Below are 115,343 nucleotides of genomic sequence, written 5' to 3' on the forward strand. Positions count from 1 at the left end.
CAGACACAGATAAAAGTTCCGCTGATAGTGTGGAATTTTCCCCGGCAAAGCCGGTGGGTATCAAGTTTGAGAATGTCACCGTTAATGCCAGCGGTCGCACTATTCTCGACAGGGTAAATCTGGAAATCAGCCCCGGTGAGCAAATTGCTGTGGTCGGAGCATCCGGCGCTGGCAAGTCGAGCCTTGCCGGATTATTGCTGGGGTGGCACAAACCCGCCAGTGGCCGTGTGATGCTCAATGGTGGAGAGTTGAAGGGAGAATTACTGCATCGTTTTCGCCTTCACTGTGCCTGGGTTGATCCCGCAATTCAGCTGTGGAATAGCAGCCTTCTGGAAAACTTGAGTTACGGCAATAAGCCCGGAGCTCCCCTTTACCCCATTTTACAGCAAGCGGATTTGCTCAAGCTGGTAGCAGCGTTACCGGAGGGGCTGCAAAGCCCGCTAGGCGAAAGTGGTGCCCTGGTCAGTGGTGGTGAAGGGCAGCGCGTACGTCTGGGACGCGCACTTGGCCGCGAGGAAACTGCTTGTGTGATTCTGGATGAACCGTTCAGGGGGCTTGATCGCCAACAGCGGCAGCGCCTGATGAACCGGGTGCGGGAGGTTTGGCAGGGGGTCACCCTGATCTGTATTACCCACGATATCAGTGAAACCCGGGACTTTCCTCGTGTTTTGGTCGTGGACGAGGGTTGCATTATTGAAGATGGTAAGCCCAGTGAGCTTCAAGCCCAGGGCGACACGCGCTATGCGCAGCTACTGGCAGCTGAAAGCAGTCTCTGGCAAGAGTGTTGGCAGAGTAGCAGTTGGCGTCACTTGCGCATGGCCAGCGGTCAATTGACAGAAGTACAAGGAGTTCCTGGGGCGACACCGGCCTCCCGGTTTACGGAGGTTGCCAGTGAGCAGTAAAGAATTAATGCCCTATTGCTGGCCAGTGTCGCAGCTGGAGGCCGCCTTACAAGCGTTGGCAAAATACAGCGGCTTGGAGCCTGAAGTAGCGGAGCACAAATCCCTTGGAAGCACCCTGGAGTTGAATGCCAGGTTGCAGGCAGGTGCTGAAGCTTTGGACTTGCAAGTGGAGCAGGTGAGTTGTAGCTACCCAGAGCTGGAAACCATGCTGTTGGGAGCCGCCCCGGCGCTATTGCGGGTTCGCTTTCCCGAGGGGGAATATTTTATCGCACTGTGTGGTGGCAGGGGGCATAAGTTACAGCTGCTCACACCGGCACTGCACCTGAAGAAAGTTTGCCTAGAGCTGGTTATTCAGCAGCTGGCTCGCGAGCTTGAAGGGCCCCAGCGCGAGCGTATCGAACAGTTGCTGGATAGTGCACACATTCAAGGGCGTCGGCGAAAGAAAGCCATGACTGCCCTGCTGCGAGAAAACCTTGCCGGCATACGCCTGGATGATTTCTGGTTGTTGCGTCAATCCTCTCACCGGTCTTTCCGCCTACAACTTCGCCAGCGCGGGTTGTATTGGCGCTTTGCCGCCATGCTTGCCTGTCACAGTGCCCAGATGGCTATTTTTCTGTGTAGCTGGTGGGTGATAGGTAGGGCTGTGCTCGAGGGCCATATTGATACGGGCTGGCTATCTGCCTGGGTATTGTTATTGGTGACTCAGGTTCCCCTATCCCTGCTCACAGCCAGGCTGCGAGGTGTGGTCTCCGTTGAGACCGGTGCACTCCTGAAGCAGCGATTGCTCGCCAGCGCGCTGCGCGTTATTCCCAGTCGTATTCGCCATATGGGGTCGGGTCAGGTATTGGGCAGGGTTTACGATGCGGAGAATATAGAAGCCAGTGCGTTACAGGGTGCCTTTTTATTATTGCTCGGCGTTGTAGAATTGTTAATTGCAGCCTCAATTTTGCTGATGGGAGCTGGTGGCCTTATCTATGCAGCAATTTTGCCCCTATTTTTAGCGGTTGCGTTTTTCCTGGGGCGGGCACAGTACTACGGCTGCAAAGAGTGGACAGCACAGCGCCTGTCAATGACCCACCGTTTAATTGAGAAAATGATCGGCCACCGCACCCGGCTCGCGCAGCAGGCACCCGGCGAGTGGCACCAGGGTGAAGACAGTGAGTTAAATGACTACCTGGAGAGTTCCTCTCGCATGGATAAGACCATGGTGCGTTTACAGGCTTTTTTGCCACGCCTATGGTTACTTTTGGGGATAGTGGGGCTGGCCCCAATATTTATTAGCGACAGTGCCAGTAGCACCCAACTCGCAATTGCCTTTGGAGGCATGTTGTTGGGGTATCGCGCAGTTTTAAAGTGTATGAATGGTTTTACCAGCGCCTTAAGTGCCGCAATTTCCTGGAAAAAAGTACGTGAACTGTTTTCCCTGGAAGATCGCCACTTAAGGGGCAGTGCGGGTTTGGCAATGGCCGCGTCGGCCGGCCAGCAGGATTCCTCGCAGCCGCTGTGTTATTTACGCGATATCCGTTTCACCTACGAGGGAAAAGATCAAGCAGTGTTGGCGGGATGCAACCTCAGCATTTATCCCGGCGACCGGCTTTTACTACAGGGCACTTCTGGTTCAGGGAAGTCCACATTGGCGAATGTTCTCACCGGCATCCAGAAACCGGATGATGGCCTGTTGCTGCTCAATGGCTACGACCGCGCAAGTATCGGTGCTGAACCTTGGCGCAGGATGGTCGCATCAGCTCCCCAGTTTCATGAAAATCATGTGTTGGGAGATTCATTTCTTTTTAATTTATTGATGGGAGACCAGTGGCCACCTCGCCAGGAGAGTCTGCGCAAGGCTTATGCAATTTGTGATGAGTTGGGATTGACCCCGCTATTGGAAAAAATGCCGGCGAGGATTTTACAAACGGTGGGCGAGATGGGGTGGAGGTTGTCCCATGGTGAGATGAGCCGTTTATTTATCGCCCGTGCGCTTTTGCAAAATGCTGAGTTAGTGGTGCTGGACGAGAGTTTTGCGGCACTCGATCCGGAGAATCTGCAGATGGCGATAGCCTGTGTGCAAAAAAATGCAAAAACCCTGATGGTGATTGCCCACCCATAAAGTAGTAAATTTTTCATGGGAATCATTTGTTTCCCGATTTACTTAAACAATTAAAGGAAGGGGATGTTTTATGTACCTTGAAACTGATATACAAACTGGGCATCATATTAAAATTAGTCAGATTCCCCAGAGCTAGATCATTAGCCTGAACTAGACATCTCGAAAACAGGTGTGTTGCAAAAGGCAGGGTTAGGTGTATAACAAAATTGAAACTCAGGCGTTTGTTCGTGCAGCCTTAACTCCAGGAGCATAAGTAAAGATTGCCATGGAGTATTTTACATCACGCTTGAATAAATAATCTCTCTGGTTTTTATTAAATAGATTGATTCGGCACTTGAAAAGATTTTATGAAGTTGAAACTTTGTAATCTATCTATAAGGCTTTCATCTCCTGTTTGCCCTGTGAGGACAAGTGAGATTAATTGCTCGACTAAATAGATTATCTCAAAGTATATCTGAGTTCACACTTTGTTATGCGTAGCATGATGAACCTTTAGCATCAAATTACCTAACTTATGTCGGCGAGAGTGGCGTAATGGCTCAACTAAAATAGGCACCCCGTCCGTTGATAACTATCCATTCTGACTTCTTGTCTCACTTGGCTTTCTTGCATTAGAGTTATTTTTCTGGGTGCTAAGTTGCTATTAGATAAGGTTTTTCTGCAAGTACTCTAGGCAAGATAGTATACAAAATAGCCTTTTTAGTGCTTTGGAGTGTAAAACCTACAGGGTGCCGTACCATCAGCAATGAGGTTTTAGGCTTCGTTTTAGCAGGGTAGACTAGAATTAATTAATTTCTCCTGGTTGTTGGTTAATTCAGATTTGAATAGGTTTATTATCATAAGTTTTTCTAAGTGACTGATGGAGGTTTGGTAAAACGACATCGACTCTGTAGGAATCCTAATTACGTACCATCGTGCCAAAGTGAGGGGCATGTTTTAATTCTTGAGGCCTTTGGCGCCCCTGTAGAATGAATTTGCCGCCTGCTTTTTTTAAGTTTGGTGGTTTCTATTTGGGGTTTTCAAATTCATTCGGTTTCGCAACTCATTTGGTGCGGAAACCAGTTGTTTTTTAACTAAGCTCTTTTATAAAATGTCGACAGGAAGCAGTATTTGTTGACTTCTCATTATCGCCGCAGCAAGTTGTCTATTGCTAAACCTGTTCGCTGAGTTAATCAGATTCTCTATGAGAATCCTTTTTAGTGTCTGGTAGCCAAGTGAGGGTGAATACTGGTTCTTTGTATCGGAGGTATGGGTCTCCGGTCTTCCCAAAGTGAAAATGGAGGTGTGCTATGCACGTTGAAACTGATATCAAAGCTGGTCCACAAGCAGTTGTAGATGCTGACCCGGAAGCTGCTAGCAATGCTAATAACAGTAATCAGTCCAGCAGTGACGGATCAAACTAGTTGAAGCTGTGAGGGGAGCTTTTTGCTTAAAATTTTTTACAGGTAAATGTTCCTCTCCTTAGATGTAAAGTGTATTTTCCTGCTTACGTAGCCATAATTATATTGATTTCATGGGTATCTCTATAGCGTGATAATCTACGTATGGAGTGATTTCCCTCTGTTGTCAAGAAACTTAATTAGATAATTGTATGGCTTTTTTAGTTGGTGGTTTTTTCAGGTGTCTTAACTTTTTGGTTAGAAAGCGTATTGCTAACCTGTACCATCGTGCAGCCATCAGTCCAATTCTTGCTGTTTTGGTTGAAAGTTTTTTCTGCTAAATTGGCTTGAGAATAATGATCATTTTTTGTGATCTTTTCCTCAAAAAATTTGAGTATTATTGGTGTGATGTAATGTAATCGCGTTAAGCTGTATTGTGTTTGACAGAGAGTAAGTCGAACCAAGTACCTAAGAGATTGAAATGATAAAGGAGACGCATAATGCATACTGAAACTGATATTCAGGCTGGTCCACAAGCGGTTGTTGAGCTTCCGCCTAACTGATCACAAATTTGAGATTGATTTAGATAGATCTCTTGATGCGGTAAAACGTATCGTGAGCCAGAGAATATATACAAAGCAGTCTCTGCTGCTTTTCTCTGGCTTTTTGCCTGACTAAGCATCTCTTTTTATTCTCTACTCTATTCGTTGACACTATTTTCCCTCTAGATAATATAAATCGATTTTCCTATGGAAATATCAATGTGACCTTTTCATAACATCATAACGATATTGAAGCCAGCTGGAATTGGGTAAGCTCTGTGGGAGTGTTTTTATTGGTTGCAGTTATGATCGAATATTCAGAGAAGATTTATACTTCGGGTTCCCATACCACCAGGGGAAAGTTGCTACCTGGGGGGCAGAAATCCTTATTTAGAAATACTCGCTTTAAAGGTGTGTTTGCCAGACCCAAGAACTAATGTTGATACAAACTCAGCGTTCTAAGCTTTGAATTTTTCGGTATTTTATTTAGCGCTTTCGAGAAAAAAGCCCGCTTAAGCGGGCTTTTTTTCTTTTAAAATCAAGTCTTAAGTTTCTTATAGTGCATTCGATGCGGTGTGGCATCTTCGCCTTTACGCTGCACAAAGTCCTCGTGGTACTCGGTGTAGTTACCTTCAAAGAAGACCGCTTCACTCTCACCCTCATAGGCGAGGATATGGGTGGCAACGCGGTCCAGGAACCAGCGATCGTGCGAGATTACCAGGGCGCAGCCGGGGAAGTTGAGCAGGGCTTCTTCCAGGGCGCGCAGGGTTTCGATATCCAGATCGTTGGAGGGTTCGTCCAGCAGCAGTACGTTGGCGCCCTGCTTGAGGGTATAGGCCAGGTGCAGGCGCCCGCGTTCACCGCCGGAGAGTTCGCCTACGCGCTTCTGCTGGTCACTGCCCTTGAAGTTAAAGCGGCCAACATAGTTGCGCGAGCCCACTTCGTAGTTGTTGATCTTGAGCATATCGTGGCCGTCTGAGATGGCCTCCCATACGGTCTTGCTGTCATCCAGATTTTCACGGCCCTGTTCAACGTAGGCGACCTTAACGGTTTCACCCATCTTGATTTCGCCGGAGTCCGGCTGCTCGGTGCCGCTGATCATACGGAACAGGGTGGACTTACCGGCACCGTTACCGCCGACGATACCTACAATTGCGCCCTTGGGCACGCGGAAAGACAGGTTGTCGATCAGCAGGCGCTCGCCGAAGCCTTTGCTCACATCTTTAAACTCAATCACATTGTCGCCGAGACGCTCGCCGGGCGGAATGTAGATTTCGTTGGTCTCGTTGCGGGCCTGGAAGTCCTGGGACTGCATTTCTTCAAGGCGGGACAAACGGGCCTTGTTCTTGGACTGACGGCCCTTGGGGTTTTGGCGGGCCCACTCGAGTTCCTTTTGCATGGCTTTGGCGCGGGCCTGTTCGCCGCGCTGCTCTTGCTCCAGGCGCTTTTCTTTCTGTTCCAGCCAAGTGGTGTAGTTACCTTCCCAGGGGATGCCGTGGCCGCGGTCCAGTTCCAGAATCCAGCCGGCAACATTGTCGAGGAAGTAGCGATCGTGGGTGATGGCAACCACAGTGCCGGTAAAATCGTGCAGGAAGCGCTCCAGCCAGAATACGGATTCCGCATCCAGGTGGTTGGTGGGTTCGTCGAGAAGCAGCATATCCGGGCGGGACAGCAGCAGGCGGCAAAGGGCCACACGGCGTTTTTCACCGCCGGACAGATTGTTTACGTCCGCATCCCAGGGCGGCAGGCGCAGGGCGTCTGCGGCAACTTCCAGGCGGTGCTCCAGGTTGTGGGCGTCCCAGGCCTGGATAATGTCTTCGAACTGTTGCTGTTTCTTGGCCAGGGCATCGAAGTCTGCTTCGGGCTCGGCGTAATCGGCGTAGACCTGTTCCAGGCCGGCGAGGGCGTCGATGGCTTCGCGTACACCGTCCTCTACGTTGCCGCGCACGGTCTTGCTGGCATCGAGTTGCGGTTCCTGGGGCAGGTAGCCGACCTTGATGCCGGGCATTGCGCGGGCTTCGCCGTTAAAGTCCTGGTCGACCCCGGCCATAATGCGCAGCAGGGTGGATTTACCTGCGCCGTTTAGACCAAGTACGCCGATCTTGGCGCCGGGGAAGAAGGAAAGGGAGATGTCCTTGAGGATCTCGCGCTTGGGGGGCACTACTTTGCCCACCCGGTTCATGGTGTATACGTATTCGGCCATTTGGGGTTCCGTAATGGGTGTTGGAATCGGTCAGATTTTGCGCGCAACTTATCAGTTTGCGTAAAAAGTGCAACCGGGCATCTCTTAGGTAGCCCGCTGTACTCGCGTGTGGCTGACGTCAAATGTGATCTGTGTTTAACTGCGACACTATCTAGTACAAGAGCTATAAGACGAATAAAAATGGATCAGGATTCCCCGGTGTTGTTTTCCCGGCGCGGCGCCCTGGCGATCGCGACGTTAAACCTCCCCAAGGCTCTCAATGCCTTAAATTCACCCATGATCGATCTGTTGTCGGCCCAGTTGGACCGCTGGGCTGAAGACACTGAAGTCGCGGCAGTCTGGATCGATGGCAGTGGCGACAAGGCGCTGTGCGCCGGCGGCGATGTGGTGGCGCTGTATCGGGAGTCCGCCGCCTATGGTGAGACACCGGACTACGGCTTCACCACCGACTTCTTCTCCCGCGAATATCGCCTGGACTACCAGATTCACACTTACGCCAAGCCCCTCGTGGTGTGGGGCGGTGGTTTCGTGATGGGGGGCGGTATCGGCATTATGGCGGGAGCCAGCCATCGGATTGTCACCGAAACCACGCGTATGGCAATGCCGGAGATTACGATTGGTTTGTTTCCCGATGTGGGGGGCAGCTGGTTCCTGAATCGTATGCCCGGGCGCCTTGGACTTTTCCTGGGGCTGACCGGTGCGCAGTTTAATGGCGCCGATGCCCTTTTTGCCGGTATGGCAGACCGCATGATAGGCCAGGACCAGCGGGAATCAGTCTTGTCTGCGTTAGCGGGGCTCAGTTTTGGTGAAAACCTGGAAGCCAATCACCAGTTAATTAGCAATTGCCTTAAATCCCAGGAACTGCCCCTTCTGGAGCGGCCTGAGTCTGCTCTACGAGAGCATTATGACCAAATCCAGCAGCTTACCGATTTTGCCACCTTGCCAGAGGTTTGTGCCGCCATCAGTGCATACCAGGGTGTGGATAAGTGGTTGCAGCGGGCAGCTGCCACTTTGGCAGGTGGCTCTCCGCTGACACCCTGGATTGTGTGGGAGCAATTACAGCGGGCTCGACACCTGTCCCTGGCGGATATCTACCGCATGGAGTTAGCACTCGCGGTAAACCTCTGTGCCAGTGGCCACTTCAAGGAAGGGGTGCGCGCGCTGTTGATTGATAAAGACCGCGAACCCCAGTGGCAACCTGACAGCTTGGAACAGATTACACCTGCGCAGGTGGAAAGCTGCTTTGAGGGACCCTGGGGCGGTGAGCACCCGCTGGCCGACCTGTAGATATCGTATTTACCGAGCGTCCCGGGCTGTTAATCGCCAGGGATACCAACAACAAAATAGGGAGTGGCTTTTATGGAAAAGATAGCCTTTTTTGGTTTGGGTAATATGGGTGGCCCCATGGCTGCCAACTTGGCGAAGGCCGGCTATACCGTAGCGGCATTTGATTTGAGCCCTGTTGCTCTGGAACAGGCACAGCGAGACGGCTGCCTGCCCTGTGACAGTGCTCAGCAGGCTGTTGAGGGCGCGGATATCGTAATTTCCATGCTGCCCAGTGGCGACGCGGTGAAAGGGCTCTACCTGGGAGAGGCTGGGTTGTTGCAGCAACTCCCGGCCGATACCCTGATTATCGACTGCTCGACTATCTCCGCGGAACATGCCTGCCTGGTCAGCCAGGCTGCCAGGGAGCATGGGTTGAGAGCGATAGATGCCCCGGTATCCGGTGGTACAGCTGCCGCACAGGCGGGGACGCTTTGCTTTATGTGCGGCGGGGATGAAGCGGCATTCGATGCAGCGCGGGCCCCGCTGCAGGTTATGGGCAGCAAGATATTCCTCGCCGGTGCTGCCGGTGCCGGGCAGGTGGCAAAGATTTGCAACAATCTGTTGCTCGCGATCCATATGACCGGTACCGCAGAAGCGTTACAGCTGGGAGTGGATAAGGGGCTGGATGCCAAGGTACTGAGCGATATTATGCGAGAAAGTTCGGGTAATAATTGGTCCCTGGCTAACTACAATCCCTACCCGGGCACTATGGAGAGTGTGCCTTCGGCAAAGGGCTATGCCGGCGGTTTCAGTGTGGCATTGATGCTCAAGGACCTGGGGTTGGCTATGGATGCCGCCTCAACCAGTGCATCTTCTACTCCGATGGGAGCTCTGGCGAAAAATCTTTTCCAACTGCATGGCGCCAGTGAGGAAAACCAGCAGTTGGATTTTTCCAGTATTCAGAATATGTTCCGGCGCCCGGCGGGTAGCCTTACTTAGCGCCTGTTTAAAGGCCTTGCACCACAGTCTGGCAATGTCGGCAGTGGTGCAGTTTTGGCCTGGTTTGTTTGCCCTTAATACTGTCATCTAAAGAAAAAATTTGCGGTAGTTCTCAATTTGGCAAGATCGTATCAAATACAGTTGAGTGCTCGGTTCCCTCGGACTTTCTGAGCCGCTATCTTCCCCGCCCCTTCCCGGAAACGGGTCTCCCTTAAACAGCGCAATTATCTTGCTGCTACACATTCCAATGGATTTTTTTCCAGGTAATTCGGCAGCTTGATTTGGATCAAGCAGCCTCAGGCAGCCAGCGAGTAACCTGTCCGCGACTTGTGATTGTGCCTGGAGGGGGGCCCTTCCTGAGTCGGGAAAAATGCCTAATCGCTTTATGGAGAAGTTAATGAATCGTATAACTGCTTGTGCGACAGCCGCTTTGACCGCCGTACTTTCTGCACCCGCACTGGCCTATGAACAAGGCAGTTTAATTCTGCGCGGTGGCATGGCCACTGTAGCACCCGATGCTAATTCCAGCGTACTTTCCTTGAATGGAACCGGCATCGACCAAACTGGTGTTGATGTGGATAACGGTTCCGCACTGGGCCTGACCGGCGTCTACATGTTCCGCGATCATTGGGGTTTGGAACTGGTTGCCGCAACGCCGTTCAGCCACGATATCGAAGTTGTTGGCGAGGGCCTGGGCAGTTTCAACCTGGGGGAAACCAAGCACTTGCCGCCGACTCTGTTGGTTCAATGGTATCCGATGGAGCCACAGTCCAACATTCAGCCGTATGTTGGCCTGGGTGTGAACTACACCGCTTTCTTTGATGAAGAAATCAGTAGCACCGCCGATAGCGCTTTCGAAGGCCTTGGCGCCACCGGTGATGCAGAACTGTCCCTGGACAATTCATTTGGCCTGGCAGCAGAAGCCGGTATCGATTTTACCTTCGGTGCCGATCAACGCTGGCTGTTCAATATGTCTGTGTTCTGGATGGACATCGAGACCGACGCCAAAGTCAAAGTACCTGGCCTGGGTGAAGTGACTGCCAATGTGGATATTGATCCGCTGGTTTACATGGCTGGTCTGGGCTACCGCTTCTAAAAGGTAGCAATAAATAGGTCTGGGGTAGAGCAGTCACTGTGGTTTTCTGGTCGAAGACCCGGTGGCTGCTTTTTTGTTTGTGTCGGATTTCCAAGCAAACTACCGAACGAGGTGTGAATGAATATGAAGCAAGAGATTAAAAGCCCCGTGGGAGGGTTGTCTGAAGAACTCTTATCCCGTTATAGCGGACCCTGCCCGCGCTACACCTCGTATCCTACCGCCGATCGTTTTCACACATTAAATGGAATTGAGCCCTGGGCAGCACTGCAGGATATTCGCAGCTTGTCCCTTTATGTTCATATTCCTTTTTGCCGTTCTCTCTGTTACTTCTGCGCTTGTAATAAAGTAATCACTCACCAGTATGGATTGGCTTCCAGTTATCTGGATCACTTGCTGCAGGAAGCCCAGTGGTACCGGGATAAGGTGGCTGATGTCCCCGTTACCCAATTGCACTTGGGCGGTGGTACGCCGACATTCTTGAGTGATAGTGATATGCGTCGCTTAATGGGAGGGCTGGCTGAAGTTTTTGATTTGCGCCCAGGCGACGGGGTTGAATACAGTATTGAGGCCGATCCACGTACCCTTGAGTTAGAGACCCTGGATACCCTGCGAGAACTGGGTTTTAACCGCTTGAGCCTGGGGGTGCAGGATTTCGATATCGAAGTTCAGCGTTCAATCAATCGTATCTGCAGCGCCGACCAAGTCACGGAGTTGACCGTAGCGGCGCGTGAGCGCGGGTTTGAGTCCATTTCCTACGACCTGATTTACGGACTACCCAAGCAGGGGCTGAGCAGCCTGCACCGCACTTTGGATAAAGTGCTGGAGCTGCAACCGGACCGCATCGCTCTTTATCACTATGCACACCTGCCACACCGATTTAAGGCCCAGCGCCTGATTGATACGGATTTAATCCCTTCTGCCGCAGAAAAAGTGGCGATGCAGCTGGCGGCTGTAGAGCACCTGGGTAAGGCGGGGTATGAATTTTTGGGGATGGATCACTTTGCCCGTCCTGGGGATGAACTGGCTAAGGCAGCCCATGCCGGTATGCTGCAGCGCAATTTCCAGGGTTACACCCTAATGCCGGCAGATGCTTTGGTCGGTCTGGGGGCATCGGCGATCAGCTACAGTCGCGATGGCTACTGGCAAAATTTACATCGCTTAAAAGAATATACTCAGGCGATTGGAGAAGGGAAATCTGCAGCCTGCCGCGGCTGGTTAATGGATGATGAAGATCGTTTGCGCCAGTGGATTATTAGTGAATTAATGTGTCGTTTGCGCCTGGATAAAAACCTTGTTGAACAGCGTATAGGTGCTTCCTTTGAGGAGTATTTCTCTGAGGAATTAGCGCGCTTACAGCCTATGTTTGACGATGGTCTAATTTATCAGGATAACGAAAATATTATTGTTACCGAGGAAGGCCGCTGGTTCGTGAGAAATGTTGCCGCTGCATTTGATATGTATTTGCACAGTCAAGAAACAGATGCGAAATATTCACGTGTTCTATAGCTACCGGCAGGAGACTAACGGCTCGACAGCCGTTACAATTGCGGCAAATTAGTTTACCGACCGGTTTAGTATGATGGATTCCTCTACAGCTGTTAGTTGCGGCAACTGTTCAGTCAGGCGTTTGTGCTTGCCAGCTGGTTTGTGTCAGTCTGATATTGATCGGCTAGAGCAGATCACGCGTCGAAAGAAAATAATTAAAGCGGGGGAGACCCTTTACCGAGCTGGCGATCCATTTGCCAATCTCTATGCAATTCGCTCAGGCAGTTTTAAAACTGTGGTGATTGCCGCAGATGGTGACACTCAGGTCACCCACTTCGCTTTACCTGGGGAACTGCTCGGTCTGGATGCCTACAGTACTCGGGTACATCCGAGTTATGCGGAAGCATTGGAAGACAGCAGTGTTTGCCTGCTGCCTTTTACTCAACTGGAAATTTTGGCCCAGCAGGTGACAGCCCTGCAGCAGCAGATTTACAGCATTTTTTCTGAAGAGTTGCGCCAGGAAAACGATATTTTAATGTTGTTGGGCAAGCGCTCTGCCGATACTCGTTTGGCGGCTCTTCTGATTAATATTTCCAGCCGTTACGCTCGCCGTGGATACTCTCACAGTGCGTTTGTTTTATCGATGCCGCGCACTGATATCGCCAATTATTTGGGTTTGACAGCGGAAACTGTCAGCCGGCTTTTCTCGCGTTTTCAGCGAGAAAAATTAATTAAGGTGAGTGGCCGATCAGTTGAGATTATTAATTTAATTGAACTCAGTGAGCTAGCGGGTACTCACTGCGGATATGATGAAGACTGAATTTTGAAATAGTGTCCTGGCTTTATGATCAGTCAGGACACTATCCAATCCACTAAACTTCAGCAACCGTTTCGATTGCTGATATTGCCTCCGCCCACTTTTCTTTATCTGCCTCTGAAATGTAGCTCGCTTTAAAACTATTCAGGGCCAGTTTTTTCGCCTGCTCTTTAGTCATGCCCAGACTTTCGCTAAGGGCCAGATAATTTTTATTAACGTAACCGCCAAAGTAAGCCGGATCATCTGCATTAACAGTGACACACAGGCCGCGCTCGAGGAGTGACAAAATGGGGTGTTGGTTCATATTGTCGTACACACAGAGTGCGGTATTGGAGAGCGGGCAAACGGTCAGGGGGATATTTTCCGCTTTCAGGCGCTCAATTAGTGCTTCGTCCTCAACGCAGCGAACCCCATGGTCGATTCGGCTCACGTCCAGAAGATCGAGAGCCTCTACGATATAATCGGCAGGCCCCTCTTCACCAGCGTGGGCAACTCTCTCAAGCTCTAGCTCTTTGGCCATAGCAAATACTTTCTGAAATTTGCTGGGTGGATGACCCAGCTCAGAAGAGTCCAGCCCTACACCTTTTATTAAGTTGAGGTATGGTTTTGCCGCTTCCAAGGTGGCAATTGCTTCCTCTTCACTCAGGTGGCGTAAGAAGCACAAAATAAGGTGACTACTTATTCCCCACTCATTTCTTGCATCATCAAGAGCGCTGTTAATACCCTTGATAACCACACCGATATCAATGCCCCTCTCTGTATGGGTTTGGGGGTCAAAGAAGATCTCTGTGTGGACAACATTGTCTTCACGACAGCGCTTGAGATAAGCCATGGTCAGATCATAAAAATCCCGCTCATGGATCAGGACCGAAGCGCCTTGATAATAAATATCGAGGAAGGACTGTAAATTATGAAATTTATAGGCTGCTTTAATTTCCTCAATACTGGAAAAGGGAATTTCAATATTGTTGCGCTTGCTCAACTCGAACATTAGCTCCGGTTCCAGTGAACCCTCGATATGGAGATGAAGCTCGGCTTTTGGCAGTGCTTTCAAAAAGTTCAAATCGGCAATGGACATAGAAATACCTTGTTGCGGGACTACCTGTGAACGTGAATGCGCCGGAGGCTATCCAACATTCCGACTCACAGAAACTGTCTGGGCTATAGAAGGGCGCTAATGGTATCAGGTTACGCCCTCTGAGAATAAAGCTGGCGGAGCTTATTTTACGGCTTATTCTGACTCGCCAGCCCTATTGTTTAGCTGCAGCCAGATTAATTGCCAAAAATACACCGATCGGTTTACTTAATGCCATTCATGTGTATACTGCACTGAGTAGTTTACATTTTGAGATTGATTAACGGATACTGAGGATAGAGCAATGAGTAAGGTTGCCTTGATTACCGGGACCTCCACAGGGCTGGGGCAGAGTCTGGCGCTGCAAATGGCTAAGCAGGGGTTTAGGGTCTTTGCCACCATGCGAGATCTCTCCAAGGCCGACCAGCTGATAAATGCGGCTCCTCAGGGGGCGGCTCTCGAAGTGATGGAATTGGATGTAACAGATTCTGACAGTATTCAGAACTGCGTAGATACTATTATCCGGGATGCTGGGCGTATCGATTTATTGATCAACAATGCTGGCGCTGGTTTTGTAAAGACCACTGAACACGCCAGCGAAGAAGAGATACGTTGGGTGACGGATGTGAACTACCTCGGTGTAGTTCGTTGCACTAAAGCAGTTTTACCCTATATGCGCGAAGCTCGCAGTGGACACGTTATCAATATTTCGTCAGTGGGTGGGCTAGTTGGGCAGCCGTTCAATGAGCTGTATTGTGCGGCAAAGTTTGCTGTTGAGGGTTATACAGAGGCCCTGGCAAGTTATATAACCCCTGCCTTTAATATTAATTTTACCGCTGTCGAGCCCGGTGGAATCCACTCAGAGTTTGCCAATAATGTGCTTTCGCAGTTGGAGCGGAGCCAGGGGTATCCCGAAGATGAATACCAGGGGGTCTTCAATCAGTATATTGGTGGTATGAGGTCGCGAAGCCCAGAGCAGACAGCTGAGATATACCAGACATCTGACCAAGTAGCCGAAGTGGTTTTACAAGTGATACAGGCTGAGGAGCCACCTATTCGGGTCAGAACATCCAATTGGGCCAATGAACTTTGCAATTTTAAGAGCGGCTTGGATCAGGATGGCAAAAAACAGCAACGAATGGTAATCGAAAACTTTTTACCTGAGTTTTAATCTTTTAACTTTTAAAGAAATATAAAAGTTGTTTTTAATATGAAACTATCTTTTAACTTTACGAATTTAGCACATAGGGCAAGTTACTAACTACCATGTGTGTCGCTTAGTATTATGGAGTGTGTTTACCAGGACAAGCCGGTTACGAAAAAGTCAAAAAGCTGATTCATGGCCGGTAATAGTATTACTGTCAGTAAAAGAATTTGGTTGCCTAGCTATGACCAAGTCAGCGCAGGCCGTAAGTTGTAGTAACTGTTCAGTCAGGCGTTTGTGCTTGCCTGCAGGGCTGGTGCAGGCAGATATTGACCGGCTTGAACGTGTTACCCGCAAGAAAAAGGTAATTAAAGCGGGTGAAACCTTGTATCGAGCAGGTGACCCTTTCCAAAATCTCTATGCGATTCGCTCTGGAAGTGTCAAAACGGTAGTCATTGGTGCAGATGGGAATATCCAGGTAACACATTTCGCCCTTCCTGGTGAGCTGTTGGGGCTCGATGCTTATAGTAGTCGGGTTCACCCCAGTTATGCGGAGGCACTGGAAGATAGCAGTGTGTGCTTGTTGCCATTTGACCAACTGGAAACCTTAGCTCAGGAAGTTCCAGCATTGCAGCAGCAAATCTATAGTATTTTTTCCGAAGAGTTGCGGCAGGAAAATGAAATCTTAATGTTGTTGGGAAAGCGTGCTGCTGATGCTCGCTTAGCGGCATTGTTGATTAATATTTCCAGTCGCTATGCATGTCGTGGTTACTCCCCCCGTGAATTTGTACTCTCTATGCCGAGAACGGACATCGCCAATTACTTGGGGTTAACAGCGGAGACGGTGAGCCGTTTATTTTCGCGTTTTCAGCGAGATGGACTGGTGAATGTTAGTGGTCGAATGGTTGAAATCCTTGACTTGTTGGCGTTGAGTGAACTGGCCGGAACCCATTGCGGCTACGACTGATATCGGTAAAGGTTTTTCACTTTTCCAATTGATTTTCTGGAACCTATCGCTTCTTTTTTATATCGGCTATTGAGCATGTTGGCGCATAAAGCCTCCTAATTTTAATTTTTATTCCTTGTCTATTTCGGCAGTATCTGGGTCATTTTAGCCAGAATAGCTGCGAATACTGCCGCCCCAAAAGGGTACGATGGTTCTAATTGAGTGCCGCTATTTTAGAAGTGTTTTCTTTTCTCCTTTGTTTAAGAGGGTTTGGCTGTATAGCTTGGATATTTGTAGTTCTCTTGCCTGGTATTTTTTGTATTTCACACCTCTAGCAAATATCCAATAAGCCATAGTAGCCTTTGTCACAGAGCGCTAGTCAGTAAGCCTCAGAAAAATAAGAAGTGAGAGGAAGGGAAGTATGCCTGTCAGAGAATTTGATCTAGTTAAGATTTTTGCAGCGGAAGGAACACAAGTGGGAGATGCTCCCAATCTGGTAATTTCTGCTCACGGTGCAACAACCAAGCAAATTTTTTATCCCAAAGGGCATGGAGGGGATAACCTCTTTTTCTTTTCTCCCCATGGTTACTCTCTAAATGATCCAGGTATTGGTAGCGTCTTGAGTGGCAATGCCAAATATCATGAGTGGGTTGGTAAGGGAAAGGTTTGTCATAACTATACCCTGAGCAAATATCAGGGGTATCATGGGTCAACAACCGGTCAGATTCTAGGCCGCGTTACTCGCCATTTTATTAAAGGTGAGAGCTATGCCGATGTGCAAAAGGCTGTAGATAATGCCCATGAGCACAATGAGAGGGTGCGAAATCTGGATCCCAATAATCCCATGCATCAACCTTATATTAAGAAAGGGGTTAAGCCGGTAATGTCGGCGGACTTATTGACTATTCGCAATAGAGTAAAAATGGATAACCCCACCTTAGTGGATGTTCTAAACATTCTGCATAGAAATAATCTGCACTATGAAAATATCTATTGTTCTTTTTGTCGAAGCGAAGTGAGTTTTAGCAATATCCTTATTGGAACTCCATCCTGGGACAGCAAAATGCAGCGACCAACCACCTAAACGGTGTCTTTTAACTTCGTATTCAATTCTTAAGTAGAGAGAAGATGGTGCCCGTTAAGCTAGAAATGTGAATGCATTTTTATTATGGGTCACCATCTACCAATTTGTTACGGCTCACTTTTTTGAGCTTTGAGCTTTGAGCTTTGAGCTTTGAGCTTGCCAGGCCTGTACTGCTTTCCTCAATTCCTCCTTATTTTTGTCATATTTATTTCGCACCCCACTTACTTGACTAATGCTTAGTCCAAAAAATTTTCCTCTTCGTGACTAATGTCAAAAATCATGCAATAAAACTTGAGTGTGGATGGTTGGTCATAGTAGGTTGTTAGTACGGTTGTTTTGTTTGGAGGGGTGACCCTCTTATTTCTGTACTCGACGTTAGATAGGTGTCATATGCCTGTTCGTGAATTTGATTTAGTCAAAATTTTTGCACCGGAAGGTACCAATGTTGGGGATGCGCCGTCCCTGGTGATTTCTGCCCACGGTGCCGCAACCAAGCAGGTTTTTTATAATAAAGGCCACGGTGGCGATAACCTGCTTTTCTTTGCACCTCACGGTTACACGTTGGAAGATCCTGGACTACAAGATGTTGTAGATGGGAAAGCAAAAGTTCATGAGCATATTGGCAAGGGTAAGATATGCCGTAACTATATGTTGAAAAAATTCCAGGGGTACCACGGCAGTACAGCCGGACAGATTTTTGGTCGCCTATCGCGCCGATTTATTAATGATGGTGAGAGTTACGCTCAGATTCAGAATGTTGTGGATGAAGCCCATAATCACAATGTGAAAGCTATTCGGAATCAGGCAAGACTGCAGCAATATGACTTAAATGATCCCTTTCAAAAGTCTCTGTATGACGCAAAGGTTGGTGCTTCTTTGTACACCACAAAGATGGAAGCTAACTTCTTGACGATTCGAAATAGGCACAATCAAAAGAGTCCAACCCTGGCTGACGTGCTTAATATTCTGCATCGGAACAACTTACACTATGAGAATATTTACTGTTCTTTTTGCCGTAACGAGTTGAGCGTAGGTAATCTTATATTGGGAACGCCTTCCTGGGACAGTAAAAAGAGGAAGGTGAATACTTAGAAATAAGTAACTGAGTAATTTTCGGGCAAAAAAAAGGGGGGCGTAAACGCCCCCTTAATCCACTACTTATCAGGAGTGTGTGGAGAAAGCTAATTCCTTTTCAGATTCCTTGTGACCAATACCCGTCTTCCTTGTTTCCTGTAGCCAATCCATGGCCTCTTGTTGCTGTTTGAAATAGCGGACTTCACCGCTAACAAACCAGCTCCCGACTTTTGTGGCTATTTGCTGCCACTCCTCATCCCCAAGTACAGCGACATGCGAGAATTCATTGCCGTGCTTTAAGGCCAGCTTGAACTCATCCCAGATCGCGTGCATCCCCCAGCCCTCGAAATCCCGGAGATCAATCAGCAATTGAACCTGAGGTTTTTTTACCCCTTCCAGAGCATATTCTAATAGTGGTGTTATATGCTCATAATCCTCATGGGTTAATTCACCAATTGCCTTTATGTAAAGGAAAAATTCATCATTTATGCGTTCCATGCCAATGGATATGCCGTGGCGTTTAAACTGCATTAATATTTCCTCCCTGCTGTTTTGGTGACCTAAGCTAATGCCTGCGCGGGCATTTGATGTTGTGTCAGATCTTTGTGCAGGGACTCGTAAATTTTTCTGGTTGCCCTGTCGAAATATCTGCAGCTTAATTCACTGACCTGTTTCTGAATATAAATCCAGTCGGTAGTCCCCAGGTACTGTTCGATCTGTGGGAAAATAGATTTATTTTCCAAGGCCATATGCTTGCGTTGCAGCTTCAGGTAGGTGTTGCAAGCTCCTTGCAGCACTCTCCGTTCAACGGTCGCATCATTGGCAATAGCGTAAAATAAAGCGCACATGTGTTTTGTCGCTGCGGCTATATTTTCATGCTGCATTTGCGCTTCGTAAATTGATTCCCTGTCATGTACTGGCTTAGTCAACAGCCGGGAAAATATTAAGTCCTCAACTGGGTGGTGATACCTATCCGGGTATGCCGATAAATAATCCAAAGCATCAAGGATCAGTGACAAGGTGTTTGGATCGCGGTCGCCGCAGCCAAAAAGATCCAGGAGTAATTGCTCAAAGGCATTGAGCAACTCTTGCATATGTTTATGGTCACAGCACAGTTGTCGGTAGATGGCATTCATCCCAGACCTCCGCGATTTGTCGATGGGTCTATTGTTGCCATATGTACCAATCCAAAGTTGATTTGGATCAAGTGAGGGGGACTTAGTGGGACTCAAGGTGGAATTTACCGCTACCTACTCAGGGTAGGGCTGGGGTTATCAATAGGTATGAGTCTGACCATGCCGCTGAATTCCTTGGGTCAACTCTTATCTGTACCTCGTTGTATTTGACCACAAGATAAATTAAACCTATTTTCGAGTAGCCCTTTCTTCAGTTTTTTCCACAAGTACGCTCTTCTGTCGGACCTAGATAAGGGTGTGTCTGATCCTTCATATTTTAATAATTTCTAATGACGTGGTGTTGCACATTTAAGCATGCTGCGATGTTTCCCGTTGTTCAATAAATTTATTGGTGTTGAAGTCGTAGGTTGTCATCAAATTATTCCGCAGCGCTCTATTTGTGTGTCACGACAAAGTTAATGCAACAGGATGGGAGTGTTAATGAAAATAGTTAAGGCTGGTATAGGTGTGCTGGCACTCGTTGTTTCAGCGGGCGCAATTGCCGAGGGCGCCTACTGGGGGGGCGTGGCCGGAATAGCTGATTTTGATTTCAAGGGGGTCGATAATCCACTGAATTTGGGACTGCGAGCAGGTTATGTGCGGGCCTCGGGTTTTGGGGTGGAAGGTGAATATACCAGTTCACTATTAAGTGGTGAGACTGAGGCTTATGGTCGGAATGTGGATGTAGACATACGTACTCTTGCTACTTATGCGACTTACAGAACAGAGGGGGACTGGTACCTGAAAGGACGCCTGGGCCTTCTCTATGAAGACGTTTCTGTTGGCAGTGCAAGTAGTGATGACTTGGGTGTCAGCTTAGGGGCTGGAATTGGTTATAGCCTGAATGAAATTTATCATCTGGAGCTTGAGTACACCGTACTAGAGAAGGATGTCAGTTATTGGTCAGGCGGGTTTAGCCTGAGGTTTTAATTGTCCCTTCCTAAGTTTGACTAATGGTGACACCTCTTTTTAAAAGTTCCCAGGTTACATACTGACCTGTCCAAGTGAACACTTGTGCCAGTTGATTGTGCCCCTATAATCCCTGCCCTTTGATCAGACTTCGAGATTTAAGGGGAAGATGGTGGGCTTTAATCTCAAGGCAATGGCTGCAGTTGCCGCTCTGTTGTGTTCCGTTACCGCTTATGGGCAGGGTGCGTATATCGGTGGCGTTTTCGGTGTTTTGGATGTTGATGCCAGGGGGGAGAGCCCTTTAAATGGGGGGATTCGAGCCGGTTATACCTGGGGTTCTGGCTGGGGATTAGAGGCAGAAGTCACCGACTCTGTCATTGATGGTGAGTTCGACTACTACTGGTACGATTACAACTACTCCCTGGCAACACAAGCTGTTTATGCCACCTATCGCAGCCCGGGCAACATTTATCTGAAAGGTCGTATCGGCTACCTCCATGAGGAGTTGGAGATAGATAATTGGGAGAAAGAGTACTCGGATAACGGTGCATCTGCCGGGCTCGGGGCTGGTTTCAAACTGACCGACGAGGCGACCCTGGAACTGGATTACACCATCATTGAGTCAGATGTGAATTACTGGTCTGGCTCTGTGGTGTACAAATTCTGACCGTCTTTTTAAGGTGGACGGGTTGGTCCCGCCACGTCTCTGCATTTGCGCATTCATGCTGCCCTTGGTGTACAATGCGCGCCTTTCTAAAATGCCCAGAATGCATTGAGCAGTAGGGCCATCCCACGCTGGGAGCCTTTGGTCCTACTCATAAGTCTGGGCGCTGTGGTATCGAGTTTTACAAGCCTCTACTCAAGCCCGCTTTACCGAGGGAACACCATGTTTGATTCATCTGTCACTTTAGCTTCTTACGACCCGGAAATTTGGGAAGCCATCCAGGAGGAAGACTCTCGTCAGGAAGACCATATCGAGTTAATAGCCTCTGAGAACTACACCAGTCCAATGGTAATGGAAGCTCAGGGCAGCAGCCTAACTAACAAGTATGCCGAGGGCTATCCAGGCAAGCGTTATTACGGCGGTTGTGAGTACGTGGACAAAGTGGAAACCCTGGCCATTGAGCGCGCCAAGGAGCTGTTTGGTGCTGACTACGCGAATGTGCAGCCGCACTCTGGATCACAGGCTAATGCGGCTGTTTACCAGGCGCTCTGTGCCCCAGGTGACACTGTACTGGGCATGAGTCTGGCCCATGGTGGCCACCTTACCCACGGTGCCCGCGTTAACTTTTCCGGCAAGATCTACAATGCAGTGCAGTACGGTCTGACCCCGGAAACTGGCGAAGTGGATTACGAGGAAGTTGAACGCCTGGCGCTTGAGCACAAGCCGAAGATGATCGTGGCTGGTTTCTCTGCCTATAGCCGAGTGATGGATTGGGCGCGTTTCCGCGAGATCGCTGACAAAGTGGGTGCTTACCTGTTTGTGGATATGGCTCACATTGCAGGCCTGGTTGCCGCTGGTGAGTATCCCTCCCCAATCTCCCACGCCGATGTTGTGACTTCTACTACTCACAAAACCCTGCGTGGCCCCCGCGGCGGTATCATCCTGGCGCGCGCCAACGAAGAAATTGAGAAGAAGCTCAACTCCGCCGTATTCCCCGGTGGTCAGGGTGGCCCGCTGATGCATGTGATCGCGGCGAAAGCGGTTTCTTTCAAAGAGGCCATGACCCCTGAATACAAGGCCTACCAGAAGAAGGTTGTGGAAAATGCCCGCGCAATGGCGGAGACCTTCCTCGATCGCGGTATCAACATTGTATCCGGTGGGACCGATGATCACCTGATGCTGGTTGACCTGATTGGCAAAGAGTACACCGGTAAGGATGCGGATGAAGCCCTGGGTAACGCCAACATCACCGTTAATAAGAACGCGGTACCCAACGATCCGCGCTCTCCTTTCATTACCAGCGGCCTGCGTGTTGGCACTCCGGCAATCACTACTCGCGGCTTTGGTGTAAAGGAAACCCAGCAGCTCACTCACTGGATCTGCGACGTGCTGGATGCACTGGAGAAAGGTGATGTTGAAGCAACTATCGCAGATGTGAAGCAGAAGGTTCTGGGTATTTGCGCAGAGTTTCCTGTGTATAAAAAAGGCTGATTAGCATTGCTGATAAAAAAGCGGCTCATAGAGCCGCTTTTTTTATGTGTCCCTGTTGAATTTGCGATGCACTGTGGCTGTGCGTGCCGCGGTCACACAGTGCAACGGCTGTGGTAAACTGCGGCCCATTTTCCATTCCGGGGATAATCCCACATGCACTGTCCGTTCTGCAGCGCAGAAGAAACAAAAGTAGTCGATTCCCGATTGGTGGCTGAGGGCGACCAAGTACGCCGCCGGCGCGAGTGCCTGGAGTGCCACGAGAGGTTTACCACATTTGAAACTGCGGAGCTGCTGCTGCCGCGAGTGATCAAGCAAAACGGCCAGCGCGAGCCGTTTAATGAAGACAAGCTGCGCGCGGGTATTCAGCGCGCTGTGGAAAAGCGCCCGGTGAGTATCGAGCGGGTGGAGTCGGCGGTATCTCAAATAAAACACGCCCTGCAGGCGACCGGAGAACGGGAGTTGCCGGCGCGTGCTATTGGTGAATTGGTGATGGAGCAGCTGCGTGAGCTGGACCAGGTGGCCTATGTGCGCTTTGCTTCTGTCTATCGCCGTTTTGAGGATGTCAGCGAGTTTAGAGAAGAGATTGAGCGACTGACCAGTAAGGGATCGAAGACAGAATGAGTCAAACGGTTGTACACAGTGCGGAAGCACTGATGGCCCGCGCTATTCAGTTGGCAGAGCGCGGTCTCTACACCACTATGCCAAATCCGCGAGTGGGCTGTGTGATTACTGACGGGGATGGCAATGTTGTCGGCGAAGGCTGGCACAAGCGGGCCGGCGAACCCCACGCTGAGATCGAAGCCTTGAGTGATGCCGGCGACCTGGCTCAGGGGGCTACGGTTTATGTCACTCTTGAGCCCTGCAGCCATACCGGCCGAACAGGTCCCTGTGCCGAGGCGTTGGTAAAGGCCGGCGTGGCCCGGGTTATTTACGGAATGCAGGATCCGAATCCGAATGTCAGCGGTGCCGGATTGCAAATATTGCGCGATGCTGGGATCGAAGTGGAAGGCCCCATCCTGGAAGAGAGGTGTCGCGCTCTAAACCCCGGCTTTATCAAGCGTATGACCCTGGGATTGCCCCTGGTGCGAAGCAAATCCGCCATGAGCCTGGATGGGCGCACCGCTATGGCCAGTGGGGAATCAAAGTGGGTATCGGGCCCTGCGGCTCGCGCCGATGTACAGCGCCTGCGTGCTCGCAGTTGTGCAGTGATCACAGGGGTTGAGACGGTGCGTTTCGACAATCCCAATCTCAATGTGCGCGCCGATGAAATGGCACTGGAAATGCTGGCCGCAGAGCGAGCCGCCGAAGTGCAGCCGCTGCGGGTAATTGTTGACAGCCAGCTGCGCACCCCAGCGAGAGCCTTTATTTTGCAGGGGGATGCCCCCACATTGGTGTGCACGACAGAGCGCGCGGAGGCCGAGCGCCGCGAGCGTATTGAGAAAACGGGTGCGGAAGTCGTGGTTTTACCCCACGACAAAGAGGGCCGCGTAGACCTGCTCGCCCTGCTCAAGGAGTTGGCGCGACGCCAGTGCAATGAAGTTTTGGTAGAGAGCGGTGCGACCCTCTCTGGTGAATTCCTCTACCGGGGCCATGTCGACGAAATAATTGTTTATATGGCGCCAAAACTGCTGGGTAGCACCGGGCGGCCGCTGTTTGAACTGCCTATCGAGCGTATGGGCTCGATGCTGCCGATTACGATTACCGATATGCGCGCAGTTGGTCACGACTGGCGCATTACTGCAACAACCGATATCGAGCGCTGATGTTTACCGGAATTATTGAAGCCTTAGGCGAGATTGCAGAGTTAAAACCCCAGGGCGGCGACCTGCGTGTGCGTGTGCGCAGCGGTAAGCTGGATCTGGGTGATGTGCAACTGGGGGACAGTATCGCCACCAATGGTGTTTGTCTCACGGTTGTTGACCTGCCCGGTGATGGTTACTGGGCGGATGTCTCTGCGGAAACCCTGGATGTGACAACGGTGGGCCGCTGGAAAAAAGGCGACCGGGTCAATCTGGAAAAAGCACTGACACCCCAGACCCGCCTGGGTGGACACATTGTCAGCGGCCATGTGGATGGTATTGGCGAGGTGGTATGGCGCAAGTCCGAGGCTCGCGCCGAGCGGTTCCGCCTGCGCGCACCGGAAAACCTGGCTCGCTATATTGCCCATAAAGGGTCTATCACCGTCGACGGCACCAGCCTCACGGTCAATGCGGTGGATGGGGCTGAGTTTGAACTCACCATAGTGCCACACACGTTGCAGGAAACGATTATGGCCGGCTATACCGCCGGTACTCGGGTCAACCTGGAAGTGGACCTGATTGCGCGCTACTTGGAGCGGCTACTCCTCGGTGATGAGGCAGCCAAGCCTAGTGGTGGGGGTATGACCCTCGAATTTTTGGCCCAGAACGGGTTTTACAAGCGCTAAAGATGGGCCGTGCACCACGGCGAAAACAGCAGCGATAGCCGCTCTATTTGCAATTGATAAATTTATCCAGAGTTAACCATGGAACTAAATACGGTTGAAGAACTGATCGACGATATCCGCCAGGGCAAAATGGTAATCCTGATGGATGATGAAGATCGCGAGAACGAGGGCGACCTGGTGATGGCTGCGGAGCAGATTCGCGCTGAAGACATCAACTTTATGGCCACTCATGCCCGTGGCCTGATTTGTATGCCCATGTCCAAAGAGCGCTGTGAGCAATTGGACCTGCCGCTGATGTCGCGGGACAACGGAGCCCAGTTCAGCACCAACTTCACCGTATCCATTGAGGCGGCAGAGGGTGTCACCACCGGTATTTCCGCCGCCGATCGCGCGCGCACGGTTCGCGCTGCTGTGGCCAGAAATGCCAAGCCCAGCGATATTGTACAGCCCGGCCATATCTTCCCCATTATGGCCCAGCCTGGCGGTGTATTAAGCCGCGCAGGCCACACCGAAGCCGGTTGCGACCTGGCCCGCCTGGCGGGTTTTGAGGCGGCTGCGGTGATTGTTGAGATCATGAATGAAGACGGCACCATGTCCCGCCGACCGGACCTGGAAAAGTTCGCGAAAGAGCACAATCTGAAGATTGGCACCATCGCCGACCTGATTACCTATCGCGCCCTGAATGAGAAAACCGTCGAGTGCGTTAATGAGCGCAAGGTGCGCACCGAGTTCGGTGAGTTCAAGCTGCGCACTTATCTCGATAAGGCCCGACGCGAACGCCACTTTGCCTTTGTTAAAGGCGACCCCACCCCAGAAGAACCGACCCTGGTTCGTGTGCATGTAGGAAATACTCTGCGCGATGTGCTTACGATTCAGCGCGGCGATGAAAAATTCACCCCGTGGACCTTCCGCCGCGCGATGCAGCGTATTGAAGAAGAGGGCAAGGGTGTTGTGGTACTGATCTGCCACAACGAAACCACCGAAGAAATCGAAGAGAGTATTGATTGGCTGATCAGCGGTAAGCAACAGCGCCCCAGCCAGGACCTGGTGTACAAGCAGGTAGGTACCGGTTCGCAAATTCTGCGGGATCTCAAGGTGCGCAAAATGCGCCTGATGAGCGCACCGTTCAAGTTCAGTGCTATTTCCGGGTTTGACCTGGAGGTAGAGGAATACCTGAACGTGGAAGCGCCGCAACCCTAATAAAAGAGTAACAATACTGAAGCGCCGCTACTGTCCTGATAGCGGCGGCGATGGACAAGAAATACGGATTGAAAATTATGAGTAATATTCAAGTGATCGAAGGGGACTTTGTCGGCAGTACGGGCAAATACGCACTGTTGGTGAGCCGCTGGAACAGCTTTGTGGTTGAAAGCCTGAAGGATGGTGCACTGGACACCCTGCGCCGCAAGGGTATCAAGGATGAAGATATCACTATCTACTACGCCCCGGGCGCATTCGAATTTCCCCTGGCGGCACAGAAGTTGGCTGAGACTAAAAAGTTCGATGCCATTATTGCCCTGGGCGCGGTTATCCGTGGTGGCACCCCGCACTTTGAGTATGTGGCTGGCGAGTGCACCAAAGGCCTGGCTCAGGTATCCATGAATACTGGCATTCCCGTCACCTTTGGCGTGCTGACTGTGGACTCCATTGAGCAGGCTATCGAGCGCTCCGGCACCAAGGCTGGCAACAAAGGTTGTGAAGCCGCCGAAACCGCCCTGGAAATGGTTTCCCTACTCGGCAAGATTTAATTGCCGGCGCGCCGGCACAAAAGGTGTGTCGGTGCAGCCCATTCTGTGAAGTATCTACCGGAAAAGACAATGACCGTAACTGCATCCGCCCGCCGTAAGGCACGTCACTACGCCATGCAGGCGCTCTATCAGTGGCAGATGGCCGGCGCCAGCCTTAATTCCATTGAGGCCGAGTTTCACGCCGATAATGATATGAGCAAAACCGACGTGGAATATTTTCGTGATATTTTCCACGGCGTAGCGAAAAACCTCGATGAGGTAGAGGGCGCTTACACTTCGCACCTGGATCGCAAAGTGGAAGATCTGGACCCTGTATCCCGCGCGCTGTTGCGCATGGCCACTTACGAGCTGAAAAACCGTATCGATGTGCCTTACAAGGTTGTCATTAATGAGGCGGTGGCACTGGCGAAAAAATTTGGTCCCACCGATGCCTTCAAGTTTATCAATGGCATTTTGGATAAGACCGCTGCGGACCTGCGCTCGGCAGAGGTAACCGCAGACAAGAAGGGCTGAGCCAGCAATTATGTCTAAAGCGCCGGGGGAGTTTGAGATCATCCGCAATTACTTCGCCCGCGCTCCCCAGGGCGAAGGTGTAGCCCTGGGGATTGGCGATGACTGCGCGCTCTTGCAAGCACCTGCCAGCGGGCAGCTGGCCACTTCTATGGACACCCTGGTAGCAGGTCGTCACTTCCCCGCAGGTGCTGACCCATTCATGGTTGCGAGCCGTGCACTGCGTGTGAATATCAGTGATCTGGCGGCAATGAATGCCCGCCCCCTCTGGTTTACCCTTGCCCTGACCTTACCCGATAGCGACTCTGTTTGGCTGGAGAAATTCGCCAGTGGCCTGCTGGAAACTGCTGGCAAGTTTGGGGTTTCCCTTGTGGGTGGTGACACCACCGCTGGCCCCTTGTCCATTACGATTCAGGTGATCGGCCATACCGAAAAGCCCCTCCGGCGGGACGGCGCTTCTGTCGGCGACAATATTTATGTGAGCGGCCCACTTGGCGCTGCCGCAGCAGCCCTGCCCGTTATTTTGGCTGAGCGGAATGTGACTGAGTCAGTGCGGCGGGAGGCGGAGCAGGCTTTCTATTTTCCCGAGCCGCAATTAGAAACCGCCAACGCGATTGCAGGCATTGCTACCAGTGCGTTGGATATTTCCGACGGATTACTGGGGGATCTGGGCCATATCTGCAAAGCGAGCGGTGTGGCAGCAGAAATAAACCTGGAGTCTCTGCCTATAGCCCCCCTAGCCAATCGATTGGCAGCTGATACTGCCGTAGAGCTGGCGGCCTGTGGAGGGGATGACTACCAGCTTTGTTTTACCGCACCGGCAGCCGCTGTTGAGCAAGTTCGTCAGCTGGGTTTCACACCCATAGGGAAACTCGTTGAGGGGGAGTCGCAGGTACGCTGCTCCTATCACGGCAATCCCTGGGTTGCTCAATCGCCAGGCTATAGGCACTTTTAAGTCATTGTGTAAACCATAGTGCCTTTGTGAGAATTCAATAACATGAGCATTAACAACCCGACATTTTCCCAGCTGTTGCGCGATCCCACTCTTCTGTTGGCATTTGGGTTCGGCTCCGGGCTGGCACCCAAAGCGCCGGGTACGTTTGGTACCCTGGCAGCGATTCCTTTTTGGTGGTTGATGAAGGATTTGCCTCCATTCTGGTATCTGGCCATTGTGTTTGTTACCGGTGTGGTAGGTTGCTATCTATGTGGTGCAGCTGCCAAGAAAATGGGAGTTCACGATCACGGCGGTATTGTTTGGGATGAAATGGTGGGCTACTGGCTCACCATGTTTATGGCTCCTGCAGGTTGGGCTTGGGCGCTATACGGCTTTGTCCTCTTCCGGATATTTGATATTGCCAAGCCCCCGCCCATTGGCTGGGCTGATCGCAAGGTGCAAGGTGGCGTTGGAATTATGCTCGACGATATACTGGCCGCCGTTTACGCGTCACTGGTGCTGCAATTAACCGCATGGGTACTGGGTGTCTAGGTTGGATAGGGAAGATCAATGCGTAGCTATTTTGTATTTATAGTTAGCTTTTTATTTGCACTGAATGTCAATGCACAGCAGGTGCAGCTAAAAGGCCTGTTTGGCGATAGCGCCATGCTGGAGATTGATGGCCGCCAGAAAATCCTTAAGGCGGGACAAAAATCCCCAGAGGGCGTCACCCTACTGGAAGCAACTACTCGTTATGCGCGGATCAGTGTTGCCGGGCAGGAGCAAAAGCTGACCTTGGCGGCTCCTATCGCAACCAGTTTTGCCAAGGCGGCAAAAGCTGAAGTACGGCTTTCCGCTGATAGCCGGGGTCATTACATGACGGATGCCTGGGTTAACGGTATGAGAGTGCCGATGATGGTGGATACCGGTGCTACCAGCATTGCCTTCAATTATCCCACCGCTCGCCGTCTCGGTTTGAATTTGGATACTGCACAAGAAATACGGGTTTCCACTGCCAATGGAGTTACCAGGGCTTACAAAGTGAGCTTGAACAGTGTAACCATTGGCGGAATCAAGCTTCACAATGTTGATGCGACTGTACACTCCGATGATTTTCCCAGCGTAGTGCTTCTCGGCAATAGTTTTCTCAGTCGGGTTGATATGGAACAGCAGGGCGGCGTGCTGCTACTGCGCGCTCGACACTGATTTAAAGAGGTATTAAGTTGACCATTCGTTTTGTGGAATCCTCAAAACTGCCCACCTCTTGGGGTATGTTTGAGATGCACGGTTTCGAGGAAGTGGAAACCGGAAAAGAGCACGTAGTGCTCACCATGGGTGACTTCGATACCGAAGCGCCTCTGTTGGCCCGTATTCATTCTGAGTGCCTGACCGGGGATGCACTTTTCTCCCTGCGCTGTGACTGTGGTGCCCAGCTACAACATGCGATGCATCGCATCGCGATGGAAGGGCGTGGAGCTATTTTTTATCTCCGCCAGGAGGGCCGCGGTATCGGCCTGTTAAATAAGATTCGCGCTTACCATTTGCAGGATTGTGGTGCGGATACGGTGGAAGCCAATGAGCAGTTGGGCTTTGGCGCCGATATGCGGGATTACTCGATTCTGAAAGCAATGATCGAACACCTGGGTATCCATGCCATTCGCTTGATGACCAATAACCCGCGCAAAGTAAAAGCGCTGGAGGACTTGGGCATCAATGTGACTGAGCGCCTGCCGCACCAGTCCGGGCGCAATCCCCACAATGCCGAGTATTTGTCCACCAAAAAAGGCAAACTTGGTCACCTGATCGAAAATGAGGATGAAGAAGGAAAAGAGGAAAACTAACTTTCACTTTTCTTTAAGCACCCCAATAAAAAAGGCCGGAGTTATCCGGCCTTTTTTATTTTGAAGAAATTATTTAAAACTGAATTCGGATATTTCAAGCTCGGTTTTAAACTATTCAGAGGCTTTTAATTCTTAAAGACCTCGCCCCCTTTCATCACAAAATCCACATCTAAAAGCTCATCGATATTATCCAGTGGCGAGCCATCGGTGGCGATAATATCGGCGTACTTACCGGACTCAATGGTGCCCAGTGAATCGCTCATATCGATCAGGTCGGCGGCGTTAACGGTAGCGGATTGTAGGATGGCCATATTGTCCATACCGGCTTCACTCATCAGTACCGCCTCGCGGGCATTGATGCCGTGCTTGGATACACCTGAGTCGGTACCGAAAGCAATTTTTACTCCGGCATTGACCGCTTTACGGAAATTGCCGCGCATGTCTGTGCCAACACGAATGGCTTTTTCCTTCTGAGCCTCAGATAAGACATCGGTATTTTTTGCCAACTGTACCACGGTATCGCCGGCGAGAAGTGTCGGAACCAGATAAGCGCCGGTTTCTTTAAATAGCTTATGGGCGCGGGGACCTGCGTAGGTGCCGTGCTCAATACTGTCTACACCAGCCTCCAGTGCGGCGATAATGCCTTCTTCCTGGTGCGCGTGGCTGGCCACCTTGCGGCCCATACGTTTGGCTGCAAGGACTACCTCTTTTAACTCATCCATTTCCATCTGCTGACCAGTTCCGGTAGCGCGATCGGTGAGTACACCACCGGTAGAGGTAATCTTGATAAAGTCAGCACCGTATTTGATCGCATGACGGGTCGCACGGCGGCAATCGTAGGGGCCGTCGCATACAGTTCTGGTTTTGTCGTCATGCAACGCCATTAACTCGGGGCTGACCCCACTGATATCTGCATGCCCTCCGGTAATACCCACTCCGCCTGCTGCAATAATACGTGGGCCATCTATCCAGCCATTGTTGATTGCATCGCGCATTGCATACATTTCTTCACCGCTATTACCCGCATCGCGCACAGTGGTAAAACCAGATTTCAGAATACGCATGCCAAACATTTGCGAGCGCATCTGGGTCAGTGGCATGGACATCTTAAGGGTTTCGGAATCATTTTGGGCTCCCAGCTCATTTTGCAGGTGAACGTGCATATCCATTAAGCCCGGCATTACGAAGCTGTCCCTAAGATCAATGACTTCGGCATCATCTCTATTTACATAACCAGGTCTGATGGAAGTAATCCTGCCATCCTCGATTATTACGCTTTGCTCTTTTAAAGGTTTTTTACCGGGAACAGCGAGGAGTGTGCCTGCGTGGATAATGGTTTCTGCCAGCACTGAGGGAGAGAAAAGAGCCACTGCGATGCCGCAGAGAAGGAGACGCTTCATGATTTATACACCTATTTATTATTTAGGTACACGCTAAATCAATCTGCGGAATATGACAATTGCGAGTTGATTACTTGGTTAGAGCCGGGAAATAGTTTCTAAAAAATGAAAAAAAGGCCGGAAAATCCGGCCTTTTAAAATTTATGAAGAATTAATATCTACGGCGTGGCTGCACAAATACTGCGGTAGTTCGGCCAGGCAGAGTAAAGGTGCCGCTGCTCCTATCAAATTTTACTTTGTGCAGGCGTGAGTCTACTGATCGGCGCTGACGTGGGTGCTTGAACAGGTACTCACCAATAAGGTTTTCGCTGGTAAATTCCAATGATTCGTCATCGCCATTAAACAGCACCACAATACGTTCAAAGCGGCGATCGATGCTGCCACTGGAATCAGATAACTCCATCACAATCAGCCCAGGAATCTGGTCGGGTCCGGTGTTGAGGAAATTAAGGTGTGCCTCTACGGACTCTGCATCAGACAAGCGGAACAGGGGAGAGCTGTTGCGAATCGCCAGTTGCTCGCGGAATAGAGCAGAACTCCACAAGCGGTGCCGGCGCTCGGGAGCCAGTTCCGGGTTTGCCAGTAAAGGTTGCATCAGGGACCAGTTATCTTCATTTTTATCTGCGATAGGTAAACCCGCACCCCAATTATCGGTGGCGAGGCTGAAGTCCAGTGCATTAAACCAGTCACCGGAGTTGTAACTGTCCCGATCCATCGACTTTGAGCGCAGGAAATCCTGGCCTGCGTGGATAAACGGCACTCCCTGGGCGAACAGAACCAGGGAATTACTGAATGCCTGGATACGCACTCGTTCAGCCAAGTCGGCGCTGTCACTGGCTTTGATCTGTACTCCGTCGAACAGCGTCTCGTTGTCGTGGGCGGCAATATAATTAATGGATTCCTGCGGGTCGGCGGTATAGCCGGTGGGCTGGCCGTTATAGACCAGCTCGCTGCCGGTAATGATATTGCCGTTGGCATCTTCAAAAGGATAATCCGCCAGGTTGCCGGCGAGGGAAACGCGGACTTTATCTGCCAGGGTTAGCAGTGTGGCACGCTCATCTTCTCCCTCAAACTTACCGTTGTTGTCGGTGAACAGACCGGTACCAAAGCCCTGCTCCTCAAAGCCTCCGAAGGGGTTGCCACCACGAACGGAATCGCGCAGGCGATCGTTAAAGGTGCCGACACCGCTGCCGGCCATATTGCCCTGGCGGGCCTGTACAAAGCGAGCATCGTCAGCGACTTCACCAAAATTCCAGCCCTCGCCGTACAGATAGATAGCGTTGCCATCGACACCATCGGCTGCCGGGGTCAGTGATTGCAGTGCCGCTTGCGCTTTGAGGATATTGTCGAGGCTGTGGTGTCCCATCAGATCGAAACGGAAGCTGTCCACCTTGTAGGCCCGGGCCCAGGTGACCAGGGAATCGATCATCAGCTTTTCCATCATGGCGTGCTCACTGGCGGTATTTGCGCAGCAGCTGCTCATTTCCACACCGCCTTCCAGATTGCGGCGGTGGTAATAGCCGGGGACGATTTTATCGAGTACGGAGTTGTCGTATTGGCCATAGGAGCTGGTGTGGTTGTAAACCACGTCCATCACCAGTCGCAGGCCGGAGTGGGATAGCCCTTGCACCATTTGACGGAATTCGCGAATGCGCACAGGTCCATCGGGAGCGCTGCTATAGCTGCCTTCGGGGACCGTGTAGTGCAATGGATCGTAGCCCCAGTTAAAGCCATCGGTATCGCGAATAGCATCTACCTGGGCCTGCTGCTCGCTGCTGTCCGATGCGTAGTCTGAGAGATCGGGGGTTTGCTGCTGCTGCGTGCGATCCTCATTGACTGTGGCAAAGTCAAAGGCCGGCAGCAGGTGGATATGGGTGAGGCCGGCGCGGGCCAGTTTATTGAGGTGGCGCATGCCGTCGCTGTGCTTGCGGGTGAAAGCCTTGAAGGTGCCGCGCTCTGCTTCGGGGACAGTTTGATCCGCAATACTGAAATCGCGTACGTGCAGCTCGTAGACACTGATATCTTCCGGCTGGGTTAACTTGGGCTTGCGCAGGCGGTCCCAACCGCGCGGCTTCAGGTCCTGGTCATCCAGGTTGACGATCTGGCTTTTGCCGCTATTGATGGAGAGGCTCAGGGAGTAGGGGTCGGTGACCAGGTTGGTTTCAATCTGGCGGCTGAAGTAGGAATACACCTCGACCTCGTAGAGGTAAAAGCTGCGGTCCCACTGCTTATCGATATCGGCACTCCAAACCCCGGTAGATTCATCGCGCAGCATGGATACCGCGTGATCGGCGCTATCGCTGCTGGGGTCTGTAAACAGGTGCAGCTTTACTGCCCTTGCAGTGGGTGCCCAAAGATCGAGCTGGATTCTCTCCTCGCCGACACGGGCACCGAGTTCACCGTCGTAGTAGAAGCGATCATCGAGGGCTCCGGCCATCTGCACACCAGTCGCATCCAGTAACGTGCCCTCCGCATCGTAAGCGGCGAGGGCGAGTTGCTGGGTTACCAGATCACTAGTGGAAGCCTGCCCCGGCAATTGCCAGGCACTGAAACTGGCCAGGTGCGGGAATTTTTGTTGGGCGCTGTCGGGCAGGGTGGCGAGAGGGGTGAGATCGATGGTGCCATCGGAACGGATATCACCGTCCTCCAGTTTTAGCTCGGCGCTGTTGCTGTAGTGCAATTTAACCTTGGTGCCTTCCTGTACCTGGATATCCCAGGCAAAGCTGCTGGTATCCACCCAGTGAGCTTTATCGCTGCTCAGGTCACCCTTGGCGAAGCCGTCACTGCTGACGGTGACTTCTTTACTATTCGAGTCAAAAGCAAAGTAGATTTCGTCGTAATCGGCGACCACTGTAAAGCTGACGTTGGCTCCATTGTTGCCGTAGCTCTCCTCCCAGCCTTCGTGCAGTGCTACCTTGAATTCATAGGAACCGGCAGGAAGCGCTGAGGTGATAAAGGTGTAGGTGCCATCTCCATCGGGATCCTGCATCCAGCTGCGCAGACAACTGGGTTGCCAGTCTCCCGGACACCCCAGCAGGGATTGGAAGTTGCCGGCTACAGCGGCGACCACGCTACTGTGGTTGTCGGTGATCCAGTGACTCTCGTGGTCGTAGATAAATTTAACTTCGCGGGCCTCATCCAGGCTAAGGGAAATATTACCGCCGTCCCTCTGGCCGCCCCAGCCATAATTTTCATCCCAGCTGCTGTTGAGAGCGGCTTTGTACTCCCAGTTGCCGGCGGGTATCCAAAAGTTGCCTTGCCATTTGTCGTCTTCGCTGTCATAGCTGAGCAGGGTGGCGACACAACCTGGTTGCCAGTCGCCATCGCAGCCCAGTTGGCTTTGTAGGTTGCCGGGAATATTGACCTCTGTGGGGTCTGGTGTGTCAGATGCCCACACCGGTATTTGGATGGAGCAGAAGACTGCCCCCAGAATCAGCCCCGCCTTTGTGCCGGGCCCTGTAAATTTTGTTGTTGGCATAGCGCTTCCCATTTTTTTTGTACTTGTTGCGGTTCTCTCAGTTGGTATTGAATCGCAGTCACGCATTGACGGCCTCCCACCCCGAGGAGGTGGAGGTCTGGGGGAGGTGGTTGGGGGTGTCATAAAAGCTTTATAAATTCGTCACTTGGTGGAAACACCCGCAGGAGAAGATGCTTCTCGAGTAAACGCGATGGCGAAAGAAAAAGCCGGATCTATACTCAACTGATCGGGTTATGGTGAGTCGAGAAAGGTGATGCACTCGCTGTAATCGGATTCGAAGGCCGGCTTTTGCCGGCTTTGCTTTTTGTGGCGGGGCAATTACTAAGAGGCTTCCCGGGATTATCCTTGCTCCTATCCCCGGGTAGTGCTAATTTGCCCATAGCCCGCCAGGTACTATGGCGGAATCCAGAACTCAATGACTGCGGAGGATGATTGATGATTGTTGCAACCCTCCGTCGGGTCCAGTAGCAGCCTCCAGCTGCCCACGCCCGGCGATAGATTCCTAGACGTCGGGCTTTCCCTGAGAAAGCTCTGTTGGCCGCGTATCTGCGGTCGCTTGGTGCTTTGTTGCGCCCAGAGGGTTTCAATCTTGAGTAAATCTCACTTTACCCGCCGGTCTGTTAATAGATTCGGCACTAAATCCCCATCTATCAAAATTGAGCGGGAAGCTTCTCCGCTGCAAAAACTCGGCTGGAAGTCTTTTTTCCAACAGCAGCTGACGCTCGAAGAACTCGAACAGTGTTTGCCGCTGCGGGTTATGGCTGTACACCGCAGTCGCCTGGAATTGGCCGGCGAGCAGGGGGCTGTGTCCCTTCCGTTAAACGGGAGTCTTGTGGCTAATTTGCCCGCTGTGGGGGATTGGCTGTTGTTAGAGAAGAGCAGTGGATATTTCGTGCGTTTGTTGAGTCGCAGCAGCCAGTTTGAGCGTATGGCACCTGGGGGGCATCAGGTGCAGATGATCGCCGCCAATGTCGATAGTGTTTTTATTGTTTCGTCTCTGAATGATGACTTTAACCTCTCACGTATTGAGCGCTATTTGGCTCTGGCTCGGGAGTCTAGTTGCAGCCCACACCTGATACTGACTAAGACCGATCTGTGTGAAGATACAGCCCCTTTTCTTCAGGCATTGCGTCCATTCGGCGAATTACCCGCTGCACTGGTAAATAGCCTGGATCGAGAAAGCGTGGCACAGCTGCGCCAGTGGTGCTTACCTGGGGAAACTATCGCGCTGTTAGGTTCTTCTGGAGTGGGTAAATCCACTTTGCTAAATGCGCTGTCTGGCGAATCCCTGGCTGAGACTGGGACCATTCGTAAAGCCGACAGCAAAGGGCGCCACACTACACGGAAGCGCTCTCTTCACTCCCTGAGTTGGGGAGCGCTGTTACTCGATAGCCCTGGAATACGGGAGCTAGGATTGGTGCATGTTGAAGATGGCGTGGCGGAGACTTTTTCTGATATCGAGGCCTTGTCCAGAGAGTGTCGCTTTTCTGACTGCCAGCACCAGTCAGAGCCAGGCTGTGCGGTACAAGAGGCAATAACGGGCGATTCGCTGGATGATCGGCGCTTGCGCAATTGGCAAAAACTGCAACAGGAACTAAGCCGTAACGGTCAAACTCTCGCGCAGAAGCGGGCAGGGGAGAGAGCGCTATCCCAGATGTATCGATATGTGCAAAACCAGGCACGTAAACACAAATATTCAGAGGATTAATAGAACTGGCGCCCGGGAATTTTCCCGGGTGCTTCTCAATTAATGAGAGAGTTTTAACGTGACAACGCCTAAGATAATGAGCAAAACTCCCAGGTAGCGTCCAAGGCTGGTGGAGTCTCCAAAGAACAGCACCCCTACCGCAAAGGCTCCGGCGGCACCAATTCCAGTCCAGACCGCATAGGAAGTACCAATAGGTATCTCCCGCTGCGCCAGCCACAGAAGAAATCCACTGACCCCAATAAATACCACAGCCATAACCACACCCAGAAGGCGGGTGTTACTGCCCTGTGAAATTTTCAGTCCCAGCACCCAACCAATTTCGCATAGTCCGGCGAGTATTAAGTAGAACCAGGCCATGATATTCCTTTAAAGAGACTCGACGATTTGCTTTTAGCGGAGAAATCAATGTTGACATGTTAGTAAACAAGTCTTTCCCGTATTAGAACAGATATAGTTGAGAATAGCTGAGATGGCTTTATTGAAAGTCAGGTGGAGAGCTGTGCCTCGCTCCCATCCAGTAATTAATCTCAAAGTGCAGCCGGACCTGTTTGAGCTCTTAAAACGCTATCTATTAGTTACATTGCCAAGAGCATTGTTTCGGCGGAAGTTGGAGCATGCTAAATAAATAAAATCTTTACTGAGAGGACTTTGCATTGTTTTCCAGATGAAATCTGGAAAACGATAAAACTGTGCGAAAGTCTATTTAAATCAGAGCTCAAACTTGCGGGAAATGAATTTTTCTATATCATAGTAATGATAATTATTATCATTTGATGCTGATTCAATACCCCTGTAAATTTAAAATAACTATCAGATAAAGTAATTAACACTTATGTCAAATAGATTGCCACCTGAATGGGCAAAGCAAGATGCAATAATGCTCACTTGGCCCCATGCGGATACTGATTGGAAACCGATACTAAGCGAAGTAGAAGCAGTTTATGTTTCTATTTGCGAAGCTATAACTGCTCGGCAAAAACTGGTAGTCGTTTGTCATGATGAGGTTTTAAAAATACATATTAGCCAGTTATTACATGGGGCTGATGTAATAATTCAGAATATTCAGTTTGTTATTGTTGCCACAAATGATAGTTGGGCGAGAGATCATGGCCCAATTTCAGTAGTGAACAGCCAAGGAGAAGTTGTTGCTCTCGATTTTACGTTTAATGGATGGGGAAGCAAATACCCGGCTGATTTAGACAATCAGATTAACCAGGAAATGTTTAAGCAATTGGGTATCTGTAATTGGCGAAAAATTGACGTCGTTCTTGAAGGTGGAGCAATAGATGTTGATGAAAAGGGTAACCTTTTAACGACTGAGCGCTGTCTGCTAAATAAAAATCGTAACCACCGCATGACAAGAGCGGATATCGAGGGACTGCTAAAAACTGAGTTAGGTGCAAAGAATATTCTATGGCTGGATCATGGCGCATTAGAGGGCGATGATACAGATAGTCATATCGACACTCTTGCACGGTTCGCACCTGGCCAAACTATTGTCTATCAGGGCTGCAATGAAAGTGGTTATCGTTTTTTTGATGAGCTTGAGAAAATGAAGCAGAGTTTAGTACAAATGCGCTCACTTGATGGGCAACCATTTAATTTGCTGGAATTACCATGGCCTAGCGGACAAGTAAATGCAAGTGGCGAGCGTTTACCTGCCACTTATGCCAACTTTCTAATTATCAATGATGCGGTACTAGCTCCTATATATGATGTTGAAGAAGATACTGAGGCGTTACAAACTCTCCAGATGGCATTTCCAGAGCATCAGATAGTTACAGTTAATTGCCGGCCCATTATCGAACAGTTCGGTAGTTTGCATTGTTTAACTATGCAGATGCCGAAAAACCTCTTGACCAATTAGGCGTTAAAAATAATTTATTGCATCTAATCTAAAATTAAACAATCTAGCGAATTTATTAATGAGTAACATAGTTAAAGTGGCACTTGTTCAGCAAAATAACACTGTTAATTGCCAGCAAAACATTGATAGGTCAACTCAGGGAATACGTGCCGCAGCGAGTGAAGGCGCTGATTTGGTAGTGCTGCAGGAGTTGCATCGTAGCCTGTATTTCTGTCAGTCAGAAGATGTGAGTTTATTCGATTTAGCTGAGACGATCCCTGGACCCAGTACGGATTATTTTGGAAGGCTTGCAAAAGAACTCGGCGTGGTCATAGTGACTTCTCTATTTGAAAAGCGTGCTGCAGGTATTTATCACAATACTGCAGTGGTATTGGAAAAAGATGGCTCTATTGCTGGAAAGTATCGAAAAATGCATATTCCGGACGATCCGGGATTTTACGAAAAATTTTATTTCACGCCTGGTGATTTGGGCTTTGAAGTTATAGAGACGAGTATTGGCAAGTTGGGCATATTGGTTTGTTGGGATCAATGGTTTCCTGAAGCCGCTCGACTGATGGCAATGGCTGGAGCAGAATTACTGATTTACCCAACCGCAATTGGATGGGACCCGCGCGATGATGCGGCTGAGCAGCAACGACAACTTGAAGCCTGGAAAATTATACAAAGAGCCCACGCGGTAGCGAATGGCGTACCAGTTATTAGTTGTAATCGTGTGGGCCATGAAAGTGATTCTAGTGGAAGTTCTGCCGGCATTGATTTCTGGGGTAATAGCTTTATCTGCGGCCCACAGGGCGAGCTACTTGCCTGTGCAAGTGAAAGTGATGGTGAGATACTAATTGCGAATATAGATATGGGGAAAAGTGAACAAGTACGCCGTATTTGGCCATACTTGCGAGATAGACGTGTCGATCATTACCAAGACTTAACGAAAATTTACCGTGATTAAGAGTTGATAGTTTGGGTCTGCCAGATTTCCCAGAAATTAGCAGACCCAATTTACTAAATGGCTAGTGGTTCGCGACACTGCTGAAGTTGTTGAATTAGGTATCTATCTCTAGCTAGTGTTTCTTTACAGTCATTACCAAACCATTCCAGTGAAGCTTCAATGTTGCGGACTCTCTTGTCTGGATGTTGACTAATATGACTTACGAATTCCTGATAGTTAACAGCGCCATCAAACAGCGGGACAATACCTTCCCGCGAGCCAGAAGCAGAATATACATTAGCAGGCGAGAACACATTCAAGAATTCTGCAGAACTTACATTTTTTAAGTGGATATGATTAATATTATCTTTTAAAGCCTCAAAAGCTGGGATTACTTCAGTTTTTGATTCCCAGACATGGAGTACGTCAAAATTGATTTGAAGATTGTCACAAGCAACGCTCTGTAATAAATGCTTTGTTGCTGGGACGGAATCCGCATATGTATTGGGATGTGTTTCAATAATTAAGTTGAGATCATGTCGGGACATCCATTGACAGACCTTGCGCAACGTCTTTGTTAATCGTGCAAAGCCATGCTCAGATGTGTTTGCGCTTGCCTCGGAGCCGGCAAAAGTCCTAATTTTCTTAGCGCCCCAATGTTTTGCTAAGTAACATAAATGTTCTACTTGTTTATGTAATTCTGCTTCAGTGGCATATAGTGCTAAATAATCACTTAACATCGTGATTTTTAGGCCGTAGTCCGCCAACCAATCTTTATTGTATTCTGGTTGAGAGGCGAGATTTTTTGCGTGAGTTCCCCACAATTCAATACCCTGAAAATGATTATGCTTCGCCCACTTTGCCAAATGATCAATTGAAACCAGTTGGTGGCGAAAAGAGATTGTACAGATAGATAAAATCATATGCACACCTCATTGAAATGTTCTTTTCTAGTAATAGCTACATGGTTTTGCCATTGTTGAAATAATGTATGTAGCTGACGTTTGATTTTAAATTCTCGCTGATCTTGTTGATCCAGTAGCTGCATGATTTCAGTTTTAATATCTGTCGATGATTCGGATGGATAGTTTCCTTCAGTAGCGTAATTCGCAATTTTCATAGAACGAAATTGAATCTGTTTATAGGTGGAAACTAACTCTTCAATAATGTCGCACCATGTTTCAAATTCATCAAAATCCAAATTCAGCTGCAACATAAAATATGCTAAGCCATGTTCGTAGGCATACTTTCGAATAGCCAATACGGGAAGCTGAGTGAGAGCATGGCTCAAATTAGAGGGGCATAGCTGACTTTCAGGAGCCAAATGTGCCTTGACAATTTTTCGCACAGCATCCGTCATCGGATTGTTGTTTAAGTTCAAACAGGCAGTAAAATAGTCATGGATTGCCTGATTGGAGCTTGGTTTAATTTGGCTGCTATCAAAGATATAACCGCCAGCAACAGCATCCGACTCAATTGCGTGTAATACTTGTTTTTTATTTTGCTCTCCTTCCCAGCGAAAATCAGGATCCCACATAAATAACATTTCTGGATCTTGGCTATTTTCCAGCATTACGTAGTGAGGGAATGGATTCTGGTTAAACTTATTTTCGCGTTCTGGCAACCTATACATATCTAGCATTACCATTATGTTCTGACTGGCAGCTTTATTGTCTAGTAATGTTAGTAATGTCTTAATATTGTCACTTTTGGATAAGCCTTGGTTGTACCAGGACCTTACCTCGACACCATAAATTTTCTCGAACCAGTTTCGAAAGAAGTCATGGTTCAAATTCTCGGCGTGATAGTTGATACAATAATCATCATCAACTACAACATCGGCGTCCCATACGCCAAAATAAAATGGTCTATGGTCAACATGATCATTTGCTTTGATACTCTCGCATAGACAACTCACAAAACAATGTACTTTAATATCCTCAAACTCTTCTGTCTGCTCTTCAGCTTGTTCTGCTGGAGCTATTTCGACTCCTGATTTCTCTTGAGGATCGGTATCTTTGGGAGAAGCGCCATTCTCGCTCTTATAGTTAACCCGGCCTAATATAAACTCACTAAAGCTATCGACTGTATCAAAATCCTTCAAGTTCAAGGCTTCATCGGGTATATCAATTCCCAGCTTTAATTCCAAGCTAATAAGTACTTGCAGGATCAGTACGGAGTCAAGGTATAAATCTTCATTTAGCTTGGAGTGAAGCTGAACATCTTCTATATGTGTTAGATTCAACTCATTAGTAAGTATGCTCTGAATCGAATCTACTATTTCAGTCTTTTGCATAATTAATATATTGTTTGTTTATTCAATAGATAGCCCCTACTTACTAGTTGGCTCTTTCAGCTTGTTTTCCTTCACTGCTTCTATTTGTTCTGGTTAGTATGTTCTGTTGATAGTTCAGCGCAATCTGCTTGCGGTTCACTTTACTGTTAGCCATTCGCATTATCTCGTCGACCGGCTGTAATATTTGCGGTACCTGAAATAGTGCTAAGTGTTGACTGCACCATTGGCGTAGTTCGGCGGGGTCTATTGCTGGGGAAGCGACATACTGTAGGCAAACTCGTTGGCCTGCAAATTGATCATCTATCTTAAATACCACTACATCATTAACTTGCGGGTGTTCAAGTATGATATCTTCTACTTCTGCAGGATATACATTTAGGCCTGATACGATGATTGTGTCATCCATTCGTGCAAGAAAATGCAGTCGACCATTTTCACTCAAATAGCCGACATCCTGTGTTTTAACAGTTTTAATTCCTGATGCCGTTTTTACATAAGCAACTATCTCTTGCTGTTTATTGTCGAGATTACCACAGGTAATTTCGACATGAGGTAATGGCTTTCCTTGATCGTTAGCAGCAGATAAATCTTGTCCTATACTAATACAGCCCGCTTCAGAGCATCCATACTGTTGATATAAGTTTTCTACACGTGCCTGAATTTGCTCAAATACTTGTTGTGGCATAGTGGAACCTGAAGTCATAGCAGCAAATAGTTTGCTATTGGCCGGCCATAAACGTAATAATCCCTGCAACATTACCGGAGAAGAATACAAAAGCGGACGCTGAAAACTCTGCAGCTTCTTGATAAGGTATTTAGGGTTTATATTACTAATTATCAGTGGTGACTGCCCCCGATTCAGAGCAACCATTACGCCACAAATTAATCCATATGAATGGGTAACGGGACAAGCGACAACTGGAGTCATGCTATCCGGCTCGCTAAAAGCCTGGCAATAACTCTTTATCTCAATATCAATATCCGCCCAGCTTCGCAATATGCATTTTGGCTCACCTGTGGTGCCGGAGCTCATTTGAATAATACCTGCTTCTGATTTATTCAAATTAGTTGCCGATAGCTCAATTAATCCTGCTAAGTCGCCATAAATCAGCAATTCGCAGCCAGCCTTTTCTGCCATGCGCTTTGCAGTATCCTTTGGAACACTGGGGTGGATAGGCATGGCAGATATTTTCTTTGACTTTAAGTAATAACATAGAGTCAACCAAACAAAATTATCTTCAACACATACCGCAACAGCGTTACTCTCGTTAATAGTATTTATTGAGACATAGGACTGCTGTTGCTCGTTAAAGTCTTCTTTACTATAAAACTTATCATTTATTGTAAGCATAGGATTTTCCTGGTACTGCTGGCACTGATATTGATGTCTTGGAGGTTTCCTTTTGGGCATCATGTAAAGCAGCGTCTGCTAACGGATTTCTTATCTGATGATGAAATTCTGTTTCACGATTCCCTCGAAATTTCTTATCCAATAGTGATTCGGTTTTAATTTCCGGCTGGAATAAATCGATTTGGGCTATGCGCTTTTGATCAGTTAAGTTTGATTGCTGATAGTTTCTAAAGCTTTGATAAACTGATTTCCAGAATTCACTTTCTGGAAATTGGTAGTAATCTTCAAGTAATACGGCCAGGTCAGATAAATTAAAAACCAATAAGGTATCTACTAAAAGTTCGCGCAAAGCTTCGACACTTTCCATCCAATAATATTGGTTTGGCCCGCCAAAACTATATTCTTCCTCGAAGTCAGTAAAAGTAGGCGCTAATTCCGGTTGTGCTAAGTAATTGTGAACGTACTCCATGCTTTCATGAAAATCACGCACTATAACTTTTTCAGGCCAACCATCTTTATGTTGCAATAAGATATTTTGCCCGTGCGCCTCAATTGCAATACCGTGATGAACTAGTAAGTGCCATATGGGAATAACCACCTTTTCGAGCAGGTTCTCCAGCCAACTATGACAACCATATTCGGCAATCCAGGGCTCGATAAAAGGACTGCCATCTTGTTCTATTATACTTAGGGCTACAAAAGGTATTACATTTTTCTCATCACAGTATGAGAGGAGGCTCTGTCGAAAGATTACACCCAATTGACCATCAAGATTCTCAATCCATGCCTGATGTTCAGTGCCATCATTTGTAGGCCTTATTCCGGCGTACTCCGCCAGCAAAATCATATTTTGCTTCAGGTAGTTATCCGACTCCAGAATTTGTATTAACCAGTTTGATATAGCTGGTGCAGTACAAATAGTGTGACTTTCTATAGTGCGTAGTGAAGAAGTATTAATTATGTTCAGAGGTAGTTTTATATTAGCTTTTTCAGGATGGCTAATATTTAATAATGTACGAATAGAAATGCTGGCTTGATATTGATCGCCAGCCTCTCCAAGATAAAATACTTGTCCATCAGCGATAGCGGTCTCAAGTTTATCTTTTAAGTACTTCCACTGCCACGGATGAATTGGCATCAATGAAAATGCAGCGCTATCGGAAGTTAGATTTTTAACTTTTGTATTTAATTGCTGGTAACATTGTTCGCCAAGCTCAGCTTCCCAAAATATCTTTTCATTAACAGAATTAAATCTACGCTTCAAATAGCACCGTCTAATCGCCAACCAATGTAGTTGAAAATTATTGCCAAACTCTGGACCATAAAGTTTATGATCCAGCTCGCTAAACCCAGTTCGTGCCTTGAAGCATGGATGATAAGGATGCCCTTCATCAATTGCAGACTCTAACTGGGTATATGTTAATTCACGACGGCTTATATGACGGTTTAAATGCTTATTGTTCCACTGGCAAAGTTTAACAGTTTGTTCAAGCTCAATCGCTAGCTTTTTCTTTACTGCTACAGAAGCAGGCAAGTCCTCAATGAGGGCATTTAGTGTTATTGGTTGCCAATCAATACTTTGAGATTTATCTTTTATCCATTGTGCCTGAAATTTTGTATCTACATGCATTTCATTTCTTTGAGAAAAAAACATTTCTTCTGCATTGATTCTAATTCGACTAAAACCAGAAATTCTTCCTGAGGCACGATAAAAAGATCTTCCTAATGTAAAATAGAAAAAACCATCGTGATAAGAGTAATCACAAAGATGCTCGAACAATAATGCTTCCAGGAGCTGGCGAATCACTCTTTTTTCTTCAGCTAAGTAGCTGTCAGAATTTTTATAAGGAGAGATTTCTGGGTCTTGTTGAGATAAATACTGCCGTGGGTTAACTGTGAGCAAGAGTCACCTCGTTAACTTGCTTATGGGTAGTCAAGCTTTCTTGATGCAGGTCGAAGAAAGGATTTCGTATATTAGTGTAAACGGCTAATTCTTTTTCCGCTTCCAGCTCATCAACATCTTCAACGCGAGTTAGAAGATTTCCCTTGCAGGGAATACTAGAATTATTAAATAATCTATCTGTAAAGTTTTTGCCGACGCTTGTCAGTACCCTAGAATTTAGAAGATTAAGCTTGCTGTAACTTAATTGTAATAGTTTATTCTCATCAATAAGGCCATCTTGTCCCATACGGCCAATAATTGAGAATAACTGATTGACAAAAAGATAGTATCCAAACCGGTCTGCAATCATATTGTCAGGATAAAATAAGTCAGGATTATTCCTCAACTCAGGTACAGCTTCGAGCAACTCATCCTGCATTTTTTCTGACAAGTAGAAACCTTGATTGTCTCGATAGTAGTATCTAATTGGACAGTCATCATAAATAGTTAATAGAGAATTTTGTTGGTGAGCCTCTAAACCAATACCCTGACTATCGTAAAGTCTAATTGTTGGTTCAATTGCACATTGCCAATAACAATTAAACCATTTTAACGCTGCTTCTTCTACGCTAATGCCCTGCTTGGAAGCCAAGCTTAAAACTTGCTGCGCTAATTTAGACTGAGTTCCGGATAAGATAGGGTCTTGTACCAATGCAGCGATTGAAACTGTGGGTAGTTCTAGACTGTTTGAATCTTTACTGAATGGATTTTGCCGTATAATAGTTTCAAAGCCTGTTTCCTGCATATTAGGTAATTTAACAGTAATAAAGGCAGGATCTTCAATTAAAACAAACTGTGGAAACTTTTGCTTGAAGTTGCTTAATGAGAACAACTTTCCAACATTTAATCCCGGATCTAATTCATGAGCCATATTTTTTCTTAGCGAATTAGTTATTTTTACAGGAATCGAGAGCTTAATCATATAATTCAGCTCACTGCAGTACAAAGTGCGGACAGAAGAAGTGGGCGTAAACATCTTACCCATAAGACCTAAGTCGACAATTAATCCGTCACGTTGTAAATGTTGAACATAGTCCTGGTGTAACAGCCACTGTGCTTGTAGGGGGTGCACAGGTATTAGTTGTTTATCGATATCGATATCGATATCGGCCCCTAATATATTATTGATAATTTCCTCAACACTCTCGTCGAGTAAAGAATCTTGTTCCAGAAGATCTTTTGACACGGCAAAAAAGTGTAATTGAAATTTAGATTTCAATTCCGGCGTATACTTTTCATGTTGCCAAGAGTGAATGCCTTGGCGTGATTTGGGTGTAGGATGAAGCCAATGTCCAAATAACAGAGATTGCTCAGAACAAATATAATCGCAGCTATTAAGCGTAGGATCATCTAGTCGCTTAGTAAGATAATCCTGCATGATTTGAAGGCTTTCTAAAGTGCGATTTAATAGTTCTATTTTGTTGGCTGGAGTATTTGGCTTATTGTTTTGGTTATTATCTTTTGCATAAATGTTATCTATTAACATCATAATTGCAGAAGTAAAATCTATGGGTTGCCAATTCCATTGATTTGCTAATTTGCGATAGCTTTTAGTAAATACATGTCGGCCGACAATTGAACGATAAGAAGCTTCTAAAGCAAGTGTAACTCCAGTTCCGTTCAAATAAAGTTCTAGCGCATAACCATTTTCTTCTTCAAGAGCCACACCAGTTTGTAATTGCCAATCAGAGCTTGTATGCCAAACACCGGGGTCAACTTCTCTTATATATGCATTAGCAAATGCTTGAAAAGAAGCCTTTTCCGCCAGCTCTTTTGCGGTGAATGGCATGACGATATTCTCCTGGAGATACTAAGTAAAAGAACTTGCCTAGATGATAATGATACACATTCTCACCAGCAAGTAAGTTTACAATTGTTACTATTGTTTTAGAGCTGTATCTCACTTGGCGTTACTTAGACTGAAGTTTGATTCACTTTCAGCTTCGTAGGCCTGTATTGGTAGCAAAAATAGGCGGCCAACAAAAAGGTGCACCATTCTGCTAATGGCAGTGCAACAATAAATGATAAATCACTTATTGCTGCTGGTAATAAGTGCCAGCTGGGCAACATATAATAAAAGGCAATCAAAAATACGGCGGGGAATAATAAGCTGCGGTTAATAGCAATTAAAGCTGAAGGTTTTGGTTTGTGTATTGCTGTTAAGTAACAGGTTAAGACGATGTTAGTCCCATTAATTAAAAATAGTGGAAGCAACAATGGCAGCAATTGCATGCTGACTCGGGATATTTCCTGATCTTGTTCATTGGTAAACCAACTCAGAACAGTTTCTGGCCAAAAAACGAGCAGCGCAACGATTATGATACCCAGGCAGATGGTACTTAATATTGCAATTGACAAAAAAGATTTCACTCTATTTAAGTGCTGAGCGCCAAAATTTTGACTGACAACGATATGAAGTGCATCAGCTAAACCATAACTAAGCATGACACTTAAGAAAATGAAGTAATTGACCAGAGTAAATGCCGCTACACCATCTACGCCTAGCCGCATTATCATTAAAGTATTTAGAATGAAAAAAATAATACCGACAGATATCTCGTTTATAAACTCTGATATACCGTTATAAGCTGAGTTAAGAAGTAGTTTCCAGTTTCTTTGTTGTAATTCGAACTTAAGTGTTCTTTTCTTGCTAAAAAAATAACGGCTCAATACTAAAAATTGTATAACTTGTGCTATTGCAGTTGCATAAGCAGCCCCAGCTAATCCGAATTCCAAGCACACGATAAACCAGGCATCGAGAATAATATTGAGAACAGCGCCGATTACTAATGCACATGTGGCTAATACCGGATGGCCATCAGCACGTACAAAATAATACAGCACCATTGTGGTTAACTGTAAAATGAACACCCAGCGAATGACGTCGAAATATTCCCTTGCTAATACAGCAACCTGGGCTGAAATATTGAGTATTTCAAAAAGTAAATCATTGAAGGCTAAGCTGCCCAGCGCTAACAGAGTGTTAATAACCACAGCGGCAATAAGGGATTGGCTGAAGATGGCGTTTGCTGTTTTCGGATCTTTCTCACCTATGGCTTTACCTACGCTCACAGCCCCGCCTATTGCCAGCATGATGGCAATAGCTATCAACAAGGTGAAGTACGGGATCATTAGAGTGATTGCAGCGAGAGCGTCTGTACCTATGGTGTTGCCGACAAAAAAGCCATCAATCAGGTTGGCGCTTGTTATTGCAACTAAGCCGACTATTGAAGGTAGTACATAGTAAAAAAAAGTCTTGACGATACGACCGGAAAGCGCTGGATTTTGGGCTGACATTAAAGTGTCTCAAATCATGAGAAAATAGGTTCTAAGGCAGTATTATATATTCCACTTGTTGCAAATGATAGTGATTATCATTAATATCGGTAAATTTAGGTTGATACATAAAGCTGCATCGTGAAGTTTTGATGTTCTAAATGTGAATAGATTTGTGTTAGAGCCAATGCAATATTGTGTTGGACACTAAGCGTGCTAGTGGCGTGTCCCATGCAATGGTTGTACAGGAAGTGCGCAGCAGTATTGATGTTTTGCGGTGCTAAATGTCCTGGTAAGTCATATGTGTATCCATTGAAAATAGTTTAGAAAATGTACTATTAAAATTACTGTCAGACGTCAAAAGTAAGAGCTATGTGTAGGTTCCAGTCGGGTTCCTCCATATTAAGCTCGTCGGTGGGCGAGAGTATTTTTGCGCTATGAATAATTTTGGATTCAAAAAATTCAAGTTTTAATTTGGTTGTGGATAAGAGGCTGTTGTGGCAACTGCGCATATTTTAATATTGGAAAGTGATACTAAAATAAGCAGACAATTGAGCGGCACTTTGCAAAAGCAAGGATTTAATGTCACTCAATGTCAAGATGTTAGTGAAGGGTTAATGGTAATGCCCGCAGACTATTTTGATCTTATTTTAGTTAATGCGTTTTTGCCCACCAATGATGATTTATCACCTTTACAGGCTATACGTGGCTGGGGGCAAACGCCTGTAATTGTTCTCTCTTCAATTAATACAACGGCAAAAAGGATAGAGAGCTTTCGGCAGGGGGCTGATGATTTTATATCCAAACCGATTGATTCCACTGAGGTAGTGTTGCGTGTAAACGCAATATTGCGTAGGACTCACAAGGGGGAAAGTAACATTGAGGGTGAGATTGATATCGATCATTTAAGGTTATTAAAATCAAGGCAGCAGGTTTTTTATAGGGGAGATAATTTAGCGTTTACACCTATTCAGTTTCGATTACTTTGGATACTCGCTGAGAACCGATTCAAGGTAGTTAGTAAGCAATTTTTATATCGTGCAGTTCTCAACAGGCAATTTTCCCGTTATGATCGAAGCCTTGAGATGCATCTTAGTCGTATCAGGAAAAAGTTTATTGAAGTTGGTATATCGGCTGACCGCTTTGCTACGATTCATGGCAAAGGTTATAGATTTTCATAATAAAAGACTAGCTTAAGTTAAACGATAAATTTAGGTGTACTAAGTATCGGTTTGGGCATTATTCAAGTATTTTCTCCTTTCTAAAATTATAATCAGGCTTGTTTAACATTAGCAAGCTTAAAGCTGTCTTTGAGTTCAAAACGTTTTAATTATCGACGGTTTTTATTAGCTATTATGCTGCCGTAACAATTGTAAAAGTGGTTTTTTTTGGCCATGAAAGCAATTAACATCTTTGATAATGATTATCATTACCAAAGATGTTAATTGCTGAATACATCTTTTCGTTTAAAAGTTGGCTCGGCATAAAGTGATTTAATTAAGAAGTGGGGATATGAGCACTATTAATAAAGTTGAGGCTGAGCATGATAGCCAATTTTTAGCTTTTTCAACGGTAATTCACATTGACAGTGAGAGGATGATTAGGCGTTTATGTAAGCACTTCGCTCACAAAGTTAATGCCCACTGGAGCAGCGATTGCGGCCATATTGAGTTTGATATGGGTTTCTGTGATATGAACGGAAGTGGAGATCAATTGGATTTGCGTTGTGGTGCTAACTCTGATGAGGAGTTAAAAGAGATCATAGATTGTATTGATTCCCACTTCTTACGATTTGCGCAAGGTGTGGAATGTTCACTTCAGTGGAATCTAATGAATTTTTAATGGTAAAAAGATGTTAGAGAAAGATAAACTCAAGAGTGAAGTTAATACTCAGTGGAATATAGCTGAGGCAGGGAATATTTATGGTGTTAACCAGTGGGGCAATGGTTATTTCGATATAGATTCACAAGGTAATGTTGTCGTAAAAAACCCTAGTGATGATGAGGCAGACGCTGTTCCCTTGATGCAAATTATAGAGGGTATGCAGGACCGCGGTTTACACATGCCTGTTTTACTGCGTGTCGAGAATATTCTTGACAAAAGTATTAGCTCACTTAATGAAACATTCCGTCAGATAATCGAAAAACTGGATTACCAGAATAAATACCAAGGTGTTTATCCAATTAAAGTAAACCAGCAGGCCCAAATTGTCGATGAAGTAGCTCAGTTTGGTTCTCGCTATCAACATGGATTTGAAGTTGGCAGTAAAGCCGAAATGATTGCAGCTTTATCCACTATCGAAGAACTTGATAGCCTAATTATTTGTAATGGCTATAAGGACCAAGAATTTATAGAGTTGGGGTTAGAGGCAACAAAACTTGGATTGAAATGTATCTTTGTTATTGAAACCTTAACCGAACTGCCGATTATTGTAGAGCGAAGTCAAGCGTTAGATATTTTCCCTCATATTGGCGTGCGCGTTAAAATGACGACTCAAGTGAGTGGGCATTGGAGTGCTACCAGTGGTGAGAGAAGTGTATTCGGACTGTCATCAAGTCAACTTATACATGTGGTTGATTACTTAAACGAGCATAAAATGCTCAATTGCCTTGAGTTACTACATTGCCATTTGGGCTCTCAGATTCCTAACATCCGCGATATCCGTGGTGGTGTACTAGAAGCCTGTCGCTATTACTCCGATTTATGTAAAGAGGGCGCGGCATTAAAGTATATTGATTTAGGTGGTGGTTTAGCAGTTGACTACACCGGTAGACAGTCAAGTACTGGGCAAAGCCGCAATTACTCACTTGAGGAATACTGCGAAGATATTATTGATACAATTAAGAGTACATTAGATAGCAATGACTTACCCCACCCGATAATTGTTACGGAGTCTGGTCGTGCTACTGTAGCCTACACATCAATTTTGCTCTTTAATATCCTTGATGTTGTAAGTTTCGACTCAGAAGAGCTAAAAGAAGCTGAGGAAGTTGAGCATCAATTGCTTCAAAATATGCGTGAAATTCTGACTTATTTGAAGCCTCAACGATTGCAAGAGTGCTTCAATGATGCGCAGTTTTATCGGGACGAAGTTCGCGAATTATTCAAGCGTGGCCAAATAGATCTTCGTGTTCGTTCTGTATCAGAGACAATTTATTACAATGTTTTGCATCGTATAAAAGAGACTCTTTCAGAAATGGAGCGAATACCTGAAGATCTGGAAGGCTTGGCAGATTCACTAGCTGATATCTATTATGGTAATTTTAGTTTATTTCAGTCCTTACCTGATAGCTGGGCTATTGATCAGTTATTTCCTGTTATGCCTATTCATAGACTAAATGAGACTCCAAGTCGGCGTGCTATCTTGGCCGACATTACCTGTGATTGTGATGGAAAAATTGAGCGATTCGTGGTCAACCAGGAAGTCGAAAGAACCTTACCTCTGCATTCAATAAAGCACGGCGAGGAGTATTACCTCGGTGTTTTCCTAGTAGGCGCTTATCAGGAAACTCTAGGTGATCTGCATAATTTATTTGGTGATACGAATGTTGTCAGTGTGAGACTGAATTCAGATGCCAGCTTTGAGTTTGTGAAAGAGGTTCATGGGGATACTATTGAGGATGTTTTAAGTTATGTCGAGTATCAGCCGCATGAAGTAAAGACGCGTTTTCGTAATAAGGTTGAAGCGGCTGTTCGCAGTGGGCGTATTAGCGCTCGTGAACGTCAGCAAATAATTAAGACCTTCAATGCAAGTATGCAAGGTTATACCTATTATGAAAGAGATTAGAATAGAGTAGAAAACAGTGAGAGACATGACTTATTTAAATCTTTATCTGTATATATGAAGGCTTAAATCCAAGTATGTCGACGATGCCAGATCTTCGATCTGGCTAAAATATTTAAGCCCTACTCTGTGAAGCTAGCTCCCAACCACGTTAATCAATTCCTTGTTTTTATATAGTTAGGATGTTAGCACCTATCCTGATTTAGTGTTTTAGATTTATATTGGTTACTTGAGCGTCAGCTAATTTTCTATAATGATAGTATATACACTTATATAGAATCTATTCTCCTTTATGGCTATTGCAGAACTCTGAATATACTTACTTTTATACTTTAGTGTGCTTGTACTCGAAAGATAACCTCTCTATAAAAATTGTTAAGAGTTTTGATCTTTCTTGTTTCTTTGTCTAATTGTTACTTGCATTTTTTATTGCGTAAAGAGTAACGAGAAGTAAAATATTAAATTTTACGCCATTTAGTAAGGAAACTAGGGCTAGCTAATATTTATAAGGATTATGAATATGATTTTCTGATATTATCTGATCACAACATAAAATATTCTATCTTTTAAAGAATAGGGATGTGGACTTGAGGATCATAAATAAGATCACTTTGGGTTATATTGCACTGGCTCTGCTTCCGATCAGTTTTTCACATAGCAGTGAAACTCAGATTGAAACTATCGTTGTGACTGCGGGTAGATATGAACAGGATATTTCACAGCGGATGGAGAGTATTTCTGTTGTAGATAATGATGTACTCAGAAAAAGTGGTAATACCCATATTCAACAAAGCCTGGTGAGTGTACCTGGAGCAAACCTAGCAAGAGGGAATGGACAGGAATACCTGCCAGCCCTACGTTCCCCAGTACTGACTGGTGCAGGAGCCTGTGGTGGTTTGTTGACAGCAGAAGATGGGATTCCACTGAGAGCAAGTGGATTTTGTAATATCAATGAGCTATTTGAATCCTTCAGCGAGACAGCTCGGCATGTCGAAGTTATTAGAGGGCCTGCTGGTACCCTCTATGGCTCTAATGCAATGCATGGATTGATCAATGTTATCAGCCGCGATCCAGTAGAAGGAGAGAATGGGTCTCTCAACACTGAATCGGGGCCCCACGATTACTATCGACTGGGTGTATCAGCAGATCATCGCCTCAGTAGTGAAGGTGATGTGATCAGTGCAGATTTGTATTTGATGACTGATGGAGGATATAGGGATCAGTCAGGATTGGACCAGCAAAAGGCTAGCATCCAGTATACCCACCAGGTCGGTGATAGCAGAGTTCGAACTCGTCTAGTAGCGACAAGCTTAAATCAGGAGACGGCTGGTTACCTCGAGGGTGACGGAGTTTACCGCAATCGTCGATTGAGTCGTACCAACCCTAATCCAGAGGCGTTTCGAGATGCCAATTCTCTCAGATTTTACTCTCTGATTGATATACCTGTGAATCAAACTAGTCAATTACATTTGGCTCCTTACCTCCGTAAAACTGACATGCGTTTTCTGCAGCATTATTTACCGGGGCAACCAATGGAGGAAAATGGCCAGGAGAGTGTTGGGATAAGAAGCGGTTATTATCTGGAGCTGGGTGAACAGCTTAATCTGCTAACCGGTATTGATACTGAATTAAGTAAAGGATATCTCCTGGAAGCCCAAGAGAGTGTTACCGAGGGCTCTGAATTTCTGCAGGCAACTATACCAGTGGGAAAGCACTACGATTATGAAGTCGTAGCCTGGAATGTCGCCCCCTATGCATCGGCAACCTGGAAGGTTAATGATCAATTAGAAGTCACTGGTGGAGTCAGGATTGAATCTGCACACTATGATTACGACAATCAAATGCTTCCCGGGCGCACAGATGAAAATGGATTACCCTGTGATTTTGGAGGCTGTCGGTTTAGCCGGCCAAATGACCGAAAAGATAGCTTTAACAATATATCCCCCAAGTTGGGAGCGCTATTATGGTTAAGTAATGAACTACAACTCTTTACTCAATTGGCCCAGGGTTATCGCGCGCCCCAAGCGACAGAGTTATATCGATTACAGCGAGAGCAGACGGTAGCAGAGCTGGATCCAGAGGAAATTAATAGCTTTGAAGTAGGGCTGAGGAAAATAGGCGACTCTTTGTCATATGAGTGGGTGGCTTATACGATGAAAAAGGAGAATGTAATATTTCGTGATGCCGACTATTTTAACCAGTCCAATGGCAAAACCCGGCACTGGGGAGTTGAGTTGGCTGTAGATTATGAATTCACTGAAAGCTTACGGCTAGAGGTGAGTACCAGCTATGCAGAACATCGTTATGCAGATCAAAGGGAGTTGCAAGGTGTAGAACTGGATGGAAAGCTTGTAGATTCTGCGCCAAAGACCTTTGGTAGTTATCGACTTCACTGGTCCCCGAATTCTTTGGTATCAGCGGAGCTTGAATGGTTACATCAGGGTAGCTATTTTACAGATCCTCAAAATGCTTATCGGTATCCAGGACATGACTTACTGAACTTCCATTTGGCCTGGCAGTGGAAACAATATGAAATTTCTACTCGAATACTGAATATTACCGATAAAGCCTATGCTGAGCGCGCGGATTACAGTAGTTTTAGTGGTAGCCGCTATTTCCCCGGAGAGCCTCGCTCAATTTACTTCGGAATTAATTTTGATTGGTAATGTAGAAAGGGCTTGCTTTTAATTTTCAGGTTTCATTTGAGCATCACGAATCAAAGCTGCCATCCGATAAAAACCATGAGCCATTTTGGTGTAGGGCGTAAGTAAAAAAAATGCGAGAACTGCACCCAAGTGTAAATCCAATAGTAGGGGGAGTGCGGCTGTTCCCCCCAGGGCAAATAGTAGGAGACCACTGAGTGCGATGAATAACAGTAGGCCAACAAACCCCATCTCCCCGCTCCAAACCCTTGCCGAGCCCAGTTCTGGATCAGCCTTGAGCTTTAGCTGAATAAGCTTGCTACACCCCACTAATATGAGTAATCCACCGGGAATACCAAGTAATTTGGGTATTGAAAAAATCGGGTATGGCCCTGGCATGTTTAGAAAGTAATACATGACAGTGCCCGAGCAGGTAGCAGCAAAGCACAATAAAAAGCCGTATAGAACAGCTTGGTGTGCGTATCGTCTCTGGTTGCTGAATCGGTCTTCCTCTTCGAAGTTACATCCATCCCCGTGGCCCCCGGATAGATTCTTTAGTTCTCCTGCTGAAATTAATGCACTTCTAAATTGCTCCCAGGTAATTTTTTCCCCGCCGACTTTCCTCCAGTAGCGACGTAAACTTATCCCCAGGCTAAACAGCGGATAAAGAAAGGCCGGTAAAAAAATACTGGTCATAGTGGCGTGAGAAATAATTGCGTAGAAGCCCTCACCACCACTGGGTTTCAATACTCTTATTATATAAAAGATGATAGCAAATCCGATGATAGTGGCCAGGGCGATCAGACTGCCGCGTTTTTGGAAAATTCTGGCGATACCTCCGGGCCAGGCAAAAGTCTCCCAGCTTTTCTGTCGCGCTTCGGCCATGACTTGGGGAATATTGATATTGAATTCGTGGGGATCGGTATACTGGCAGGCGTAGTAACAACCTCGGCAGTTGTGGCAGAGATTGGCCAACTGGGTGATGGTTCCCTCTGAGAAAGAGCGGTGTAGTTGAAGTGCTGGAAAAACGGCGCAGTAGCCCTCGCAATAGCGACAGGCATTACAGATTTCTGCTTGCCGCCGTGCCTCTTCCAAATTATCCATTTGCATAGTTAGCGGCTTCCCTTCCAGCAATACGCCCAAAAACGGTGCCGATCATCATACCCAACCCAGCCAAATATCCCTGACTAAGGATTGACCCGGCCATGGTTTCCCCTGCAGCCCACAAGTTTTTTACCGGCCCTGTGGCAGTGCTGCACTGGGCATTCACATCAATCTTGAGCGCCAGATAAGTGAAGGTAACCCCGGTGCGCAAGCTATAGCAGTAAAATGGTGGCTCGCTGATGGGGCGGGCCCAATTAGTTTTTTCTGGTGTCAGGCCAGTAGTGGCGACACTATCCAGCTCGGTGGGGTGAAAAGCGTCACTACTGCCACAAGCTGCATTGAAGGTTGCTATGGTATCGATCAGTCTTTCAGAGGGTAAGCCGGTTTTTTCCGCGAGTTCCTCCAAGGTATTCGCTTCGGTCGGAGGAAATGCTGATGGCATAAACATTTTTAAAGACTTGGAGTCGATAATTGCAAAAGCCACCTGGTCTGGCTGTTGTGCGACAAGGCGGCCCCAGATGGCATAGCGTTTGGGCCAAATATCTTCTCCCTCGTCATAAAAGCGCTGGGCATCCTTGTTAACGACGATGGAAAAGGGGACACAATCCAGGCGGGTTACTATGCCCCCATCAAACTTCGGCGCTCGCCCGTCAATTGCCACTGCATGGCACTGGGTGGGATCTCCGACGGACTGCACGCCTTGCTCCAGTAAATCTTCCAAGACCACACCCCGGTTATAAGGTGTTCCGCGTATCAGGAAATTTTCAGCAGCTGGGCCCCAGGCTTTTTCCAACCACTTAAGATTGGCTTCGAATCCGCCGGAGGCTGCTACAACTGACCTGGGTTCAATTTGGTATTGCTGTCCCTCGTAAACATAGTCGACACGAGTAATATGATTGCCCTCTAGCTGCAGGTGCTTAACGTGTGCCCGATACAGCACATCAACACCTAATTTGCCTGCAGTTCGGTAATAGGCGTTAACCAGGGACTTACCGCCGCCGAGGAAAAAGGCATTAGTACGTGTGAGGGATAGAGTGCCGGACAGAGGCGGCTGGAAATGAACGCCGTGCTTTTGCATCCAGGGAAGTGCGCTTTCCGAAGAGCGTATCACCAACCGAGCTAACTGCTCATTGGTCTTACCCCCGGTAACTTTTAGCAGGTCTTCATAGTACTCGTCTTCACTGTAATCATCTTCCAGTGGACCCAGGGGGCCTCGGTGCATACAGCGTATATCCCTGGTGTGGCGGGAATTGCCGCCTCGATAGGGCTTGGGGGCAGTTTCCAGGATAATCACCTTGGCCCCAAGTTCGGCAGCAGTTATAGCTGCGCACAGAGCGGCATTGCCACCCCCAATTACGGCGAGGTCGTAGTGAGTGTTCACCGGTAGAAAACCCTTTTGCAATGGATCAGTGTTCCATTGCAAAAGGTAGGTGAAAATTGAGAATAAATAGGCGGGCAGGCAATTCCTGCCGCAAAAAATCGTCAGCTGGTGGCGGGTTGTTCAGCTTGCTGCATGTCGATATGAACAGATACAGAGGCCTGGCTTTTCAGCCAGTTGTCCATGCGCTCTTCAAGAATATTCAATGGCAGTGCCCCAGATCCCAACAGAGCGTCATGGAAACTGCGAATGTCGAAATTGCTATCCAGGGTTTCCTCCGCTTCCGCACGCAGCTCTTTAATTTTGAGCTGCCCAAGCTTGTAGGCCAGGGCCTGACCGGGCCAAATTAAGTAGCGGTCTATCTCGACGGTCACATCGTGGAGCGGTTTGGCGCTGTTCTCCATAAAGTATTCGATCGCTTCCTCGCGGCTCCAGCCCAGCTGATGCATACCGGTGTCCACTACCAAACGCACTGCACGCCACATATCGTAAGAGAGTGCACCGAACTCGCTGTAGGGATTTTTATACAGGCCCAGGTCGTAGCCGAGACTCTCGGAGTAAAGGCCCCACCCCTCTACAAATGCAGTGTAGAAAGTCATACGGCGCAGCGGGTGAATATCAGTTTGCTCTTGTGCTAGGGCAATTTGCAGGTGGTGACCCGGCATTGCCTCGTGCACTGTGAGCGCCTCCATTTCCCATTTCGGGCGGCTGGGCAGGTTGTAGGTATTGGCAAAGAAGATACCTGCACGGCCAGCTTCGTTGGAGCCGGGCAGATAATAAGCCGTTGTTTGGGATTGTTCTGAATAGCTGGGTATCGGTTTCACACCATAGGGCAGGCGCGGCAAGGTGCCGAACAGGGCAGGCAGCTCTGCATCAATGCGCTTGGCAATATCGCGGTAATCCCGTAGTAACCCCTCCCGGCTGGTGTGGTAAAAGCGCGGGTCGGTACGCAGAAACTCGGTGAATGCTTTGAAGTCTCCCTGGAAGCCTGTCTTCTGGATAACTCTATCCATCTCCCCGCGAATTCGCTTCACTTCCGAAAGCCCAATGCGGTGGATCTCCTCGGGGCTGAGGTCGGTGGTGGTATTCTCTTCCACTTTATGGGCGTACCAGCGCAGACCGTCAGGGCGGCTGGTTAAAGCGGTATCCACCTGGGCCTCGGGAATATATTTGCGCTCAACAAATTCAGCCATACCCTGCCAGGCCGGTACCAGTTGTTTGCTGTAAATGGCATAGGCGCGTTGCTGCAGACTTTTCCGCTTAGTTGCTGGAATGGCCTCAGGCATTTGATTAAATGCTGTCAGCAATGGGCTGTGCTCCGGCGCGGTAGGTACCAGTGCGCGTATTTGACGCGGCAGGTCGCGCAGGGTGATTTGTGGTGGTGTGACTCCTTTGCGCAGACCCCGGCGCATCAGCCCCTGGGTTTGTTCAATCAGGATTGGCAACCTTTCCAGACGGCTGATTATTGTTTCGTAATCGGCTGCAGTGCGCTTGGGCATGCTATTGATCACTTCCGGTATGCTGCGTTGGATGCCGCTCATATGGGTAAGCGGTTGCAGATGATCTGGGAACTGGAAGCCTTTCACTTCTCCCAACAAGTCCTGGTAAAGCAGTTGGTAATCCAATTGCTGTTCGGTTGGCAGATCGCTTTGATCGATATTACGTGCAGCCCCTAAAAGGATCCTGGTCTGCTTTTGACGCAGTTCCACAGACTTAAGAGAGTTATCCACCCAGCGATGATTTTGCCCTGGGTAGCCTTCGTAGGTTGCCTGGCTGGGGTAACTCTCCATAATCCAGCGATAGCGTAAATCCTGCAGGGCGGTGAGTCGCTCTGAGGCACTGTTCTCCGGAAGGGATTTATAAGCTTTTCGGAAGGTGTCCTGGTCCATCGCTGAGGCATTGAGGCTCACAACAAGTCCCAGGGATGTAAATAGGGCTTTTCTGATAAACGACATAATCCCCTCAAGTGAAAACGTGTGGCCCAAATAGTGGCCGGATTTAGTCAATGGGTGGTTTGTTACCACTGCCGGCAATTTATTGCCGGGCATTTGAAGAGCAGCCAGCCGCATTAGCTGGCTGCCAAAGGCGGGCTGGGTCAGTTGGCTGCCGCTGTGCGACTGCCAAACTCCTGGTGATTGATCAGTTGCAAGCGCCTGCGAATCTGTTCCTCAATACCGGAGGCATTGAGGCCGATGGCCGCCAGCAGGTCTTTGTGCTTGCCGTGCTCAATAATTTGATCTGGAAGCCCCAGTTGCAGCACCGGTACCGACCGCGCAGTGCTATTGAGGTATTCGAGTACGGCACTGCCAGCACCACCAGCAATGGTGTTCTCTTCGATGGTAACTAAGAGTTGGTGACTCTCGGCAAGTTCATCGATCAGTGCTTCGTCCAGGGGTTTTACCCAGCGCATATCGGCGACGGAGGCCCCCAGCTGCTCTGCAGCGGCCATAGCGGGGCCGAGTAAGGTTCCGAAGCTGAGGATGGCTACACCACTGCCCTGGCGCAACAGGCGCCCCTTGCCGATCGGTAACTCTGTCATTTCCTTGTTGATGGCGGTACCCATACCGGTTCCGCGCGGATAGCGCACAGCAGTGGGGCCGTTGTGTTTGTAGGCGGTATAGAGCAGCTGGCGGCACTCGTTTTCGTCACTGGGCGCGGCGATAGCCAGGTAGGGCAGGCAGCGCATAAATGTGAGGTCAAAACTACCCGCGTGCGTGGGGCCGTCTTCCCCAACCAGGCCGGCGCGGTCGATGGCGAAAGTGACATCCAGGTTTTGGATTGCCACATCGTGCACCATTTGGTCGTAGCCGCGCTGTAAAAATGTCGAATAAATAGCAACTACCGGCTTCTGGTCTTCACAGGCGAGGCCCGCAGCGAGAGTGACGGCGTGCTGTTCGGCAATGGCTACGTCGTGGAAGCGGTCCGGGAAGCGCTTGGAGAACTCCACCATACCGGAGCCCTCGCACATGGCCGGGGTAATAGCGACCAGGCGCTCGTCCTGTTCTGCGGCATCGCACAGCCACTGGCCAAAAATATCCTGGTACTTGGGCAGCTTCTTCTTGCCGGGTATGGCCACTTGGACCTTGGCTTCCGGCTCCAGCTTGTTCAGTGCGTGGTAGCCCACCGGGTCTTCTTCAGCGGGGCCGAAGCCTTTGCCCTTGGTGGTGGCGATATGCAGGAGCTGCGGGCCCGGCTGGCTGCGCAGGTTGCGCAGGGTGTGGACCAGATCGTGCATGTTGTGGCCATCCAAGGGGCCCACGTAGTTAAAGCCCAATTCTTCGAACAGGGTGCCCGGCGTGATCATGCCTTTGACGTGCTCTTCGGTACGTCGCGCCAATTGCCAGGCTTTGGGGATGGCAGACAGTATCTTGCGGCTGCCCTCGCGCATATTCAGGTAGGTTTTACTGGCCAGGATTTTGGCGAAATAGGTAGCCAGGCCGCCGACATTCTTTGAGATAGACATACTGTTGTCATTGAGAACAACCAACATGTCCTTGCCGGTATGTGAGGCGTGGTTTAGGGCTTCGAAAGCCATTCCCGCCGTCATGGCGCCATCGCCAATCACCGCCACTACCTTGCGATCGTCAGGGGAGCCCAGGGCCATACCCAGGGCGGCGCTGATCGAAGTGCTGGAGTGACCAACACCAAAGGTATCGTAGGGGCTCTCACTGCGTTTGGGGAAGCCGGACAGGCCCCCTTGCTGGCGCATGGACAGCATCTGTTCGCGGCGACCGGTGAGGATTTTATGGGGGTAGGTCTGGTGGCCCACATCCCAAACCAGCCGGTCCTCCGGGGTATTGAATATGTAATGCAGGGCGATGGTCAGTTCCACCACACCGAGACCGGCACCAAAGTGCCCGCCGGTCTGGCCGACACAATACAGCAGGTACTCACGCAATTGGCTGGCGAGTTCCGGCAATTGGCGTTCATCGAGGGCGCGCAGCTGCGCCGGGTCGTCGATCGAGTCGAGTAGCGGTGTCTGCGGGCGTGTGCGTGGAATTTCTTCGAGCATCAAATGTATCAGTTGCAACAGATGGTGATATTGAGGGGGATTGTATGCCCGTGGCGGGCATATTGCATCCCAAACCCCACAGGCAAGGCTGTGACTTAGTGTCCGCGCTGCACGATATAGTCTGCGAGCTGCTGCAGTAGCAGGGTATCGCCATCGAGACTTTGCAGTGCCTGGGAGGCCTGGGCGTGCAGTTTTGTCAGCTTGTCCCGGGCGCCGTCGACGCCGAGCAGAGAGACATAAGTGGGTTTGTTGCGCAGGGCATCGGCGCCCTGGGTTTTGCCCAGAACCGCGGTTTCAGCAGTGATATCGAGAATATCGTCCTGAACCTGGAATGCCAGGCCAATAGCTTGGGCGTAGCGGGTAATAACCTCCAGCTCCCTCTCGCTGGCCCCCCCCAGCAGTGCGCCCATACGTGCGCTGGCACAAATCAGAGCCCCGGTCTTCAGGCGGTGCATGGGCTCCAGCTGATCCAGGGTCAGGGTTTGGTCAACGGAGTCCAGGTCGATAGCCTGGCCGGCGACCATACCTCGGGCCCCCGCCGCAGTGGCGAGCTCACGCATTAGCTGTAACTGCAATTGAGGCGCGAGCGGTTCTGCGAGAAGCAACTCGAAAGCCTGGGTTTGCAGTGCGTCGCCGGCGAGAATGGCTGTGGCTTCGTCATAGGCGATATGACAGGTGGGGCGACCTCGACGAAGGTCGTCGTCATCCATTGCCGGCAGGTCGTCGTGGACCAGGGAGTAGGCGTGAATGCACTCCAGGGCCGCCGCTGTGCTATCGCAATAGGCCAGGTCAAAATCGACACCCCGAAAAACCTGGGCACAAGCGTAGACGAGAGCGGGGCGCAGGCGTTTGCCGGGGCCCAGTGCGGCATAGCGCATTGCTTCGAACAGCTTTTCTGAGCCGTCGATCGGGGTGTTGAGCGCCTGCTGGATTCTGCTTTCGACGCGTGTGGAGGAGGCCTGTAGAAAGGCTTTCAGCTCCTCTGGCAGGTTTGCGGAACTCACTTAAACTGGGTCCCCGGAGTTGTCGTCGGCATCAAAGGGGAGCTCGCGGATATTGCCGCTCTCTTCAATTAACAGCTTCACTTTCTGCTCGGCTTTGGCGAGCTTCTGTTGGCACTCCCGGGTGAGTTTCACTCCCTTTTCGAAATCAGCGAGAGCCTCCTCCAATGGGAGATCTCCGCCTTCGAGTCGCTCAACCAGCTGTTCCAACGCCTCGAGACTCTCTTCAAAAGTTGCTGTTTTTTTCTTTGCCGCCATAGCATCGCCTCTTAATTGCGGGGCAACCTTAGCGGCTGGCGCTGCGGGGGTCAATTCCATGGCCCCCTCATCCGGGAGCCTCTTCTCAGTGTCGTTTAGGCGTGCAATTCCTAGAGGCTCGACTCCCGGGATAAAAGATAGTGCGCCAGGGCTTTTTTCTGCACCGCCGTAAAGTTGTAGTTAGGCATTGGTGGTGTTGGGGTGTCGAAGTAGTCAGCCAGGGTCTGCGCTGTGTATTTAGCGGACAGGTTGCGCAGGGGAAACTGGGCCTGATGGCAGTGGGCACAATCGTTAGACCGATAGAGCTGCGCGCCCAGTTGCACCACCTCGGCATCTATTGAAAGCGCGTTGGCCGTGGATGTTTTTTGCAGTTGTGGCTGCTGTGTTGTCAATACAGCTTGGCGAGGGGCCCCTTGGCTCACACGATAAACTGCACCGGCGTAGTCATCGGAAATATAGATGTTGCCCAGTTTATCCTCGGCGATGGCGACAGGGCGGCCGTAAACCGTTTGGCGGTCATTACTGAGAAATCCCCACAGGAAATTCCTCTGTTGAATTTCCCCGTCGTCACTCCAGTGTAGGGAGACAACTTTATAGCCATCTTTCACGCTGCGGTTCCACGAGCCGTGCAGGGCGACCAGCGCTGCATGGCGATAATCCTTAGGCTGTTCCACGCTGCGCAAAAATTTAATCCCGAGTGGCGCGTTGTGAGCGCGAAATTCGTACACGGGAGGAATTGAGTCAGCAATCTTTTGCTGGATTTCAGGGCTTGCATCCACCCCAAAATCCGGATCGGGAACCCGGTCACCGTAGGCGTAGGGCCATCCGTAGAATTGGTCTTTGCGAATCAGGTTGAGCTCATCTGGCGGCAGGTTGTCGCCGAGCCAATCGCGGCCATTATCTGTTGCGTAAAGTCCGCCATCTTTTGGAGACCAATCGAACCCCACACTATTACGCAGGCCGGTGGCGTATATTTCAAAATTATCCCCGTTTAGTTTCATTCTCATGATGGTTGCGCGGCGAGGATCTTTTTCAATACAAACGTTGCAGCTGGAACCACTGCTGAGAAAAAGCCATCCATCGGGACTCATATCAATAGTTTTTGTCCAGTGTCCATTGTCCTCAAGGTTTTCAATAATTCTCTGGTAGCGTCCAGCCAGGCGCCCATCGGAATGATCAAAGGGAACCCGTCCAACTGCGTCACTTTCGGCAATATATAACCAACCGTCGTGTAGCAATAATCCGTGGGGCCGTTGAAGATTATCAATAAGAGTCTTTTGCCCGTCACTGCGGCCGTCGCCGTCTTTATCTTGTAATAAAAGTGAAACTTTGCCATGTTTAGGCTGAGAGACGATGATGTCTCCATTGCGGGTCACTGTGAGCCAGCGTGCGCCGGGAACATCCCCTGCAAATAACTGGACCGAGTATCCATCTGCTGCGGTCAGCCGGCCTGTCACTTCTTTTTCTGTTGTTTTGACACCACCGACCAGTTGGCGCCAAGGCACGCTGACGCTGGATTTAAAGGTGGCTAAGGCGGTAGAAAGCACCGCGCCGAGGGCGATAAAAAATATTAGCGTATATTTCAACGTTTTCTTCATGGTATCGATTGAACTTGAAATAAAGATGTTTATAGTTGCCGCGCTTATCTATTTACCCCTATAGTTAACACGGGATTAATTTCCTGTCTCCCCTCCCTTTTGTAACAGGTAGCTCAGTTTGTGAGATATCTCTTACACAAAATTCAGCAGATTTCCCCTACTTTTTTCTCCCTTGATGTCCATAATTAACTTGCAAGGACGCGAAAGGGACTGCACTACTGCGGCAATGGATAAATGGATTGCGCCGCTCGCCCTAGGGATATGGGCACCATCCTGTGAGACGCACCGCCCGGGCCGGATTGCCTGGGCGGTGTTTTACATTCTGCCTTAACCTGCCTGTTGCTGCCTGCAACGCTTTCCACAATTTACACCTTTCTTTTGTAATTTGCTGTTATTCCATCAGCGGCATGTCGCTGTCTGGAATTTGTAATAGTTATCCGCTTTAATGTTGATAGGCCGGCCAAATTACCCATGGGCCGGCGGAGGGTGGCGCATTCAGTAATCTACCAGCAGAAGTGCCCGTATTACCCAAGGCAAAACTACGCCTGTGGGCATCTGTATTTTCGTTGGTAAAAAAGCTTTCAGACTCCTCCATCTTGTCTGGGAGCAAGATTTTACTTTCGAAGGTGGCAGTTTTTTCTAATGCTGCGAATCGCGCCAGCTTCTGTCATCGTCATCCAGTCCCTTCGATCTGTCACTCCAAAACTTCTTTTTTCTTCTTTATAAAAACTGTTGTGATGACACGGAAACAGTTCCGGGGCTGCCTTGTTCTATTCGACTGTGGGGAGGCGAGGTTATGCACGCGAGAATATTGCGTTTAAACCTGGCGGGACAACCGCTGGAATGGCTGAGTTGGCAAGAGGCATCCTGTCTGTACGTGCGGGAGCTGGTTACATGGTCGCTGGGAGGTGTTGTCCAGCGGGTGAGAGGAGGCTTTAATCGCAATGGCGATCGTTCCAGCCTTGATCTGGCCGCTATTATCGCCTGTGGCGGTGCACGTATGGCCCGTCCGCGCCGGCGCCCACCTCTAACAAATCGAGCACTGTTTTTTCGCGATTCCCATACTTGTCTTTATTGCGGTAATTTCTTTAAAAGTGTGGATTTGACACGGGACCATGTTATTCCTGTTTCCAAAGGCGGAGTTGATTCCTGGGAAAATGTGGTCGCGGCCTGCAGGCGCTGTAACCAGCATAAGGGCAATCAATTATTGGAAAATATCGACATGGAGCTGTTGGCCTTGCCCTTCTGCCCCAATGCAGCTGAATACCTTGCCCTGATTAACAGTGAGCGGATTCGCGGCGATCAGATGGAGTTTCTGCGCGGCCAGTTTTCACGGCGACGTCAACAGGGGTGGTTGTTGCACTAGCCCGTCGGATCGAAATGAGCAAAAAAGAAAAGGGGCCAATAAGCCCCTTTTAATTATGTCTTGTCGTTAGGTGAAGATACCGCAGAGCGGATCAGACCGGCCAGGTATTCGGTGAAATTGTGCCCGTGGTTTTCCATCATTTTGGGGAACATGGAGTTTGGGGTCATACCGGGAAAAGTATTGACCTCATTGAGGTAGAGTTCGCCGGTCTCTGTCAGGAAAAAGTCTATGCGGGACAAATCCTTCAGCTTTAGGGCCTTAAAAGTGCGCAGGGATACTTCGGCTATCCATTGAAGCTGTTCTTCGTGAAGATCAGCAGCTTCGATAAAGGTGACCGCGCGGCTGCCCTCGGCATACTTTTCCTTATAAGTGTAAAAAGTATCCGTTGGGGCGCGTACTTCTCCCGGGCGGGTTGCGATCACATCATCGTTGTAGTGGTAAACCGCAACTTCCAGCTCTCTGGCTTTCAATGCTTTTTCTATCAGCACATAAGGGGAGAGTTTAAAGGCATCCTCGATCGCGGCCTCTAACTCCTCTTTGTCACGGACCTTAAAGCAACCTACGGAAGATCCCTGATTGGAGGCTTTTACAAATACCTCGCCCCAGTTCTCCAGGGCATCGTGAGCTTTTTGTAGTTCCTCGACTTCAGTGCTGTGCAAAAACTCGTAAGGTGTGTTTTCAATACCCAGAGCGCTGAGCCACATCTTGGTTTTAATTTTGTTAAAGCAGATTTTGCTGGGCTCAGGTGCAGAGCCGAAATAGGGGATGCCGAACATATCCAGTTGCGACTGCAAATCGCCAGTCTCTCCCGGGTAGCCGTGAATTGCAGGAATTACGTAGTCCACATCCCAGGAGTTACCTTCTTCATCGCGAATTTTGCGATCGTAAAAGATATGGTAAACCCGGCCCTGGCTGTCGGTAAGGCAGCCACTGCTATCCATTTCCACCCGCAATAGGGCGATGTCCTCTGCTGCTGACAACTTGTCCTCGATAAAATCAGCAGTTCTGAGGGATACGTCGTGCTCGCTGCCGCCACCGCCGCAGATAAGCAAGGTGTTAATCATAAAATTATTCCGTCGTAGTGCCTGCCGAAGGTGCGGTTAATACCTGTTCGCACTGTTGGGGCAAGGTCTTTGGTTTCGGCTTTTTCTGTTTCGGCTGGGGTTTAGTGCCATTGAGAATTGCATAGAAGTCATCGCTAAACCACCAATCCAAGTCACTGCCACAGGCTGCAGTGGTCACCGGAGCCTGGGGCTTACAGTTGGTGCTTCCCTCTGGGCACGCCAGGCGTACATGAAAATGGTAATTGTGCCCCCACCAGGGGCGCACTTTGCGCAGCCACTCGTTATCTTCGCCGGATATTTCGCACAGGTGGCGCTTGATGGTCGGGTGTACAAAAATTCGTTCGACCCGCTGGTCCTCTGAGGCCAAGCGCAGGATTTTGGGAACCCGGTCGTCCCAGTTTTCAGGGATTAGGCGGTGTTTGCGCTCATCAGCCAAGGCAACAGCAGAAATATTATCACGCTCCCACGGGGTGAGGGGACGCTCTGCGGCTCGCCGATCCTGGGAATACCAGATGTCTATGTCCAGGCCGGTTTGGTGGCTGTTGTGCCCACCACTGCCGAAAGGGCCCCCTCGAGCCATAGACATGTCACCGATCTGGATTCTGCCCAGATCTTTCTGCGCCACGCTCTGGGAAAACTCCTTCAGGAAGTTAATGGTCTGGGGGTGGGCAAAATGTCGATCGCGGCCAGTCCTCACCAACTGATAGCCCTCTCCCCTCAATGGTAGGGTCTCCCCGCCACTCAGGCAGCCATTGGTGTAGGTGCCAATACTCGATGGTGTCTGTGCACTGGGCCCTTCGACCTTATCCCAGTCGTTGGCACTTGCGGCACCGCTCGCTAGGGCCGAGGCGAGAATCAGGGTGTGGGTTATTTGCCGTAAAAATCCCGCTTTAAAGGGGCTAACGGCCTCGGTAGTGGATACTGAATTTTGAGCTTTCGGGTGCATAGGTCCCTGGATACCAATAAGTCACAGTTGTCGGGCCACCTCAAGTGGCGCTCGACGAGTATAGACAGACAGAGTGCTAGCTCTGTGACGCAAGTATCTCTTTGCAGTTCCGTATCAGCTGCTCCATTTCCTCATCGGTGCCAATAGAGATACGCAAGTACTCACTGATCCGGGGCTTGTTGAAGTAACGTACGAGAATATTACGCTCCCGCAGTGCCAGATACAGAGCTTCTGCGCCGGGCTCCGGTGGTTTGGCCAGAAGGAAATTGGCTTGGGAGGGAATCACTTCGAACCCCAGGTCTGTAAGCGCCCGCTCACAGCGCTCGCGGGTGGCGATGACCTTGCCGCAATTGTCGCTGTGCCAGGCGGTATCGCGGATCGCTGCAGTGGCCACACGCTGGGCAATGGCATCAATGGGGTAGGAGTTAAAGGAGTTCTTGGCTCTCAGCAATCCTTCAATCAGGTGTTTCTGCCCCATGGCAAAGCCGAGGCGAAGCCCAGCGAGGGCATAGGACTTTGACAGTGTGTGTATCACCAACAGGTTGGGGTAGCGATCGATGAGTGTTGCTGCACTCTGTCCGCCAAAATCGATATAGGCCTCATCAATAACCACCACTCTTTCAGGCTGTGAGCGCAATAGCTGTTCAATTTGCTCTAGCGGCAGGTACCGTCCCGTGGGTGCATTGGGGTTGGGAATAATTACACCGGCTGCAGGGGCTGCATAGTCCTCAAGCTGGATAGAGAAATCACCGTGCAGGGGAACAGTGCGGCTTTTGATATTGAAGAGCTGGCAATAAACCGGGTAGAAACTGTAGGTGATATCCGGAAATAGCAGGGGCTCGCTGCGGCGGAAAAAACTGTAAAAACTCAGAGCCAGCACTTCATCGGAGCCATTGCCCACAAATACTTGCTCAGCAGAGAGATTGTGCTTATCGGCAATAGCGCGGCGCAATTCACAGGACTCCGGGTCGGGATAGCGGCGCAATGCATCGGCAAAGTCGTGCTGCTCCAGGAGCTTTAAAGCTTCGGGAGAGGCAGGGTAGGGGTTCTCATTGGTATTGAGCTTTATCAGGGTTTCACTCTTGGGCTGCTCCCCGGGTGTATAGGGTTCCAGCTGGTCGAGCCCTGGGCTCCAATAAATCTTGCTCATGATTCTACCTCTGCGGTACTACTTTGATTGTCGCTGGAGGAGCCTTCAGCGCCCTCTTTAGTTTCTTTTTTCTTGATGGGGATATCAAACAGGTCGGCCGAATTTCCAATAAATTTCTGCATGGGAACAGGGTTGCGGAATAGCATATTATCGTATTTCAGCTCTGTGGATATCGGCGGAACCTCGCTGAATTCGTCCATATTGTTAACGCTTTCAGCTAAGCCCAGGCCGAGGAATGCCAGTGGCAGTGTCAGTGCCACTGTCCAGCGCCAGCCCCTGGCGAGGTTGGTGGCCAGATAGCAGGCGGACCAGAGCATTGCCGGTAATATGATGGCGAGAACCAGGAAATCCAGGACCTGAATAGTGGTGCCGATGGCAAAATTGAAATTGATTAGCCCCCTCAGCCACTCCCAAAAGGTGTAAGTAAGTGCACCTATGGCGGCGATGGATAGATGGGTGAAAAAGTGCGTTTCATGCCTGACTACCCTGCCGATAAACGCCCAGACTCCGGCGTAAATCACCATGCCAATAATGGCCGTGGCAAGAATGTTGACGGCAATAGTCCATTGATAGTTTCGGGCGTAACCGAGGTAGCTCATCAGTACGCTGGCGAAACCAAAACATAACAGCAGCAGTATTGCTCCCAGGGGGTGGGACAAGCTGGAAAACAGGTTCTCCAATGAATGGAGAGGGGTAGCTTCAGGTACCGGGTCATCCGTATGGAAAACCCGGAAGCGTGACTTCCCACACTGCAGCAAGTCACCGGAGGAAATCCTGTGTTGAGCGATGGTATCGGGTTTAACAGATTTGTCTTTCAGGTTTCCCAAAAGCTGGCAGCCGTTGATCGAATTGAGGTCGTGTAAGACGTACTGGCCGTCCTCTCCCCGCTTGATTTCGGCATGGTGGGCATCGGAGTGGATGTCCTCCAGAATTGCATCGTTGTCGTAAGCGCGGCCCAGGGTAAATTTATCCCCGTCCATTCGGTAGCGCAGCTGCACCCGGTGGGCGCGATTGAGTTCTTCAATAATCAGGGCCATTGGATCTCGCTCGTAAACTTCTGGGTAAAGGCGTCGGCGGACTCCTGGGTAAAGCCGGACAAGGTAAAGTGGCTGACCAGTGCGCGATTTTTCTGATCCACACTTAGGCTCAGGAAGAAAATATCGTAGAGGTCAGGAAAGTCCTTGTAGCGTCTGACACAGTAGCTGGTGCGCGCGATCAGGGGCTCGCGATTGCGATCTGGCTTGGACACCGAGGTTTCATTGCCGCGCTCCTGAGAGGTAAATCCTTGCTGGCAGCGAAAATTGGTTACATCTTCTTCTCCAGCGCTATTGCCTGGGTAAAAGGAGTCCATCTGCCCTTCGTACTCGGCATAAAAGCGCGCGGGCAGAAGATCCTCGGCCTGCAGCCAGAAAAATTCGTACTCTACCCGCCCGGTGTTGAAGTCGTCGGACAGGAAAATAACATCTTGTCCTGTGCAGCCTTTATCAATTCGCTTGATCGGGTTAGTTTCGCTCTCTTGGGTGTTTCCCCAGCATTTAATGGCTGGAATTATTTCACCGACAACCTGTGCCTCACCGAGGGCGCGACGCTGCCAGTCGGCCCTCAGTATTGAGTCGATAATTTTTTGCTGGTTATCCAAAAGCTGTTGATAAGTTACTTGCTTCAGGTTGAGAGTGCCGCCTTCAGAGCGGTAGTGTTTTAAAAGTGACGACAGCTTATCCACTGGTACCAGGAAGCTAACCTGGTTACCTGCAGTCGCCACATTAATGCCCACTACCTGCCCTTGGGTATTGATCGCTGGCCCGCCGCTCATTCCCGGATTAATAGATCCGGCAAAGTGAATACGATCGTAGAAGCTACCGCCGGCAATACCGTTATAGGTCCCGGGAATCAAGGTCATGCCCAGGTCCAATGGGTTGCCCAGGGAGACAATGGTTTCCCCTTTTTTGGGAGTGTCTGTCGCCAATTCCAGGTATTCGTCTCCCGGTTTCTCCTGGCGCAGCAGCGCCAGGTCATTGACTACATCAATATCCAGTAGAGTTAATTTTCCCCGGGTGCCATTAACTGCAAGGTATTCCAGGGAGTACTCGTCCGGCTCGCTAACCGCTTGAGCCACTACGTGGTAATTGGTGGCGATCAATCCATCGGGAGAGATTTGAAAGCCTGACCCCAGGCCGGCTTTTGAATTGGAGGATTTTTCGATAAGTCGAATTTGATAGAGGCTGCCGCGATAATCACTGTAGAGCTTTTCATAGCCTTGCGCCATTGCAACAGTGGATAAGCAGCACAGAATCCAGGCGAAGAGCCACGTGGAAAGTTTCGGCATTTTAAATTGATTAAATTGTGGACAGGAAGCGTGATACTACGGGATATAGGATAGTGCAACAAGCGCCCATCACCGGCGCTATCTACCGGTGATGGTTTTGTTTTGGATGGTTAGAGATAGTCCACAATTTTTGGCTGTGTCTCTATCACTTTTTGGTGCGACTCGAGATAAAAGCGGCTGAAGAGTTTGTCGGCTTCTTCCGGAGCGATAAAGCCCTCGCTAAATCCTGGGCTAACTGGATCGAGATGCAGGCGCGCGCAGTTGATCACATGGGCGGCCATCTGCGCCATATTTTCATCCCCAACAGAAATTCGGATAGTGGTTGGGAATATACCCGCCGCTTCCATCGCTTCAGGTGATAGCTCTGAGTGAGATGTCAGGGCAGGGCAGAGCACCATGGTATTTGTCTGGCCCAAGCTCACCATCTGCCCGAAAGCGGGCTCCAGCGCGTCAAAGAAACTTTTAAAGGCTTCGGTAGGAATTTGCGCAGCTTCCATGTCAATGCTGAATAATGGTGTGGGGAACTGGTAGCGCATCAGCGACTCTCGCAGCCCGGAATTGGGGTGGGTTTCCACTGCATGGCTGTTGACACGAATCTTACTATGACTGGCGAAGAAATGGCTGAGGCTCAAAGTATTAATACACTTGGTGAGCATACGCATTTCCAGGGTGCGCATACCGCAATGCACTTCCCAGGCCTTATCTGCATCCAGGAAAGCCCCCTTGATGTAATAAACATCCCAGAACATGCACTGATCCCAATTAAGGCCTTTTGCGCTGTCGCCTTTTGGGATAAACATGCGGTGGTTTTCGCCGATAACCACACCGGCAGTAGCGGCACCGGTGCCACCGATATCCTTGGTGTAGGAGTGAACAACAAAATCCGGTCTCTCTTCCCTATCTTTGCGGCGTAGTGGCTGATATAGGAAAGGGGTTGCCAGGGTGGCATCCAGGCTTACCAGGATATTTTCCCGGTGAGCGGTTTTACAAATAGCCGGTACATCCAGCATGATCCCGTGGGGATTGCATGGAGACTCAATATAGACGTGTATTTTTGCTCCGGCACTGATTGCGTCTGCGTATGCATGCTGGGTATCAGCCAGTAGCTTTTCGAACTCTTCACCGGTAGTGCCATCAAACCAGGCCAGATTGATAGACAGTTTATCTTTGCGGGCGTAGAAATCCTGTAACAGCTGGTGAGTGCCGCCATAGATATTCCTGGAAACAATTAAAATATCCCCGTGGCGCAATTGATTTGACAGGAGTGCATCGATTGCAGCCATACCGGAATTAAAATTCCAGGCCATATACTCACTGGCTTCAGGTCCGCATTCCAAATCCACAATAGCATTGGCCAGGGAAATGGAAGTGGGGTTGAGTAAACGTGAATAAATATCGTGGCTCGGTTCGCGCCCACGGAAAGCATCGTCCACCCACTCGGTGCAGGCATAAATGTAAGTTGCCGTGCGGGCAATTACCGGGGTTGCAGAAAAAATAGCGGGAATATTATCGAACAGGGGATAACCACCCCGTGTGGTGATATTAAAGTCGTCCCCCTGTAGGCTTTGAAAGCTAGCTCGCAATGGGTTTTGTAAGGTGTCCAATAATTTAGCCAGCTGGAAACTCATAAATCGCTTGGCATTGAAATAGGCAATCTTGTCAGACTTGTCTAAGCGTTGGAGTGTGTCCGTTACCTGGCTCCACAGCTGGCTTAGATTGCCCTGTGCCTGGTAGAGCAGGGTTGCGGTCTGTTCTAACAGTTTTCCATGTGCTGACTCACTATCAATACAAAAGTGCTGCAATTGCTCTTTTGCCAGTTCATCAATATTTTTTGCCTCGGTGCTGTTGCGGCGGGGAGAGAGAATTTTTACATCTTCTAGGTTCGCTTCCATTGTGTCCTCACTACGTGATGCTTTTTGTTATATGGCGACTCTAACAGTCCTGTGCGGCGCATAAAACACTTGGCGGGCAATTAGTGTGTAATTTGCTGTGTTTTGGCGTGATCGATCTGTAATTTGGAAATCTGTACAGTAGCTTCCAGTTGAGGGGGTAGGTGGCTGTGGTATTGGTTGCCGGCCATGGAAAGGCAGCCCCCACAACATTTAAACAGGATTTAATTTCCTCGTAGCCTTAGGTGGCGCGATGAAATAAAGGGATTCAGCGCAAGCTGAACGGTCAAGCTGGAGTCGGCAGGTGTAGAGTCTTAGTCGATTCTCTTGGATGAGCTTGTCCGGGCATGGATGCCAAATTTTGCTCTTGATAGTGTTGTTGTAACCGTCGATGGTTGGGACCATCATTTCGGGCCGGCAGTTTTATTACTGCCGGCTTTTTTTAATTTGGACTCCATTTTGAGAGCTATTACCCATACAATATTTTCCAGTCTTCAAGCCTGCCGTGTAGCACCCAATAAAGTTCTGTGACGCAATTCAAATTAGATTAAATTGGCGAATGGGATCATCGATTGATTTCAACAAGTTCCAAGAACAGTTTTATATTTATTTTAAAAAATATGGCCTGATTTTGGTCTCGGTGTCGCAATAGTGGAAAAGGAATAATCCTTGCGTCTCGGTTCTTCTTAAGTTGAGCGCTGATTAAATATTATTTTTGGCGTACGGTGACTCTGTGCGCGCTATGTGCCCCTTTTATATATTTGGTGTGTGATTGTCTGTAATAAGGTGTGATCGACCTGTAGTCCTTAAGTCTGTACATTGAGGTCCAGTTGAGGGAGTACAGGTGATTGTGGGAACAGTTACCTCGCCATGGAAGGGTAGCTCCCACAATAAAATTTCGGATGGATTTAATTCCCTTATCGCCCATTGCGCGTTAGGGAGTGAAGGGATTCAGCGCAAGCTGAGCGGTCAAGCTGGAGTCGGCAGGTGCAGAGTCTTGGTCGATTCAACTGGATATGCTTGCCCGGGCACGGATGCCGAATTTTGCTCTTGATAGTGTTGTTGTAACCGTCGATGGTTGGGACCATCATTTCGGGCCGGCAGTTTTATTACCGCCGGCTTTTTTAGGGGATGAGCCGGTTGTGATGATACAGTCACGGACGTATTTTATATCAATTAAAATGTCCGTTGATGACACCAAATAACAATTTTTTGGAGAGGGATGAATAATGGGCGAGTGTGATAAAAAGCTCCCACTGGACCTTGAGGTGCCTAAAGAGGGGATGACTTTAGATCTGGTTTTGCGGCCCCAGGAGCAGAAAAATAATGAGCCAGTATACTGGCCATTGCATATTGAGGGGACTCCCGGAGAGGAGTTTGGCAATATGCACTTCAAAATTCACCGGAAGGCTGAACTGATCTTACGAGTGAAGCTGGACCTGTCAGATGTGCCAGGACGTGAGCTTGAGTTTGTACGTTACCGCCAGGGTCATAAGCTTGACGGTCTCATTGCATTGACCCCTGATTTCCGTCACCAGTTCCGCGCTCGCGCACGTGAAGTGGATGGGGATTACACCCAGTTGATTATCCGCATCAAGGATAGGGCAGATATTCAGGACCGCTTTAACTTCCTTTGGATGTGTGTCGACCCTGAAACCGGTATGCATTTTGTATCGGGTGACCCTCAGGCTGTTGTGGATCCTTTTCCTGTCACTGGTGGTGGAGGTGGCAATGCCGGAAGTGGCAATAGCGACTCGGAAGGGGGAACTTAGTCTAGGCAGGCCTGATTAAGCACCAACTGAGATGCTTGGGGTTGAGTACATAGTTTTTGGAATGCTGGTAGGGCAAACCATTCTGTACTCATTCCCTGGCTCAGTAATTGCTCCAAGTAATAGTTAGCTGATTGCCACTCACCTGCCATGGCATAAACTTGAGTTGCGGTGTGCTTGATATAGGTATCGCTGGAAGATTCTCGCAGCAATTCCATGATCAGAGCGATTGAAGTTGCAGTTTCACCCAGGTTAGCCAGGGCTATTGCACGATACTGCTTTGCCCTTAAATCAGTACTTTTAGCTGTAACTTCTAATATCTCATTGAAATATTCGTGGGCTTTTGCCTGCTTACCCTGCATCAGATAGGTTTCGGCAATTTGATTGAGTACGACAATATTATCTGGAGATTTTTTTAAAAGCTCAAAGTACACCTCTTGTGCGTCTTTATATTTTCCCCGTAACAGTAAAATTGTTCCGAGATTGCTTCTCATTCCCCAGGTGTGGAACTCTGGTGGAACTGTTGTCAAGGTTTCTTCGGCTTGAGCAAAATCTCCTTGTTCAAGCTCTATTGCAGCTAGTACGGCATAACCAGGCCAGTAGTCAGGTTCTTTTTGTGTTAATTCTTGTAGATTTTTTTTGGCGAGTTCGTAGTCTGCTATAGCAAACTGGTTTATAGCTACAAGATAATGGTTATTATTGGAGGGGTTGAGAGCCACAGCTTGTGACGCATAATACAATCCCTGCTCATAATCCCCTTGAGAATAATTGAAGCGAGCGAACTCGGCCAATAAGTGAGCGGAAGGATAGCCCTTTGATTGTAGTTTCCTGAGCGTAGATTCGAAGCTCTCTCGGTCGGGCCGTAAAGATTTTATCTGTAGCTGGGCTTCAAGAAGCGCCATTTTATCAGCACCCGAATCACCTCCATTTGTTAATAGGGCAAGGGCTGAAGTAAGTACTTTACTATTGTTTGTTTTGACAAATATTGTGGCAGCTGTTGTGGCGTATGCGGTGTAGAGATTTGTGTTTTTAGGATACTTGCTAATTAAGGTTTCTAGCACTTCAAGCGAAGTAACTGTAGGCGCCTTCCTATCATCTGAACGGGTATCTAAGTAAAGAGAGTAGTCTTCAGGGGCCATGCGAGTTTCAGTTTGCGAGGTTATCTTATATGCATGGGGAAACAACTCTAAGGTTGTATTAATGATTGAATATTGAGCCTCCTGCTGCATATCACTGATGAAGTCAAAGCTCGCTTGCTGTCTTACTTGTCTATCTATAGGGGTGATGCGCTGAAGCTCTATATTACAGCGACTCTTAAGGCATTTGAGGCTTGCAAATAAAGCATCTGTAATACCCCTGTTATGTAATGTCTCCAATTGGGCGTCAATGCTCGTTCCTGGAGTTGGCGTAAAGCTTACCAGAGCACTCGACTTTAGCTTGTTTGGAGTGCTCATCAATGCCTGCCTTACCATTGTAGATACCAAAACCTCTGAGTCTTTGCCCCCAGTTAAGCTCCCGTTAAACTGAATAGGCAATACTGCAATATACTGCGGCGGTAGTTGCATAAATGTATGCCATACCCAAAAACCTACACCACTAATGGTTGCTAAGCCCGCTGCTGCCCAAACAATGCGGCGGCGTTGCTTTTTGGGTTTAATCAGTAACTGCGTAACCGTTTCCGAGTACTGCTGAGTATCTTCATCGATGCCGTGCTTATGCACCAGCTCTAGGGCCTCAAAAACCTGTTGGGCACTATCGGGGCGCTGTTCTGGCCGTTTGGCCAACAAGCGATCGAGAAGGGCGATTAGAGGCCTGGGGATCTCCGGCCAAGTTTTTTGGGGCGGTATATGGGGTTTGGTGGTTATTTGTTGGGCGAAAGCGAGTGCGCCCATCTCTCCGCGTTCAAAAGGTTTTTCGTTGCAGAGCAGCTCATAGGCAATGCTTCCAAGGCTAAAGAGGTCGCTACGAGCGTCCAATTTTGTCCCCTGCAGTTGTTCTGGGGACATAGCCTGAACACTGCCGGCAATATGGTCTTCTCGGGTCAACTGTTGATCACAATCCAGGGCTTTGGCAATACCAAAGTCGGTAATCTTGGCGATGCCATCAATGGTGACAAGAATGTTCTCTGGTTTTAAGTCCCGATGGATGATTCCCAGGCAGTGAGCTTTCCCCAGGCCTTGGCAAATTTGCATCAACAGGTCGAGCTTTTCCGCTAGGGTCGGAGAGTTCTCCCGCATCCAATCCTTGAGTGTTACTCCCTCAACCAGTTCCATCACCAGGGCAATACTGTGCTTTTCTTCAAGGACATCGTACAGACGGACAATGTTGGGATGATTGAGCCTGGCGAGAAGTTGAGCCTCACTGCGAAAGCGCGCTTCTGCAGAGTTGCCAGTCATATCTGAGCGTAACTGTTTGATAGCTACTTTGCGCCCGAGCTTGACGTCCTCGGCAAGGTAAACAACCCCCATTCCCCCGGCGCCGAGGGTACGCTCAACCCTGTATCGGCCCTGATATTCCTCAGTTTTTTCTAGCGCAACTACGTCCATTGTAATCTGTTCTTCTCGGATGGATGGGGGATTTTACCTGATAGTACAATTTCGTGAAGGCATCTGTCGCCCCTTAAAGGGAAATGGTTCACGTTATTCCATTCTGTTTGACTTGCTTTTGACCGTTTAGCTGTCAATCCTGCCAGAACATAGTGTTGGATAACTGATGCGTAAATCATCAAAACTTGCCAAAGTGCAAATAGACTGAAAGTCAATAGTTGTGAACCAGACTGGAGCCATACCTAACTCTAAAGTCTTTCTTATGTAGGCTTTAGCGGAAAGCATATCGCCGCTGGCCATATAAACCTGGGCGCGGCTGTAATTGACAAATAGGCCGTCTGGAGCGGTGTTATCCATCTTTAATAGTGTCTCAATGGCTTGCTCACCCTGGCCCAGTTCAGAATAGGCCCTTGCCCGCAGTAACAATCCAAGCCAGTCCTCCTGCTCTTGTGCCAAGGTCAGGGCGCGCTGGGCAAACTCTTGGGATTGCAGCTGTCTATTTTCCAGGCGGGCAATCTCTGCCAGCAGCAGATATACATGGGGATCGTTAGGGGCTCGTTCAGCAACATGACTCAGGCAGTTTTTTGTATCCTGCAGCTGCTGTTCGATGTAATAGGACAAGCAAAGGTTGAAAGTATCCCGGTCCCCTAAATGCTTTAAGCCCACTTTACTAAGGAGCCGGATAGACTCTTTGGGGCGGCCTGAATCCAATTCATTGGCTGCAAGCAAGGAGATAGCATCAATATATTGATTGTTGAGACGGATCGCATGTAAAAGGTAAGGCCTCGCTTTTTCCATTTGCCCCATCAGGGTCAGGGTCAAAGCCTTTTGGCGGAGATAAAGAGGGCTGGTACGAATGTTGAGCGCTTGGTTAATGACTTCCAGCGCACGGTTGTAATTCCCCCCTCGCTGGTGGGCTTTTGCGCGTAGGAAGTAATAGAGAGCTTGATCAGGTAGTTGTAGCTTTAGTTTTGCAAGTAAGGACTCTGAAAGCTCTGTATCTGCCAGGAAGATGGCAATACGCAACTTAGTGATCAACACCGTTGGGTGGTTGGAAATCTTTGTTGGTATGTTGTTGAGCATCCCTGTGAGTCGGCCGCGTATTTTGGTATCCCGCGAGTGATATAGGTGGGTGGCTAATAGATCCGCTAACAGTTCATAGTAGGAGGGGAAGTAGGGATTCCTTTTTAGCAGAGCCTCAACTTTGGTAATTGCCCCGGCAACATTAGCTTCATTATTGCGCTGTTCGAATATCTCGAGGTACTGTCGGTAATCTTCAGGGCTAAGGTTGAACTGAGCTCCTTGGCTTCCTGTAGGGTAGTTGGGGAGTAGATAGTGCAGCTGTTGCAAGACGCGTGCGCGGCTCTCCAGCGGTGCATCCAGGTTCAGCATGGCGCTACTGTTGGCAGTTTCAGCAAACCCTTCGGTTTCTATAAGGGCAAATGAAGCTTCACAGGCGGTGGCTTCACAGTTTAGGGCAAATTGGAGCAGCAGCTGTGCGTTGAGCGCTTGCGCCTGCTCCCGCAAAGGCTTGCCTTTTAGTTGCTGGGATTCCGAATAGGGCACAAGTAGTAGCGCTGGTTGATCGGAAAGCCCCTGTTTGATGGAACTGAGAAGGTTATTGGCCAGTAGCTTTTCCTCTCGGCTGCGCAGGTTTGATAAGTCTGGCTCAATAATCGCAATGTACTTTGCCGAGGGTTCTTTACTTCCCCATAGAGAAAGCTCAGGAAAAACAGCGGCGGTTAAGCCGAGTAACATCGCACCGGATACTAGGAGTATGCCGGCTAGAAGTTTGTGTCCTTTGTTTGTACGTCGATGTTGTACATGAAAGTCTTCCGTGGTGATCGTGATGTCATGGTCATCGGCGGTTTCATGATCCGATGTTAATTGGCTCAGTATCACATCCAAATCGGTGGCTACAACGGCAGCACTGACGGGGCGTTTGTCCGGGTTTTTGGCCAGCAGCTTATCCAGTAACTTGCAAAGCGCCGTAGGAAGTCCGGGGTTTATGGCCCCTGCTGGTGGGTGCGGGTTGTTGATGATCCGATCGATAATAACGTATGGGCTTCCATGCTTGCCGAAGGGAGGCTGATCACACAGTAGGTGATAGGCGAGCATCCCCAGGGCAAATAAGTCACAGCGGTTATCCAGTTTCTCGCCGAGGGCCTGCTCGGGAGACATTGCGTACCAGCTGCCAGCGATATGCTGCTCGCGGGTAATTTCTTTCGTATCCTGCCAGCTCCGCGCAATTCCAAAATCAGCGATTTTTGCGACGTTATTGCTGTCAATAAGGATGTTGTCAGCTTTCAAGTCGCGGTGAATAATTCCAGCCGCATGGGCACGCGCAAGACCGGTAGTGATTTGCTTGAGTAGCTGGATTTTCTGGCAGAGGCTGGGGTTAAACTCCCGTGCCCAATAGGTGAGTGGGCGGCCATCAACATACTCCATAACTAGGGCTACATCGTTCTGCTCCTCCACAACATCATAAATTTGTACGATATGGTTGTGGTTTAGTTGTGCGAGCAGTAATGCTTCCTGGCGAATTCGCCGTGAGGCAGATTCGTCTTCAGGGTTGTTGAGCAATCGCTTTATAGCGACCTCTCGGTTAAGTCGCTCATCTTTGGCGAGGTACACAACTCCCATTCCCCCGGCTCCAAGCTGCCTGATGATCTTGTACCGGCCGATATAAGAGGGTGGTTGCGCTGACATTGTAATTCTTGCCGAGGGATAAGAGATTCAGCTCCGCCACCCTGGCAAATAATTACTGAATAGATAATAAGGGGCTTAGCCTTAAGCCCCCTTTCTGGAGATGAAGCTATACCGTTTCCGGCTCTGTTTTTGCCTCGAGTTGGTTGCCTTTATAAATTTCGAATTGCGGGCAACCAATACGGATTTCCCAGGATCGACGCTCTACTAGGCTCGATGTATCCACTGCATCAGGTAGGGATTCAGAGATTTGTTTGCGGGCGCGGAAAATTTGGGTGTTCAAGTGGTTAACAGTGATACCCAGCTCGTGAGTGGCTACCTGAATAGAAACCCAGCCCTGGGAGTCAGTGTCCATGCCGCTCTGCATATCTTTGTGGCGGGCACGAGCAAGGTACAACAAGAGATAGTTGTGGATTCTTGCTGGTAAGGATTGCTTCATGCCTTCCCGCTGAAGTTGTAACTGCACATGCTCTTCGTGGGAACTCACAGAGAACTTCAGCTCAAAGTCGACAATAGACAGCTGCTGCAGTGACAACTCTTTCGTTGCCCCTTGGTTGTCCGCCAGGAATAGCTGCCAGCTATGCAGGCCGCAATCGATGCGATCGCCATGATTTACCAGGATCTTATCGCCGTCTTCAGCGGATGGGCCTGTGAACTCGTACAACCACTGCCCTGTTAGGGGGCTGTACTGAAGGCTGGCGAGAGGCTCATTTTCGTCGGGCAGCAGGTGGTATTGTTCCAGTGGCTGTGCCTCGCCGGAGTGAATATCGATCAACAAGTTCTCGGGAGCGTCGAGGTTTTCGACGATCCAGGCTGGGTTATTAGCCCGACCAAAAGCGATCTTATCACCGGTTTGGAGTGGGTAGCTCTTAGCTGGTACCAGCTGCTGGCCATTTAGCCAAGTGCCATTGCGACTCAAGTCGCGGATATTCCAATGAGTACCGGTCCACTGCACTGCGGCATGGATGCCCGATATTTCAGCACTTGTGATTCTTGTGTCTACTGCACCCTGCCGGCGCCCAATGGTGTGGTGTGCCATTAAGTAAACTGGTTGTTCCCTATCTGGATGCTGCAAGCAAGCCATATTCCTACCCTTCTGCCGTGGCCAACTCAAGTTGTGGCCTGATTGCGACAAAGTTCATTCATACTGGTGGATGCCCGCTGTGCTTGTCCTGCGAATACCTCAGCAGTACGGAGTCTTGGCTTACCATCTGCGGCGATTATTTCCCTTGAGCTGAGACACTACTTGTTGTGATTGGCGCTGCTCTGCGCCGCTGTCTCACTGATAGTCTCGGAGAGGATTGCCCCAGTTTTGAATGATTTAGTCACTACGATTTTTGGAAATTGTTCTATTTTTGCGCTCCCTTGATAACTGTCTCTAGAGGGAGTGCAATAATTGTCAGTAATTGCTTCCATTTTCGCTGAAAAGTTGTGCCGCCGTCAAAAATCTTAAAGACCTTTTCGTACTTTTACTTGTGACTTGGTTAATGTTCTCCAAATACACGGCTGCACACTAGTTTAATGGATACTTGCCTGTATCTTTGTCGACCGGATCTTCTTTAATCGATGGCTACACAATATATTTCACAGTTGTGCGCCAGTGCTAGCGGCATTACTGCTAATTTGGTAAATGGATACCACTTTTACTGTTATTGAAAATAAGTCTCAATTGTAAAAGAGAATATATATTATTAACTGTTAAATTTGGCACTTTTGACGGCTTGTATGTCATTGTTGAAAAGGCTGATTTGAAGTAGCTGCTTTGGCGCGCTATTTATCAGATGCACTTAGGTGACACTTTGCAGCTAAAGAATGAAAATTTAGCGGTGGTGAAGCCCGAAGCTAAACGCTGGGGCACTCTGACGATATTTAACCTTTGGGCCAACGCTGCACAAAGTCTCGCTGGCTATACCCTGGCGGCAACCCTATTCCTCGGCCCCAATACGAATGCTTGGCTGGTTCTCGCTGGGATCGCTATTGCAGCAATTTTAATTATTATCTTGTTAAATTTAATCGGTGAACCGAGTGTTAAATGCGGTATACCGTTTCCCGTATTGGCCAGGGCGAGTACGGGGATCCGAGGTGCTAACGTTCCTGCGCTGCTTCGGGGGAGCGTGGCAATATTTTGGTATGGTGCGCAGACTTGGTTTGCTGCCCATGCCATGTCTTTATTACTGAGAGAGTGGTGGCCACAAGCTGTCGGAGGGCAGTGGCTGGCAATGGACCGGATCGATTGGGCTTCCCTCGTACTTGTCTCATTATTTCAAGCTCTTCTATTTTTCAAAGGTATCAATACGATCCGTTGGTTTATCAACCTGGCTGCACCCTGTGTCTATGGAGTGATGCTAGCGCTGTTGTGGATGCTAGTGGTTCGCAGTGACGGACAGTTTTCATTTACTGTTGCTACTTTCTTTGATCGGTCTATAGCATCCTGGGGCGATGGCTTGGTCCAGCTCATCAAAGTCACAGGTACTATGTTGGCTCTCTATGCGCCGATAATCCTAAGTTATGGAGATTTTGCTCGCTTCTGTAAGAACGTGTCTGTTATGCGAAGGGGAAATTGGCTGGGAATCACTATAAATATGACTGGCTTTGCGATAATTGTTCTGTTCACTACTATCGCCGCCCAGTCAGTTTTCCACCAGAACCTGGCGAATCCCACTGATATTGTGCAGAAGCTTGGGAATCTGGAACTGTCATTGATCGCCGCGGTTGTTTTTTTTACAGCAACGGCCGGCATCAATGTGGTGGCGAACTTTGTGGCTCCAGTTAACGATATTTCAAATCTTCTGCCAAAGTACCTGGGGTTTCGCAGGGCGGCATTGATAACGCTGTTTCTGGCCTTTCTGATTAGTGCTTTGTGGCCCGCTGTTATCAAACAAATCGGTTTAGTGGCGTTCGTAAACTGGATGGGGGTTTTTCTGGCGCCTGCCTATGGTGTCATATTGTCTCACTACTACTTAGTAGAGAAGCGCCAGATGGATGTAGGGCAGTTGTATTACAGCGAAAGTGATGGGCGTTATTACTATTTCTGTGGCTGGAACCCGCGAGCACTGCTGACTTTATTGGGGACATGTATTGTCATCACAATGCTAGCTTTTTTCTTACCGAGAGGGTTGATGGCAGGCGTCGACTGGCTATTGGCTGCAGCTGCTGCTTGCGTTGTTTATTGGAGTGTTGCGAAGCGCAGTTAGGGGGGAGCCCGGAGGAATTTCCGGGCTCAGGGGGTGTACTTTTTTGTTGTTAGATACGGATACCTTCGATATCCAGGATCATCTCAACTTTCTGCGAGGCTGGGCCTAGGGATTTGATACCGAATTCTTTCAGCTCGAACTCAGTGGTTCCACTGAAGCCCTGGCGGTAGCCGCCCCAAGGGTCTTTACCGCCACCGATATTGGTAACGTCAATTGTGATTGGCTTAGTGATACCGCGCAGGGTCAGTTCGCCATTTAGACGGGCTTTGCCGTCTTCCAGAGGTTCAAAGCTAGTGCTCTTGAAAGTAGCAGTGGGGAATTTTGCGGTATCGAGGAAGTCATCACTGCGCAGGTGCTTGTCTCGCTCAGCGTGATTGCTGTTGAGGCTAGTTACATCGATGTCGACATTGATAGAAGATTTTTCTGGCTGCTTTTCATCGTAAAAGAAGGAGCCGTTGAAGTCATCGAAACGGCCGTACAGCCAGCTGTATCCAAGGTGCTTGATACGAAACTGCACAAAAGCGTGAGCCCCTTTGGTGTCGATTTTGTATTCCGCTGCTTGGGCTACAGTCCCCATCAGAGCTGCAATAAGAAATACAGAGAGCTTCTTCATGTCATTTTTTCCTTATTTGGTGGTTGAGAGTGTTGTTTGTACGTGTGAGTGATCGTCTGTAGAGCCCTTTACACGGATGCCAAGGATTCTGCGCAGTGTGCCGTCACGGTCAATAAAGTGATGCTTGAGGGCTGCCAAGATATGTGCTGCTACGAGTCCAATCAGGCCCCAGGCAAGGATTTCGTGGATAGATCCCGCAATGTCTTCCTGATTGGGAATTCCTTGTAAGGTTGCAGGGATGCTCACTATGCCGAAGACATCGATAGAGCGGCCATCGGCGGTAGAAATCAGATAGCCGGAAACCATGATTGCCAGTAGTAACAGGTAAATCAGTCCATGAGTGGCGGTGGCGGCAAATTTCTGCCAGTTGGGTGTTTGGGGGTTGCTCGCCGGAGATGGGTTGGCAAAGCGCCAAGCCAGCCTGAAGAGTAGAAACCCTAGCAGGATGATGCCCACCCCTTTGTGAATTTCAGGGGCTCGTTGATACCAGGGATCGTAGTAGGATAGCTGGCGCATCCACCAACCGAGAATAAAAGTCCCTATGATCGCAGGGGCCATTATCCAGTGGAGGGCGATGGCTACCCAGCCGTAGCTGGAGGAGCTGTTTTTGGCCTGCACTTCTCTCTCCTATTGGTAGTACGTCACACTTAGATTTGCTAAGTGCCACTAGGGTACAGCCTTTGGGCTCTACCACCAATGGGGAGTTCCTGAGTATGGGGAAGGAGTCAAAGGTGTTAGTAGGAAATGCCGCGCTATATCGAGCGCCCCAGGGAGCTTTCGCGCTCGGCCGCCTGAAGGATGCGCTCACAAGATAGCCGATCCAGCGAGGAAGAACGCTGTGCCAATTGGTCTGCCAGCCAGCTGGTGGAGTGCTCTTCATCCCCAAGGGCTAGTTGTTCCAGCTGCCAGATAACATTTAGTAGGGTCTCACGCTCAAACCCGGTCTCAACCGCATGGCTGGTAAATAGATGGGGTTCCAGTTGTTCCAAATCGTTGCGCTTGAGCACTAACTCCGCATAGGTAGGGTACCAGCGGCTGCTAAACGGTTCTGGCCGCTGGTGGTAGTCGAAGGTGATTCGCAGCCGGTTTCCGTCGGCATCTTCCAGAAGCGGGGTGTCATGTTCGTAGGCGGGCAGCGCTGGATTGTTCCGCAAGATATCCACGATGGCGTGCCAGTCACTGGCATTTTCGTAACAGAGCCTGACGGGCTCTACCAGTTCACGGGTCCCCTTGTGATCTTCCAAAGACAGTTTTTGGCCTGGACGGTACCAGTACAGGTTAAGAAGCTGCTCATCGGCCAGGTCTGCAAGATGTGCACTGGTTAGTGGCTCTTCAGACAATGCACTCAGGTGGTCAACGGCCTGCTGTACGCTGAGCCATTGCTTGCGGTGGAAGTGTTGCTTATTACCTGTAATTCCCATTCTATTCTCCCGGCGCAATTCTACGACCTGGAGCCTCAAGTTTAGCAGGGTGCAACGCTGCTCCAGTCACTATCGTGCCTTTGCGGCGTGGGAAGATAAAAGTTGCTAATCCATGATTATAGAAAGGGTACAATGGCGCCTTTTCATATCCAGGGCATGCTGAAAAAATGAGGCCGCTCACTGGGCTGCTGTCACTGGTTTTATCCGTGCAGTTTGCGCTGATGTATCGCCGATAGATTCAGACTATTCAGTCAATAAATATGGGGTTGAAATGCGTGTTACTCTCCCAGAGTTGCTGCGGTTTGATATTGCCTCTGGCGCGGCTAAAGCCTAGACGCTCGGCGCATGAATTTATTGCAGTGGAGCAGTTTCCCATGAGCCATAAATATACACAGCCATGTTGATTGCGATAGGCAGCCTGTAGCCCGGATTATGTAAATACACTGATGAGAGCAGAGTCCGCTTAGTTTGTGATAAGTGGATTTCAAGATATTAAAAAAGAAACGGGTAACCTGTGAATATGGCGTGACAGCCTGACCTGTAAGCCCGGAAAATTAAAAGAGCCTTTAGATGTTTAACTTTCTCCCTTCGTTTTTGCTGTTGGTCATATCTTCGGTGTTGCTGGCCGTTAGCACATTGGTTTGTGCAGCCCCCATACTCTTGTTTTCAGTTTTTAGATTTATTCTCCCTTTTGCCTTTCTGCAAAAACTTTTCATGGGTTTTTTTATTTCTTGGGCAGAAATGTGGATAACCCTAAATAAAGGCTGGATGAAGCTGACCCAAAGAACCCAGGTGGATGTACAGGGGATAGAGCATCTCGATCAACATGGATGGTATCTGGTCACAGCGAACCATCAAAGCTGGGTTGATATCTTTATTATGCAGTCGATTTTTAATCGAAGAATTCCATTCCTGAAATTTTTTGTGAAGCAAGAGTTGATCAAAGTTCCTGTGATTGGAATGTGCTGGTGGGCACTCGACTTTCCATTTATGAAGCGTTACAGCAAAGAATTTTTGAAAAAACATCCAGAGATGCGCGGTAAGGATCTTGAAGCGACGAAAAAATCTTGCGAAAAATTTAAGCTAATACCCACCAGTATCATGAACTTCCTTGAAGGAACAAGGTTTAGCAAAGAGAAGCATCAAAGACAGCAATCGCCTTTCAAACATCTTCTAAAGCCCAAGTCCGGAGGGATTGCTTTTGCAATGCACTGTATGGGTGAGCAGCTGAACCAGCTACTGAATGTCACCATTGTTTACCCTGATGGTATACCTACTTTTAAAGATTTCCTTTCCGGTAAGTTAAAGAAAGTGATTGTTCGTATTGAGAAAGTCCAGTTGCCGAGCCGTTTTTTTGACAGAGACTACGCAACCGATCAGGAGTTTCGGGTGGAGTTTAATCAGTGGGTAAATGAATTATGGACTGAAAAGGATGCCCTGATTGATAAACTTTTAATAGAAAGCAGGGCTTGAGTGAGGTTAGTAGAGAGGTTCACTCGTGACCCTCTCTACGGGCCGAACGTCACTATAGCCAAATAGGGAGCTGAGCCCGGATCTCCTCGGGTTCACAAGCCACCAGATTTTTTCCTGTTTCTCCTGCTATTGTTGCGCGGGTTGGAGATTTCAAGGCATCCCTCAAGCTGCCAACCATATAGGGTTCTGCGACAATATACAGCTTTTCGTACTGGCCCTCCTGTCTTCCCCTCTCCAGGGTATGTGCAATTTCTCTGGCGAAATTCTCACCTTCACGGCGATGTAATCCTGCAGAATTACCTACTGAGTGCCTTCCCTGACCATAGCTGTCGAAAGTGCGTCCGGGCGCATCACTCTCTTGGTCTCTGCCAGAGAGCCGTGATTCTGGATGGAGAAGTGCCTGGATTTCATTGAGATTTCCTGCGCGTTTGTTGGCTTCAAAAATTCGCGCTTGGGACTGGTTAGCCACAAGGACCCATGCTAAGGCCATGAACATATCCTCGTTTAACTGCCTTATTTAATCCTAGTAAATAGCCATATTGGCCACGAGCCCTGGTTGCTTATTGATGGATATGGAGGTGGAAATTCTCTTTAGGTGCACTTGGAAAGGAAGTTTTTAATATTTATATGTACAAAAGAAATATACGACAACTCTCATATTCAATTTGTAATGGCTTTTATCGGCACTTAATCCCTTCGTTTGTCGCAGTATTTCCTAGACTGTACTCAAGATGTAACAGGCGCAAGACGGACTCTTGAGTTTTTCTGGCGCCTTTTGCGGCTTAGCGTAAAAAGAGGTTGTAGATATGAGTCTGATCCCCAGAGGGTCCCTATTGGACCTTGATAATATGTTTGAACAAATGCTCTCACCGACCCGTGCAATCGGTTCTGAACGCGAGGGATTTTTTTCTCCGCGTATAGATGTGAGTGAGCGCAAGAATATGTATGAAATTAGCGCTGAGCTGCCGGGAGTGGGTAAGGACGATATCAGTGTAACTCTCGAAAATGGGGTTTTGACTCTTGAAGCTGAGGTGCACCGCGAGGTGAAAGAGAAGAAGGATGGCCGCGTGCTTCGCCAAGAGCGGCGTTACGGCAAGTTCCTGCGCAGCTTCAATCTTGGTGAAGATGTTCGCGAAAGTGAGATTGATGCAAATTTCAAAGATGGAATTCTCACTCTCACGGTACCAAAACATGAGGGGCACCCGCCGCAAAGGAAGCGGATTGAAGTGCACTGATCGATGGGGTTAAGAGTGGTGGGTTTTACCCATCACTCTCTTTGGCATTTGTCTTAAGAGTTTTGAGGTACCTATGAAAGTTAAACACGCAATGCATGAGGGGGCTACCTGGTGCACCCCGGATACTCCATTACAGGAGTTGGCAAAAATATTGCGCGATGAGGATATTGGTGCAGTACCGATCGGAGAAAATGACAAGCTTGTAGGAATAGTGACTGATAGAGATATTGTATGTCGCGGTGTGGTTCAGGGAGGTAATCTCAGCTCTCTATCTGCCCGCGATGTTATGACAGAAGGGATTGAATGGTGCTGGGAGGAGGATGATCTGCTGTCTGCTGTCCACAAAATGGAGCAACAGCTGTTACGCCGGATGCCGGTACTCAATAGTGAAAAGCGCATGGTCGGTATTCTCAGTTTAGGGGATATTACCAGTGCCATCGCCAGCAAGCAGGGTGGGCAGTTCGCAGCAGCGGTCTCCTCGCACCACTGAGTGTGGGACTTAACGCATAATGCTCTTTACAGTCGTCAATCTATATTGGCGGCTGTTGGAAGTTTTAGTGCTCTAGAGTGTCTTGTCTGAAGCCTGTGAATCCCTCGGCAACCTGATGGCTCCATCTACTACTGGGCTGTTGATAGTCTTATTTACTTCCTGTCTGAGCTTGATCATGTTCACGGTCGACCCCGATGTCCGTTAAATGTGATTATTTGGGAGGCGTGAAGGAAGAATCAGTCGTATAATCCCTACTTTTTTTGAGGTTACTTATGGCTGTGACTCAGGAGCAGTTGGCACAACGCAGTGGAAATCAGTGCGAGCTCTGTAAAGCAGAAAATGGCTTGGCGGTTTATGACGTACCCCAGTCAGAGGGCTATCCAGATGCGGCAGTATTATTGTGTCAAACCTGTAGGGACCAGCTGGAAAATCCTGCACAGCTGGAAAGTGCGCACTGGCAGTGTCTGTCGGAGTCTATGTGGAGTACCGAGCCGGCAATTCAAGTGTTGGCATGGCGTATTCTAAAGCGCTTATCTGGCGAGACCTGGGCCCAAGACTTGTTTGACATGTTGTATTTGGATGGCGATTTGCTGGCCTGGGCAGAGGCCGGGGCAATACCAGAGGCTGGTGAGTTGGTGATTCATCGGGATAGTAATGGTGCCCAGTTACAAGCTGGAGATAATGTAGTTATTATCAAAGACTTGGATGTAAAAGGAAGCAGTTTGGTTGCAAAACGGGGAACGGCAGTTCGCGGTATCAGCTTAAGCGATAATCCTGAGCATATCGAAGGACGGGTCGAGGGTCAGAGAATTGTTATTCTGACAAAGTTTGTGAAAAAGAGTGGCTGATAAATATTTCAGAAATAACTTCATTTTCTGAAAAGGGTATCTGCCGGCGGACCCGAAATACTCCCCTATCCGTCTTAATTATGAAAATAAGAAAGGTATAGTTTACCTTTCTTATTTTTTTGCAAAATATTTCCGCTTTTATAAATTAACTGATAATTTTTAGAGTAAAATACGGTGTAATATTGAAGACGATAATAGCAATTTTGTATTGTGCTAGATATTGAAAGTATGCACGGCCTAAATCTTGTTCATTAAGCTCAAATATTCGTGCGTGAATCCTGGTGATCGACTTCCTCAGGCAGACAAGTCCAATAGTTGATAGCAGTAGTATCAATATGTTTATAATCGAAGCCCAGCCTAAAAATAGTGTTAGATTTTCAGTTTCCATGTGAAATTTCCTTGCAGTTCTTTCTCGTATAAACCGATAGTTTTATGAGTAGATAGTGGAAAGTGCCACAATAGTCAGGCACTAGCTTTCAAATAAGTTGCGTTTGTGGATAGGGGTAGTCCCAGTTAGTTGAAGAGCTATGTTATATGATATAGCTATTGTCCGATGCTCATTATTCCTAGACACTGTGTGATAGTGCAAATGAGAGGTTGGCAATATGGTAGCTATAAAACATGAAGCCTATCTATGAAATTCGCAGTGGTGCGCTGGCTGGGTTTAATCTATTGGTGCCACAGCTCGGTGGTCAGTCATCAGATTTTTTAGCGCAAGTGGGGCTTCCTGCGGATTTTACACGTCGTCCAAATATCTTGATTCCCATTGCAACGCTGGTGGACCTCCTTAATTTGTGTTCACGGGACTTGTCCTGTAGTGACTTTGGCTTGCGATTGGCGGGGAAGCAAGGGCTACGTATGCTGGGCGTCCTTGGTAAGCTGATACTGGAAAGTGAGAATCTATCCAGTGCTTTGACAGTAACTCATCGGTATATGGTGTTACACAACCAGGCGGACCACTGGAAAATTTACCAAACCGATGACTGCTTGATTGCAGAGAGAGTTAATCACTTCCCCGACGCAATTCCCGCGCAACAGTATACTGAACTTTCAGTAGGCGCCGCCTATCGCCTGATACAGGAGATGGTTGGCTCGAAAGTATCTCCCCGCTCTGTTTCATTTCGGCATAAGCCCCAATCTTCGCTGAGTAGTTACCAAAATTTTTTTGGCATTGAGGCTAGTTTTGAGCAAGATCGAGATCGCTTGGTTTTTGATGGATCATTGATGAACTATCCCCTCGCTAAACCCAGCAGCGGTCTTATGAGATATTTTGAGGAGTTTTCCAAGTGCTTATTGGCAGAGCACAAGGGTGATATCAGCCGACAGGTTCAAGTCTTAATCCTTCAAACTCTCGGGGCCCAGCAGCACTCCCTGGAGCAAATTTCTCGCTTACTCGGTATGCCAATGAGAACGCTTCAGCGCCGTTTAAATGAAGCGGGAACCTCCTTTAAGCAGTTGGTACAGGGGGCGCGAATGAAGACTGCTCGCTGGCATCTACGGGCCTCAAGTATTGATGTGGGATTACTATCAGCAAGTTTGGGCTATACCGATATCAGTGCTTTCTCAAAAGCATTTCGAGCCATTCATGGAAGCTCCCCACTGCAGTGGAGGAAGCGACAAGCTATTAATTGTTAGTCAATTAAAGGAATTATTTTGAATAATTGTTCAGCGCTACCAATTATTACTATAAGGGTGAGCTTTTAGATTTTTCCTGATTTTACTTCAGCAGCGGCGCTTGGCTTTGCACCAATAATCTTAGGGGACTATGCTGGGCGCCACTGGAACGAATGATGAAAGGCAGAATTGAAAATGAGTGCAGAGACAATCCGTTGTAAAGCAGCTGTAGCTTGGGGGCCTGGGGAGCGTTTGGTTATTGAGGATGTCGATGTTATGCCTCCCCAACGGGGTGAAGTTCGCGTGAAATTACACGCCACCGGCGTTTGTCACACAGATGCGTTCACTTTGTCAGGAGATGATCCTGAAGGGGTATTCCCGGCAATCCTCGGCCACGAAGGTGCGGGTGTTGTTGAGTCCGTTGGTGAGGGGGTGACCAGTGTCTCTGTCGGGGATCATGTAATTCCTTTGTATACCCCCGAATGTGGCGAATGTAAGTTTTGTCTCTCCGGAAAGACCAATTTGTGCCAAAAAATCAGGGGCACCCAGGGTAAAGGGTTAATGCCTGACGGTTCGACACGCTTTTCGGTAGATGGGAAACCCATTTTCCATTATATGGGATGCTCTACTTTTTCTGAGTACACAGTCCTTCCTGAGATATCTGTGGCAAAAATTAATCCCGAAGCCCCCTCAAATGAGGTTTGTCTGCTGGGTTGTGGTGTTACTACGGGAATGGGAGCCGTTACCAATACCGCCAAGGTTGAGCCGGGCTCCTGTGTGGCAATTTTTGGTTTGGGCGGAATTGGTTTATCCGCAGTGATCGGAGCCAAGATGGCTGGTGCCTCACGAATTATTGGTGTCGATATTAATGAGGACAAATTTGCGCTGGCGAAGAAATTGGGAGCCACTGAGTGTATTAACCCCAAGGCTTACGATAAGCCTATCCAAGAGGTTATCGTAGAGCTTACCGATGGCGGAGTGGATTATTCTTTTGAGTGTGTGGGCAATGTTAACCTGATGAGAGCTGCCTTGGAGTCTTGCCACAAAGGATGGGGGGAATCCATTATTATTGGAGTGGCAGGTGCGGGACAGGAAATCAGTACACGCCCATTCCAGTTGGTTACAGGGCGGGTTTGGAAGGGATCAGCATTCGGCGGTGTAAAGGGGCGCTCTGAATTGCCTTCTTTCGTAGAGCGTTACCTGGCTGGAGAATTTAAATTGAATGACTTTATTACTCACTCAATGCCCCTTGAGCAAATAAATGATGCCTTCGATTTAATGCACGAAGGTAAAAGTATTCGCAGTGTTATTCATTTCCAGCAAGCTTGATAGGACCACTTAAAATGTCGATTGAATTGGTTGGCAGTACTAAATCTTTTGACGGTTTGCAGCAGCGTTACCGACATAAATCCAGCACGCTCAACTGTTCTATGGTCTTCTCCATTTTTTTACCACAGGATGCAGAGGGGAATACACAGAGGAAATATCCTGTTGTTTATTGGCTATCGGGCTTGACGTGCACGGATGAAAACTTCAGTCAAAAGGCTGGTGCTCAGAGAGTCGCTGCAGAGTTAGGGATTATCTTAGTGATACCCGATACCAGCCCCAGAGGAGACGATGTGGCGGATGACCCGGGTTATGATCTGGGGCAGGGGGCTGGTTTTTATGTAAATGCGACTCAAGAACCCTGGAAGCAGCATTATCAAATGTATGACTACATCGTGGATGAACTTCCAAGCCTGGTAGAACTTCATTTCCCCACCAATGATCGACGCGGGATTTGCGGACATTCTATGGGCGGGCACGGTGCCCTGGTCATCGGTCTGCGAAACCCCAAGCGATATCAATCAATTTCTGCTTTTAGTCCAATTTGTAATCCTATTGCTTGCCCTTGGGGAGAAAAGGCGCTGGGAACTTACTTGGGAGCTGATCCCAAGAGCTGGGAACCATATGACGCAACAGTGCTAATGGGGCGCGCTGTAGAGAAAACTCCGATTTTGGTTTCTCAGGGGGAGCAGGATGAGTTTCTTGAGGAACAGCTGAGACCACATTCCCTGCAAACAGCTGCCGAAGCCAGTGATTATCCTCTTCGGATAGAGCACCATGCAGGTTACGATCACAGTTACTATTTCATCGCTTCATTTATTGAGGAGCACTTAAGGTTCCATGCAGACTCATTGTTGAGCAGGCATAGGTAATAGACAGTGTAAATCGCGGACTAGTGAAGTTAGCCCCTCAGTTGAGGGGCTGTTTGGGTAAAGGGTTTCGCGCCCTGGGCAAGTTGCTATGTATAAAGCGATACGAGCAGAATACATAGAGCCAAAGTGAGAGGCGTAAGCTTATCGTGCAACCGCCCGACACTCGCCAATAATTTCAGCTCTGTTCTGGTCAAAAGTTTGTTCGATCAGGAACCAGCCATTGGGACAGAAGCCACTTTCGGCTAGCAAGAGTTCCATTCTCTGCCGGGCAACTTTCTTCACATCTCCAGAATTGGCGCCGCCGGGACCGCCACCTCCTGGGCCACCACTACCCTTACCACTGCCGCCGGGACCACCACCACCGGGACCTCCACCACCCGGACCACCACGCTTACCGACTTGGCCCTTGGGGCCAGCTCCAATGGTTGCCTTGTAGGTAAAGCGACGATGGCCCAGTTCGGTGATGTCAGTGACAAACGATTCAGTGGTGGGGATCTCTGGTGTAGAGCTACAGCCAGCAGCGATCAAAATCACAGCTGCAGATGCAAAGAGATGAACCTTCATTATTGTTACCCCATATTTTGATAAAAGCTTTAGTCCGACATTAGCTAACCACAAATGTTGGTTAAGCAGAGTAAACATTTGTAAAGGGGGGCTATTGCAGCAGGATTGTTTGTGCGCAAACGCAAAACTGTAAGGTACTGCATGTCCCGGAAGGTTCCGTTGTAGAATCCTTCACCGGTTTGCTCTATCCACAATATAGCTGCATTTTTTAGAGGGTTTCCGATAAATTTGAGATACTTCTGGTGATCAGAACAAGTCCCAAAGAGAAGCTATGGCTTACCTGGATGTCATTTAGGCCGGCTCCTAAGGAAGCCGGAGATAACATGGAATTAATCAGAATTTTCTAAATAATCCCCCTGCTAGCAAAGTGGTACGTGAATTGCCAACAATACTTAATATAAAGAGTTTTCCTATGAAACAAGCACTGCTTGCATTACTTGGATGTACTTTTGCAGGAATATGTTCTGCAGAGTCACTCAGCATTGAACGGTTATTCTCCGACCCGGCTCTGAGTGGTACCGCTCCCCGAGCGCTGGAATATTCACCTGATGGGCAGCGCGTAACTTTCCTCAAAGGTAGAGTTGAAGATTACAACCGTTACGATCTTTGGGAGTACAACCTGAAAGACGGTCAGTCCCGAATTTTAGTCAATTCCGATAGTCTGCACAGCGGTAGTGAAACTCTTTCGGATGAGGAAAAGGCAAGACGGGAGCGCCAGCGAATTTATGGTAGTGGAATAATGGAGTACAGCTGGTCAGAGGATGGTCGGTCTCTGTTGTTCCCTTTGGCCGGCGATATTTACTATTACGATCTCAAAGACCGTTCTTCGCGTCGACTGACTGAAACGGAAACCTTTGAAACCGATGTAAAGGTTTCTCCCGAGGGGCACTTTGTTTCGTTTATTCGCGACCAAAATATCTATATTGTCGATCTGAAAACCGGTAGGGAAAAGCAGCTAACCAGCGACGGCAAAGATCATATTAAAAATGGAATGGCTGAGTTTGTTGCCCAGGAGGAAATGGACCGGATGACCGGTTATTGGTGGTCTCCAGATGATCAGCATATTGCTTTCTTGCAAGTTGATGAGTCGCCAGTTGATCAGGTAACCCGTAGCGAAATCTATGCGGATCGTATCGAAATGATACAGCAGCGTTACCCCGCCGCTGGGCGTGCGAATGCAAAAATCCGACTTGGCCTTATAGATATTGATTCGGGGGATATCCGTTGGATCAACCTGGGAGATAATCAGGATATTTATATTCCCCGAGTAAAATGGGCCCGTGATCACCTGTTAACTTTCCAGTGGCAATCTCGAGACCAGCAAAAGTTAGAGCTTCGTGCTTACAATCTCAATACAGGAAAAACCCGAACGCTCCTTACCGAGTCCAGCGATACCTGGGTTAACCTGAGCCATGATCTCCACTTTTTGGAAAATAGAGATGCTTTTATTTGGTCATCGGAGAGGGATGGCTTCAAACACCTGTATAAATATGATTTTGGCGGCAGGTTACAGGCACAATTGACTAAGGGAGATTGGGTGGTTGACGAGTTAGAGGCTGTTGATGAGCAGGCTAACCGTTTGTATTTTACCGCACGGAAAGATACTCCAATCGAGAGGCATCTCTATACAGTCTCCCTGCAAGGGGAGAGCGACATTAAGAGAATTTCACAGCGTAGTGGTATGCACTCTATCGAATTTTCTGAGGATGCCTCTGGATATATTGATAAATTTTCCAGCGTTACCACGCCCCCTCAGGTGAGTCTGCACAGCAGCTCAGGGACCAGAATCACCTGGCTTGAGCAGAACGCTGTAAATCGTGATCACCCTATCTATCCTTATAAAGATCAATGGATCACTCCGGAATTTGGCAGTATTGAAGCGCCCCATGGCCAGGAGCTTTTCTACCGCTTGTATAAACCTGCTAATTTTGATGCGAAGAAAAGTTATCCGGTAATGGTGTTTGTCTATGGTGGTCCACACGCTCAGGTGGTTACCAATAGCTGGGATAAACTATTTAACCAGTATATGGCCCAACAGGGTTATATTGTTTTTTCCCTAGATAATCGTGGTTCAGCAAATCGCGGTACCACTTTTGAGAATCCTATCTTTAAGAATATGGGATCTCCTGAGGTGGAAGATCAAATTACCGGCGTTGAATTCCTGCGTACCCTGCCTTACGTTGATAAAAATAAAGTAGGTATCTTCGGTCACAGCTACGGTGGTTACATGACACTGATGAGTATGTTCAAAGCCGGAGACTACTTTAAGGCGGGTGTATCGGGTGCGCCGGTTACGGACTGGACGCTGTATGATACCCATTACACTGAGCGTTATATGGGCAATCCAACCAAGGATATGGATGCCTATGAGGCATCTTCTGTATTTCCCTATACGAAGGGCTTACAAGGTGATCTGCTGATTTATCATGGCATGGCAGATGACAATGTGTTGTTTACCAATACCACCAAACTCATAAAACAGTTGCAGGATAACGGCCAACAATTTGAGCTGATGACTTATCCAGGCAAGAAGCATAGCTTGCGCGGTAAGCAGACTCGCATCCACCAATACAGCATGATCAAGCGCTTTTTTGATCGGCATTTAAAGGGGCAGGATTAAAACTTAAATAATCTCCCAGAAGAAAAAACCGAGGCTAGCCTCGGTTTTTTCTTTATTGAGGTATATGATTTTTAAGACTGAGGCTGATCAACCCGATCCAAATTCATTACCTTGGTCCAGGCCTGCACAAAATCATTTACAAACTTGTCAGCGCCATCACTGGAAGCGTAAACCTCTGCGACTGCCCTTAATTCAGAGTTTGAACCAAAAATCAGATCTACAGGTGTGGCTGTCCACTTTGCCTGGCCACTTTTGCGATCTTTTCCTTCATAGATACCCTCTGATTTTGCCGACTTGGACCAGACAGTAGACATATCGAGCAGGTTCACAAAGAAATCATTCGTCAGTGTGCCGGGGCGCTGAGTAAGTACACCATTCTGTGAAGAATCGGTATTTGCATTAAGTGCACGCATTCCTCCAACCAGAACAGTCATTTCAGGCACACTTAGGGTTAACAGACCGGCTTTATCAACTAATAATTCTGTAGGGGTTCTTCCATAACCATCGCCAAAGTAGTTGCGGAAGCCATCGGCCAGAGGTTGTAGTACCGCAAAAGAATTAACATCTGTTTGTTCCTGGGAAGCATCGGTGCGTCCAGGCTTGAAAGGGACCTGAATTTTATGTCCGCCTTTCTCTGCAGCTTTTTCAATGGCTGCTGCGCCCCCAAGTACAATGATATCTGCCATTGAGATTTTTTTGCCCCCGGATTGGGAACTGTTAAATTCCTGCTGGACTTTTTCCAGCGATGCCAGGACTTGTGATAGTTCAGTGGGATCATTTACCGACCAGTCTTTTTGGGGTTTCAGGCGAAGACGGCCACCATTGGCGCCACCGCGAAAATCTGAACCACGGAAGGTAGAAGCAGAGGCCCAGGCAGTCCTCACCAGATCGGGAACGCTAATGCCTGCCGCCAGTATTTTTGCTTTGAGAGAATTTATATCCCGGCTGTCAATCAGAGGGTGATCAACTTTGGGGATAGGGTCTTGCCAAATTAAATCTTCTTCGGGCACCTCCGCTCCCAAATAGCGCGCGCGAGGGCCCATATCCCGATGAGTCAGCTTGAACCAGGCTTTGGCAAAGGCGCGTTGAAATTCTTCCGGATTTTCCTGAAACCGCTTGGCAATTTCTTTGTAGCTGGGATCGAACTTAAGGGATAAATCCGTGGTAAACATGATGGGGGCATGGCGCTTGTTCTTGTCGAATGCATCGGGCACCAGATTTGCCGCGCTCTGATCATCGGGTATCCACTGAACGGCACCAGCTGGACTTTTTGTTTTGACCCAATTGAATTTAAAAAGGTTGTCCAGATACTGCTGGCTCCAATTGATCGGGGCGGCAGACCAGGCCCCTTCCAGGCCGGATGTCATTGTGTCGTCGGCATTACCTTTCCCACACTTATTTTTCCAGCCAAGCCCCTGTTGCTCAATTGGGGCGGCGGCGGGCTCTGGGCCGAGGCAATCAGCTTTCACTGCACCGTGAGCCTTACCAAAAGTATGCCCTCCAGCAATCAAGGCTACTGTCTCTTCGTCATTCATCGCCATGCGGGCAAAGGTTTCGCGGATATCTGTGGCGGCAGCCACCGGATCGGGATTGCCATTGGGGCCCTCCGGGTTGACATAAATAAGCCCCATTTGCACAGCGCCCAGGGGCTTGTCCAACTCTCGGTTGCCGGTGTAACGCTCATCTGCGAGCATCTTGGTTTCGGGCCCCCAATAAACCAGGTCGGGCTCCCAGTCATCCTGTCGCCCCCCGGCAAATCCGTAAGTGGGGAATCCCATGGACTCCAGGGCTACATTGCCGGTTAGCACCATAAGATCAGCCCAGGACAATTTGCGCCCATATTTTTGTTTGATGGGCCAGAGTAGACGGCGGGCTTTATCCAGGTTGGCATTATCAGGCCAGCTGTTGAGGGGATCGAAACGCTGTTGGCCGCCACGGGCACCACCACGACCATCACCGATCCGGTAGGTGCCAGCGCTGTGCCAGGCCATTCGGATCATAAATGGGCCGTAATGACCGTAGTCTGCGGGCCACCAGTCCTGTGAAGTTTTGAGCTGAGTTTCGATGTCCTGTTTTACCGCTTTAAGATCCAGGGTTTGGAATTCGGCAGCGTAATCAAAGCTGTCACCCATTGGATTGGATCTTGGAGAGTGCTGCCTGAGGGGACGCAGATCCAGCTGATCAGGCCACCAAAACCGATTGGACTTTGGCTGTCCTTCTACTGCACCCTCAAGAATTACTGGATCAGTGACGACTTCCTCATGGGTATCTGCGACACTAAATGGCGCGACTATAAATATTGAGATTAATAAAGCGACATAACTACGATTATATTTCATTAACATTTACAGTATCTCCGTACGATCGTTGGTACATCCTTTGGCTCATTATTTATTTGATGATGAAATACCTGACTCTATTCCTTACCGCTGATTTCTTTTGCCCTTTGGCTGAAGCGTAGTCTTGGATATGGGGTTAATAGTATATAAATTTTATAGCGTCAGGTTTAAAAGGAATTAATAAGGTAGATTGGTAAACTTAATTACTGGTTCTTTTATTTAAAGGAATTATGGTTTTGGGGTAGGGCGACGTTGATATTTTTATATTTTGAAGAAGTTCGTGCCAAAAAATTTGGATTGTAAATCTAAACCACTGTTGGAGAAATAAGATACACAGAACGGGATAAATAAGGCTCTCCGGACAGAGAGCCCTGAAGGCAATTAATTGCAGAGTGTCTGTAAGGTAAGAAGAGGGCTCTGCCCGCTCTCTTTGGAGCTTAAATCCAGACCGTTAATGCCCCGTTCCGATGCGATGACCAGGCCGTTATTATTATCGTTTAACCAGCTGTCGACGATTCCTGAGGCTCCCAGGTCAATGAGATGTCGGCCGGTAGAGGAGGGGATAAAGCTGCCCACTTGAAGTCCGAGAATAGAACTACCTCCGACAGAATCCCAAGTGGCCGACTCTTCCCGCCAACTTTGTGTTGCCATGTAAATGCCGTAGCTATTGCTGGAAGTATTGGTTACATTCAATTCGAGTGTCGCATCAATATACTGGCGACAGCTTAAATCTGATAAGTCAAAGCGAATGAGGCTATAGAGAGTTCCATAGGTTAGATCGCTGCCGTCGGCGAGGAGTCCATCGCTATCACCATCGAAATTATCATCCTCTTTTCTGGATGAAATAAACACATCGTCTGAAGCAACTTGAGATACCTCTTCACTAATAGAATCGCTGCAATCGGCGGTTACCCTGAGGGCTGGGGCAATACCGGTTTCTTGTGAAGAGATATCTACCCCATCACTGCCACTCAGTGAGGCAATGACCAAGCCAGTATTTTCATTGTTCAGCCAACTATCCAGAAGACCTGATGAACTCAAGTTCACCACTTGGGTACCAGTAGACGACGGGGTAAAGCTGGCGAACAACTGTGAAAGCACCGTTGATCCACCGACAGAATCCCAGGTGACTGATTCCTCACTCCAGTTGGATTCAGCCAAGTAAATACCGTAACTATTACTGGACCGGTTGGTGATATTAAATTCGATTTCAACTGAATTTATCGTCGAGCAGTGAGATAAATTGGAGAGATCAAATTTAATCAGTGAGTAAAGCGTTCCATAGGTGCTATCACTGCCATCTGCGAGAAGTCCATCTGAGTCATTGTCAAAATTACTGGAAGAGTAGCGCGATGAAATAAATGTGTCATCAGTCACTGGTAGTGACAGTTCGCCATTACCAGTGTCGTCCTCAAGCATAACGCTCCTGCCAACGTTATTTTGTGCGAGAACCATAGCTTCACCAATTCGGTTGGCGCTCCACCAATTGATATTTTCCGGTAATACAAGAGGATTATTGGCTCGATCTTCTCGTGTTAGAGTACTTGCGCTGTTATCGAACTGTGCTGTGCGTACAGTGAGTTGGTCAAAGCTGACCTGGATAACTTTGAACTGCTGGATGCTGGCCATATCTATGGTCCAAAACTTGGCATCATTTGCTGAGCGAGCTGGTGCTCCCCAGCTTCCCTCACCAACGTAAACGGTGCCGCCGGTTTCGTTGGTTGAAAAATCGCTATTACTGGGGGCAACGACTTCGGTGACTTTGGTGAGATGGGTATCTGATTCGACCACCATATTCATGGCGTAGTCATAAAAGGGTTGTGCCCACCAATTAAATAATGTGGGGTTGTCAGATTTGCCGCTGTAGTGGGGGAACATGGGTTTGTGGTACTGGGCAAAGCGCCAGTGACTGTAGGCGCCAGTCCCTGCTAAATCACTCTCAAGCCAATTGTTCATGGCGGTAGCATAAGATGACCAGCCGCTTTCTTGAAACTGGCTGTTTAGTGTGTAGACACGCAATAGGGGGGAAATTTGTACTGCGCCGTAGGTATCACTGGGGCTACAACTACCATCCGCATTGAAGTCCACACCAAAGACCTGGCAGGTGGTTGAATAGTTGTCATCCTCATGATTTCCATGGGTAGGTATTAGAGGGTAAATACGTTGATAGCTATAGCCATCAATTTCGTCGTTGGAGTAGGTCAGCGTCCAGTCTTGTAAAAAGTCATCCATTTCCGACGCACTGTTGGCGTTGGTAAAATCACCGCCATGCATAACGGCCAGTGGGCGAATTTTGGCTAGTAAAGCATTGCCCTCGCGCCGTGTTGTATGCCCCGTGCGGGTATCTCCCCCAGCGACTATGACGAAGGGAGATTCCTCCGCAGGAGCCGTTTTAAACCAGAACCGGTCGCCACAGCCGTCCTGATCACACACACGATAGTAAACTGCTGAATCCGGTGTTAGGTTTTCCAATCTGACAAAGTAGCTATCTAAGCTGCCATCGAAGGTAGATGTAGAATCAACCCCTTGACTGCTCCAGCTATTTTCATTGGTTGAATAGCCAAAATTAATGTAAGGGTTACTACTGTGGCCATCTGGCGAAAAACCGATAACGGCACTGGTGGATGCATCACCATCCCAGGCCAATCTGTGGTGTTTAGTTGCTGAACTGGCATCAATTGCCAAACATAGAGCCGAGATAGCAAAAGCAGTGCTTAAGAACCGTCTCATTGGGGGTTTCCTGTAAGTAGTGGTTATTCTTTTCAGGCGCAGCAGCTTTAGAGATTAGTTGCAAAAGACTTGTGCGGCGCGCCGGAATTATTGTGGATCTTTATTACAGGCCGTTGAATGATTGGAGACTAAACGAACGAAAGCGGCGTTTCGATAGGGAATTGTGATGGTTTTTGCATTCATAAAATTGATTGCGCCAGCACCTGTTCCCAGATATTGGTAGATGCCATATAAAGGCCTGTCAAAATTACGGGTCCAATAATCTCCCCTTTGAGTTTTCGGGAAATATTCAGTCGCAATTAGAGGTCTGCCAGATTTACTCTCCTGCAGGATAATGGATCGTAACTCTGTAATATCGGGGAGTCTCCAGTTTTGCGTTGCACACAATTTCTGTTGATTGGTATTGCGAATCAGGTCCTCGGTATCACACCGCTCTTCTTCAAAATAACAATCTCCATTATTTTCTATACCCTCTTCATATTGATACCATGAATAGGTCCACCTTCCATCGTGAATTCCTTCGTCGTCGGTTTTTACTTCCCAAAGAAGCCCTGTATCGGTATCGCAGATACAGGACCAGGGGCCTGCCCAAGCCTCGATAGGCTCCCCATTTTTATCAATTTTGACTAAGTGGTATTCCCTTGGCAGAGGTTGTGATGGTTGGTGCAGTATGGCTGCACAGATCGTGATTGCAGGTAAAATGAATACCCAAAATATACGCACAAACATTATTGATCTGCCAACTTGATTTTGACGGGGAGGGCATGGCGAGTGTGGGCGATTTGCGAGTGATCAAAGGCAGAAACCCAGAGGCAAATACCGTCTTTTATTGCTACATCTAACGCTGACCCAGTATTTAATTTACGCACCATCTCCATAGACCATTGGCCGTCCTGCCAAACAGCATAGGCCCTTACATCGGCACGATCTCCTTCAAAGCGATTTGAGGTATAGAGGACTGAAGGCATAATCGTATTGATAGGATAATTGTCATCTTCAGCCGTGTATGGCTGGTAATCAAACCAGGAAATAGTCCAATCGCTCTTTGTATCCTCGTTTTGATATGGCGTCAGGCTGGAAGGACTTTTGGGTAGTCGTTTTGGTGTAACGTTTTTTGAGGAGTACCACTTCCAGTTCATTAAGTATGCCCCGGACTCTTTGCCATCCTGGAGATATCCTGCGGTATAGCGGCGTGCTCCTGGCCTTACAATATCAGGCTTGCCAATATAATTGTCATCTGCCAGGTGCATTTTATTGGTTCTTACTGCTTTCCAGTGCCAGAGATCGTGTATTTCATCGGATGAGCTGTAGTGGTAGCCCTTGCCATGCCAATTTGCGGGCAACTGTGCTGATGGTTTGCGGCCCAGGTGAGAGGTTCCCGAAGCACCGAAATCACAGGAATTGGAAAGCAGGATGGCAAACTTATCTTCATAGTGACGGGTTTCATTAAAATTTTGAAAATCTTGCTGTTGTATTTCCCAGCCAGAATCCACTTTTTTCAGTGGTAGGTGTTTCAAGCTTTCAGTAGGGTCTTCCCAGGTGATATGAAAAAATATTTCCTGTTGGTTATGCAAGGCTCTCAAGTTGACGGTTGAGCTACCATCAATAAAGTTAGCACCTCCGTCAGTATGGATTTTAAGTGGTGTAGCTAAGGACCATGCGGATTCTTTGGGGATTCCATCTATGTTTATAAAGGTTTCCGACCTAATTTTCTCAATTGTAAGATTGTGGTAACTGTTATTTGTAACAATAATCCAAAGTAATAAAGTGATACAGCCGGCAGATAAGTAGGTAAAAATTGAAGTTCGATAGCCTGATCGAGCACTGGGAAGCAAATAACCCAAAGTCTTCAGGCCATAGGTTGCTAGGTAAATGCCAGCGTGAAGGAATATATAGAGTACGATCGCAAAAGCACTATAAAAGTGTGCCTGGCGAAAGATAGAAGCATTGCCGGAACCAATAAATAAAATCCAGCCACTTAAGACCATGAGTACTAAAAAAAATGAGCCAATGCGTGTTACTACCCTATGATAGCTAATTGATGTTTTATAAGGTTTACTTTGTGAGGTTGTATTTTTTATTTTAATTATTACTTTATAGGATAAGTAGCAGATAAGGATGGCCGAAGTAACAATTGCTACAAAGAAGTGAATATCATGAATCTGTCCCTGGGGTAACAGTTCTTCTATATTTCCAATACTTGGCTTTGTTAATGTGGAGATACGGAGCCCCGTTAGCAGGCTACATAAAACTGCAACAATGGCTACACTGTGCAGAATTATCCAAAGAGTACTCTTCGGTTGTTTGGCCATGGGAGTATTCCAAAAGGGTTTAGGCTAGTAAAAAAGTGTGGCATTTATATTAATTAAAATAGACTGTTTTCTAGTGGTAGAGTCACGACTCCTAAAAAAGGAAGAATGCACTGCGCTGTAGAAACGCATAAGGAGTGAATGCCGATCCCGAGGTTACCGAGATGTAATCACAGTAAATCTCGGTTGCAGAGTCTCCTTTCCGCCTGACACAATAGTGCACTACTCAGTATTTTGACCTGCTCATAACAAATAGCGGGATAACTTATTCTTGTTGGTATTCCGCATTCTGTAACTACTCATGCAGCTGACACTTACTCAGGCTTTCACTTTTTTCCAAATCTTCTGATATGGCCATAAGTCTCGGGTGGTCACTTCTCCAGTCAAAATCTTCATGGCGAAAATCAAGATAGGATAGTGCTGAGCATAAGTTAATATGCGGCAAGCTAAGACTGGCGGGTAATCGGTCCAGGTGATTTTCCAGGTAATCTAGAGATCTCTCAATAGCACTGAAGTAGCGCTGCCACCAAAAATCAGACCTAAGTTCTTCCCGTGCACGCAGCTTTTCCATTTGCAGGTGCACTGCTGCATCCATTAATCCAGAGCTGACACTGTGAAAAGTATACAGATCCCAATTTTTGTCCAGTGGTGCAGATAAGTGACCATCCCCCAAGCTTTTATCAAGAAATGCACAGATGACTTCGCTGTCAATGATTGAGGAGCCATTATCCAGGGTTAGGCAGGGGACTTTTCCCAAGGGGTTGCTGGAAATAAGTTCGTCGTCATTGTGAAAGGGGTGAGAGAAATGCTCTGTTACCACAGAGTGCAGACGCTGTTCTTGCACAACAATGCGCGCCTTGCGCGCAAAGGGGGAGGAAAAGGTCAGGTACAGTTGCATAGGCCAAGCTCTTTTAGGCTGCGTGCCCTTTCAGCAACTGCAGTGACCGCTAGTGCTGCTACGAGCAACTGTTAACGCGTACTTTAGTGATGGGTAATCACTGAAGTAATGCGGTTATAGAGGTGCTGTTTCAAGTAGGCTCTCTGTTTTTTGAGGCTGGAATAGTGATCGTCGTCGGTGCCAATACCACTATCCTGAAGGCCTCTTATTTGTTTATCCAGTTTGCTGTAGATGTCGTTTTCAAGTTTGAATTGAATATCGTCTTCGATGAGCTGCTTGATTGTGTCTGCATATTCTGGGAAATCCACCGAGAGCTCGTGTGAAGCAATGGGCATAAGGGACCTCCACAATCGATATTAGTTAATGAAGTGTAGGTTCAGTCTTACCAGTCACAAAAATGCAATTCTAGCGCTGCTTCCCTTAATCAACATAGTTATAAAGTGAAGTTAATATAAGCCTTTATATAGCTATTTGATATATATAAAAGTTGAAGCTATTTTATTAGCAAATATTTTTTACCCTCTTTTTTTTGATTATTGGTAATTGTTAGTCAGGTGAGGCTTAAACAGAGGGCAGAGTAGAAGTGACGGGCACAAAAAAGCCCGACAATTACTTGTCGGGCTTTTTTATTGCGGTTCTGCTACTGGGCTTAGGCCGAAGCCTCCAGTGGGGCAAAGCGCAATTGGCGCCTCTGCAAAAGCTCACCGAGGTAGAGCTTTAAGTAGGCTGCAGCGGCCCGTTTCCCCTCTGCTGCGGAGTCTTCTGTTATTTTCCCAAAGCGGGAATAAGACTGGGAGCAGAAAGAGTCGTTAATGTTGATGGCACACATGAACCGGTCTCGCCAATCCTGAGAGGGTGGCAACTCAAACTCCCGAGACAGGTTTTTGATCAGAGTATCTGCCAGGCGCCAATTGTTTTCCATTTGTAGTTGGCGTAATGCCCAACTGGACTGAGGTCCAAAATGTACTTTTAGTGCTGCGAGATTCTCTTCATAGTAGCCGCGCACAAGGTCGCACAGCTGATTCAGCATATCCTGCCAGCTTTCTGACGGAGAAAAATCCGAATGGCCCAATACTACGTCACCGAAAGACTTATAGTGACGCTCGGCCAGGGCGGTTAAGCTGGCATCTACACTTGGGAAGAAATGATAAACAGACGCTGCTGGAACACCTGCAACCTGACTAAGGTTTGCGAGGCTAATATCCGTAGAGTCTTGTTCAGTAATTAATACTTCAAGGGCGTCAAGAAGCTTTTCATACTTCTCCCGACCATTTTTGCGTTGTGGTTTGCGCGGACTGGCAGTGTCGCGCCGGCTGATAGCTCGTCGATCGATTTGGTTCAAATTACCTCCCCCTATAGACAAGCGGTACTGGCCATGGGCTAGCATACGCTTTACTTCCATGTAAAAAATTGTCTTTTGGAATTGATTATTATAATCGTACCAAATTCAGGCGAGCAAGAAGAACTTGTTTGATTTGTGGGGTAGTTCCACATTAATTAATTAAATTCGGCTAGCAGGTATTTCTGCCAGCCGAATGGAAATGCAGCTAGTGATAATGTAGCTCTGTCGCCTTTCCTCGGAAGACGTAATAAGAGAAAACGGTATAGGCGAGGATGACGGGAACTACTATTACCGCACCCACAAGAATAAATTTTAATGAGGCGGTGGCACTGGCTGCCTGCCAAATATTTAGTTGGCCGGGAACAATATCAGGGAAAAAGCTGAAGGCCAGGCCGATAAAGCACATCAGGAAAATAACGACGACCGTAAAAAAAGGAACCGCTTTATGTCTGTCTGCAGGCTTAGGCATTCTCGCCAGCAGAACATCATTGGAGACAAAGGCGATAAAGCACAGGGTGGGGACGAGTAGTACAAACATAACCAGAGGGTAGGTAAACCATCGGTCAAATACTGTTGGGTTTACCAGTGGATTGATGGCCGATACTGCAACCACCCCAAGCAGGGTGGCCCGCCCTGCGTAACGGGTCCATGTGGTCGCTCGTTTTTGCAGCTCCGACTCGGTTTTAAGAACCAGCCAGGCGCCGCCAATATAGGCGTATGCGGCGGTAACTCCCAGAGCGCTGAGGGCTGAAAAAAGCTGTGCAGACCAGTCGGGCTTAAAGCCAATCACGTACTGCCCCAGCATGTACCCCTGCGCAAGGCTGGTAATAATAGATCCCGCTTTAAAGGTTCGATCCCAGGTTAGCTTTTTGTCGATGGCAGCCTTGGCACGAAAGTCGAATGCCACTCCTCGCATGATTAGCCCGACCAGCATAATCGCAGCTGGGATATATAGATGCATTAACACCAGGTTGTGTGCGATTGGGAATGCAATCAGGAGCAAACCGATTGCCAGCACCAGCCAGGTTTCGTTGGCATCCCAAAAGGGGCCGATGGATGCGATCATGGTATCCCGCTGGGATTCCTCCTCTTCTCCCATGGGGAGCAAAATGCCCACACCAAGATCGTAGCCATCCAGAATTGCGTAGACTATTACCGCCAGGCCCATAAGGGCGACAAAGGCGACAGGCAGCCAATAGGCCGCTGCAGAAGCGCTACCGGTCATTTGCCTTCTCCCTTGTCATTTTTCTCGGTATCTTTTGGACGGTTGGTTAAGCTAGTGCCGGCGAATAGTTCCTGAGTTTCAAACTCCTCGACTTTTACAGACTTCAGGGCCATCACTTTCAGGGTTCTTATGTACGCATAGAGCAATATCACATAGACAACCAGATAAAGGGTTAGGGAAAAACCGACATGGGAAGGTGGTACTGGAGTAACAGCATCGGCGGTTTTCAGTACTCCTGTAACGAGCCAGGGTTGGCGTCCAATTTCTGTGACATACCAACCGGCCAAGGTGGCTATCCAGCCGGAGAATGTCATCGCGACCAGGGTTTTAAGCATCCAGCGAGGCAGCTCACCTTTACGCAATAGATAGACCCCTCCCCAAGCGGTTAGCAGCATCAATATGCCTATGCCGACCATAATACGGAAGGCGAAAAATACGGGAGCTACCGGTGGGTGATTATCGGGGAATTCATTAATTCCCTTGATCTCACCATCCCACTCATGGGTAAGGATAAGGCTGGCCATTTTGGGAATGCCGATCGCCAAATGGTTGGTTTTTTCTTCTCCGTCGGGTATCGCAAATAACAGCAGGGGGGCACCGCGCTCTGTTTCCCAAACCCCCTCCATTGCGGCGACTTTTTGCGGTTGGTGCTCAAAAGTGTTGAGTCCGTGTAAGTCACCCACATAGATTTGAATCGGAATAAAGATGGCAGCGAGAATCAGTCCTGTTTTAAGGGCGAGCCGGGGCGCGCGTTTGGGGTCTCCTTTAAGAATCCGATAAGCGGAAATCCCCGCGACAAAGAAAGATGCCGTCAATCCCGAAGCCAGCAGCATATGTGTAAGTCGGTAGGGGAAAGAGGCGTTAAAGATAATTTCCATCCAGCTTGCCGGGTAGGCGACTCCATCCCGTAAATCGAATCCGGCAGGTGTTTGCATCCAGGAGTTGAGAGCGATAATCCAAAAAGCGGATAGAGTGGTCCCTGTTGCCACAATAAAGGCAGATAAAGTATGTATTTTGCTTGGCACCTTATTAATGCCAAACAACATAATGCCGAGAAAGGTTGCTTCGAGAAAGAATGCAGTAAGTACTTCGTATCCGAGAAGCGGGCCGGCGATATTGCCGACCTGGGCCATAAAGCCGGGCCAGTTTGTTCCGAACTGGAATGACATGGTGATGCCACTCACTACGCCGAGAGCAAATGTCAGGGCAAAGACTTTTACCCAAAAACGATATGCGCGCATCCAGACCGGATTATTAGTTTGGTCGTAGCGTAATTTAAAAAAGAAAACGATCCACGCGAGTGCGATGGTGATTGTTGGAAATAGAATATGAAAGCTGATATTTGCGGCAAACTGTATCCTGGAAAGGATCAGGGTATCTAGCATGAGAGCCTCTGCTGGTCTGAGATCTTTGAACCAGTGAGCCGATTAGCACTTCCTGTGCTAATCGGCACTGCAAGAAAATATAGAGGCAGGTGTGTGTTCCCGCGTATACAATCCTGCAGGAGCCGACTTTGGATCGGCAGCGGCACGGCCTTGTGCCGTTTTTAATCCAGCACTATGGGCTGCCGGATTAAAAATATGCCGGGGCTTTTAGCCATGGATTTGGCCCTATGGGTTTCTCCCCGGAATAAGTGCTTCAGATGAAGGTGTTATTTCGCTTTGAGTGCAGCGGTATATTCCTCGTACTAGCGTTTTTTTTGCTAGTTTGAGGTGTTCTGTCCACCTGTCATCTTACTTTTGAGTTCCAGTAGCTTGACGATACCGGAGCCTAGCTTCATCAATTTAAGCAGGTCCTGGTGTTCTAGCTTGCTGAGTGTGTTGGCAAATTCTTCGAGTAGCTCCAGCAAGCTGTAAACTTCCTGGATTTTTTCCTGTGCCTGGGCATCCAGCTCATCTTGGGGTTCATTGAGCAGCAGCTGGCGAAGCAGACTTAATGTAGGGTCGAGCTCTCGCTTGCGGCGCTCTTCGAAGACAGTGCGAGCGAGGTCCCAGATTGACCCAGCTGCAGTGAAATAATCTTTGCGATCGCCAGGTTGATGATGCAGCTCAACCAAGCGCCAGGCCTGTAGCTCTTTGAGCCCCATACTGACATTGCCACGACTGATCTTCAGTGCCTGGGCCAATTGCTCGGCATTGAGTGGCGTGGGATGAATGGTGAGTAGGGCAAACATTTGTCCCACCGTGCGATTGAATCCCCAGCGGCTACCCATTTCACCAAAGTGCAGTACGAATGCCTGGGCTTGACTCGATAGTTTCATTTACTTCTTAAGTTTCAGAAATTTCTGAAAATTGTAAATGTAAATTGATCTATGTCAATCACCAATTTAGAAAATAATGTGAGGCCAGCGAGAGGCTGGTTATATGCTCAAGCTACTTTTGGCTCTTTGGTACCAGTTGTCGGGCACGATAAAGCCTCTGCAGGCTTCGCCGTTTTTATCGATGGCGGCGATGCACAGTGGGTGGGTAAAGCTTTCGGGCAGCAGCGCCTCTAGCAATTGATCGGCAGTCATGCCGGTGGTGCTGCTCTGAGGCGCCAGCCAGGCTTGCTTGGGGAGCGCCAGCCACTCGAGAGCACCGCGGTTTGCCTGGCTCAGGGAGAATGACCGAAACTCAGATAACGACACCCACCAAAGATCATGACTGGAGGGCCGGCGAAGTGTATCCAGCGGTTTGAATAGTCTCCCGGGCATTAGCGCCCACTGGCGATCTATCTCTAGGCCGTGCTCTTTCAGCATTGATTGAACTGCCGGCATTTCAATCAGTGGCAGTTGATGATCTGCCATTCTTGCCAGTTTGATATCCAGTCGGTCCTTGATTCCAGGCCCTACCCAATGGATATCGGTAACCTGGAGATAAAATTTTACGGCAATTTCCCAGTGTTCACACTGGTTGCTGGGCAGGTGTTGCACGACGAAGTCGAGTTCCCCCAGTGTCTTGCCGCCGGACCTTAGAGGGAGGTTTTGGTAGAGCAGCTGGTAGTCGGGATGTTTGTCAAAGGCAAATGACCAGAGCCTTTCAAAGTAAGTGCCCAAGCGGTTATTGGGTTTGCTGAGGCTGAGTTCGTGCAGGTAATTATCCAACTCAGGGGAAAGTGCACCTTTTACTTTCGGGCAGGAGAAGTATTCCAATAGGGACTTTCGTCGCGTGGGTAGAAGCCAGGGGAGTTGGTTAGCTGCACTAAAAACTGTAACGGAGTCCTCGCTAGTGGGAATATCCGAACTTCCCACGGACCACATTAAGTTGTCCCAATTATCTACCTGTCCGCTTTTCAGGGAGGAAATCATGGCCTTCTGTATCGTTTCCTGAATCATTAAACTTCTGTATATTGCTAAAATACAAGACAGATTGGTGAAATCATCTATGATTGCTTTACCATCTGAACTAAAAATAATAATTACACTTATAAGAATCGATCCGAGCACCAAAAAAAATCAGCGAATTACCGATGTCGAAATAAGTCCCCTGGCAGTGAAGTTTCTGCCTTGATTTCGTTATCCATCTCCAGTGCCAGCTTTATTCTGGGAGTTGATTTTGGTCGGGTATTTTTCTTACAGTGACTGATACTGGAGAAAATCATGGAATCAGGTCCCCTTATTTCGATCGGCTTGCCTATCTCGCTGTTTATCATCATGGTGGGAATAGGGATGACCCTAACTGCCAGGGATTTTCATCAGGTAACGGTAAAGCCCATTGGCCTTATTATCGGAACTTTTACCCAAATTCTCCTGATGCCAGCTATAGCAATTGGCCTCTGCTGGGGCTTAAATCTACCACCGGCCATTGCTGTTGGCCTAGTCATTATTGCCGCCTGTCCGGGAGGCACAACATCGAACCTGTTTACCTTGATGGCTCGCGGCAACGTGGCGCTTTCTATTGTATTAACAGTTTCTGCCAGCCTGATTACTATTGCCAGTTTACCGCTTTTCGCAAATTATGCGCTTCGAACTTATTTCGGCGCTGACCAGACTATAACTCTGCCATTCGCCAGTACAGTGGTGATGTTATCCAGTATTGTCCTCTTGCCTGTTGTGATAGGGATGCTATTTCGTGCCTGGAGACCGCACCTGGCTCGCCGCGCAGAGGGAATAGTCAGTATTTTTGGCGGGGTTGTATTGCTTGCACTGGTAGCAGGCCTTATCTGGGGAATTCGCGATCGCCTTGCAGACTTGATGGTTCAAGCTGGACCCTCGGTCATTCTATTGAATCTCTGTGGTGTGCTATTGGGGCTTCTTATCAGCCGGGTTGCTGGCCTGCCAAAGCGGGAAGGGGTTGCGGTTGCAACGGAACTCGGTATTAAGAACAGTACTATCGGAATGATGGTAACCCTCACGCTCTTACACTCGAGTGAGATGTCCGTGCCCTCAGCAGTTTACGGTGTATTGATGTTCCCATCTGGCGTTCTTTTGGCGTTATATGGTCGCCGCGGGGTTGGGAGAAAAACTGCTTCGTCCACTGGAGAGGCAGAGCAAGTGGGGTAATGAATTTAACTTGTCAGTGTATATTTTATGTCAAATGAAAAATTTAAGGTACATCCCATAAAGTAATTTTAATAAAGATTCAAGTAGTGTTCTTGCGCGCTGTCTCCCATATTTCTATAGTTAAATTTTATAGAATAGTCTTTTAATGGCTATCCCGGAGCTAACGTTTAATGCTTGGCTGCTTATTTGAAAGCTCTGGTTGCTACTGCGGCATTTAAATTTAGAGGTTTCAAATTTGCTTCATGTTTAAGAATTTTTCTACAAGGCGTGACAAGAAAAGTACCATTAATAATAATTTGAAATTGGATGCTTTGTTTTGGAAAAGGCTCTTAGAGCAGGCGGCATTGAATGGTTGTGGGTCTGGTGTTGGAAATGCAGAGAAGCATAATATTGTTGTCTCTTTGACAAGTTATGATAAACGTATACATGATATTCATCTGTGCATTGAGAGTTTATTCCAGCAGTCTTTAAAAGCAGATGTTATTGTTCTTTGGTTGTCACTAGAAGATTTTCCTGATCGAGTTTTGCCCAGTATCTTAAAAAAGCAAATGCATAGAGGGCTAAGGGTTGAATTTGTCGATGAAAATCTAGGTCCATACATGAAGTATGTTTACGCCTTTCAACAGTTTCCAGATAGCCTTATTATCACGGTCGATGATGATATTCTTTACCCTGTAGATACCATTGATATGCTGTATCAGGCTTACCTAAAAAACCCAAATTATATTTACTGTCATCGAGCGCATCAAATAAAGGTTGATAGTCAAGGAGAAGTATTGCCATATAAAAAGTGGAGAACAACTCGTAACAATTGGAAGTGTGATATGAATATTGCGCCCTCCTACAAGGTTTTCCCTACTGGTGTTGGAGGAGTATTATATTATCCCGGTGCGCTCCACCCAGATGCATTTAATAAAGAGAAATTTATGAACCTGTGCCCTAAAGCTGATGATATTTGGCTTAAGGCTATGAGCATGAGGCAGGGCACACGATGTGCACGGGTAGCAGATATTCGCTTTTGGAGGGATAGATTTTTAACTATTCCTGGTGGGCAAGCCAGTGGTCTCAAGAAGCAAAATTTAAAAGGAAGTTGTGGAAATGATAGCAAAATTTGTAAAGTCTTCTCAGAGTACGATTTGTCTAAGATGCTGTCGAAGTGAGTTACTTGATAAAGTATTGAGGTAGTATTCAGTTAAGAGTATCAATATATTAAGGCTTTTGCTTTCGGTGTCACCATTTGTAGCGAAAGCCTAGTTCTAACCCTCCGGAAAAACTATTCCCCAGGTTTTCCAAACTGCTGCTGTAATAAATTTCTGAATAGATAGAACAGTGATCACCGCACTCATCGTAGCTCGCGCCCAAGCGCAATTCACCGTACCAGGTATCAGGTTTTTGACTGAGTCGGGTTTCCGATACGAGTAAATTAGTCCTCTGGTCGATATTGTAAATAAGGCTCGGAGTTGCGAACAGAGAGAACCTTTCCAAAGGAATTGAGCCATACATATTGCGACTACTCTTACGTTGGCTCTTGCGCTTTTCAAAGATGGTTCCCAAGCGTAAGAGGAAGCCATTGTTATTGATATCTGTAGCTTGTACTGCATAGATATCCTGCAAGTTATTGGCTTCCTCCGAGGTGTAAATCAATTGCGCATGGGGTGTCCAGGAATAGTAATCATGCAGTTTAAAACTCTTACCGCCCTCGATAGACAAGGCATAACCAAATGCTTCATCGCTATTATTGAGTTCGCGCAGTGATTTGGCATCCATTTCAAAGTCAAACCAATTTAGCTTAAGTTGACTATCAATAAAAATGCCATCCAATCCATACCAGGTGACAAATGCGCTGACGCCGTAGTTACTCGCATCGATTGAGCCATCACCAAAAAATGAATTCACATCGTTATTTGAATCGCCGTAGTGCAAAGCGGCGCTGCCAATAAGTTGGCTTCCAAATACGGAGACTTGTATTGGTAAATCAAAGCCCACTTGTACTTGATAGTAAGTCTGTTTCCAGTTTGCACGGGTACTGGACTCATTGGGATCAAGGGTAATATGTCGGGCAGAGTTTCTGATCCAAAGTCCACGATTATCAATTGCCTGCTCTTGGGCATCGCTATACTCGCTACTGGCCAAGTCCAAATAGCTTGTACCTACCCAATAGCGATTTCCCAGGCGGCTGCGCAGTGAAGAGGGAATATTGAGTGTTCTGAGAATTTGCGGGAGGGCTTCGTAGAGTACTGCAGTAGGTTGCCAGCGGATTATTCCGCCTTCAGGGAATACTGAAGAGTTATCCACAGTTGAACGCAAATACCAGCTGCCATCATCACTTCCTCCTGCGCCGTTCTGGTGTAATGTGTAAGCATAGGCTCCACCTATCACTGCCTGCTGATCATCTTTACTGACAAAGTCCCCTGCCAGGGTGAATTGTGCATTTGATTCGCCTTTGACGGAAACCACCTTAATACCATTGCCTTCTGTCCGCTTTCCTTTACCGGAGCGGTTAAAGACAGAGATAGTGGTAGTGCCAGAGCTGTCTCCTTCCACAATTAGTTGATCGCTCTGTGAAAAATCATCTTCAAGGACGGCGTCTACCCATAGGCGCCCATTATTAGAGCGGTATTGCCCATAGTTTCCATTATCGTCTTTGGCTATGGTGAGGGTGTTGAACCTATTGTTGGATAGATCGATGGTTCCACTATTGGATACATCTCCTGAGATTACATAGCTGTCGCTATCAAAAAATGCCTGTCCACCCCAGCGAATATCTAGGCCGAGGGAATTTCCTTCCGAATCGAGACCTCCTCCGACAGCTAAACTCCCAGTGAATGTCATTTTGGAGCTACCCCAGATAACGACTCTTTCCCAGTTATTTAGAAGAGTCCCATCAACGGAGTAATCCAATTTAAATATTAAATTGTCGACTTCACCATCATTTGCACTGAGATCATCACCACCATCCAGTATGACGTCTCCATCGAAAGAGTGTGAATCTATCAGTAGGGTGTCTGATCCGGAGCCGCCTCGAATTTCGTTACTGATGCCCTCATCCCAATAGATGTAGTCATCGCCGTTTCCGCCATCCAGGTAGTTAAAAATGAACCCTCCATCCAAGGTGATGGTATCGTTTCCTTCTCCTCCCCAGACGTGAAAGGACAGCCCATCGAGTAGAATCAGGGTGTCATCTCCATCGCCTCCATGAATGCCTCCTCCCCCCAGATAATTCCCTACATCACTGGATCGCTCGTCGAGAGTTATCGTATCGTTGCCAGCGCCACCGTCGGCAAATAAGGTAACAATTCCTCCCGTGATAGTAATTTCGTCATCTCCCTCTCCCGCAAGTACATTTTCCGCCGTCCCACCGTTGAGAATGATGGTATCGTTGCCGGCATAAGTTTCTATGTCCGCACCATCGGGGTCATTGTCTTCGTCACAGGTGATTTCATCTGCGGCAGAGGTGCCACTATTGCCGGGGTTGCATTGTGCTAGAGAGTTGCGGCTAAAAACAAGCAGTGCAGAAAGCGTCATAATGAGTAGGAATATTTTTACGAATCCTACAGAAGAAAGCTGGAAACCAGTTTTTTGGGGGGACACAGTTATTCCTTTTATTGTGCCAGATAGTTGTAATACCGATTAGGTTTTTAGCGACAAAGTTATAGTTGGGGACAACGCAGCTCGTGTATGAAATAACTTCAAATTTTAAGAGTATTCGCTGTCGCCCAACTGTATGAAATTTCTTCGATAACTAAAATTTAATACCCACCCCGAAATTTATGATCCAGGGGTTGTAGTCAAAATGGGCATAGAGGCGATCCCTGCCCAATTCAGTGGGGAAGTCGATAGTGGCGTCGGTGTCTGCCAGGTAATAAATCGCGGATGCGTTAAGTAGTAGAGGATATCTCCAGTCGCGGAAATCAAAGATATAATCCAGGCCGGCTTGCAGCCCCCAATCCCACGAGTGCCCCATATTAAATGATCCAGGTGCGACCGAGAGCTCTGAATCTATCAGGTATTCGTTAAACTGGCGGCTGATTTCAACGGTGTGGAAATTGGTGTAATTGATTCCTGCACCGATATAGGGGCGAGCGCGATAGGATGGATCTAAGAAGTACCAGTTGCCGAAAACCATTGTCGTTGTAGTGCTAAAGTCGCCGA

Annotated in this window: 92 protein-coding genes (2 of these 92 running past the window's edge); 44 read left to right on the top strand and 48 right to left on the bottom strand. The window is 48.2% G+C overall.

The window, feature by feature from the left end:
- Nucleotides 1–902, top strand: the end of a protein-coding gene (locus ACJJI3_RS19915; RefSeq protein ID WP_444940700.1) for an ATP-binding cassette domain-containing protein. Its footprint begins 1,831 nt before the window's first position; the window shows 902 of its 2,733 coding nt (coding positions 1,832–2,733); its start codon lies beyond the left edge, outside the window; its stop codon occupies nucleotides 900–902.
- Nucleotides 892–3,009: an ATP-binding cassette domain-containing protein gene (locus tag ACJJI3_RS19920; RefSeq protein ID WP_444940701.1), complete on the top strand. Its 2,118-nt coding sequence runs from the start codon at nucleotides 892–894 to the stop codon at nucleotides 3,007–3,009. The genes ACJJI3_RS19915 and ACJJI3_RS19920 overlap by 11 nt, the downstream gene beginning before the upstream one ends.
- Nucleotides 3,010–5,468: 2,459 nt before the next feature.
- Here ACJJI3_RS19920 and ettA read toward each other — a convergent pair.
- Nucleotides 5,469–7,133: an energy-dependent translational throttle protein EttA gene (gene ettA, locus ACJJI3_RS19925; protein ID WP_444940702.1), complete on the bottom strand. Its 1,665-nt coding sequence runs from the start codon at nucleotides 7,131–7,133 to the stop codon at nucleotides 5,469–5,471.
- 180 nt (nucleotides 7,134–7,313) lie between these two features.
- Between ettA and ACJJI3_RS19930 the strand changes: the two genes are divergently transcribed.
- The 5 genes from ACJJI3_RS19930 to fnr (ACJJI3_RS19950) all read left to right on the top strand — a co-directional run bounded on the left by ACJJI3_RS19930 (nucleotide 7,314) and on the right by fnr (ACJJI3_RS19950) (nucleotide 12,799).
- Nucleotides 7,314–8,420: an enoyl-CoA hydratase/isomerase family protein gene (locus ACJJI3_RS19930; RefSeq protein ID WP_444940703.1), complete on the top strand. Its 1,107-nt coding sequence runs from the start codon at nucleotides 7,314–7,316 to the stop codon at nucleotides 8,418–8,420.
- Between the two features lie 72 nt (nucleotides 8,421–8,492).
- Nucleotides 8,493–9,398 carry a 3-hydroxyisobutyrate dehydrogenase gene (gene mmsB, locus ACJJI3_RS19935; RefSeq protein ID WP_444940704.1) on the top strand — a complete coding sequence of 302 codons (906 nt, stop codon included), beginning with the start codon at nucleotides 8,493–8,495 and terminating at the stop codon, nucleotides 9,396–9,398.
- A 397-nt stretch (nucleotides 9,399–9,795) separates the two neighbouring features.
- Entirely contained in the window at nucleotides 9,796–10,494 is a 699-nt protein-coding gene (locus ACJJI3_RS19940) for an OmpW/AlkL family protein (RefSeq protein ID WP_444896042.1), read from the top strand.
- 123 nt (nucleotides 10,495–10,617) lie between these two features.
- The gene (gene hemN, locus ACJJI3_RS19945; RefSeq protein WP_444907212.1) at nucleotides 10,618–12,000 is read left to right on the top strand and encodes an oxygen-independent coproporphyrinogen III oxidase; all 1,383 of its coding nucleotides are present in this window, start codon (nucleotides 10,618–10,620) and stop codon (nucleotides 11,998–12,000) included.
- Nucleotides 12,001–12,073: 73 nt separating this feature from the next.
- On the top strand, nucleotides 12,074–12,799 hold the full coding sequence (gene fnr, locus ACJJI3_RS19950; protein ID WP_444916193.1) for a fumarate/nitrate reduction transcriptional regulator Fnr: 726 nt from the start codon (nucleotides 12,074–12,076) through the stop codon (nucleotides 12,797–12,799).
- 52 nt (nucleotides 12,800–12,851) lie between these two features.
- On the opposite strand, the gene ACJJI3_RS19955 is transcribed toward fnr (ACJJI3_RS19950), so the two are convergent.
- The gene (locus ACJJI3_RS19955; protein ID WP_444940705.1) at nucleotides 12,852–13,874 is read right to left on the bottom strand and encodes an adenosine deaminase; all 1,023 of its coding nucleotides are present in this window, start codon (nucleotides 13,872–13,874) and stop codon (nucleotides 12,852–12,854) included.
- A 301-nt stretch (nucleotides 13,875–14,175) separates the two neighbouring features.
- On the opposite strand from ACJJI3_RS19955, the gene ACJJI3_RS19960 reads away from it, so the two are divergent.
- The 4 genes from ACJJI3_RS19960 (at nucleotide 14,176) to ACJJI3_RS19975 (ending at nucleotide 18,137) form a co-directional block, all read left to right on the top strand.
- On the top strand, nucleotides 14,176–15,042 hold the full coding sequence (locus ACJJI3_RS19960) for an SDR family oxidoreductase (protein WP_444940706.1): 867 nt from the start codon (nucleotides 14,176–14,178) through the stop codon (nucleotides 15,040–15,042).
- A gap of 217 nt (nucleotides 15,043–15,259) precedes the next feature.
- Entirely contained in the window at nucleotides 15,260–15,982 is a 723-nt protein-coding gene (gene fnr / locus ACJJI3_RS19965) for a fumarate/nitrate reduction transcriptional regulator Fnr (protein WP_444896046.1), read from the top strand.
- Between the two features lie 400 nt (nucleotides 15,983–16,382).
- Nucleotides 16,383–17,045 carry a putative adhesin gene (locus ACJJI3_RS19970; protein ID WP_444907215.1) on the top strand — a complete coding sequence of 221 codons (663 nt, stop codon included), beginning with the start codon at nucleotides 16,383–16,385 and terminating at the stop codon, nucleotides 17,043–17,045.
- Nucleotides 17,046–17,435: 390 nt separating this feature from the next.
- Complete coding sequence (locus ACJJI3_RS19975) at nucleotides 17,436–18,137, top strand: putative adhesin (RefSeq protein ID WP_444911558.1); 702 nt, start codon at nucleotides 17,436–17,438, stop codon at nucleotides 18,135–18,137.
- A 69-nt stretch (nucleotides 18,138–18,206) separates the two neighbouring features.
- Here the strand turns inward: ACJJI3_RS19975 and ACJJI3_RS19980 are convergent, their stop codons facing one another.
- Both ACJJI3_RS19980 and ACJJI3_RS19985 read right to left on the bottom strand, forming a co-directional pair.
- Nucleotides 18,207–18,650 carry a SpoIIAA family protein gene (locus ACJJI3_RS19980; RefSeq protein WP_282931190.1) on the bottom strand — a complete coding sequence of 148 codons (444 nt, stop codon included), beginning with the start codon at nucleotides 18,648–18,650 and terminating at the stop codon, nucleotides 18,207–18,209.
- 29 nt (nucleotides 18,651–18,679) lie between these two features.
- Complete coding sequence (locus tag ACJJI3_RS19985) at nucleotides 18,680–19,255, bottom strand: hemerythrin domain-containing protein (RefSeq protein ID WP_444940707.1); 576 nt, start codon at nucleotides 19,253–19,255, stop codon at nucleotides 18,680–18,682.
- A gap of 480 nt (nucleotides 19,256–19,735) precedes the next feature.
- Between ACJJI3_RS19985 and ACJJI3_RS19990 the strand changes: the two genes are divergently transcribed.
- The 13 genes from ACJJI3_RS19990 (at nucleotide 19,736) to ribA (ending at nucleotide 29,816) form a co-directional block, all read left to right on the top strand.
- The gene (locus tag ACJJI3_RS19990; RefSeq protein WP_444940708.1) at nucleotides 19,736–20,224 is read left to right on the top strand and encodes an outer membrane beta-barrel protein; all 489 of its coding nucleotides are present in this window, start codon (nucleotides 19,736–19,738) and stop codon (nucleotides 20,222–20,224) included.
- Between the two features lie 148 nt (nucleotides 20,225–20,372).
- Nucleotides 20,373–20,870, top strand: a complete 498-nt coding sequence (locus tag ACJJI3_RS19995) for a porin family protein (RefSeq protein WP_444940709.1) — start codon at nucleotides 20,373–20,375, stop codon at nucleotides 20,868–20,870.
- Nucleotides 20,871–21,089: 219 nt separating this feature from the next.
- Nucleotides 21,090–22,358 carry a serine hydroxymethyltransferase gene (glyA, locus tag ACJJI3_RS20000; protein WP_444940710.1) on the top strand — a complete coding sequence of 423 codons (1,269 nt, stop codon included), beginning with the start codon at nucleotides 21,090–21,092 and terminating at the stop codon, nucleotides 22,356–22,358.
- Between the two features lie 153 nt (nucleotides 22,359–22,511).
- Nucleotides 22,512–22,979, top strand: a complete 468-nt coding sequence (gene nrdR, locus ACJJI3_RS20005) for a transcriptional regulator NrdR (RefSeq protein ID WP_108734577.1) — start codon at nucleotides 22,512–22,514, stop codon at nucleotides 22,977–22,979.
- Nucleotides 22,976–24,121 (top strand): bifunctional diaminohydroxyphosphoribosylaminopyrimidine deaminase/5-amino-6-(5-phosphoribosylamino)uracil reductase RibD, encoded by a 1,146-nt coding sequence (gene ribD / locus ACJJI3_RS20010; protein WP_444892065.1) that lies wholly within the window; start codon nucleotides 22,976–22,978, stop codon nucleotides 24,119–24,121. The genes nrdR and ribD overlap by 4 nt, the downstream gene beginning before the upstream one ends.
- Nucleotides 24,121–24,783 (top strand): riboflavin synthase, encoded by a 663-nt coding sequence (locus tag ACJJI3_RS20015; protein ID WP_108734575.1) that lies wholly within the window; start codon nucleotides 24,121–24,123, stop codon nucleotides 24,781–24,783. Before ribD ends, ACJJI3_RS20015 begins: the two co-directional genes overlap by 1 nt.
- Nucleotides 24,784–24,861: 78 nt before the next feature.
- Complete coding sequence (gene ribBA / locus ACJJI3_RS20020) at nucleotides 24,862–25,983, top strand: bifunctional 3,4-dihydroxy-2-butanone-4-phosphate synthase/GTP cyclohydrolase II (protein WP_413663385.1); 1,122 nt, start codon at nucleotides 24,862–24,864, stop codon at nucleotides 25,981–25,983.
- 77 nt (nucleotides 25,984–26,060) lie between these two features.
- Nucleotides 26,061–26,531, top strand: coding sequence for a 6,7-dimethyl-8-ribityllumazine synthase (gene ribH, locus ACJJI3_RS20025; RefSeq protein ID WP_108735355.1), 471 nt, complete (start codon nucleotides 26,061–26,063; stop codon nucleotides 26,529–26,531).
- A gap of 69 nt (nucleotides 26,532–26,600) precedes the next feature.
- On the top strand, nucleotides 26,601–27,044 hold the full coding sequence (gene nusB / locus ACJJI3_RS20030; RefSeq protein ID WP_444940711.1) for a transcription antitermination factor NusB: 444 nt from the start codon (nucleotides 26,601–26,603) through the stop codon (nucleotides 27,042–27,044).
- 10 nt (nucleotides 27,045–27,054) lie between these two features.
- On the top strand, nucleotides 27,055–27,996 hold the full coding sequence (gene thiL, locus ACJJI3_RS20035) for a thiamine-phosphate kinase (protein WP_444940712.1): 942 nt from the start codon (nucleotides 27,055–27,057) through the stop codon (nucleotides 27,994–27,996).
- Between the two features lie 42 nt (nucleotides 27,997–28,038).
- Nucleotides 28,039–28,527 (top strand): phosphatidylglycerophosphatase A family protein, encoded by a 489-nt coding sequence (locus tag ACJJI3_RS20040; protein WP_413663383.1) that lies wholly within the window; start codon nucleotides 28,039–28,041, stop codon nucleotides 28,525–28,527.
- Between the two features lie 18 nt (nucleotides 28,528–28,545).
- A complete protein-coding gene (locus ACJJI3_RS20045) occupies nucleotides 28,546–29,181 on the top strand; it encodes a retropepsin-like aspartic protease family protein (RefSeq protein WP_444915485.1) in 636 nt (211 codons plus the stop codon).
- Between the two features lie 17 nt (nucleotides 29,182–29,198).
- Nucleotides 29,199–29,816, top strand: coding sequence for a GTP cyclohydrolase II (ribA, locus tag ACJJI3_RS20050; protein WP_444940713.1), 618 nt, complete (start codon nucleotides 29,199–29,201; stop codon nucleotides 29,814–29,816).
- A 125-nt stretch (nucleotides 29,817–29,941) separates the two neighbouring features.
- Here ribA and ACJJI3_RS20055 read toward each other — a convergent pair whose 3' ends face one another.
- Nucleotides 29,942–31,216, bottom strand: a complete 1,275-nt coding sequence (locus ACJJI3_RS20055; protein ID WP_444940714.1) for a metal-dependent hydrolase family protein — start codon at nucleotides 31,214–31,216, stop codon at nucleotides 29,942–29,944.
- Between the two features lie 151 nt (nucleotides 31,217–31,367).
- The gene (gene pulA, locus ACJJI3_RS20060) at nucleotides 31,368–34,694 is read right to left on the bottom strand and encodes a pullulanase-type alpha-1,6-glucosidase (protein ID WP_444940715.1); all 3,327 of its coding nucleotides are present in this window, start codon (nucleotides 34,692–34,694) and stop codon (nucleotides 31,368–31,370) included.
- Between the two features lie 589 nt (nucleotides 34,695–35,283).
- On the opposite strand from pulA, the gene rsgA reads away from it, so the two are divergent.
- A complete protein-coding gene (rsgA, locus tag ACJJI3_RS20065) occupies nucleotides 35,284–36,402 on the top strand; it encodes a ribosome small subunit-dependent GTPase A (RefSeq protein ID WP_444940716.1) in 1,119 nt (372 codons plus the stop codon).
- Nucleotides 36,403–36,441: 39 nt separating this feature from the next.
- Here the strand turns inward: rsgA and ACJJI3_RS20070 are convergent, their stop codons facing one another.
- A complete protein-coding gene (locus tag ACJJI3_RS20070; RefSeq protein WP_108734565.1) occupies nucleotides 36,442–36,759 on the bottom strand; it encodes a DMT family transporter in 318 nt (105 codons plus the stop codon).
- A 475-nt stretch (nucleotides 36,760–37,234) separates the two neighbouring features.
- On the opposite strand from ACJJI3_RS20070, the gene ACJJI3_RS20075 reads away from it, so the two are divergent.
- Together ACJJI3_RS20075 and ACJJI3_RS20080 are read left to right on the top strand one after the other, a co-directional pair.
- Nucleotides 37,235–38,269 carry an agmatine deiminase family protein gene (locus ACJJI3_RS20075; RefSeq protein WP_444940717.1) on the top strand — a complete coding sequence of 345 codons (1,035 nt, stop codon included), beginning with the start codon at nucleotides 37,235–37,237 and terminating at the stop codon, nucleotides 38,267–38,269.
- A 58-nt stretch (nucleotides 38,270–38,327) separates the two neighbouring features.
- On the top strand, nucleotides 38,328–39,215 hold the full coding sequence (locus ACJJI3_RS20080; protein WP_444940718.1) for a carbon-nitrogen hydrolase: 888 nt from the start codon (nucleotides 38,328–38,330) through the stop codon (nucleotides 39,213–39,215).
- Nucleotides 39,216–39,268: 53 nt separating this feature from the next.
- Here ACJJI3_RS20080 and ACJJI3_RS20085 read toward each other — a convergent pair whose 3' ends face one another.
- The 6 genes from ACJJI3_RS20085 to ACJJI3_RS20110 all read right to left on the bottom strand — a co-directional run bounded on the left by ACJJI3_RS20085 (nucleotide 39,269) and on the right by ACJJI3_RS20110 (nucleotide 48,080).
- Entirely contained in the window at nucleotides 39,269–40,117 is an 849-nt protein-coding gene (locus ACJJI3_RS20085) for a sugar phosphate isomerase/epimerase family protein (protein WP_444940719.1), read from the bottom strand.
- Nucleotides 40,114–41,490, bottom strand: a complete 1,377-nt coding sequence (locus ACJJI3_RS20090; RefSeq protein WP_444940720.1) for a DUF6005 family protein — start codon at nucleotides 41,488–41,490, stop codon at nucleotides 40,114–40,116. Before ACJJI3_RS20090 ends, ACJJI3_RS20085 begins: the two co-directional genes overlap by 4 nt.
- A 43-nt stretch (nucleotides 41,491–41,533) precedes the next feature.
- A complete protein-coding gene (locus tag ACJJI3_RS20095) occupies nucleotides 41,534–42,841 on the bottom strand; it encodes an AMP-binding protein (RefSeq protein ID WP_444940721.1) in 1,308 nt (435 codons plus the stop codon).
- Nucleotides 42,825–44,744, bottom strand: coding sequence for an IucA/IucC family protein (locus ACJJI3_RS20100; protein ID WP_444940722.1), 1,920 nt, complete (start codon nucleotides 44,742–44,744; stop codon nucleotides 42,825–42,827). The genes ACJJI3_RS20095 and ACJJI3_RS20100 overlap by 17 nt, the downstream gene beginning before the upstream one ends.
- The gene (locus ACJJI3_RS20105) at nucleotides 44,731–46,572 is read right to left on the bottom strand and encodes an IucA/IucC family protein (protein WP_444940723.1); all 1,842 of its coding nucleotides are present in this window, start codon (nucleotides 46,570–46,572) and stop codon (nucleotides 44,731–44,733) included. The genes ACJJI3_RS20100 and ACJJI3_RS20105 overlap by 14 nt, the downstream gene beginning before the upstream one ends.
- A 125-nt stretch (nucleotides 46,573–46,697) precedes the next feature.
- Nucleotides 46,698–48,080, bottom strand: a complete 1,383-nt coding sequence (locus tag ACJJI3_RS20110; RefSeq protein WP_444940724.1) for an MATE family efflux transporter — start codon at nucleotides 48,078–48,080, stop codon at nucleotides 46,698–46,700.
- Between the two features lie 476 nt (nucleotides 48,081–48,556).
- Here ACJJI3_RS20110 and ACJJI3_RS20115 point away from each other — a divergent pair, with 476 nt between their 5' ends.
- The 4 genes from ACJJI3_RS20115 to ACJJI3_RS20130 all read left to right on the top strand — a co-directional run bounded on the left by ACJJI3_RS20115 (nucleotide 48,557) and on the right by ACJJI3_RS20130 (nucleotide 54,509).
- Nucleotides 48,557–49,240 carry a response regulator transcription factor gene (locus ACJJI3_RS20115; protein WP_444940725.1) on the top strand — a complete coding sequence of 228 codons (684 nt, stop codon included), beginning with the start codon at nucleotides 48,557–48,559 and terminating at the stop codon, nucleotides 49,238–49,240.
- Nucleotides 49,241–49,571: 331 nt separating this feature from the next.
- Entirely contained in the window at nucleotides 49,572–49,901 is a 330-nt protein-coding gene (locus ACJJI3_RS20120) for a DUF2218 domain-containing protein (protein WP_444940726.1), read from the top strand.
- Between the two features lie 10 nt (nucleotides 49,902–49,911).
- On the top strand, nucleotides 49,912–51,846 hold the full coding sequence (gene speA / locus ACJJI3_RS20125; protein ID WP_444940727.1) for a biosynthetic arginine decarboxylase: 1,935 nt from the start codon (nucleotides 49,912–49,914) through the stop codon (nucleotides 51,844–51,846).
- Between the two features lie 584 nt (nucleotides 51,847–52,430).
- Nucleotides 52,431–54,509, top strand: a complete 2,079-nt coding sequence (locus tag ACJJI3_RS20130) for a TonB-dependent receptor (protein ID WP_444940728.1) — start codon at nucleotides 52,431–52,433, stop codon at nucleotides 54,507–54,509.
- Between the two features lie 18 nt (nucleotides 54,510–54,527).
- Here the strand turns inward: ACJJI3_RS20130 and tcuB are convergent, their stop codons facing one another.
- The 7 genes from tcuB to ACJJI3_RS20165 form a co-directional block, all read right to left on the bottom strand.
- Nucleotides 54,528–55,595: a tricarballylate utilization 4Fe-4S protein TcuB gene (tcuB, locus tag ACJJI3_RS20135; RefSeq protein ID WP_444940729.1), complete on the bottom strand. Its 1,068-nt coding sequence runs from the start codon at nucleotides 55,593–55,595 to the stop codon at nucleotides 54,528–54,530.
- Nucleotides 55,582–56,991 (bottom strand): FAD-dependent tricarballylate dehydrogenase TcuA, encoded by a 1,410-nt coding sequence (gene tcuA, locus ACJJI3_RS20140; RefSeq protein WP_444940730.1) that lies wholly within the window; start codon nucleotides 56,989–56,991, stop codon nucleotides 55,582–55,584. Before tcuA ends, tcuB begins: the two co-directional genes overlap by 14 nt.
- 80 nt (nucleotides 56,992–57,071) lie before the next feature.
- On the bottom strand, nucleotides 57,072–58,922 hold the full coding sequence (locus ACJJI3_RS20145) for a DUF885 domain-containing protein (protein ID WP_444940731.1): 1,851 nt from the start codon (nucleotides 58,920–58,922) through the stop codon (nucleotides 57,072–57,074).
- A gap of 140 nt (nucleotides 58,923–59,062) precedes the next feature.
- The gene (gene dxs / locus ACJJI3_RS20150) at nucleotides 59,063–60,979 is read right to left on the bottom strand and encodes a 1-deoxy-D-xylulose-5-phosphate synthase (protein WP_444940732.1); all 1,917 of its coding nucleotides are present in this window, start codon (nucleotides 60,977–60,979) and stop codon (nucleotides 59,063–59,065) included.
- Between the two features lie 95 nt (nucleotides 60,980–61,074).
- Nucleotides 61,075–61,968, bottom strand: coding sequence for a polyprenyl synthetase family protein (locus ACJJI3_RS20155; RefSeq protein WP_444942577.1), 894 nt, complete (start codon nucleotides 61,966–61,968; stop codon nucleotides 61,075–61,077).
- Nucleotides 61,969–61,983: 15 nt separating this feature from the next.
- Nucleotides 61,984–62,298: an exodeoxyribonuclease VII small subunit gene (locus tag ACJJI3_RS20160; protein WP_413663362.1), complete on the bottom strand. Its 315-nt coding sequence runs from the start codon at nucleotides 62,296–62,298 to the stop codon at nucleotides 61,984–61,986.
- A gap of 50 nt (nucleotides 62,299–62,348) precedes the next feature.
- Nucleotides 62,349–63,836: a PQQ-dependent sugar dehydrogenase gene (locus tag ACJJI3_RS20165; RefSeq protein WP_444940733.1), complete on the bottom strand. Its 1,488-nt coding sequence runs from the start codon at nucleotides 63,834–63,836 to the stop codon at nucleotides 62,349–62,351.
- Nucleotides 63,837–64,632: 796 nt separating this feature from the next.
- On the opposite strand from ACJJI3_RS20165, the gene ACJJI3_RS20170 reads away from it, so the two are divergent.
- Entirely contained in the window at nucleotides 64,633–65,202 is a 570-nt protein-coding gene (locus tag ACJJI3_RS20170; protein WP_282931208.1) for an HNH endonuclease, read from the top strand.
- Nucleotides 65,203–65,255: 53 nt separating this feature from the next.
- Here ACJJI3_RS20170 and ACJJI3_RS20175 read toward each other — a convergent pair whose 3' ends face one another.
- The 6 genes from ACJJI3_RS20175 to ACJJI3_RS20200 form a co-directional block, all read right to left on the bottom strand.
- Entirely contained in the window at nucleotides 65,256–66,266 is a 1,011-nt protein-coding gene (locus ACJJI3_RS20175) for a D-alanine--D-alanine ligase (RefSeq protein ID WP_413663360.1), read from the bottom strand.
- Nucleotides 66,267–66,270: 4 nt separating this feature from the next.
- Nucleotides 66,271–67,212: a penicillin-insensitive murein endopeptidase gene (mepA, locus tag ACJJI3_RS20180; RefSeq protein WP_444940734.1), complete on the bottom strand. Its 942-nt coding sequence runs from the start codon at nucleotides 67,210–67,212 to the stop codon at nucleotides 66,271–66,273.
- 76 nt (nucleotides 67,213–67,288) lie between these two features.
- Nucleotides 67,289–68,362 (bottom strand): histidinol-phosphate transaminase, encoded by a 1,074-nt coding sequence (gene hisC, locus ACJJI3_RS20185; RefSeq protein WP_444915501.1) that lies wholly within the window; start codon nucleotides 68,360–68,362, stop codon nucleotides 67,289–67,291.
- Nucleotides 68,359–69,399: an FHA domain-containing protein gene (locus tag ACJJI3_RS20190; protein WP_444940735.1), complete on the bottom strand. Its 1,041-nt coding sequence runs from the start codon at nucleotides 69,397–69,399 to the stop codon at nucleotides 68,359–68,361. The genes hisC and ACJJI3_RS20190 overlap by 4 nt, the downstream gene beginning before the upstream one ends.
- Nucleotides 69,390–70,688: a S1C family serine protease gene (locus tag ACJJI3_RS20195; RefSeq protein WP_444940736.1), complete on the bottom strand. Its 1,299-nt coding sequence runs from the start codon at nucleotides 70,686–70,688 to the stop codon at nucleotides 69,390–69,392. The genes ACJJI3_RS20190 and ACJJI3_RS20195 overlap by 10 nt, the downstream gene beginning before the upstream one ends.
- 110 nt (nucleotides 70,689–70,798) lie before the next feature.
- Nucleotides 70,799–72,580, bottom strand: a complete 1,782-nt coding sequence (locus ACJJI3_RS20200; protein WP_444896067.1) for a trans-sulfuration enzyme family protein — start codon at nucleotides 72,578–72,580, stop codon at nucleotides 70,799–70,801.
- Nucleotides 72,581–73,806: 1,226 nt separating this feature from the next.
- Between ACJJI3_RS20200 and ACJJI3_RS20205 the strand changes: the two genes are divergently transcribed.
- Nucleotides 73,807–74,349: a hypothetical protein gene (locus tag ACJJI3_RS20205; RefSeq protein ID WP_444940737.1), complete on the top strand. Its 543-nt coding sequence runs from the start codon at nucleotides 73,807–73,809 to the stop codon at nucleotides 74,347–74,349.
- On the opposite strand, the gene ACJJI3_RS20210 is transcribed toward ACJJI3_RS20205, so the two are convergent.
- From ACJJI3_RS20210 to ACJJI3_RS20220, 3 genes are all read right to left on the bottom strand, one after another.
- Nucleotides 74,346–76,892 carry a protein kinase domain-containing protein gene (locus tag ACJJI3_RS20210; protein ID WP_444940738.1) on the bottom strand — a complete coding sequence of 849 codons (2,547 nt, stop codon included), beginning with the start codon at nucleotides 76,890–76,892 and terminating at the stop codon, nucleotides 74,346–74,348. The genes ACJJI3_RS20205 and ACJJI3_RS20210 overlap by 4 nt on opposite strands.
- 126 nt (nucleotides 76,893–77,018) lie before the next feature.
- On the bottom strand, nucleotides 77,019–79,601 hold the full coding sequence (locus ACJJI3_RS20215; RefSeq protein WP_444940739.1) for a protein kinase domain-containing protein: 2,583 nt from the start codon (nucleotides 79,599–79,601) through the stop codon (nucleotides 77,019–77,021).
- 106 nt (nucleotides 79,602–79,707) lie between these two features.
- Nucleotides 79,708–80,682 carry an FHA domain-containing protein gene (locus ACJJI3_RS20220; RefSeq protein WP_444934196.1) on the bottom strand — a complete coding sequence of 325 codons (975 nt, stop codon included), beginning with the start codon at nucleotides 80,680–80,682 and terminating at the stop codon, nucleotides 79,708–79,710.
- A 715-nt stretch (nucleotides 80,683–81,397) separates the two neighbouring features.
- Here ACJJI3_RS20220 and ACJJI3_RS20225 point away from each other — a divergent pair.
- Nucleotides 81,398–82,792 carry a cytosine permease gene (locus ACJJI3_RS20225; protein ID WP_444940740.1) on the top strand — a complete coding sequence of 465 codons (1,395 nt, stop codon included), beginning with the start codon at nucleotides 81,398–81,400 and terminating at the stop codon, nucleotides 82,790–82,792.
- A 49-nt stretch (nucleotides 82,793–82,841) separates the two neighbouring features.
- On the opposite strand, the gene ACJJI3_RS20230 is transcribed toward ACJJI3_RS20225, so the two are convergent.
- From ACJJI3_RS20230 to ACJJI3_RS20240, 3 genes are all read right to left on the bottom strand, one after another.
- Nucleotides 82,842–83,405: a YceI family protein gene (locus ACJJI3_RS20230; protein WP_108734532.1), complete on the bottom strand. Its 564-nt coding sequence runs from the start codon at nucleotides 83,403–83,405 to the stop codon at nucleotides 82,842–82,844.
- A 12-nt stretch (nucleotides 83,406–83,417) separates the two neighbouring features.
- Entirely contained in the window at nucleotides 83,418–84,023 is a 606-nt protein-coding gene (locus tag ACJJI3_RS20235) for a cytochrome b (protein ID WP_444915508.1), read from the bottom strand.
- A 134-nt stretch (nucleotides 84,024–84,157) separates the two neighbouring features.
- Entirely contained in the window at nucleotides 84,158–84,826 is a 669-nt protein-coding gene (locus ACJJI3_RS20240) for a hypothetical protein (protein ID WP_444915509.1), read from the bottom strand.
- Between the two features lie 570 nt (nucleotides 84,827–85,396).
- On the opposite strand from ACJJI3_RS20240, the gene yihG reads away from it, so the two are divergent.
- A complete protein-coding gene (gene yihG / locus ACJJI3_RS20245) occupies nucleotides 85,397–86,299 on the top strand; it encodes a 1-acylglycerol-3-phosphate O-acyltransferase, YihG family (protein ID WP_444940741.1) in 903 nt (300 codons plus the stop codon).
- 52 nt (nucleotides 86,300–86,351) lie between these two features.
- On the opposite strand, the gene ACJJI3_RS20250 is transcribed toward yihG, so the two are convergent.
- Nucleotides 86,352–86,789 (bottom strand): host attachment protein, encoded by a 438-nt coding sequence (locus ACJJI3_RS20250; protein WP_282931224.1) that lies wholly within the window; start codon nucleotides 86,787–86,789, stop codon nucleotides 86,352–86,354.
- A 316-nt stretch (nucleotides 86,790–87,105) separates the two neighbouring features.
- On the opposite strand from ACJJI3_RS20250, the gene ACJJI3_RS20255 reads away from it, so the two are divergent.
- From ACJJI3_RS20255 to ACJJI3_RS20265, 3 genes are all read left to right on the top strand, one after another.
- On the top strand, nucleotides 87,106–87,534 hold the full coding sequence (locus tag ACJJI3_RS20255; RefSeq protein WP_282931225.1) for an Hsp20/alpha crystallin family protein: 429 nt from the start codon (nucleotides 87,106–87,108) through the stop codon (nucleotides 87,532–87,534).
- Nucleotides 87,535–87,607: 73 nt separating this feature from the next.
- A complete protein-coding gene (locus ACJJI3_RS20260; protein WP_282931226.1) occupies nucleotides 87,608–88,024 on the top strand; it encodes a CBS domain-containing protein in 417 nt (138 codons plus the stop codon).
- A 272-nt stretch (nucleotides 88,025–88,296) separates the two neighbouring features.
- The gene (locus ACJJI3_RS20265; protein WP_282931227.1) at nucleotides 88,297–88,872 is read left to right on the top strand and encodes a PhnA domain-containing protein; all 576 of its coding nucleotides are present in this window, start codon (nucleotides 88,297–88,299) and stop codon (nucleotides 88,870–88,872) included.
- A gap of 145 nt (nucleotides 88,873–89,017) precedes the next feature.
- On the opposite strand, the gene ACJJI3_RS20270 is transcribed toward ACJJI3_RS20265, so the two are convergent.
- Entirely contained in the window at nucleotides 89,018–89,260 is a 243-nt protein-coding gene (locus tag ACJJI3_RS20270; RefSeq protein ID WP_444940742.1) for a DUF6868 family protein, read from the bottom strand.
- Between the two features lie 233 nt (nucleotides 89,261–89,493).
- Here ACJJI3_RS20270 and ACJJI3_RS20275 point away from each other — a divergent pair, with 233 nt between their 5' ends.
- The 3 genes from ACJJI3_RS20275 to fghA all read left to right on the top strand — a co-directional run bounded on the left by ACJJI3_RS20275 (nucleotide 89,494) and on the right by fghA (nucleotide 92,684).
- Nucleotides 89,494–90,507, top strand: a complete 1,014-nt coding sequence (locus ACJJI3_RS20275) for an AraC family transcriptional regulator (RefSeq protein ID WP_444940743.1) — start codon at nucleotides 89,494–89,496, stop codon at nucleotides 90,505–90,507.
- A gap of 174 nt (nucleotides 90,508–90,681) precedes the next feature.
- Nucleotides 90,682–91,815 (top strand): S-(hydroxymethyl)glutathione dehydrogenase/class III alcohol dehydrogenase, encoded by a 1,134-nt coding sequence (locus ACJJI3_RS20280; protein ID WP_444915513.1) that lies wholly within the window; start codon nucleotides 90,682–90,684, stop codon nucleotides 91,813–91,815.
- A gap of 14 nt (nucleotides 91,816–91,829) precedes the next feature.
- Entirely contained in the window at nucleotides 91,830–92,684 is an 855-nt protein-coding gene (fghA, locus tag ACJJI3_RS20285; protein ID WP_444918202.1) for an S-formylglutathione hydrolase, read from the top strand.
- 141 nt (nucleotides 92,685–92,825) lie between these two features.
- On the opposite strand, the gene ACJJI3_RS20290 is transcribed toward fghA, so the two are convergent.
- A complete protein-coding gene (locus ACJJI3_RS20290) occupies nucleotides 92,826–93,248 on the bottom strand; it encodes a hypothetical protein (RefSeq protein WP_444940744.1) in 423 nt (140 codons plus the stop codon).
- A gap of 412 nt (nucleotides 93,249–93,660) precedes the next feature.
- On the opposite strand from ACJJI3_RS20290, the gene ACJJI3_RS20295 reads away from it, so the two are divergent.
- Nucleotides 93,661–95,868 (top strand): S9 family peptidase, encoded by a 2,208-nt coding sequence (locus tag ACJJI3_RS20295; protein ID WP_444940745.1) that lies wholly within the window; start codon nucleotides 93,661–93,663, stop codon nucleotides 95,866–95,868.
- Between the two features lie 71 nt (nucleotides 95,869–95,939).
- Here the strand turns inward: ACJJI3_RS20295 and katG are convergent, their stop codons facing one another.
- From katG to ACJJI3_RS20350, 11 genes are all read right to left on the bottom strand, one after another.
- Nucleotides 95,940–98,213: a catalase/peroxidase HPI gene (katG, locus tag ACJJI3_RS20300; RefSeq protein WP_444940746.1), complete on the bottom strand. Its 2,274-nt coding sequence runs from the start codon at nucleotides 98,211–98,213 to the stop codon at nucleotides 95,940–95,942.
- Between the two features lie 375 nt (nucleotides 98,214–98,588).
- Nucleotides 98,589–100,937: a DNRLRE domain-containing protein gene (locus tag ACJJI3_RS20305; RefSeq protein WP_444940747.1), complete on the bottom strand. Its 2,349-nt coding sequence runs from the start codon at nucleotides 100,935–100,937 to the stop codon at nucleotides 98,589–98,591.
- 87 nt (nucleotides 100,938–101,024) lie between these two features.
- Nucleotides 101,025–101,666 carry an Lcl C-terminal domain-containing protein gene (locus ACJJI3_RS20310; RefSeq protein ID WP_444940748.1) on the bottom strand — a complete coding sequence of 214 codons (642 nt, stop codon included), beginning with the start codon at nucleotides 101,664–101,666 and terminating at the stop codon, nucleotides 101,025–101,027.
- Nucleotides 101,666–103,249 (bottom strand): ethylbenzene dehydrogenase-related protein, encoded by a 1,584-nt coding sequence (locus ACJJI3_RS20315; protein WP_444940749.1) that lies wholly within the window; start codon nucleotides 103,247–103,249, stop codon nucleotides 101,666–101,668. The genes ACJJI3_RS20310 and ACJJI3_RS20315 overlap by 1 nt, the downstream gene beginning before the upstream one ends.
- Before the next feature lie 292 nt (nucleotides 103,250–103,541).
- A complete protein-coding gene (locus ACJJI3_RS20320) occupies nucleotides 103,542–104,144 on the bottom strand; it encodes a glutathione S-transferase N-terminal domain-containing protein (RefSeq protein ID WP_444940750.1) in 603 nt (200 codons plus the stop codon).
- A gap of 83 nt (nucleotides 104,145–104,227) precedes the next feature.
- Nucleotides 104,228–104,479 carry an HP1242/YdcH family protein gene (locus ACJJI3_RS20325; protein WP_282931240.1) on the bottom strand — a complete coding sequence of 84 codons (252 nt, stop codon included), beginning with the start codon at nucleotides 104,477–104,479 and terminating at the stop codon, nucleotides 104,228–104,230.
- A gap of 314 nt (nucleotides 104,480–104,793) precedes the next feature.
- Nucleotides 104,794–105,486 (bottom strand): TetR/AcrR family transcriptional regulator, encoded by a 693-nt coding sequence (locus ACJJI3_RS20330; protein WP_413663333.1) that lies wholly within the window; start codon nucleotides 105,484–105,486, stop codon nucleotides 104,794–104,796.
- A 205-nt stretch (nucleotides 105,487–105,691) separates the two neighbouring features.
- Complete coding sequence (cydB, locus tag ACJJI3_RS20335; RefSeq protein WP_282931242.1) at nucleotides 105,692–106,711, bottom strand: cytochrome d ubiquinol oxidase subunit II; 1,020 nt, start codon at nucleotides 106,709–106,711, stop codon at nucleotides 105,692–105,694.
- Entirely contained in the window at nucleotides 106,708–108,096 is a 1,389-nt protein-coding gene (locus ACJJI3_RS20340; protein WP_444896088.1) for a cytochrome ubiquinol oxidase subunit I, read from the bottom strand. Before ACJJI3_RS20340 ends, cydB begins: the two co-directional genes overlap by 4 nt.
- A 317-nt stretch (nucleotides 108,097–108,413) precedes the next feature.
- Nucleotides 108,414–108,971 carry a GbsR/MarR family transcriptional regulator gene (locus tag ACJJI3_RS20345; protein WP_282931244.1) on the bottom strand — a complete coding sequence of 186 codons (558 nt, stop codon included), beginning with the start codon at nucleotides 108,969–108,971 and terminating at the stop codon, nucleotides 108,414–108,416.
- A 99-nt stretch (nucleotides 108,972–109,070) separates the two neighbouring features.
- Nucleotides 109,071–110,024 (bottom strand): DUF1853 family protein, encoded by a 954-nt coding sequence (locus ACJJI3_RS20350; protein WP_444940751.1) that lies wholly within the window; start codon nucleotides 110,022–110,024, stop codon nucleotides 109,071–109,073.
- A gap of 264 nt (nucleotides 110,025–110,288) precedes the next feature.
- Here ACJJI3_RS20350 and ACJJI3_RS20355 point away from each other — a divergent pair, with 264 nt between their 5' ends.
- Both ACJJI3_RS20355 and ACJJI3_RS20360 read left to right on the top strand, forming a co-directional pair.
- Nucleotides 110,289–111,191 (top strand): bile acid:sodium symporter family protein, encoded by a 903-nt coding sequence (locus tag ACJJI3_RS20355; protein ID WP_444940752.1) that lies wholly within the window; start codon nucleotides 110,289–110,291, stop codon nucleotides 111,189–111,191.
- Nucleotides 111,192–111,433: 242 nt separating this feature from the next.
- Entirely contained in the window at nucleotides 111,434–112,351 is a 918-nt protein-coding gene (locus tag ACJJI3_RS20360) for a glycosyltransferase family A protein (RefSeq protein WP_444940753.1), read from the top strand.
- 70 nt (nucleotides 112,352–112,421) lie between these two features.
- Here the strand turns inward: ACJJI3_RS20360 and ACJJI3_RS20365 are convergent, their stop codons facing one another.
- Nucleotides 112,422–114,782 (bottom strand): autotransporter family protein, encoded by a 2,361-nt coding sequence (locus ACJJI3_RS20365; protein WP_444940754.1) that lies wholly within the window; start codon nucleotides 114,780–114,782, stop codon nucleotides 112,422–112,424.
- A 151-nt stretch (nucleotides 114,783–114,933) separates the two neighbouring features.
- Nucleotides 114,934–115,343, bottom strand: the 3' portion of a protein-coding gene (locus ACJJI3_RS20370) for an OmpW/AlkL family protein (RefSeq protein WP_444896092.1). 385 nt of this gene lie beyond the right edge of the window; only the last 410 of its 795 coding nucleotides appear in the window; its start codon lies off the right edge, out of view; it ends in the stop codon at nucleotides 114,934–114,936.

This window comes from Microbulbifer maximicatervae (SeqCode) (genome assembly GCF_052466985.1).

Bases quoted from the DNA above. Each gene is read 5' to 3' on its own strand.
- ACJJI3_RS20220 (WP_444934196.1), bottom strand. From the start codon at position 80,682: ATGGCTTGCTTGCAGCATCCAGATAGGGAACAACCAGTTTACTTAATG.
- ACJJI3_RS20085 (WP_444940719.1), bottom strand. From the start codon at position 40,117: ATGATTTTATCTATCTGTACAATCTCTTTTCGCCACCAACTGGTTTCA.
- dxs (WP_444940732.1), bottom strand. From the start codon at position 60,979: ATGCTCGAAGAAATTCCACGCACACGCCCGCAGACACCGCTACTCGAC.
- ACJJI3_RS20080 (WP_444940718.1), top strand. From the start codon at position 38,328: ATGAGTAACATAGTTAAAGTGGCACTTGTTCAGCAAAATAACACTGTT.
- ACJJI3_RS20320 (WP_444940750.1), bottom strand. From the start codon at position 104,144: ATGCAACTGTACCTGACCTTTTCCTCCCCCTTTGCGCGCAAGGCGCGC.
- ACJJI3_RS20075 (WP_444940717.1), top strand. From the start codon at position 37,235: ATGTCAAATAGATTGCCACCTGAATGGGCAAAGCAAGATGCAATAATG.
- ACJJI3_RS20345 (WP_282931244.1), bottom strand. From the start codon at position 108,971: ATGAAACTATCGAGTCAAGCCCAGGCATTCGTACTGCACTTTGGTGAA.
- ACJJI3_RS20015 (WP_108734575.1), top strand. From the start codon at position 24,121: ATGTTTACCGGAATTATTGAAGCCTTAGGCGAGATTGCAGAGTTAAAA.
- ACJJI3_RS20165 (WP_444940733.1), bottom strand. From the start codon at position 63,836: ATGAAGAAAACGTTGAAATATACGCTAATATTTTTTATCGCCCTCGGC.
- ACJJI3_RS20265 (WP_282931227.1), top strand. From the start codon at position 88,297: ATGGCTGTGACTCAGGAGCAGTTGGCACAACGCAGTGGAAATCAGTGC.
- ACJJI3_RS19975 (WP_444911558.1), top strand. From the start codon at position 17,436: ATGCCTGTTCGTGAATTTGATTTAGTCAAAATTTTTGCACCGGAAGGT.
- ACJJI3_RS20260 (WP_282931226.1), top strand. From the start codon at position 87,608: ATGAAAGTTAAACACGCAATGCATGAGGGGGCTACCTGGTGCACCCCG.
- glyA (WP_444940710.1), top strand. From the start codon at position 21,090: ATGTTTGATTCATCTGTCACTTTAGCTTCTTACGACCCGGAAATTTGG.
- speA (WP_444940727.1), top strand. From the start codon at position 49,912: ATGTTAGAGAAAGATAAACTCAAGAGTGAAGTTAATACTCAGTGGAAT.
- ACJJI3_RS20290 (WP_444940744.1), bottom strand. From the start codon at position 93,248: ATGAAGGTTCATCTCTTTGCATCTGCAGCTGTGATTTTGATCGCTGCT.
- katG (WP_444940746.1), bottom strand. From the start codon at position 98,213: ATGTTAATGAAATATAATCGTAGTTATGTCGCTTTATTAATCTCAATA.
- ACJJI3_RS19990 (WP_444940708.1), top strand. From the start codon at position 19,736: ATGAAAATAGTTAAGGCTGGTATAGGTGTGCTGGCACTCGTTGTTTCA.
- ACJJI3_RS20200 (WP_444896067.1), bottom strand. From the start codon at position 72,580: ATGGAAGCGAACCTAGAAGATGTAAAAATTCTCTCTCCCCGCCGCAAC.
- ACJJI3_RS20215 (WP_444940739.1), bottom strand. From the start codon at position 79,601: ATGTCAGCGCAACCACCCTCTTATATCGGCCGGTACAAGATCATCAGG.
- ACJJI3_RS20295 (WP_444940745.1), top strand. From the start codon at position 93,661: ATGAAACAAGCACTGCTTGCATTACTTGGATGTACTTTTGCAGGAATA.
- ACJJI3_RS20360 (WP_444940753.1), top strand. From the start codon at position 111,434: ATGTTTAAGAATTTTTCTACAAGGCGTGACAAGAAAAGTACCATTAAT.
- ettA (WP_444940702.1), bottom strand. From the start codon at position 7,133: ATGGCCGAATACGTATACACCATGAACCGGGTGGGCAAAGTAGTGCCC.
- mmsB (WP_444940704.1), top strand. From the start codon at position 8,493: ATGGAAAAGATAGCCTTTTTTGGTTTGGGTAATATGGGTGGCCCCATG.
- cydB (WP_282931242.1), bottom strand. From the start codon at position 106,711: ATGACCGGTAGCGCTTCTGCAGCGGCCTATTGGCTGCCTGTCGCCTTT.
- ACJJI3_RS20230 (WP_108734532.1), bottom strand. From the start codon at position 83,405: ATGAAGAAGCTCTCTGTATTTCTTATTGCAGCTCTGATGGGGACTGTA.
- ACJJI3_RS20350 (WP_444940751.1), bottom strand. From the start codon at position 110,024: ATGATTCAGGAAACGATACAGAAGGCCATGATTTCCTCCCTGAAAAGC.
- ACJJI3_RS20195 (WP_444940736.1), bottom strand. From the start codon at position 70,688: ATGCCGAAACTTTCCACGTGGCTCTTCGCCTGGATTCTGTGCTGCTTA.
- ACJJI3_RS19970 (WP_444907215.1), top strand. From the start codon at position 16,383: ATGCCTGTCAGAGAATTTGATCTAGTTAAGATTTTTGCAGCGGAAGGA.
- mepA (WP_444940734.1), bottom strand. From the start codon at position 67,212: ATGCACCCGAAAGCTCAAAATTCAGTATCCACTACCGAGGCCGTTAGC.
- ACJJI3_RS19930 (WP_444940703.1), top strand. From the start codon at position 7,314: ATGGATCAGGATTCCCCGGTGTTGTTTTCCCGGCGCGGCGCCCTGGCG.
- tcuB (WP_444940729.1), bottom strand. From the start codon at position 55,595: ATGCAAATGGATAATTTGGAAGAGGCACGGCGGCAAGCAGAAATCTGT.
- ACJJI3_RS20275 (WP_444940743.1), top strand. From the start codon at position 89,494: ATGAAGCCTATCTATGAAATTCGCAGTGGTGCGCTGGCTGGGTTTAAT.
- yihG (WP_444940741.1), top strand. From the start codon at position 85,397: ATGTTTAACTTTCTCCCTTCGTTTTTGCTGTTGGTCATATCTTCGGTG.
- hisC (WP_444915501.1), bottom strand. From the start codon at position 68,362: ATGAGCAAGATTTATTGGAGCCCAGGGCTCGACCAGCTGGAACCCTAT.
- thiL (WP_444940712.1), top strand. From the start codon at position 27,055: ATGTCTAAAGCGCCGGGGGAGTTTGAGATCATCCGCAATTACTTCGCC.
- fnr (WP_444896046.1), top strand. From the start codon at position 15,260: ATGACCAAGTCAGCGCAGGCCGTAAGTTGTAGTAACTGTTCAGTCAGG.
- ACJJI3_RS20090 (WP_444940720.1), bottom strand. From the start codon at position 41,490: ATGCAAAAGACTGAAATAGTAGATTCGATTCAGAGCATACTTACTAAT.
- fghA (WP_444918202.1), top strand. From the start codon at position 91,830: ATGTCGATTGAATTGGTTGGCAGTACTAAATCTTTTGACGGTTTGCAG.
- ACJJI3_RS20070 (WP_108734565.1), bottom strand. From the start codon at position 36,759: ATGGCCTGGTTCTACTTAATACTCGCCGGACTATGCGAAATTGGTTGG.
- ACJJI3_RS20170 (WP_282931208.1), top strand. From the start codon at position 64,633: ATGCACGCGAGAATATTGCGTTTAAACCTGGCGGGACAACCGCTGGAA.
- hemN (WP_444907212.1), top strand. From the start codon at position 10,618: ATGAAGCAAGAGATTAAAAGCCCCGTGGGAGGGTTGTCTGAAGAACTC.
- ACJJI3_RS20190 (WP_444940735.1), bottom strand. From the start codon at position 69,399: ATGGCCCTGATTATTGAAGAACTCAATCGCGCCCACCGGGTGCAGCTG.
- ACJJI3_RS20305 (WP_444940747.1), bottom strand. From the start codon at position 100,937: ATGAGACGGTTCTTAAGCACTGCTTTTGCTATCTCGGCTCTATGTTTG.
- ACJJI3_RS20205 (WP_444940737.1), top strand. From the start codon at position 73,807: ATGGGCGAGTGTGATAAAAAGCTCCCACTGGACCTTGAGGTGCCTAAA.
- fnr (WP_444916193.1), top strand. From the start codon at position 12,074: ATGGATTCCTCTACAGCTGTTAGTTGCGGCAACTGTTCAGTCAGGCGT.
- ACJJI3_RS19955 (WP_444940705.1), bottom strand. From the start codon at position 13,874: ATGTCCATTGCCGATTTGAACTTTTTGAAAGCACTGCCAAAAGCCGAG.
- ribBA (WP_413663385.1), top strand. From the start codon at position 24,862: ATGGAACTAAATACGGTTGAAGAACTGATCGACGATATCCGCCAGGGC.
- ACJJI3_RS20105 (WP_444940723.1), bottom strand. From the start codon at position 46,572: ATGCCATTCACCGCAAAAGAGCTGGCGGAAAAGGCTTCTTTTCAAGCA.
- ACJJI3_RS20325 (WP_282931240.1), bottom strand. From the start codon at position 104,479: ATGCCCATTGCTTCACACGAGCTCTCGGTGGATTTCCCAGAATATGCA.
- ACJJI3_RS20120 (WP_444940726.1), top strand. From the start codon at position 49,572: ATGAGCACTATTAATAAAGTTGAGGCTGAGCATGATAGCCAATTTTTA.
- ACJJI3_RS19960 (WP_444940706.1), top strand. From the start codon at position 14,176: ATGAGTAAGGTTGCCTTGATTACCGGGACCTCCACAGGGCTGGGGCAG.
- ACJJI3_RS20210 (WP_444940738.1), bottom strand. From the start codon at position 76,892: ATGGACGTAGTTGCGCTAGAAAAAACTGAGGAATATCAGGGCCGATAC.
- ACJJI3_RS20040 (WP_413663383.1), top strand. From the start codon at position 28,039: ATGAGCATTAACAACCCGACATTTTCCCAGCTGTTGCGCGATCCCACT.
- ACJJI3_RS20355 (WP_444940752.1), top strand. From the start codon at position 110,289: ATGGAATCAGGTCCCCTTATTTCGATCGGCTTGCCTATCTCGCTGTTT.
- ACJJI3_RS19940 (WP_444896042.1), top strand. From the start codon at position 9,796: ATGAATCGTATAACTGCTTGTGCGACAGCCGCTTTGACCGCCGTACTT.
- ACJJI3_RS19980 (WP_282931190.1), bottom strand. From the start codon at position 18,650: ATGCAGTTTAAACGCCACGGCATATCCATTGGCATGGAACGCATAAAT.
- ACJJI3_RS20315 (WP_444940749.1), bottom strand. From the start codon at position 103,249: ATGGCCAAACAACCGAAGAGTACTCTTTGGATAATTCTGCACAGTGTA.
- ACJJI3_RS20310 (WP_444940748.1), bottom strand. From the start codon at position 101,666: ATGTTTGTGCGTATATTTTGGGTATTCATTTTACCTGCAATCACGATC.
- ACJJI3_RS20110 (WP_444940724.1), bottom strand. From the start codon at position 48,080: ATGTCAGCCCAAAATCCAGCGCTTTCCGGTCGTATCGTCAAGACTTTT.
- ACJJI3_RS20240 (WP_444915509.1), bottom strand. From the start codon at position 84,826: ATGGGAATTACAGGTAATAAGCAACACTTCCACCGCAAGCAATGGCTC.
- ACJJI3_RS20340 (WP_444896088.1), bottom strand. From the start codon at position 108,096: ATGCTAGATACCCTGATCCTTTCCAGGATACAGTTTGCCGCAAATATC.
- ribH (WP_108735355.1), top strand. From the start codon at position 26,061: ATGAGTAATATTCAAGTGATCGAAGGGGACTTTGTCGGCAGTACGGGC.
- ACJJI3_RS20055 (WP_444940714.1), bottom strand. From the start codon at position 31,216: ATGAAGCGTCTCCTTCTCTGCGGCATCGCAGTGGCTCTTTTCTCTCCC.
- ribD (WP_444892065.1), top strand. From the start codon at position 22,976: ATGAGTCAAACGGTTGTACACAGTGCGGAAGCACTGATGGCCCGCGCT.
- ACJJI3_RS20145 (WP_444940731.1), bottom strand. From the start codon at position 58,922: ATGTCGTTTATCAGAAAAGCCCTATTTACATCCCTGGGACTTGTTGTG.
- ACJJI3_RS20045 (WP_444915485.1), top strand. From the start codon at position 28,546: ATGCGTAGCTATTTTGTATTTATAGTTAGCTTTTTATTTGCACTGAAT.
- ACJJI3_RS20255 (WP_282931225.1), top strand. From the start codon at position 87,106: ATGAGTCTGATCCCCAGAGGGTCCCTATTGGACCTTGATAATATGTTT.
- ACJJI3_RS20250 (WP_282931224.1), bottom strand. From the start codon at position 86,789: ATGGCCTTAGCATGGGTCCTTGTGGCTAACCAGTCCCAAGCGCGAATT.
- nrdR (WP_108734577.1), top strand. From the start codon at position 22,512: ATGCACTGTCCGTTCTGCAGCGCAGAAGAAACAAAAGTAGTCGATTCC.
- nusB (WP_444940711.1), top strand. From the start codon at position 26,601: ATGACCGTAACTGCATCCGCCCGCCGTAAGGCACGTCACTACGCCATG.
- ACJJI3_RS19995 (WP_444940709.1), top strand. From the start codon at position 20,373: ATGGTGGGCTTTAATCTCAAGGCAATGGCTGCAGTTGCCGCTCTGTTG.
- ACJJI3_RS20175 (WP_413663360.1), bottom strand. From the start codon at position 66,266: ATGATTAACACCTTGCTTATCTGCGGCGGTGGCGGCAGCGAGCACGAC.
- pulA (WP_444940715.1), bottom strand. From the start codon at position 34,694: ATGCCAACAACAAAATTTACAGGGCCCGGCACAAAGGCGGGGCTGATT.
- ACJJI3_RS20160 (WP_413663362.1), bottom strand. From the start codon at position 62,298: ATGGAATTGACCCCCGCAGCGCCAGCCGCTAAGGTTGCCCCGCAATTA.
- ACJJI3_RS20095 (WP_444940721.1), bottom strand. From the start codon at position 42,841: ATGCTTACAATAAATGATAAGTTTTATAGTAAAGAAGACTTTAACGAG.
- ACJJI3_RS20280 (WP_444915513.1), top strand. From the start codon at position 90,682: ATGAGTGCAGAGACAATCCGTTGTAAAGCAGCTGTAGCTTGGGGGCCT.
- ACJJI3_RS19985 (WP_444940707.1), bottom strand. From the start codon at position 19,255: ATGAATGCCATCTACCGACAACTGTGCTGTGACCATAAACATATGCAA.
- ACJJI3_RS20270 (WP_444940742.1), bottom strand. From the start codon at position 89,260: ATGGAAACTGAAAATCTAACACTATTTTTAGGCTGGGCTTCGATTATA.